Below are 82,455 nucleotides of genomic sequence, written 5' to 3' on the forward strand. Positions count from 1 at the left end.
GGTTGTTGTTAGCGGGATGTGCGACGATTAATACGCTAATGGCGGCAGTACCGCGTATTATATACGGCATGGCGCTGGACGGCGCTTTGCCGCGGTTTCTGACCTGGTTGCACCCCCGCTTTAAAACACCGGTCATCGCCATCGCATTCGGTGTTGCGATTCCCTGTTTACATGCCTGGTATCTGAACGGTGATATCGACCACATTGTTCCGCTGATCCTCGCTGCGGTCTGCGCCTGGGGAGTAGCTTATCTGCTGGTAACGTTATCGGTCGTTATCTTACGTATTCGGCGCCCCGATTTACCACGCGCTTACCGGGCCCCCTGGTTTCCCTTACCTCAGATTATTTCGAGCGTGGGTATTATTATCGCCATTATTAATATCGCGCCTCCAGGAATGAACAGTCGGGATGTACTTATACCATTCGGTATTATGCTTGGATTGACTGCCGCCTATGCCTTATTCTGGACATTATGTGTGCAACGGGTTAATCCTTTCCTCCCGCTTCCGGTAGAAGAGGTCGTGGAACGGGCTATGGGCAATTATGAAAAGCGAAACAATGAAGAGATGACGCCAGATGTCCTCCGTCCCTTGGTTTAAGAACGCATTAATGAATATGGTGTTACGTGATTTGAGCGGCTGGCGTTGTGAAAAATTGACCGAACATAGCGCCGTGCTGCATCTGAATGCATTTACCCAGGTTATCTGCCATGTTCAGCAAAAACGGTTATTCATGGCCAGTATTCACAGTTGTGAATTCAGGGTGAAAGGCACAATCAATTATCCTTTGCAGGGCAAAATTCGCGTTCATCAGCCCGGATGGCTGAAACGTTATCCCGTCATTTTTACTGGCAGCAAAAGTACCGCCGGGCTGATTAACTATCTTAATTGTTTCCCCAATTTACAACAGGCACTGAGTGAACTGGATTATCGTCGGTTTACGCTGGTTTTACATCATAAGGAATGGTATTGCAGCATTGAGCTATGGGCTGCTAGCGAAGTGGTTTGTAAAATGCCGCCGCTGCGCCGTTATCTGCGGCTTGAGCGGCACCAGCGTGTTCTTCTGCTTAGTGTGATAAATATGATCAATCAGGCCATGAATCAATGGCTGCAACAGGATACCGACGCCAGATAATATGACATTTTATTGAGGCATCAGATCAGAGAGTGGTATTAATTCAGGCATATATGATACATGGGGAAAAGACCCGCAATTGACGCGGGTTAAAAAGAACGCTTTCACATATTCAGTGAATGTTGTACCGAGGACATTCTGGTTCGGGAAACCAGTTCCGTGCGATTTATCACTTCTGTTTTAGCAAAAATATTACGTAAATGCGTTTTCACTGTTGAGAGAGAAATATTCAACTGACGGGCAATCAATTTGTTGCTGGCCCCTTCGCAGACCATTCCCACAATTTCACGCTCTTTGGCGGTCAATATTGACGTCAGATTGTTGTCTTCCTGAAGAGAATCATGAATCGCCAGTCCCAGTAATGGTTGTACTGCCTGGGCTCGCAAACACTCTTCGCTGGAAAAAGGTATATCGCGCATTAATGAAATGCCCGCGATAATACGATGGCCCCGACGAATAAAGATCTCAATCATGTCGCACACATGATTAGGTAGCATAAATTCATGATAATAATGGCGATGACGGGCACAGATACCGGGCGTCATCGTCGCTACGGTAATAACCTGCTGGCCGAACCGGGAAGGCGATAGCGGGTCTAATGGTTGAAAATGCTCCAGATATTGTTGGTGTGTGCTATTAGAAATGTTATGTAAAACATAAGCTTCCGGCTTTAAATAAGCATTAACACGATAAAAAACCGCCGACGACAGAGGAATGAGTTGCGCAATGCTCTGTAAGCAATGGAGAGTGATCCCGTCATTATGGCCAGTAGTTGATAAGGCTGACATGTTATCTCCTTCCATCCGGATGAGCGCGTCGGGACGCAGTAAAATAGTGGTATGTTGAAACATACAATTTACATTCGGTTAACACAATCATTCACATGTTAATAATGTGACGCGTGTTGCGGTATTTTTTATAACATATTGAAAATAAATGATTTTAATTTAAATTCTGTCTGGTTTTATAAAAAATAATTTAAAATTATTAATATGATTTTTTTCTGTCGCGGTTGACTCATCTCCTGAAAATGCCGTGAGTTCTCGTCCTTCAGGACGATATTCTTTTGAGACGACTGTTCTATGATTTTCTGTAATAGCGCAGGTTAACAGAGACTTAATTTCTGGCTCAGACAGGATTTGCTAAATAACGTTTCAATAGCGTCATGCGCTATGCAGAAAACAGGCGTTTTTACCCACAAAAAGCGGTGGCTGCCAGTATATTTTAATGAACAGTAGTGAACATGAAGGGCGGGGTAACCTGTTGATTTTATAAATAAAAACGGACGCCATAGGGCGTCCGCATCTGAATGGTTGGAGCCCGGACTCGGAGAAGTCCTTTGGGCTAATGGACTGTTAAAGCTATTTTTTACCGTTTATCAAGACCACCACAAAACTAACCCTTACAGAATTATCTACGTGATTTGCCTGGTGTGGGTTCGATTCCTGCTACTGTCTGATAATTGTTGGGTTAGTTTCTTCTTGATAGGGTATCAGCAGGGCAGGCTTTCGAAATTTGACATCCAGCAAGAATCGGTGTGAGACACTCACGGTTTTTCCTGCCGTCTATTCATCATTGAAAAATGATAGTATTTTTATGAGAATAAGAGCCAAAAATATAGAGATGCCTATATAAACCCCTCGTTCTGTCCAGGTATCCAGACGAAATAACCAATAGACACATAAAAAAGCAAGTAGCCCGCCAATAATTGACGCGAGAGCGCCAATGATTTTTTTGAGCATATATTTAAACGTGCCTTCATTATATTTCATGGTTTTTCTTTATGTGTCGCCATTACCATTATTATGACAGTTAATTTTATGCTGAAGAATAACCCTGCCATTATCTGTTTTCTGGCATATCTTATTAGGCGTAAACGTCAACAGGCGTAGCGCATGATAGTAAATTTCTTGTTTTGAAAGCTAATTTCTATCAACGATTAAATAATCTACTATACGTATACTATAACGATGCTGACCTGATAAAAATGATACATATTATCAAGTGGAACAGAAAAATGATAATTGCTCTCACCTGGAGTTTTAAGCCACTCGTCTGTGTCAAAGACAGAACTAAAGCGGCATGAACCACTTAAATAACGCAGAGTAACCTCGTCATTAATGATACGCTCATCTCAGTATCCAACATCCAGACTCCTGGAAATTTACTGCATTCCTGTAACTCAAATTATTTAGAGTATATTAATATCGGATATTCTTTTTTAATTAACGCCAATCTCCATACTTTCCAGTGACTTTAATATGTATGGCGTAAAATCAATCAACTGATTATCTATTTTTCTGATTAAACTGCCTGCGCCGCATAAAGCATGTGAGCCATCAATCATACAAAAATAAAATTTCTTTTTTATGTTATCATCTTCGTATATTGTTTTATCCATCTCCGAAATATTCTCATCAATGATTAAGAAACCCTGTGCATTCACTGAACTTATATTATATAAAAATGATGGTTTAAATTCATTATTTGTTTTTGTTGCATCATCATCTATCACCCATATGTTTTTATTTTTATCAAAAACGATGTGCTGTATATGTGAGCCATACTCACCAACATCATACACCTCTCTGCTATATGAACAACTCCATAATGTAATTGGATAAAACTCAGGATCATAAACATGGTTTTTATCATTGAGATCTTTAATATTTTCATTTAAGAAAAAGTAATCATTAAATTTTACGTTCTTACACTCAGGGGTTTCCACGCGATAGTCAATCCTTGCATCAATGCGAAGCATTCTTACAGAATATTTCGACTCACTTAATTTATCTGGTAATGATATAGATGGAATAATATTTGCTTTCAAAGGTAAGATAAGAAACAAACTAATGATAGTGATTTTTTTCATGGCTTTTATCCTGGTTGAGCTTGGTGGAGTTATTTGATTCGATAAGCTTATCATCATCTTTTTTCGGTTGATAAAAATAACCAGAACCAGAAAATAAAAACATCCGATAATAATTACCACCAGATTCAGCAGGCATATATATATCTTTTTTGATACATTTTGATTCTGATTTTATATCAGGAAAACAATAAAATTCATCCTCGGCATCATAGGGCGATAATTTTTGATAACCGTCACCAAAATCCCATATATATACCGAAAAATCATTTTTAGGGAGATTATATTTTTCCAGAATTTTTCTTTCATTTTCTCTCCACCAATTCAGCTTTCCCCTGTCCGTAATGGGGAAATGCCTGGCAAGAATGTTAATATCTTTACCTGAATAATAATGGACATCCACGATTTCTACTGGTCTGCCTGACCATAAGTATATAACAACAGAACAAAATAATATGGCGATTGTCACAATATAAATGAATTTTTTCGTTATTACCCATGACACAATCACATTCCTTATGCAAAATATCGGACTATGCTATGTTAACAATACAAACAAATACCTTGCCGACAATACATACCAAATCAGGAGTAATATCCTCTGACACCTGAGATTTTTACGGTGGTATTTATTTCTGTAATATACACTTCATCCTTTAAGCTGCCTCTTTGTTGGCTGCGCTCAGAAACCCCGGTCGCAGAGTTATCTATGCTCCTGGGGATTTCTTCCCTTGCCGCCGCGATGCATCTAGAATGATTTTGTGTATAAATGGCTTAAACTCATACCCCTCTTTCTCATAATGTTGAAGTACAAACCAAATTTTAAAGACATCCCAATGGCTATAAAGCCAATGTGTTATATCATTACTGTCAAGACTAAAATGATCCTGCATCCTGTAATGCCCGTTTGCTGCGTAGGCATTTTTGATACATTCAATGATGTTATGGTAACGTGTGTGCCATACATATCATGAACAGATAATCTCAGCCCGTAGCTATAGGCCCTCCACGATTTTAATTCCCTCTGTCGGCAATTGTTCCGCATCTTTTGTTGTTGCCTTTTGCTTCCCAGAAGATGTAGATCCGTTACCCGTGTCGACGGTAGGTACATTTGACGGTACAGGGTAATTTGATTTATTCAACAACCCTTCTTATGGTGAAAAATAACTATCTATAGGCATCAAAGCGTTACAGATCTTTCCATCAAATAATTCAAAATCATGGACGTTTACTAAAAATTTATCTTTATATGAGTAATTAGCACCAACTACTGGAATAGTAAAAATCTCGATCTCTTCATTTTTTTTATTTATTATTAACATGCCATCAAAACCATGAAGTATTTGATCGTCACTAAAATTACTCAATGATACTCTAATATTTATTATGGATTTATTATTCCCAGCCAAAAAGGAATTAATTAAAGAATCGGTTATTCCATGAGGATAAGTATCAACATATACTATTCGTATAGAGTTCCCCGCTCTTTCATTCCAACAGGATTTATTGACCGCATATATCCTTTCATCAGCTCTATATTCTTTAAAATATTCCTTCCCTTCAGGGTTACCCCATACGAATAAATAATATCCTCGCTCACCAGCGCTGACAGAAAATGTCACAATCCAGATAAAGAGGAATATATATTTAGCCATATCATCTATCTCTTACATTAGATTTTTTTGAACGGATGTAAATTCGCCACCGCAAAGATGTCCGACTCCTGGCCGTCAGGTTCCAGCGTGGAACTTTAGCGGGCGAGAGTTCGTCAGGCTCATACTTTATCGTGTTTCCAGAACATGAAACAATGTACAAAAATAGACTCTTAGTGAGTAGGCCGTAGGATCTTTCCCTACAGCCTCTCACAAACCGTACGTAAAGCTATCACTTCATACGATTCGCGTCAGATAAATATATCCTCTGGCACTACGGTTCAGTGTAAAAACACTCAGAATTATGCCTTTGATAGTTACTCCCTTAACTGACATATTTTTGCCTTTTAACGGTCACTGCATTATCATCCCGGTTCCGGTTGACAAACTCCTCACCACTGATCGCTACTTATTTTCCTTAAAACAGGGGAGTCTCTGAGACTTCCGCCAGCGTTTTAGCTCTTCAATAACTCCTTCAGGACTATCTTCTCGTTCCTCTGATGGATAAAATATCAAATCCCCGCCATCAGGGTGTTGAGTAATTTTATTAAAATGGCGTAGAAGATTATCAATAAACTTCGATAATTCATCTCCAGTCAACTCTTCAGGAGGCTCAAAAAAATTATTTAAAAACTCGATAAACTCATCTTCTGTATAATCTTCAAGGTTATTTTTTAGTTCCATTTTCACCTCAAACCTTACTTATGCAATCGTATATGATTTTTAGGAGTGTTTATCATAAGGTTATCAACATCAAACACCATTCCTCCATACTGGATCTTTCCAACGTGGGGAATTTCATAAGTCCACCTACCTCCGACTTGTTGCCTTATCAAGGAGTAAGGCGCTCGACCTCTTTTTATCAAAGTTTGATTCGATTTACTAAACTGCGCCAGTAACTCTGGGCATTCCCCTACACCTGATTTTCATTTACTTTTCTTAAAACAAGGCAATCCTTGAGATTCTCTCCATTCTTTAATTATGTTCAGAATACCCTCAGGTGTTCCATCACTTTCCGTTTCAGGATAATAGATAAGATCTGTTCCACCTGGGTATTCAGTGATCTTCTCAAAATACTCAAGTAATGGATCTAATGTTTCATCTGTATCCGACTCGTTTTCAGAAAATATCACTCTCAAGAAATCAATGAACTCACTTTCCGTATAATCACTAATATTTTCTTTTAATTTCATAAATCGCCTGTGTATGTCAATATGGTGTTCACACGGGGATTGTCTACATTGTAAACATCGCCTCTATTTGCAACTTCATCTATATGATGAAGCTCGAACCCCTGTTTTCCGACTCTGTCAACTTTTCTAACCTTTGATGCCTTACCTGATTTCATTCGAGTCATATTAACCATCCCGCCACAGTCCACCGCATCACCCATTCTGGCAACGGACAGGCCGTCAATAAATACCGTGGGGGAATCCGCTATACTCACGGTCTCGTAATAATCGTCGTACTGGGTGCCTTTATCGTTGAGTCGGGCGGCTGTGGGCATTTTTCTCCATAGCTTCATTACTAAATAATAAGTTGTGAGATTATCCTGGAAAATAAGAATAATTATTTATTAGGAGTTAATAAGTGATAGGAACATTGTACTTACTGTAACTCCAATATAACTAATTAATTCTTTTAATAAAAATCTAAACTCTGAATCTTTTTTATGCGAATTCAGGATATTAATTAATTTATTTTCTCTTCTATTTGATGGCATAATTCCATCTGGGAATGTATGTATTGGTTTTCTCAACGCACTGCTGATTTTTTTAAAATTTGTTATTAGATAAAGTTTCTCTTTCTTTTTTCTATGAATTTGGATATAGCATGAGTATTCTGTTTGTGTACTAAATTTTTTAGTGACCATGACACAGATTCATTATCAATGATAATCTTACCATCAGAAAATTCAATTTTTTGAATAAAGAAAACTTTTTTATTTCCCCGCCAAAAATGTATGCAGGTTCCAAACCAAACATTTCATTATCAGCTAATGCGCCTAATTTTTTTAACTGTGCGATCAAAAAGATAATTATTGTTATCATCCACTAAATCAAATCCTTCCTGACTTGAAGATGCAAGAAAAGATGCAATTTCGCTGTCAAGAATATTTTTTGTTTTATTGATAAACCTATTTTCATTAAAAATGATCTTATTAAGTAAAGGTAAGATGGTAATATTTCCTCCTGTGAACCATGGCCTGATTTAATGCTATCATTGGATGCATCATCTGGTGTTTTTAGTCTTTCATTCTTATTCCAGCTTGCACCTGTTGAACTGTTGATACCTCTGGAGGGTGAAGCTGACGACAGTGGTTGCCGCCGGCGTTAATCCGTCCACATCCAGCGTAAAACGCAGGCCATTTTGTGACATAACCTTATTCTGGATTTATTGGCGAAAAAGGAACCACGGTACGCTCGTGGCAGTGGCAATGGGGAGGACAGCCGCTTCAGGCACGCTACCGCCAAAGTTTCCGGCATCCACCATCTCCCATATATGAAACGTAACAGACGTAACTCATTGCTGGCACGGGCTTTTTGTCTCCGTTCCCGGACAAAAACAGCATCCCACCATTAAGGCGGAATGCTGTGGATTTACTCTTATGCTTCCAGCGGCGCACGCCAGTCATCAGCACCTGAAGTGCCTGTTGAAACGTGTTCCCACTCAATTTTGCGGTAAGCCAGAGAAACTCTAACCAGATGTGTGAACTCACGTTTGGTGTTGTCCTGGCAGTGCGGCATACCGGAAAGTGTTGATAGCCGGTATCCGGCCTTGTTGTAGGTGTCGATATAGCCCAGCAATTCAGGCAGGCGTTTCAGGGGAAGGGCGGGGTGATGCTGGGTTATAACAGGAGTTACAACGCCATCCAGATCGAATGCCGGATTATATTTAATCGTTCCCTGCTGTACGGCGTGGCGCATAATTTTGGTCAGATGCTGGCGTATACGTCCGGCAACAACATGCACACCTTTATCATCAATGTCTCTGACCAGTCGTGCGAGATGTAGGGTTTAAGTCGCCGAAATACCCATTGCGCCGATATCAGGGAAAACGTAGTGTTGGAGGCAGACAGGAATTTTATTGGAGTGACTTTCTGACCAGAGTTTCAGGCAGCCGGTATGCCACAATCTAGCGATGTACTGGAACGTTCTAATTCATTGACAACCTTTTTTCGTCCCGGCGCTGCTGAGAAGAGGTAAAGCCGGATTTTAGTACGCGCCGGGTGGCATCGCGTTTTTCGCGGACAAGGGCGAATGAGGTTTCGGGATAAGGACCGAATGATACCCCGGACTCTTTTCCCTCAAAACGATATTTGAAATACCAGATACGAAAATCGTTGGGTTTTACCAGAAGATACAGGCCGAGTGTATCAACGAGTTTATAGGGTTTATCAGAAGGCTTTGCACTACGTGCTTGTTTGTCGGTTAATGCCATTTGAGGGCACTCCTTTATCTAACCGAACTGAGCACCGAGTTGACCACCAAAAGCCCCTGATTTGGGCGGATAAATAGAAATTCGCTGGGAAGAGTTTTTCCACTAACTCATTGAATTAAAAACACATGGGGATTTATAAGGAAGTGTAAAAAAGGAAAGGTGGTGCCCGGACTCGGAATCGAACCAAGGACACGGGGATTTTCAATCCCCTGCTCTACCGACTGAGCTATCCGGGCAACGAGGCGCATTAAACCGTAATCGCCTCGCTTCGTCAACGAAATTTCTTCAAATCAACGTAGACTGCACAATCTATCACCACTTTGTTGTTATTGCACGCAGAGTCAGGCAAAAAACATCGCCCATGCGGCGGAGATCGGCATCGCCAGCAACAGCGCCGGGAGCATATTCACTACCGGAAACATTTTGATTCCACATACACGCAAGCCGGTTGCCACCAGCAGCAGTCCGCCCACGGCGCTAAAGTCGCCCATCATTGCCGGCGTAGTCAGTGGAAGAATGAGGGTGGCGCAGGCGGCAAGCGTTAACTGGATAATCAACATCGGTGCGCAAATCGCCGAAACGGCGATGCCAAGCGAACAGGCGAAAATAATGGCAGTGAAAAAATCCAGAAAAGATTTAGCGATCAAAATGTTTGGATCGCCGGTCATCCCTTCATGCATCGCGCCGAAAATACCGGTGCCGCTGGCGCAAAAAAGTACAATGATAGCGACGTAACTTTGAATAAAAGAGTCGTGTGTCGGCTTCTTACCCGATGCCATAAATAATTGTTGGATTTTCGCGACTGCGCCATTAATGCCTTTTTCCAGCAAACAAAACTCGCCGATAAGCGCGCCGACCAGCGTCGCCAGCACCATCACCGGAAGATTAGCGCACTTCATCACCAGCAGAATGCCAATACCCAGAGAGCACAGACCAAAAATAGACGTCATTGAGACGCGAATCCGTTCTGGCAGACGCTGACTTAACAGCGCGCCAATAACGCCGCCGAATAAAATTGCGCCAGCGTTAATAAAAGGTCCAATTACCACAATGACTCCTGTTATTTGTCTTTCAAATTGCCTTATTATCACGCGATTAAGCTGTTAATAGCTTGATTATCTGTGACGTATAGAGCGCTGATTTTACCTTGCGCCGTCTGGTGAAAGGTGCCATGATTGCGCGAAATTTCTCCTGCCAGCATGGGGCTCGCCGGGATGAACATAGCGCCTTTATATTGTCTTCACTGTCGCCTGACTGCGCGAGGTTTGCCCCTTTCTTTCCTTTTTTTTGTCATCCCCGCTATGCGGTGAGGGCAGCGCACGCTCACTGCAGGACAACAGTAAAATCAGAAACAGTCTGTTTTTACTGATGTCTGGCGGTCGGAGCTGGTATCCAGTTTGACCCGGCATCTCGTTGGGCAAGGCATCGGCCTTGTCCGGGGTTACTCTACTCCCGAAACGGGTATTTGCGCTTATGAAATCAATGAATATTGCCGCCAGCGGTGAACTCATCCCCCGTCTCTCCACCCACCGAAACGTAGTGGCACTGGAAAGTACCGACTTTACCGATGTGGCCGCAGTCGTCATTACCACTGCCGACAGCCGTAGCGGTATTCTGGCGTTGCTTAAACGCACCGGTTTTCACCTGCCGGTATTTATGCTTGCGGATGAACCCGTCAGCGCGCCTGTCGGCGTTACGGCGGTAATCGGCGGGAACGCGCAGGAATGGCTGGAGCTGGAAAACGCTGCCTGTCGCTACGAAGCGGAACTTCTGCCGCCCTTTTATGGCACCCTGACCCAGTATGTCGACATGGGGAATAGTACCTTTGCTTGCCCGGGGCACCAGCATGGCGAGTTTTTTAGAAAACATCCCGCAGGCCGCCATTTTTATGACTTTTTTGGTGAAAACCTGTTTCGTGCGGATATGTGTAACGCCGATGTGAAACTTAGCGATCTGCTAATACATGAAGGTTCTGCCAAACACGCGCAGAAATTTGCGGCAAAAGTGTTTAATGCGGATAAAACCTACTTTGTGCTGAATGGAACTTCGGCGGCGAATAAAGTGGTCACCAACGCCTTGCTGACGCGCGGCGATCTGGTGCTGTTTGATCGAAATAATCACAAATCCAACCACCACGGCGCCCTGATTCAGGCCGGGGCGACGCCGGTCTATCTTGAGGCGGCGCGCAACCCGTTTGGTTTTATCGGTGGTATTGATGCGCACTGTTTTGATGAAACGTACCTGCGCGACCAGATTCGTGACGTGATGCCGGAAAGCGCCGATGCGCCGCGTCCGTTCCGCCTGGCGATCATTCAGCTGGGTACCTATGACGGCACTATTTACAACGCCCGTCAGGTGGTGGATAAAATCGGGCATCTCTGCGATTACATTCTGTTTGACTCCGCGTGGGTAGGCTATGAGCAGTTTATCAATATGATGGCGGATACCTCGCCGTTGCGGCTGGAGCTTAATGAAAACGACCCTGGGATCTTTGTGACCCAATCGGTACATAAGCAACAGGCGGGGTTCTCACAAACCTCGCAGATCCACAAAAAAGATAACCATATTCGCGGCCAGGCGCGTTTTTGCCCGCACAAACGCCTGAACAACGCCTTCATGTTGCATGCTTCAACCAGTCCGTTCTACCCGCTGTTTGCGGCGCTGGATGTCAATGCCAAAATCCACGAAGGGGAGAGCGGTCGCCGCCTGTGGGCGGAGTGCGTTGCGCTGGGCATTGACGCGCGTAAAGCCATTCTCGCCCGTTGCAAACTGCTTCAGCCCTTTATCCCACTGGTGGTTGACGGCAAGCCGTGGCAGGCATATCCGACGGAGACCATTGCCAGCAATCGTCGTTTCTTCAGTTTTGAGCCCGGGGCGAAATGGCATGGCTTTGAGGGTTATGCGGATGACCAGTATTTTGTCGATCCTTGTAAACTGTTACTGACCACGCCAGGTATTGATGCCGATAGTGGGCGGTACACCGAATTCGGCATCCCGGCGACCATTCTCGCCCACTATCTGCGTGAGAACGGTATTGTGCCTGAGAAGTGCGATCTCAACTCGATTCTATTCTTGCTGACACCCGCCGAGAACGAAGAGAAACTGGCGCGACTGGTCGCGATGCTGGCGCAATTTGAACGGCACATTGAAGACGATACGCCGCTTGCGGATGTATTGCCGACGGTTTTTCAGAAATACCCGGTGCGCTACCGCGATTACACCCTGCGTGAGCTATGTCAGGAGATGCACAACCTGTACGTTAGCTTTGACGTTAAGGATCTGCAAAAAGCGATGTTTCGCAAAGAAAGCCTGCCGCATGTGGCGATGAACCCGCAGGATGCCAACAGCGCCTTTATTCGCGGCGATGTAGAGCTGGTGCGTATCAGCGAGGCGGGCGGGCGTATTGCTGCCGAGGGGGCATTGCCATACCCGCCGGGCGTACTGTGCGTGGTGCCGGGGGAGATTTGGGGTGGCGCGGCGCAGCGTTATTTTTTGGCGCTGGAAGAGGGCATCAATCTGTTGCCCGGTTTTTCGCCGGAATTGCAGGGGGTATATAGCGAGACCGATGCCGATGGAATTAAACGCTTGTATGGATATGTTTTAAAGTAACGTTGCCTGCAGGCCGGATAAGGCATTTACGCCTTATCCGGCCTGCGAAACAGGGCAAGGATTAATGTGCAACGGGTTGCGAACTTGCCGGAACGCGAACGTGTTTGTATTTGAACAAGGCTACGAACGCAAAGGCCAGCACCAGCGAGTAGCCTGCGAAGATGAGCCACACGGTCTGCCAGTCGGTAATGCCGTTTTGAGTGTAATACTCCACCACTTTACCGCTCACAATGCCGCCAAGGATACAGCCGAAGCCATTGGTCATCATCAGGAACATCCCCTGCGCGCTGGCGCGGATTTCCGGGCGTACTTCTTTTTCGACAAACACCGAGCCAGAAATGTTGAAGAAGTCGAAGGCGCAGCCGTACACAATCATCGACAATACCAGCAGAACGGTACCGAACGGCGTCGGGTCGCCATAAGCGAACAGGCCGAAACGCAGCATCCACGCCACAATACTGATAAGCATAACGTTCTTAATACCATAACGGCTCAGGAAGAACGGAATGGTCAGGATGAATAACGTTTCAGAAATCTGCGAAATCGACATCATCACCGAGGCGTGCTGCACGATAAAGCTACTGGCGAATAGCGGATCTTTATCAAAGCTATGCAGGAAGGTGTTGCCAAACATGTTGGTGATCTGCAGTTCCGCGCCCAGCATCATGGAGAAGATGAAGAAAATCGCCATCCGCTTATTTTTAAACAGCGCAAAAGCGTCAAGGCCCAGCATTGATGTCCAGCTCTGGTTTTTCTGTTGGTTCGCCACCGGAATGTGCGGCAGGGTAAAGGTAAACAGTACCAGCAGAACGGAAAGCGTCGCGCCGATATAAAGCTGCATATGGCTCAGCTCGAAACCGGAGAAACTCACGCCCCACATCGCCAGAATAAAGCCGATGGTGCCCCAGATACGGATAGGCGGAAAGTCAGTCACAATATCCATGCCGGCAGACTGCAGGCGGTAATACGATATAGTATTGATCAAGCCCAACGTCGGCATATAAGCCAAAGAGTTAAGCAGGATCACAAAGAACATCGCCCCAGGCGTAGTGACTTCCGCGGCCATGAATAGCGTGATGGCGCCGACGACATGACACAGGGCATAGACCCATTTCGCGCTCAGCCATTTGTCAGCCACAATGCCTAGCAAGGTCGGCATAAAGACGGCAGCAATCCCCAGTGAACTATAAACTGCGCCAATAGATGCGCCGTCAAATTTTAAGGTGACGAACATATACGAGCCCAGGGTAGTGAGCCAGCTTCCCCACAGACAGAACTGCAAAAAAGAGAGTATTTTAAGCTGCAGCTTAAGATTCATATTAATTTCCTCACACCTGAGAGCGGATGAATGTTTTAAAAGGCACATTTGCCGTTGTGATTTGGTGTGATTCTATCAATGAGAGGCGGGCTTTTTTTGTTACCTGTGACAAATATTTGCAAACAATTTCTGATTGCAAAGTAAAATGGTGACGGAGTTAACACTTTTGCCTTTCCCGCCACTGTCATTTGTCGGCCAGAGGCGGGATGCGATGGTTTATCGGCGGCGATACGATCGCTGGGCGGAATTCACCTTATACAGATAGCGGCGCGACTCCGCAGATGGATGTCGGGTGGTTAATATCTGGTACACATCCCCCGGTGACATGCGGTTAATCATATTCGCGGCCTGAATCTTATCGTTCGAGAATACGCGTAATACGCTGCCTGCGCCGCCATTGTAGGCGGTAATGACCGCATAGCGCCGCGACGTCGGATTCTCAATACCGCTCAGATAGACATTATTCAACATCGCCAGATACGCTGTGCCGGTATCGATATTGCTGGCGGGGTCGAACAGGAAGTTACGGCTTGGCGTGCCGGACTTACCCTGAGAACGGAAAACATCTTTCCCGGCGCTGTGTTGCACCACCTGCATCAGGCCCAGCGCATCCGCATGGCTGACCGCATACGGGTTAAACGAGGACTCCGTTTGCATAATCGCCAAAATCAGCGACTCGTCAACGCCGTATTTACGGGAGGCCTGGCGTACCATGCCAATGTATTTATGCGCGCGTTTATCAAGGTGGTTCGGCACCAGATTAATGGTGACGCTGTAAATAATACGCAGGCCGTTACTGCGGCTTTTGAGCCGCGTTTTCAGCAAGTAATCCGCGAATGTCGTGGCACGGCCTTCCCAGCGAATAGGCTGGCCGGTATTGTCGAGGACCTGACCATACAGGAAGGGTTCTTTAGAAATTTTTATGTCATCGACATCGGAGTAAAGATCGACGGAGGTTGGGTCGTCACCCATGAGCAACGTTTTAATAATGGCCCGGCGCAGATGTGCGGTAGGTTCCGTCCCGGCGATGGTTTCAACGGTAATGGTCCCATCATCAAAGTTGATGTGGCTACGGGTCTGGAACTGATCGGTATATTTGACGTAGTCTTTCGGCCCGGCGATCAGGACTTCCTTATATCCCCACAGATTTTCAATATTGTTGGCAAATTGCCCCATCAAAATATCAAAGCCGTTGGTATCCTTGACCCAGGCTTCATTATACGTCTCGCCTTTTTTGGTCGAACTGGAGCAGGAGATGAGCAACGGCGCAATAACAGCAAGCGCGAGTAATTTTTTCATCATTCCGGGAGTGCATGTTGTGTTGTCGTTATGCCATGTTGCCGGGCAGCGGTGCTAAGAGCTTATCCGGCATAACTCACAGGCCGAATAAGCGCAGCCTCATTCAGCAACGGGCCTATTTTTTATCTTCCGGCGTATAACCTTCGATATGAACGTCTTTGCCTTCGAACAGGAAGCTCACCATCTCCTGTTCCAGCAGCTTACGGTGCTCGGCGTTCATCATGTTGAGCTTTTTCTCGTTAATCAACATGGTCTGCTTATGCTGCCACTGCGCCCACGCGTCCTTAGAGATCTCGTTATAGATACGTTTTCCCAGTTCGCCAGGGTAGAGCTGAAAATCTTGCCCTTCAGCGTCGCGTTGCAGGTAAGTACAAAAAATCGTTCTGCTCATAAGTCATCCTCTTCATCGACCGGAGCGTTAAACTGGCGCTCCGGTACGTAACTGCTGTAACAAGCGCTCCACGGGGGCCGCCAGTCCGACTGACGGCGGTTGCGCTAAGTTATACCAGAGCGCGCTGCCTTCATCCATGCAGGCGTCCAGTGACGACACGGGAAGCCACATAGGCACAATATCCAGGTGGAAATGGCTAAATGTGTGGCGAAACGCGTTAAGCTGGGTCAAATTATCAGCGTTAACATGCCGTTGCGCCAGCCATTCACGTAATTCATCTTCGCTGGCGAACTGCGGGAAGCAGTAGAGTCCGCCCCATAAACCGCTGGGAGGGCGCTGCGCCAGGAAAATCTCCTGATTATGCTGTAACAATAAAAAGTAACCCGTCCGCTCCGGCAACGTCTGTTTCGGTTTCTTGCCCGGATAGCGTGACCAGCTTTCATGCGCAGCGGCGATACAACCGTTTTGCAGCGGACACAGGGTGCACTTTGGCTTTGAGCGCGTACAAACCATCGCGCCCAGATCCATCATCGCCTGATTAAAACGCTCCACGCCGCGTGCGGGCGTCACTTGCTCGCTCAACGTCCACAGCGTATTCTCCACCTCTTTTTTTCCAGGCCAGCCGCTAACAGCATAACAGCGAGCCAGCACACGTTTAACGTTTCCATCAAGAATCGGATAATGTTTACCTAACGCGAGGGAGAGAATTGCGCCAGCGGTTGAGCGCCCGACGCCGGGTAGCGCGGCGATTTCGGCAAAAGTTTGCGGGAATTCTCCACCGTGAAGCGTCGCCACCTGTTGCGCCGCTTTATGCAAATTACGCGCACGGGCGTAATAGCCGAGCCCGGTCCATAAATGGAGCACTTCATCAAGCGGCGCATTCGCTAAATCCGTCACCGTCGGAAAGCGCGCCATAAATCGCTCAAAGTAAGGAATAACCGTCGTCACCTGCGTTTGTTGCAACATGACTTCCGAGAGCCATACTTTGTAAGGCGTCTTGTTAATTTGCCAGGGCAGCGTTTTCCGCCCGTATTTGTCGTACCAGTCCAGAACCTGGGCTGAAAATTGAGACGCTTGCATGGAAACTCATTCATTATTGCCGGGGGCAAGATTGCAGCACAGAGGCCGCAGGGTGTAAACCGGAACTTTTCGCAGTGCGCTTCATGCTTGCATCCGGCAACTAACTTTGGATAATGCCCGTTTTCAGAACTCAAACACAGCAGACTACACTTTTATGAAAAACGACGTCATTTCACCGGAATTTGATGAAAACGGTCGCCCGCTGCGCCGTATTCGTAGTTTTGTTCGTCGCCAGGGGCGACTGACAAAGGGGCAAGAACACGCGCTGGAAAACTACTGGCCGGTGATGGGCGTCGAGTTCAGCGAAGCGCCGGTAGATTTCGCCACGTTGTTTGGTCGCGAAGCGCCGGTGACGCTGGAGATTGGGTTTGGCATGGGGGCGTCTCTCGTGGCGATGGTGAAAGCGCGCCCGGAGCAGAATTTCCTCGGCATTGAAGTGCATTCGCCCGGCGTCGGCGCGTGTCTGGCGTCCGCTCATGAAGAGGGCGTTGAAAACCTGCGCGTCATGTGCCATGACGCAGTAGAAGTGTTGCATAAAATGATTCCTGACAATTCTTTATCGATGGTTCAGCTCTTTTTCCCTGACCCGTGGCATAAAGCGCGTCATAATAAACGCCGTATCGTTCAGGTGCCGTTTGCTGAACTGGTATTGAGCAAGCTGAAATTGGGCGGCGTTTTCCATATGGCGACCGACTGGGAAGCGTATGCGGAACACATGCTTGAAGTCATGTCTTCTATCGACGGGTACAAAAATCTGTCAGAGAGCAATGATTATGTACCGCGCCCGGAATCGCGCCCGGTAACGAAATTTGAACAACGTGGCCATCGTCTTGGTCATGGCGTATGGGACTTAATGTTCGAGAGGGTGAAATAATGGCAAAGAACCGTAGTCGTCGTCTGCGTAAAAAAATGCACATTGACGAATTCCAGGAATTAGGATTTTCGGTGGCATGGCGTTTTCCGGAAGGTACATCTGAAGAGCAGATCGATAAGACTGTCGATGACTTTATTAATGACGTTATTGAGCCTAATAAACTGGCGTTTGACGGCAGCGGCTACCTAGCCTGGGAAGGGCTGATTTGTATGCAGGAAATCGGTAAATGTACCGAAGAACATCAGGCGATTGTGCGTAAGTGGCTGGAAGCGCGCAACCTTGAAGAAGTCCGAACCAGCGAACTTTTCGACGTTTGGTGGGACTAATAAGTACAGGGTCGGCAAATGCCGGCCCGCTTTGTCTTGAGGGAAAGTTATGATGCGCAAAACGCTGCTGGCGGCAGTGCTAACGTTTACGGCGATGGCCGCTCATGCAGATTACAAATGCAGCGTCACGCCGCGTGACGATGTGATCCTGAGTCCACAAACGGTGCAGGTGAAAGGTGAAAACGGCAACCTGGTGATCACGCCGGACGGCAATGTGATGTACAACAGTAAGCAGTACACCCTTAGCGCCGCGCAGCGCGAGCAGGCGAAAGATTACCAGGCGGAACTGCGAAGCGCGCTGCCGTGGATTGATGAGGGCGCCCGATCGCGCGTCGAAAAAGGCCGCGTGGCGCTGGATAAAATCATCGCTAAAGAGGTGGGCGAAAACAGCAACATGCGCAGCCGCCTGACGAAGCTTGATGCGCAATTAAAAGCGCAAATGAACCGCATTATCGAACATCGTACGGACGGCCTGACGTTCCACTATAAGGCTATCGACCAGGTGCGTGCCGACGGTCAGCAGTTGGTGAATCAGGCGATGGGCGGTATTTTGCAGGACAGCATTAACGAAATGGGCGCCAAGGCGGTGCTTAAAGGCGGCGGCAATCCTTTACAGGGAGTGATGGGCAGTCTCGGTGGTTTGCAAACCGCTATCCAGAACGAATGGAAAAACCAGGAGAAAGATTTCCAGCAGTTTGGCAAAGATGTCTGTAGCCGCGTAGTGACCTTAGAAGATAGCCGTAAAGCGCTGGTTGGCAGCCTGAAGTAATCTTTCCTTTTTAAACAATGGCGTAGATCGTATCTGCGCCTTTTTATTCTGTTTTTTCCTGCATTTTGTTATCCATCTCTAAAAAATACTCTCTGTCGGATATATATCGCTGGTTAATCGTATGGCGTCACATTATTCGTCTGCAATATAGGGATAATGCGACCAGTTGACATAACTGGAGATATAACATGGAGTTTTTCAGGAAAACGGCATTAGCTGCTCTGGTAATGGGTTTCAGCGGCGCAGCGTTCGCTTTACCGAATATCACCATCTTAGCGACCGGCGGAACGATCGCTGGCGGCGGTGATTCAGCAACAAAATCAAATTATACGGCAGGTAAAGTCGGTGTCGAAAATCTGGTGGATGCCGTTCCTCAATTGAAGGACATTGCGGTAGTGAAAGGCGAGCAGGTCGTTAACATTGGCTCGCAGGATATGAACGATGAAGTCTGGCTCACGCTGGCGAAAAAAATCAATACCGAGTGCGACAGCACCGACGGTTTCGTGATCACCCACGGTACTGATACGATGGAAGAGACCGCTTATTTCCTCGATCTGACCGTGAAATGCAATAAACCGGTGGTACTGGTCGGCGCGATGCGTCCCTCCACGTCAATGAGCGCAGATGGCCCGTTTAACCTCTATAATGCGGTAGTAACAGCGGCTGATAAACAGTCTGCCAATCGCGGCGTGCTGGTGGTAATGAACGATACCGTCATGGACGGACGCGACGTCACTAAGACCAATACGACTGACGTGGCGACGTTTAAAGCGGTTAACTACGGCCCGCTGGGGTATATCCACAACGGTAAAATTGACTACCAGCGTACGCCAGAGCGTAAACATACCACCTCCACCCCGTTCGACGTGTCGAAGCTGACCGCGTTGCCGAAAGTCGGTATCGTTTATAACTATGCGAATGCGTCCGATCTGCCGGCAAAAGCGCTGGTAGACGCGGGTTATGACGGGATCGTGAGCGCAGGCGTGGGTAACGGCAACCTGTATAAAACGGTCTTTGATACCCTGGCGACCGCCGCGCACAACGGTACGGTAGTGGTGCGTTCTTCACGTGTGCCGACTGGCGCAACCACGCAGGATGCGGAAGTTGACGATGCAAAATACGGCTTTGTCGCTTCCGGCACGCTGAACCCGCAAAAAGCGCGTGTCTTACTGCAACTGGCGTTAACCCAGACTAAAGATCCAAAACAGATCCAGACGATGTTCAATCAGTATTAAAGATAATGCCCCGGTCGGAAGGCCGGGGCTATCTTTGGAAGACCTCTCGCACAATCAACACTATTATCTTGCTAATTATCATTCTGGTTATGATAATCGTGGGCGTCATGTCTCTGGACGGGAGGTCCACAAGTGGTTCGACAATGGATTGCTGGCGCAGCGCTGTTTGCCCTGATTTCAGGCTATAGTTGGGCAGAGGTTGCTCAACCCTCCGATAACATCTTAAAAGAACAGTTTAGTAAGCAGTACCACGGCATACTTAAACTGGATTCCATTACCTTAAAAAATTTTGATTCGACGGGCAATCAGGCCACTTGGTCTGCCGAAGGGGATATTTCTTCCCGTGAAGATATGTATACCGGCGTTGGTATGGCGGCGGATTATTATTTTGTTGAAAAAACCTGGACCAAAGATCGTCCCGTTAAATTTTCTGCCATGTTAACCAGTAAAGGGACGCCAGCCTCTGGCTGGACGGTGAACTATTACTCATTACAAATGGCAGCCAGCGATCAGGGCCGGGCTATTGACGACATTAAAACGAATGATAAATACCTGATCGTCAACAGTGATGACTTTAACTATCGGTTTGGCAACATTGAAGCCTCCTGGCGTGCGCAGAAAGCGTCGATCCCCGGTCTTGAAGAACAACTCTCTGCCCTGGATAAGAAAATAGCGGTAGCTAAAAAAGAAGCGGACGCGTATTGGGGAAAAGGCGCTGATGGGAAACCGTTGACCCGCGCCGAGGCGTTTAAAAAGACGTTAAAAGAGCGCGATGATTATGTAAAAACCAACGATAGCAGCGTATATGCCGAGAAATACGAAAAAGAGGTCTATCAACCGGCATTAGACGCGTGCCGTAAGCAGAGTGAGCCGTGCAATGAAGCGGCTATTCAGCAGAAAAGAGATTTAGACATACACGAGCAACGGCGGCAGGTATTTTTGAAATCAGAAGAGCTGCGTCGAAAAGCGCAGAATGACTGGATAACGTTAGAGAAAGGACAATATCCGCTGAATATAGCGGTACAGAAACTTCAGATGCAACAGAGTGATATCCGTGTGAAAATTATGGATATTAATGACGGTTACGAGCGCTGGAAAAAAGATACGGACGATTTGCGTCGTAAAGGGGTTATTAAATAATGCGCTTGCCGGCGGCGCATTAACCGCCACAGGTCGGTAAGCGTCGCGCCATCAGGTATTTTACCCGCTGGCGCGACAGGCTTATCCTTGTTATTCCGCGAGAAACAACTCAAGAAGAGAGTTTAAAAACAGTTTACCGTGCCGGGTAATCTGCCAGTATTGCTCGCATTCGGTCAGGTAGCCCTGGGCAATAGCCTCGTCGATTGGCTGACGAATAACCGCTTCCGTAAGCCCGGTGTAGTCGACAAATTCGGCGCGAGGCGCACGCTCCAGCAACCGAAAACGGTTCATAAAGAACTCAAAGGGTTTATCGTCATCACTCACGTCACGCTGGCTTTCCAGGTAACGTCCCTGCATATAACCGCGTGGGTGACGGGTTTTGGTGGTGCGCAAGATCCTGCCGTCCGGGAAGGTGACTTTACCGTGGGCGCCGCAGCCAATACCCAGATAGTCGCCAAAGCGCCAGTAGTTCAGATTATGCTGGCACTGATAACCGGGTTTGGCATAGGCCGACGTTTCGTATTGCTGATAGCCCGCGGCGGTTAATAACTGGTGGCCCTGCTCAAAGATATCCCACAGAGCGTCATCGTCCGGTAAAACCGGCGGACGCGAACCGAACAAAGTGTTGGGTTCAATCGTCAATTGATACCATGAGAGATGCGGCGGATTAAGCGCAATCGCCTGTCGCAAATCATTCAGCGCCTCTTCCAGCGTTTGATCCGGCAATCCATGCATCAAGTCGAGGTTAAAGCTGCGTAGCCCAAGCCCATTTGCCAGTCTTGCTGCCCGCATCGCCTCTTGTGGACCGTGAATACGGCCAAGACGTTTCAGCTTAGGCTCACTAAAGCTCTGCACGCCAATGGAGATCCGGTTTACGCCGGCGCGCTGATAGTCGATGAAGCGGTCGGCTTCGACCGTGCCGGGGTTCGCTTCCATGGTAATTTCCGCATCCGCCGCCAGATTCAGGCGCGCACGCACGCCGTCCAGCAGCGTTTGCATCGCCGGCCCGGAAAGCAGGCTTGGCGTACCGCCGCCAATAAAAATGGTCTTTACTTCACGCCCTTGCGCCCAGGCGACGTCGGCATCCAGATCGCTTAACAGATGCTGGACGTAGTCGTCATGCGGCACCTCGCCCTTCAACGCATGGGAATTGAAGTCGCAATATGGACATTTTTGTACACACCAGGGAATATGAATATAAAGACTGAGCGGCGGTAGTTTAGCCATTGCGTAACGCATCCAGCAGCAGCTTGAGCGCTTGTCCACGGTGGGAAATCGCGCTTTTTTCTTCACGGGTCAGTTCTGCGGCGGTTTTGCCTTCAGACGGTACGAAGAAAATGGGATCATAGCCAAATCCGCCATTTCCAGCCGCCTGGCGAGTAATGACGCCAGGCCAGCTACCGTGACAGACTATCGGTGTGGGATCTTCGGCATGACGCAAATAAACCAGTACACAATGGAATCGCGCCTGGCGTTTGTCGTCCGGAACATCTCGTAGAGTATGCAGCAGTTTTTCCAGATTTTGCTGATCTGTCGCGTTTTCGCCAGAATAGCGCGCGGAATAGATACCCGGCGCGCCGCCTAAAACGTCAACGGCCAGACCGGAGTCATCGGCAATGGCGGGCAGACCGGTCATTTTAGCGGCATGGCGCGCTTTGAGAATCGCGTTTTCAATAAACGTCAGGCCGGTTTCTTCCGCGGAGTCAACGCCCAGTTCCGTTTGCGCTACCACATCAAGCCCAAAATCGCTTAACAGCGACGCGAGCTCGCGCACTTTACCGGCGTTGCCGGTTGCGAGAACAACTTTTTGCATGGAGTACCTACTCAGTTAACGCCGCAATTTCCGGCGGGATCTGTTGCGGGTGAATAATTTTTACCTGTTTGTGACGGCCCAGCTCGCCTTTTTCGATGACGATCTGACTTTTCGCCACGCGAAACTGTTTACCGAGAAACTTGATCAGATGGCTGTTTGCCTGACCGTCAACCGGCGGGGCAGTAATGGCGACTTTCACCTCGTCGCCATGTAAGCCCACAATACTGTCGCGGCTGGCTTTCGGCTGAATATAAAGCCGTAACACCAGACCGTCTTCGCAGCGAGTCACAGCACTCATAACGCCATCCACAGCCCCGGCAGCAACATGTTGCCTGTCGCTTGTAAGACTTCAGCGATCCCCATATTAACGACATACAGCAGCAGCACCAGAACCATCGGCGAGAAGTCGATGCCGCCCATCGCAGGCAGTATACGGCGAATCGGGCTGAGCAGCGGCTCGGCAAGCTGAATCAATACATATTCAATCGGGCTACGACCCTGGCTCACCCAGCTCATGATAGCCATGACCAGCAGCACCCAGAAGATCAGCAGGCCGATTGTTTTAAGCAAGATAAGCACCGCGGCAATCCAGATAATCGCCTGAAACGTAATTACCTTAAACAGCACTATCGCCTTAATAACGCTAAGAATAAACGCCACCAGCAGGGAAGCGCTGTCAATCGGCCCCATTGGCGGGATAATACGACGCAGCGGTCCGATGATGGGCTGCGTAATTTTCACCACGAACTGGGAAAAAGGGTTGTAAAAGTCACAGCGGGCCCACTGCATCCACACGCGCAATAATAGCACCATGGTATACAGCTCAATTACCGTTGAGAGCAGGAAGGTCAACGTATTCATGGCGTTCCTCAGTTTTCCTTAATTTTTTGTGTAATCACGAGCACCAAAGATAGCGGTGCCGATGCGCACCATTGTGCTACCTGCCGCAATCGCGGCTTCCATATCGTCGCTCATACCCAGAGATAGGGTATCAACGTCAGGGTAGCGCGCTTTCAGCCCGGCAAATGCTACAGCCATTTGACGTGCGACTTCAAACTGCCTTACATAATCTGACTCTGGTGCCGGGATCGCCATCAGCCCGCGAAGCCGCAGACGCGGCAGTGTTGCCACCGCCGCGGCCAGCTCATCCAGTTCCGCCAGCGGAATGCCTGATTTGCTGTTTTCATCGCTGATATTGATTTGGATCAGAACATTTAGCGCCGGCAGATTATCCGGACGCTGTTCGCTCAGCCGCGAGGCGATACGCAGGCGATCGATGGTATGACACCAGTCAAAATGCTCGGCCACCAGCCGACTTTTGTTGGACTGTAAAGGGCCAATAAAGTGCCAGTGCAGGCCTTCCACTTTCGCTTCCTGAAAGTGGCGGATTTTTTCCACCCCCTCTTGTACATAATTTTCACCAAATGCCCGTTGTCCGGCGGCAATGGCTTCTGCGATGTCGCTCGCAGGTTTGGTTTTACTCACTGCAAGCAACGTAACTTCTTCTGAAGAGCGGCCGCAACGCGTCGCCGCGGCGGAGATTTTGTCCCGGATGTGTGCCAGGTTATGCGCGATATCGTTCATTTTCCGAGGATGTTTATATGAATATGGAAGAAATTGTGACGCTTAGTGTAAAGCATAACGTCTCGGATCTACACCTGTGTAACGCCTGGCCTGCGCGATGGCGCAAACAAGGACGCATGGAGACCGCGCCTTTTACCGCGCCTGATGTCGACAGGCTTCTGCTTGATTGGCTTAATGACGCGCAACAATATCAGTGGCGAACGCACGGCCAGCTTGATTTCGCCGTCTCGCTGTCTGGCACGCGGCGCCTGCGCGCCAGTGCGTTCAAACATCAACAGGGAACGTCGCTGGCGCTACGGCTATTGCCCGAGCGTTGTCCTGATCTGGCGGAAATCCAGACGCCGCCGATAGTACCCGCACTGCTTGCCAGCGAGAACGGACTGATTCTGGTCACTGGCGCCACTGGCTGCGGGAAATCCACTACGCTGGCGGCGATGGTGGGACATCTTAATCAACATGCCGATAAACACATCCTGACGCTGGAAGATCCTATTGAGTACCGTTACACCAGCAAGCGTTGCCTGATACAGCAGCGGGAAGTCGGCCAGCATTGCGCCACTTTTGCCGCCGGGCTGCGCGCGGCGTTGCGTGAAGATCCCGATGTCATTTTGCTGGGAGAGCTGCGTGACAGCGAGACCATTCGCCTGGCGCTGACGGCGGCGGAAACGGGGCATCTGGTACTGGCAACCCTGCATACTCGCGGTGCGGCGCAGGCGGTGGAAAGATTAGTGGATAGTTTTCCGGCGCAGGAAAAAGAACCGGTACGCAGTCAACTGGCGGGTAGTCTGCGCGCTGTACTATCGCAAAAACTGGAGGTCGACAGGCAGGAGGGGCGCGTGGCGTTGTTTGAATTACTGATTAATACGCCAGCCACAGGGAATTTGATCCGTGAAGGCAAACTCCATCAGTTGGCCCACGTGATACAAACCGGGCAGCAGCAGGGGATGATGACATTCGCCCAGAGCGCGCAATGGCGTCAGGCGCAGGGACGACTGTAGCGAAGATGGCGGCGTAGGGGCGTTGTAAAGTGTTGGCTGGCGCGGTGGATTGAACGGCATGCAGGCTTGTATCCTGGCGAACCGGCGTTAAAATCGCAGCTTTGTTAAAACCACAGCGAAGCCATTTAACGATGTCATCACAACCGAATCAAAGCCTGATAGATGGCATTCGCTGTCTGCAATATCTGGTCTCCAGCGACCATGCTATCGGATGTCGCGAGCTTGCCCGGCTGATGGATATTAATACCACGCGCGTTAATCGCCTGTTAATGACGATGGCCTCTATTGGACTCACGATGCAGGATGAGCACCGACGCTATTTACCCGGGCCAGGCATTCATGCTTTGGCGGTGCAGGCGATTCGCGGTTCAGCGCTGTTCTCCCATGCGTTGCCTATCCTTGAGCGCCATGCGCCCAGAGACATCGTGGTGGCATTAGGCGTGCTATGGGAAGACCAGATTATCTATATTTATCACTCTACGCCGGGTTCGCAGGGAAGTCAGGCGTTGGCGGGGTTTCGTATGTGCCCGGCCTGGCAGTCGGTAACAGGAGTGGCGTTACTGGCGGCAGAAAGCGACGAGGCGCTAATGCAGCGTTTTACTCCGGAGCAGTGGCGCAATCTGGCACCGCATGTGGCGCAGCAGCGCCAGCGGGGATACGTGCTGTGGCATCACGCTGATGGTGAAGTTTCTATGGCGCAACCGCTAGGCAAGCACGCCGCAGCGCTGGCCTTTGCGGGAATGTGGCGGATTGATGAGGCGGAGGCGGCTGCGCGTTTACAGGCGTTGAAGGCATTAAACCAGCTTATTGCCCAGTAAGCCTGGCAACCGTGACCGCGTTATCCGCCTGCTGACAAAAACGGCTTTAATACCCCTGTTCAAAATAGCTTTCGAGGATAATCACGGCGGAGGCCGAGTCCACTTTGCCTTTGTTCAGCGCGCGATACCCACCTCGTTCAAACAGACCGGAGCGTGCTTCAACGGTGCTGAGTCGTTCATCGTGCAGCGTGACAGTTACCCCGAAGCGCCCATGAATACGGTTGGCGAATTTACGTGCGCGCGCCGTCAGCGGTTGTTCAGTGCCATCCATGTTGAGCGGTAGCCCGACAATAATTTCGTCCGGCTGCCACTCTTTCAGCAAACGTTCAATGAGCGTCCAGTCGGGCGTGCCGTCCTGTGCTTTGATTGCCGGAAGCGGACGGGCGGTGCCGGTAATGCGTTGTCCTATTGCAACGCCGATGCTTTTTGTGCCGAAGTCAAAGGCCAGTAAGGTGTCGCTCATCAGGCGTGCCCCGCAACGCCAGGCATGGTCAGAATATCAATGCCAATAAGTTTTGCCGCTTCGCGCCAGCGCTCGGCAATGGGCGTTTTGAACAAAATATTGAGATCGGCGGGCGCGGTAAGCCAGGCGTTATCAAGCAACTCTTGTTCAAGCTGGCCTTTATCCCAGGAGGCGTAGCCCAGCGCGACCAGCACATCGGAAGGCTGTTGTTGGGTACCTAACGTTTCCAGCACATCGCGGGAGGTGGTAATCACGGTATTGTCTGAGATACGAATGCTGGAGGCGAAACGTGACGGCGGAGTATGGAGAATAAATCCGCGATCTTCCGCCAGCGGGCCGCCGAGCATCACGGCTTTATCAAGACGAATTGCCGAATCGCGCGATTCCGGCGTAATTTTTAGTTTTTCCAGAATCCCTTCAATTTGCAGATTTTCCAAAGGCTTATTAACAATAATCCCCATAGCGCCGTCCTGGTTGTGCTCGCAAATATACACCACGGAACGGCGGAAAATCGGGTCCTGGAGCGCAGGCATGGCAATAAGAAAGTGATGCTGTAAATTCATTGTCAGAGGTTCTGTTTCCTGGTTCAAAAAAACGACAGTGTTCAGTATGTGGGGAAAGCGGACGGTTGTCACTCATATAAGCCGTCTTTTGCCAAAGGACGGTGGCCTTATCGGGCAATAGATTGCCGGATGGCGATGCTGATGCGCCGCCTTATCCGACCGGGGCGGCGTGATTGCTCAGGCCCGGTAAGCGCACGCCACCGGGCAATAAACCTTTACTTCGCCAGACGCGCTTCGATGGCGTCCATCAACATCCCGGTGATAGAGATCGGGTATTCCGCTTCAATTTCACGCACGCAGGTTGGGCTGGTCACGTTAATTTCCGTTAAGCGGTCGCCGATAATATCCAGACCGACGAAAATAAGCCCTTTGGCTTTAAGTGTTGGCCCAACGCGGCGGGCGATTTCCCAGTCGCTTTCGCTCAACGGACGGGGTTCGCCGCGACCACCAGCCGCCAGGTTGCCGCGGGTTTCGCCGCCCTGCGGAATACGCGCCAGGCAGTAAGGCACCGGCTCGCCGTCGACGACCAGTACGCGCTTATCGCCATCTTTGATCGCGGGCAAATAGTTCTGCGCCATGCAGTAGCGGTTGCCCAGCTCGGTCAGCGTTTCGGCAATAACGCCTATGTTAGGATCGCCTTCCTTAACGCGGAAAATGGACGCGCCGCCCATACCGTCCAGCGGTTTCATAATGATATCGCCGTGCTTTTCCCAAAACGCTTTGAGCTGCGCTTTATTGCGCGTTACCAGCGTTTCCGGCGTCAGATCGGCAAACCAGGCGGTATACAGTTTTTCATTACAGTCGCGCAGGCTTTGCGGTTTGTTGACGATAAGCGTCCCTTCTTCTTCAGCGCGTTCCAGAATATAGGTCGCATAAATAAACTCGGTATCAAACGGCGGATCTTTACGCATCAAAATGACGTCCAGATCGGCGAGTTTAATCTCCTGCTCGCTGCCGAACTCGTACCATTTATCGTAATTTTGCTCCACACTCAACGTTCGCGTGCGGGCGCGGGCTTCGCCGTTAATCAGATAAAGGTCGGCCATCTCCATATAATGAAGTTCATAACCACGACGTTGGGCTTCCAGCAGCATAGCGAAACTGGTGTCTTTCTTGATGTTGATGTGTGCGATGGGGTCCATCACGATGCCGAGCTTGATCATTATTTTCTCCGTTAACGCTTCATCCTAAGTCGCCAAAACGCACCTGTAGCGCGGTAATGGCGGTGAGCGCGGTTGTCTCAGTACGCAGAACGCGAGGTCCTAACAGAATATCAGTAAACTGATAGCGCGCGGTCATCGCGATTTCGTCCGCCGACAGCCCGCCTTCCGGGCCGATCAGCAGTCGGACGCGTTCAACCGGCAGCGGCAGAGTGTTGATGCTGGCATGGGCGCGCGGATGAAGATTGAGCTTCAGCCCGGAATCTTGCTCGGCGCACCAGGCTTCCAGCGCCATCGGCGGGCGAATTTCCGGCACCCGGTTACGCCCGCATTGTTCGCAGGCGGCGATGGCGATCTTTTGCCACTGCTGGCGCTTTTTGTTCAGACGTTCATTATCCAGTTTAACGCCGCAGCGCTCAGAGAACAGTGGCGTAATGAGGCTTACACCCAGTTCGATCGATTTCTGGATAGTAAATTCCATTTTTTCACCGCGCGACATCACCTGGCCCAGATGGATATGCAGCGGCGATTCACGATCGTCGATTTCGCCTTTCATCACTTGCACTTCAACGCTTTTCTTACTGGCGCTAATGATTTCAGCATCGAATACCTGATTACTGCCGTCAAACAGCTGTAACGCTTGTCCCGGTCCCATGCGCAGTACACGACCAATATGGTTGGCCGCATCTTCGCATAACGAAATCTGCGTACCGGACGTCAACAATTCAGGGTGATAAATGCGGGGAATACGCATAATAAAAAAATCCGCGTCATGGCCCCGGCGTTTGGCTATCTAGGGCATGGGTTAACAAGAATCCCGCTAGTGTAGGTTAGCTCTTTCGCGCCTGGCAAGCGCGTTGCACATAGGGATTATGATTACCCTGGACCTTCGCGATACGCGCATCGCGCTCGCACTCCCAGGCGGTAACGGGGTACTGCTTATCCCAGACGTTAAAAAGCTGCGTTTGTTGGCGGGAAAGTTTCAGTTGGTATTGGTCGCGCATATAAAAATAAGTGCGGGCGATTGCGCCACGGGCGCGGGCGGGCGGCTCGGCGAGCTTCGCTTTGAAATCCACTTTCATGGCGCACTGCCCGTACTGACCTTCGCCGCCGTTCCACTGGCTATACATAAAGTTGCCGCGATCGCCATTCACTTCGCCAATCGCGGGTTGCAGGTTATGCATATCGCTTTCCATTTTGCGATAGACCGGGTCTTTAGCGCAGTTTTTTCGCCCGCCGTCCTGCCAGCACTGGCGCTGATGACCGAATTGCCAGGCGGGGACAACGTGCTCCCACTCAATGCGTCTGGCGCGATTCTCGTTTTTACGCACCTTATAGCCGCAGGACTCCAGGTCTACGACGCCTTTTTTACCCTGCCAGCGGATTTGGCACCCGCAGTAAAAGCTGCCGGGCGCGTCGGCATTGACTTTGACGCTCGCCGCTTTGGCCTGAGAAAAATTGTTAATGCCATCGGCCAATGCCTGGCCTGAAAACGCTGCGGCCAGCAACGCTGCGGCAAAAGAAAAATTACGGTACATTGCACACTCCATAGCAAAACGAGCCCGCAACGTAACGAAAGTTGTGTCTGTATGCAATCAGTCCGCTCAGGAAAGTTCCCGGACGTTTCGGGAACTACCCGGCGACCAGTGGTTCGCCGCAGTGAACGCAACGATAAACCGCTTCGCCGCGTACTACCCGATTATGACGGCGGACGGTGAGTTGATGTTGCTGGCATTGGCAATGGTAGGGAAAGGTGTTGCGCCGTACGGATTGCAGCGCAAATTGATGAGTACGTCTGGCCGGAACGCCCAGCACGCTTTCCATCATCCACTTCCATTCCTTGCCATGCGGAGCCTTGCGTCCGAAGTGCTTCCACACCAACAGATGCGTCAGTTCATGCGGCACGACCTCTGCTATAAAGGTGTCGATGTTTTCCAGCAGTAACACCGGGTTGAGGCGGATTTCGTAGCTCTCCAGCCAGGCGGTGCCCGCCGAGGTGCCGCGTTGCGTATACACCAGTTTCGGCTCCGGATAATGTCTATCGAGCTTGAGGTTCGCCTGGGCGAGATTTTCCCGCAGACGGCGCATCACGGCCTGCTGGATAGCGATAGGGAGACGAGGGGTTTTCATAGCGGCAGAGAATAGTGCGACGGAAGAGGGACTGCAAGAAAAACGCTTCCTCCTGTGGCAGGAGGAAGCGTGGAGGGATTAGTCGTGGGCGCCGATTTCGCGCAGTTTACGACCTTTCATCAGGTTACGTTCAATGTGTTCCAGCGAAACGTGTTTGGTTTCCGGCACCAGCCACAGGGTCAGCAGGATAAACAGCACGTTCAGGCCAGCGTAGACCCAGAAGGTGTTGGCGTTACCCAGATTGTTCAGCATGGTCAGGAACGTTGCGCCGACGATCATATTGGCGATCCAGTTGGTCGCGGTGGAGCAGGTGATGCCGAAATCGCGGCCTTTAAGCGGCTGGATTTCGGAGCACAGTACCCAAATCAGCGGACCTGCGCTCATCGCAAATCCAATGATGAACATCAGCAGCATAGCGATAGCGAAGTATTGCGCAGACGGCGAATGGATGCCGATGTGCATCATCGTACCCAGAATCCCCATACCAATCGCCATGACCAGGAAGCCCAGTGTCAGGGTCGGCTTGCGGCCCCAGCGGTCAACCAGGCCGATAGCGATGAAGGTTGCCAGCACGTTAGTCAGACCAACAATAACGGTGCCCCACATCTGCTCCGTGGTATTCGTGTACCCCGCCAGTTCGAAGATTTTCGGCGCGTAATACATGATGACGTTCATCCCGGTAAATTGCTGCATGACCTGCAACAAAATGCCAAGAAACACGGCGCGGCGGAAGTTGCTGTTCTCTTTGAACAGCGCCCAACCGCTCTGTTTAACCTGCAAACTTTCGCGAATTTCATCGAGCTCACGTTTTGCTTCCGCACTGGTGTCACGCAGGCGCAACAGGACGCGTTCAGCATCATGGAAACGGCGTTTCGCCGCAAACCAGCGCGGGCTGTCCGGCAGGAAGAAGACGCCGATCAGCAGCAGAATGGCCGGGATGATGATCACGCCGAGCATCCAGCGCCATGCGCCGCTGTAGCTGAACGCGGTATCGGACAGATAAGCGCCCAGAATCCCGATGGTGATCATGAGTTGGTACATTGAGATCATACTGCCGCGAATTTTTTCCGGCGCGATCTCGGACAGGTACAACGGTGCAGTGTAGGAAGCGACGCCGACGGCCAGACCCAGCAGCACGCGAGAAATAATCAGGACTTCAACGTTAGGCGCCGCAGCGGAGAACAGCGAACCGGCGACGAACAGGATAGCGCCGATCATCAGGCTTTTTTTACGACCCAGCTTAAAGGAGAGCCAGCCGCTGCCGACAGCGCCGACGGCCGCGCCAAACATCATGGAGCTGACCACCCATTCCTGAGTGTGTGCGGTAATCTGAAACTCGTCGGTAATGAAGGGTAAAGCACCGGCGATAACGCCGATATCCAGGCCAAAAAGTAATCCTGCCAGGGCTGCAAGAAAGCAGACAAAAAATGTCATGGCCTTGTTGGAACGCCCTTGTTTTTTATTGTCAGGCATTATGCCCTCCGGTTGGGTTAGCAATTTTATCGATGTTAAGAGTAGGTGAGTACGCCGTAAAAAGATGTGAGGCTAATCACAATGGTGTAATCGTTTACACTACTATTTATCTCGGTGATTATTTAATTATCTGAAAAATAATAGTTTTAATAATCTTATAACCCTATCAATCGCCTGGTATTCAGACAAAACTGAAAAACTATGTAACATTTTCATCGCAGAGTTAGCATACCGACAGTGATGCGGTCAGTTCTCAATGAAAATGAATGTAACCGCTTTCATGATGGCTGAAACTGAATGATAAAAAGTGTAGTCGAAGAAACGAAAGGGGAGAGCGGATTGTGCTGCGCATCACAAAAAGGTCAGTATAAATACACGCTGGAACATCTGATAACGTTGCGTGTATCAGCAATGATAAAGGCCAGCAGGGCGCTGGCCTTTATAAGTACGGTATGGTTTACCTGACTGAAAAACAGCGTCAGGCGCGGGCGATTATTTCAGACCGGCAGCATCGCGCAGCAGTTGCGCTTTGTCGGTTTTTTCCCATGGGAAGTTTTCGCGACCGAAGTGGCCGTAAGCCGCAGTTTCTTTGTAGATCGGGTGCAGCAGATCCAGCATCTGAATCAAGCCGTACGGGCGCAGGTCGAAGAATTCGCGCACCAGCAGAATCAACTGTTCAGCAGGCACTTTTTCAGTACCGAACGTTTCCACCATGATGGACGTCGGCTCCGCTACGCCGATAGCGTAGGAGACCTGGATTTCACAGCGATCCGCCAGACCTGCCGCCACGATGTTTTTCGCGACATAACGCGCAGCGTAAGCTGCAGAACGGTCAACTTTAGACGGATCTTTACCGGAGAAGGCGCCGCCGCCGTGACGCGCCATACCGCCGTAGGTATCAACGATGATCTTACGACCGGTCAGACCACAATCGCCCATCGGACCGCCGATAACAAAACGCCCGGTTGGGTTGATAAAAAACTTAGTGGACGTATTTAACCATTCAGACGGCAGAATGGGTTTGATGATCTCTTCCATCACCGCTTCTTGCAGCGATTTTTGGTCGATATCTTCTGCGTGCTGCGTAGAGAGAACCACGGCGTCGATACCGACGATTTTGCCGTCGTCATACTGGAAAGTGACCTGGCTTTTTGCATCTGGACGCAACCATGGCAGGGTGCCATTTTTACGCACTTCAGCCTGACGCTGTACCAGACGGTGCGCGTAGGTGATTGGCGCAGGCATCAGTACGTCGGTTTCATTTGTCGCGTAGCCAAACATCAGGCCCTGGTCGCCCGCGCCTTGTTCCAGCGGGTCTGCGCGGTCAACGCCCTGGTTGATATCCGGAGACTGTTTGCCAATTGCGCTCAGTACCGCGCAAGAGTTGGCGTCAAAGCCCATGTCGGAATGCACATAGCCAATTTCGCGCACCGTATTACGGGTAATCTCTTCGATATCGACCCAGGCGCTGGTGGTGATCTCACCGCCAACTAAAACCATGCCGGTTTTAACGTAGGTTTCACAGGCGACGCGTGCTTTCGGATCCTGTTGCAGGATAGCGTCCAACACGGCATCAGAGATTTGGTCTGCGATTTTGTCAGGATGCCCTTCTGATACGGACTCAGACGTAAAAAGGTGTTTTGCCATATTTAATTTCACCTAAGGAGAATTTAGTTAGCTCAAACTGTTGTGCGGAATAGTCATGACAGAAGATTCTACCATGAGTCTGAAGGTCACTGACACTGGCAGTCTGAGTGTTAATCAGTATGGATGGATTAACATCTGGACGGCTATTTTAGGTCACTTCTTCGCCCAATTTCCAGCTTTTTTTGAAGGCCGTCGCAATGTCGGTCAAAATCAGGCGGTAAACGTTTCTGATAATGCTGACATTATGCGCATTTATGCTTTGCTTTTTTTCTGCGTTCTGGGTATAAAACGCGACGCGCGGCTCATACAAAAGCACACGACGTTTTCTTCGTGTCGCCACTTCCAGCCGGGTTAAAACGTTGCTTTGGCTTGTGGGTTCGTCTTACGGGGCGGCCGTGGAGGTGATACGAGATAATGAACCGTTGTATTCTGCTGAATCTGTCGCATCGTTCTGGTGCGCGCATGTCCCCCGCAATCTGCATCTCTGCTTTGCATACCTGCCGATGTTATACCCATCTCGGCGCTTCTCAGGATTCCAGAGCCGGCAATGGCGCTGAAGACTGAACAAGGGCGCTCTTGTTAACGCAAGAGTTTTCTCGTGGTTTCGCCGAACCGTTATCTGTGAGTTCGGTTACGTGTTTACAATGATATGAAAAAGAAACCGGTCGCGCAGGCGGAGCATCAGCGCTATCTGCTGGAAAATCCGCTTGTCTATGGGTTGTTATCGCGTCTTCGGATTGCGATAGTAGTCAACTGTTTTACACTTGCTAATAAAAATTGAGGTTCGCTATGTCTGACGACATGTCTATGGGTTCGCCTTCGTCAGCAGGCGAACAGGGTGTACTACGCTCCATGCAGGAGGTTGCAATGAGCTCCCAGGAAGCCAGCAAGATGCTGCGCACTTACAATATTGCCTGGTGGGGCAATAACTACTACGACGTCAACGAGCTGGGCCATATTAGCGTATGCCCCGATCCCGACGTACCGGAAGCGCGTGTCGATCTTGCCAAACTGGTGAAAGCGCGCGAAGCGCAAGGCCAGCGTCTGCCGGCGCTGTTCTGCTTCCCGCAGATCCTGCAACACCGTTTGCGTTCAATTAACGCGGCGTTTAAGCGTGCGCGTGAATCTTACGGTTATAACGGCGACTACTTCCTCGTTTATCCGATTAAGGTCAATCAGCATCGCCGCGTGATTGAGTCCCTTATCCATTCCGGTGAACCGTTGGGGCTGGAAGCGGGGTCAAAAGCGGAATTGATGGCGGTGCTGGCGCATGCCGGCATGACCCGTAGCGTGATCGTCTGTAATGGTTATAAAGACCGTGAATACATTCGGCTGGCGTTGATTGGCGAGAAGATGGGCCATAAGGTTTATCTGGTCATCGAAAAGATGTCTGAAATCGCGATTGTGCTGGAAGAAGCTGAGCGCCTGAACGTGGTTCCTCGCCTGGGCGTGCGTGCGCGTCTGGCCTCTCAGGGATCCGGTAAGTGGCAATCCTCCGGCGGCGAAAAATCAAAATTCGGCCTGGCGGCGACGCAGGTGCTGCAACTGGTGGAGACCCTGCGTGACGCCGGGCGTCTGGACAGTCTGCAATTGTTGCACTTCCACCTGGGATCGCAGATGGCGAACATTCGCGATATCGCGACCGGCGTGCGCGAGTCCGCGCGTTTCTATGTTGAGCTGCATAAGCTGGGCGTTAATATCCAGTGCTTCGACGTGGGCGGCGGTCTGGGCGTGGATTATGAAGGTACCCGCTCGCAGTCCGACTGTTCGGTGAACTATGGCCTGAACGAATATGCCAATAACATCATCTGGGCGATTGGCGATGCCTGCGAAGAGCATGGTTTACCGCATCCGACGGTGATTACCGAGTCTGGCCGCGCCGTCACTGCGCACCATACGGTACTGGTCTCTAACATTATCGGCGTGGAGCGTAACGAATACACGGATCCGACTGCTCCTGCTGAAGATGCGCCGCGCGCGTTGCAGAATTTGTGGGAAACCTGGCAGGAGATGCATAAGCCTGGCACCCGTCGCTCGCTGCGTGAGTGGCTGCATGATAGCCAAATGGATCTGCACGATATTCATATCGGCTACTCTTCCGGCGTGTTTAGTTTGCAGGAGCGCGCCTGGGCGGAGCAACTTTATCTCAGCATGTGCCATGAAGTGCAGAAGCAACTTGACCCGCAAAACCGTGCGCATCGTCCGATTATCGACGAACTGCAAGAGCGGATGGCGGACAAAATGTACGTCAACTTCTCGCTGTTCCAGTCGATGCCGGACGCGTGGGGAATCGATCAGCTCTTCCCGGTGTTGCCGCTGGAAGGGTTAGATCAGGTACCGGAACGTCGCGCCGTGCTGCTGGATATAACCTGTGATTCCGATGGCGCTATCGACCACTATATCGATGGCGATGGTATCGCCACGACGATGCCGATGCCGGAATACGATCCAGAGAATCCGCCGATGCTCGGCTTCTTTATGGTCGGCGCCTATCAGGAGATCCTCGGTAACATGCACAACCTGTTTGGCGATACTGAAGCGGTTGACGTGTTTGTCTTCCCGGATGGTAGCGTTGAGGTTGAGCTGTCGGACGAAGGCGACACCGTTGCGGATATGCTGCAATATGTGCAACTGGATCCGAAAACGCTGTTAACGCATTTCCGCGACCAGGTAAAACAGACGGATCTGGACGATGCGTTGCAGCAGCAGTTCCTTGAGGAATTTGAAGCGGGACTGTACGGTTATACTTATCTTGAAGATGAGTAGCCGTTGATGCCCGGTGGCGCTGCGCTTACCGGGCCTACGAATGCAGGCTGGATAAGGTAAAGCCGCCACCCGGCAGAATGCTATACTCACTTGAACCCGTATGAATTAACGGCGATAATTCGCCGCAATAGCGATTTACAAATCAATCCCTTCCTCGTCGGGTTTAACGACGCGGAGGGGATTTTTTTCATCTGTTTTAATGCAACGACTCTAAAAGAGGTCAGGACATGAGCACCTTAGGTCATCAGTACGATAACTCACTGGTTTCTAATGCGTTTGGTTTTTTACGTCTGCCAATGAACTTCCAGCCGTATGACAGCGATGCCGACTGGGTGATCACTGGCGTACCGTTTGATATGGCAACGTCCGGTCGCGCTGGCGGTCGTCATGGCCCGGCGGCGATCCGTCAGGTGTCGACCAACCTCGCCTGGGAACATCACCGTTTCCCGTGGAATTTTGACATGCGCGAGCGCCTGAACGTCGTGGACTGCGGCGATTTGGTGTATGCGTTTGGCGATGCCCGTGAAATGAGCGAAAAATTACAGGCGCACGCTGAAAAACTGCTGTCTGCAGGCAAGCGTATGCTCTCTTTCGGCGGCGACCACTTCGTCACGCTGCCGCTGCTGCGCGCCCACGCGAAACATTTTGGCAAAATGGCGCTGGTACATTTTGACGCGCATACCGATACCTACGCTAACGGCTGCGAATTCGATCACGGCACGATGTTCTACACCGCGCCGAAAGAAGGCCTGATCGATCCGCATCATTCGGTACAGATCGGTATTCGCACTGAGTTTGACAAAGACAATGGCTTTACCGTGCTGGATGCCTGCCAGGTCAACGATCGCGGCGTGGATGATATTCTCGCTCAGGTGAAACAGATCGTCGGCGATATGCCGGTCTATCTGACCTTTGATATCGACTGTCTGGACCCGGCGTTTGCGCCTGGCACCGGTACGCCGGTGATCGGTGGTTTGACCTCCGATCGCGCCATTAAGCTGGTACGTGGTCTGAAAGATCTGAACATTGTCGGTATGGATGTAGTGGAAGTCGCGCCGGCTTACGATCAGTCGGAGATCACCGCTCTGGCGGCCGCGACGCTGGCATTAGAAATGCTCTATATCCAGGCGGCGAAGAAGGGCGAGTAAGTTGTTTTGCCGGATGGCACTGCGCTTATCCGGCCTACGCTTACCGGGCCTGTGTAGGCCGGATAAGGCGTTCACGCCGCCATCCGGCACTGTTCGGGGATTATTTGATCCCGTCCGCGCTCATACGATCGCGCACATGCTGTGCGCGTGCGGCGGACGCCGGGTGATCGTCGAACATTGAGCTTTGACGACCCGCTTCCAGTTTTGCCAGTTTCTCAAAGCTGGTGGCGAGTCCTGCCGGACTGATACCGCGTTTGCGCAACAGATCGTAAGAATAATCATCCGCTTCGGACTCCTGACGCTGGGAGAACTGCGAGTTCACCAGTTTTTCGCCAAGATCGCCAAGCTGTGATTGCGACAGGCTGCCGACAACGCCTCCTGCCGATGCCGCCGCGACGCGAACGGCGTTAGTGCCCAGCGCGACCTGCATCCCTTTCTTTACATGACCCAGCGCGACATGGCCCATTTCATGGCCGATCAAGGCTTCAACTTCGTTGTCGGTCATCATATCCATCAGTCCGCTGTAGACGCGGATACAACCGTTCGCCATGGCAAACGCGTTGACGTCTTTCGTCTCGTAAACCTTATAGTTCACCGGCTGGCCGTTAATGTTATCCCCCAGCGCGGCGGCAATTTTTGCCAGTCGTTTAGTGTATTCGCTGCTCGCCGGCGCGATTTTCGCTTTGCTGTCGAGCTCTTGACAGGATTGATCGCTCAGCGCTTTTACCTGCGCATCGCTTAACGTATAGGCCTGAAAAGCTTCAGCACCCGAAGAAAGCAGTCCATTAGAGTCCATATTCTGGCAACCGGTCAGCACCGTCGCCATGCCCAAAGCAAGCAGTAAAGCGCGAATTTTCATTTTTCTCTTCCATACGAATTAATATTATTTTGAAATGCGCCCGTTGCAGATGAATTAGCGCCTGGGTTAAGTATAAAGAAAAGCGTGGCAGGCAAGTTAGCTAATTGCGCAACATGCGAGCACGATCCGGAGATTTCTGAAGCGGTAAAAGGATGTTCCATGTACATGACGCGCGGCTTGGGGTAAATTGTTGGCAAATTTTCCGGCGTAGCCCAAAACGCGCTGTCGTCAAGTCGTTACGGGCATGGCCTTTCAACATCCGATCTGGAGTCAAAATGTCCTCACGTAAAGAGCTTGCCAATGCTATTCGTGCGCTGAGCATGGACGCAGTACAGAAAGCCAAATCCGGTCACCCGGGTGCCCCGATGGGTATGGCTGACATTGCCGAAGTCCTGTGGCGTGATTTCCTGAACCACAACCCGACCAACCCGTCCTGGGCCGACCGCGACCGCTTCGTGCTGTCCAATGGCCACGGCTCAATGCTGATTTACAGCCTGCTGCACCTCACCGGTTATGACCTGCCGATGTCCGAACTGCAGAATTTCCGTCAGCTACATTCAAAAACCCCTGGTCACCCGGAAGTGGGCTACACCGCTGGCGTTGAAACCACTACCGGCCCGCTGGGGCAGGGTATTGCCAACGCCGTCGGGATGGCGATTGCCGAGAAAACTCTGGCGGCGCAGTTTAACCGTCCTGGCCACGACATCGTTGACCACTTCACCTACGTCTTTATGGGCGACGGCTGCATGATGGAAGGCATTTCTCACGAAGTGTGCTCTCTGGCTGGTACTCTGAAACTGGGCAAACTGATCGCGTTCTATGATGACAACGGTATCTCTATCGATGGTCATGTTGAAGGCTGGTTCACCGATGACACCGCGAAACGTTTTGAAGCCTACGGCTGGCACGTTATCCGTGGCATTGACGGTCACGATGCCGACGCCATTAAACGTGCCACGGAAGAAGCTCGCGCCGTGACTGACAAACCGTCCCTGCTGATGTGCAAAACCATCATCGGCTTCGGTTCGCCGAACAAACAGGGTACCCACGATTCCCACGGCGCGCCGCTGGGCGACGCGGAAATCGCGCTGACCCGCGAACAGTTGGGCTGGAAATACGCGCCGTTCGAAATCCCGTCTGAAATCTACGCCCAGTGGGATGCGAAAGAAGCCGGCCAGGCGAAAGAGTCTGCATGGAATGAGAAATTCGCGGCTTATGAGAAAGCCTTCCCGCAGGAAGCTGCTGAATTCACTCGTCGTATGAAAGGCGACATGCCGGCTGACTTCAATGCGAAAGCGAATGAGTTCATCGCTAAACTGCAGGCGAATCCATCCAAAATCGCCAGCCGTAAAGCGTCCCAGAATGCCATCGAAGCCTTCGGTCCGCTGTTGCCGGAATTCCTCGGCGGCTCCGCTGACCTGGCACCGTCTAACCTGACCCTGTGGTCCGGTTCGAAAGCGATTAACGAAGATGCCGCAGGTAACTACATTCATTACGGTGTGCGCGAATTCGGTATGACCGCTATCGCCAACGGTATCGCCCTGCACGGCGGTTTCCTGCCGTACACCTCCACCTTCCTGATGTTCGTCGAATATGCCCGTAACGCAGTGCGTATGGCAGCGTTGATGAAACAGCGTCAGGTGATGGTCTATACCCACGACTCCATCGGTCTGGGCGAAGATGGCCCGACGCACCAGCCGGTCGAGCAGGTGGCAAGCCTGCGCGTAACGCCGAACATGTCCACATGGCGTCCGTGCGACCAGGTGGAATCCGCGGTGGCGTGGAAATATGGCGTAGAGCGTCAGGATGGCCCAACCGCGCTGATTCTGTCCCGTCAGAACCTGGCGCAGCAGGAGCGTACTGAAGAGCAACTGGCGAATATCGCCCGCGGTGGTTACGTACTGAAAGATTGTGCGGGCCAGCCGCAGATTATCTTCATTGCGACCGGTTCTGAGGTTGAGCTGGCGGTTGCCGCCTACGAAAAACTGACTGCCGAAGGCGTGAAGGCGCGCGTGGTTTCCATGCCGTCCACCGACGCGTTCGACAAGCAGGATGCGGCCTACCGTGAATCCGTGCTGCCGAAAGCGGTCTCTGCGCGTGTGGCGATTGAAGCGGGTATCGCTGACTACTGGTTCAAATACGTCGGCCTGAACGGCGCTATTGTCGGGATGACCACCTTCGGTGAATCCGCCCCGGCAGAGCTGCTGTTTGAAGAGTTTGGCTTCACGGTGGACAACGTGATCGCCAAAGCGAAAGCGCTGCTGTAATCCTTAATACGGCATAAAACGGGTCGCTTCGGCGACCCGTTTTTTATTCCCCCTTTGACAACCTGCCGTTTTCCAGCCGTACCACCCGTGAAAAATGACGCCGGGTAAACGCAGCGTCATGGCTAATCGCCACGACGCTGGTTCCCCGTGCCCGGCATGTCGCCAGCCAGTGTTCAAATACGGTTAGCCAGTGGGCGTCAAAATCCCGGCTGGGTTCATCCAGCAATAACACCGGCGGCGCCATCGCCTCCAGACTGTCGACCGCCACCATCCGGCGCTGCGCGGCGTGCAGATCAAGCGGGTGCGCCTCGGCGACGTCCGTTAGCTGGCATAACCGCAGCGCGGCCTGCGTGCGCCGTGAAATATCCTCCGCCGATAAGCGCTGTAGTTTCAGCCCAAAAGCGACCTCTTGTGCGACATTGCTGTGGAAAATCTGGTTTTCCGCTTCCTGAAAGAGTACGCCGATAGCGGCGGCGCGTTGACGATTTTTAAGCTGCGCAATCGGCTCTCCATTAAGCGTTACCGAGCCGGAAGTGGGGGAAAGCAGGCCGGCCATAATCCGTAACAGCGTTGATTTTCCCGCGCCGTTATCGCCGGTCAACGCCAGCCATTCGCCGTCACGAAGTTCAAGCGAGATGGCGTGCAGACAGTCGGCTGCGGCATCTGGCCAGCGATAAGCGACCTGATTTAACGTCAACATAATGGGGTTAGCGCTCCGTTGCGCAATTGCCATACCCGCTGGCATCGCGTCAGAAAGGGGAAATGATTACGCTCAAAAAGCACAATGAGAGAATGACGTTCCAGCGCCCACTGTTGTAACCGTTCCAGCAGTGTCCCGGTGGCCGCTGACGTCAGCCGACTGAAGGCTTCATCAAGAACTAATAATCTGAGCTGCATGGCAAGCGCGCTGGCAATCACTACCCGCTGCGTTTCGCCGCCGGAGAGCGTGCCGGGATGGCGATGGCGTAACGACTGGCAGTTTGTCAGAGTCAGCGCCTCGTCAATGCGCCGTAGAATTTCCGCTTCATGGAGGCCGAGATTCTCCGGGCCAAACGCCACCTCTTCCTCTACGCTAAAGGTACAGCCGGAAAGCTGTAAATAAGGCGATTGCTGCACCAGCTGGATGGTGGGCGACTGTTCTACCAGCGGGAGCCGCCCGATAGGTACGCCAAGCAGTAGGCCTGTGCCGTCAATATCGCCGGGGAGATAATCCGGATACCAGCCAGCCATCAGTTGCGCCAGCGTACTTTTTCCGCTGCCGTTATCGCCGACTATCGCCACTATTCCGGGTGTTGAATAGTGGAAATCAAAACATGCCGGCGGGCGTGTCGCATCGGACGGAAGATAACGAAACTGCTCTAACGTAACCATATCCATACTCCCGCTTCCGCCAGTATTAGCAGTACCATGCCATACCGCGCAACCCGTTGTAACATGCTATCTTTCGGCGCCCACAGCGTGGTTCGGGCTCGATGCAGCCGAAACCCCCGCATATCCAACGCCGCGCCGCGTATTGTCAGATCGTTAAGCGCATTTTGCGTAAGCGGCACGATCAGCGCAGGCATTGCCCGTAGCCGCTGATACCAGCCTTCATCCAGCGGTACGCCGCGCGCGCGCTGGGCTTCATGAACGATCGTCAGTTGTCGTTTGAGCTGTTCGACGACCAGCAGCGGGCCAGCGAACAGGTAAGCGATGCCGGGTGGCAGACGTGAAGCGAACAGGGCGCGAATAAACCGCTGAACCGGCACATACTGCATCCATAGCTGCGACGTCGACACGATCGCCAGCAGACGTAGCCATAGCGTAACGGCATATACCCAGCGCTGCGGATCGCGAGGCTGCCCGCTTATCCATTCCGTTAGCCAACCGCCATGTACCAGCCATAGCCCAAACCCTAAAGACAGCATCAGCCAGGCGACATACTTCGCCCGCCGCCGCGTTGATTTCAGCGCCAGCAGACAGAGGAAGGCCGCCGCGCTATAAACCGGGAGCACGGTCTGCGCAGGGAGTAGCAGCGTGGTGCAGGCCGCCAACGCCCATAAGGTTAACGAGGTAAACGGATGCATTTAGCGTACGGCTGACATCGCAGGAAAATGCCGTGTCGTACGTAACGGTAGCTGACGCAGCAGCACCCAAACGATGATCGCCGTCAGAATTTTATCGACCAGATTAGCGCCTATGACGGTAATCGCGACTGACTCCACCAGGTTTTGGCCCATTGAATGCATCCAGGCGACGAACAAATCAGCGCCGCTACCGGTAACGCCGCCAAAAAGCGCGGTACGAAGCGGTACGGCGACCAGCGTCACCGCCAACGTAATGACGACGCCGCTGACGATCACTTTGGGCAGGGTACGAAACCAGCCTGCGCGCGCCAGCCACCCGGCGACCAGACCGATAACCATCGCTACCGGGGCAAACGCGGCAGCGATAGGGTCGGTAAGCAGCCCCCACAGCAAGTTGGTCAGAAGCCCAGTCAACATGCCGATGAACGGCCCTAACAGTACCGCGCTAATTAAGGTGCCGATCGAGTCGAGAAAAATAGGCAGCTTCAACATGCTAATAAGCTGTCCGCCAATCATATTGATGGCAATAGCGATGACAATCAGCACCAGAGACTGGCTGGAAAACGGGCGACGCGCCATAAAGTACCTCTTAAAGAGTCGTCAATTAACGGGAAGAAATATGCAGTTCGTCATAACCGGAAATGGCGCACGGTTGACGGCTGAACGTCAGCGCTGGCAGCTCGCCGATAACCAGCTCCAGCGTGGTACGCACGGTACACCCTGGCATCATATGGCCGCCGAGCATGGCCCCGTAGGGATCCGATACCGCGAGATGCAGATGCTCGCCGGTCAATTCAAGCGTGCCGTTTAGCGAGATAACTTCAAACGTGCCGGTGAGCGATGTGGTCGCCTCTTGCCCGGCATAACGCAGCGCAACGTCGGTCAGACTGCCAGTACACCCTGCAATCCAGGCGGCATGTAATTGGTTCTGTTGCACAAAGGCGTGTAATTGGGAAAACACTTCCTGGCCGGGAAGCAGACGAAGCGCGTAAAAGCGCGCTGTAGAGGCGTTGTGGTGAGATACAGTCATCGTTACAGGACTCCGAGACTCGGACGTGGCGCTGATAATATAGACGCTGGCGGCAGCGCTTTCTGATATAAATCAGTATTTGTGACGCGACGATGAAAAGATCTGACGGATGTACTGGTGATTCTTAAATATGGAATAAATTGCAGCGTAAGCGGCCATGAAATGTGATGCAGGTCAGATAACTGTCTTCTTCGACTGGACAAACATTCCTTTTATTCCCCGTTTCGCTTATTCTAGCTGAAGCGTTTCAGTTAATTAAATGTTCGACAATTAACCAATCAGTCGCAGTTTGCGACAGGTGAGGTTTTACTCGACGATGAGCTGCATTACTCTGTCAGCCTCATCTGAATCGGGATAGCCTTGCAGGAGACCTATGACCGTACGCATAGCGATTAATGGCTTTGGTCGCATCGGACGTAACGTGGTTCGTGCTTTGTATGAATCCGGACGTCGGGCGGAAATTACCGTGGTGGCCATCAACGAGCTGGCGGATGCCGCAGGCATGGCGCATTTGTTGAAATACGATACCAGCCACGGGCGTTTTGCATGGGAGGTTCGCCACGAGCGCGAGCAGCTTTTTGTCGGCGACGATGTCATTCGTATTCTGCATGAACGAACGCTGGCGGATCTGCCGTGGCGCGAACTGGGCGTGGATGTCGTGTTGGATTGTACGGGCGTATATGGCAACCAGGAGCATGGCGAGGCGCATATTGCCGCTGGCGCGAAGAAAGTGCTCTTTTCTCATCCGGGCAGCAACGATCTTGACGCCACCGTCGTTTTTGGCGTGAACCAGAATCAACTGCGTGCGGAACATCGTATTGTCTCAAACGCATCCTGTACCACGAATTGCATAATTCCCGTCATTAAATTGTTGGATGATGCTTACGGCATCGAGTCTGGTACCGTCACGGCGATCCACTCCGCGATGAACGATCAGCAGGTGATCGACGCGTATCACTCCGATCTGCGGCGCACGCGCGCGGCCAGCCAGTCGATTATCCCGGTAGATACAAAACTGGCGGCAGGCATTACGCGTATATTCCCGCAGTTTAACGACCGTTTTGAGGCGATTGCCGTGCGCGTTCCAACCATTAATGTGACGGCGATCGATTTAAGCGTGACGGTGAAAAAACCAGTAAAAGCCAGTGAAGTCAACCAGTTGCTGCAAAAAGCAGCACAAGGTGCATTTCATGGTATAGTTGACTATACGGAATCACCGTTGGTCTCGATAGATTTTAACCACGACCCGCACAGCGCCATTGTTGATGGCACGCAAACCCGGGTCAGTGGCGCCCACCTGATCAAGACGCTGGTCTGGTGCGATAATGAATGGGGCTTTGCTAACCGGATGCTCGACACCACGTTAGCGATGGCCGCAGTTGATTTCAGGCTCGACGCGTCAGCGTCGACAAAACTTTAAGCATCATTGAGAGGATTCACCATGTCTGTAATTAAGATGACCGATCTGGATCTGGCCGGGAAACGCGTTTTTATCCGTGCGGATCTGAACGTACCTGTTAAAGAAGGGAAAGTGACCAGCGACGCGCGTATCCGCGCCTCTCTGCCGACCATCGAACTGGCTCTGAAACAGGGCGCGAAAGTGATGGTAACTTCCCACCTGGGTCGTCCTACCGAAGGCGAGTACAACGAAGAATTCTCTCTGCTGCCGGTTGTTAACTACCTGAAAGACAAACTGTCTAACCCGGTTCGCCTGGTCAAAGATTACCTGGACGGCGTTGACGTGGCCGAAGGTGAGCTGGTGGTTCTGGAAAACGTTCGCTTTAACAAAGGCGAAAAGAAAGACGACGAAGCGCTGTCTAAAAAATACGCCGCCCTGTGTGACGTATTCGTGATGGACGCCTTTGGTACTGCGCACCGCGCGCAGGCTTCTACCCACGGTATCGGCAAATTTGCTGACGTTGCGTGCGCAGGCCCGCTGCTGGCCGCTGAACTGGATGCGCTGGGTAAAGCGCTGAAAGAACCGGCTCGTCCGATGGTGGCTATCGTTGGTGGTTCTAAAGTATCTACCAAACTGACCGTTCTGGATTCCCTGTCTAAAATCGCTGACCAGCTGATTGTCGGCGGCGGTATCGCCAACACCTTCGTTGCCGCTCAGGGCCACAGTGTCGGTAAATCCCTGTACGAAGCTGACCTGGTTGACGAAGCAAAACGTCTGCTGACCACTTGCGATATCCCGGTTCCGACCGATGTTCGCGTTGCCACCGAGTTCTCCGAAACCGCACCGGCGACTCTGAAATCCGTTAACGACGTGAAAGAAGACGAGCAGATCCTGGATATCGGCGATGCTTCCGCTCAGCAGCTGGCTGAAATCCTCAAGAATGCCAAAACCATTCTGTGGAACGGCCCGGTTGGCGTGTTTGAGTTCCCGAACTTCCGTAAAGGGACTGAAATCGTGGCGAATGCCATCGCTGATAGCGAAGCGTTTTCCATCGCTGGCGGCGGCGACACCCTGGCGGCAATCGACCTGTTCGGCATTGCTGACAAAATCTCCTACATTTCTACTGGCGGCGGCGCATTCCTCGAATTCGTGGAAGGTAAAGTTCTGCCAGCCGTAGCGATGCTCGAAGAGCGCGCTAAGAAGTAATCGTTACGGGCAGGGATTCCTGCCCGTTGATTTATCGCCGATCTGACATTCAGGGCGGCCCGTGTTTTTTCCCAAAGCCCGACGATACAGGACAACGAAACATGTCTAAAATTTTTGATTTCGTAAAACCAGGCGTGATCACTGGTGATGACGTACAGAAAGTGTTCCAGGTAGCAAAAGAAAACAATTTTGCTCTGCCGGCAGTTAACTGCGTGGGCACTGATTCCATCAACGCTGTTCTGGAAACCGCTGCAAAAGTTAAAGCACCGGTCATCGTTCAGTTTTCCAACGGCGGCGCGTCCTTCATCGCGGGTAAAGGCGTGAAAACTGACGTACCTCAGGGCGCGGCAATCCTGGGCGCTATCTCTGGCGCGCATCACGTTCACCAGATGGCTGAACACTACGGCGTGCCGGTTATCCTGCACACTGACCACTGCGCGAAGAAACTGCTGCCGTGGATCGACGGTCTGCTGGACGCGGGTGAAAAACACTTCGCGGCTACCGGTAAACCGCTGTTCTCTTCTCACATGATTGACCTGTCTGAAGAGTCTCTGCACGAAAACATCGAAATCTGCTCCAAATACCTGGCGCGCATGTCCAAAATTGGCATGACTCTGGAAATCGAACTGGGTTGCACCGGTGGCGAAGAAGACGGCGTGGACAACAGCCACATGGACGCTTCTGCCCTGTACACCCAGCCGGAAGACGTTGATTACGCGTACACTGAGCTGAGCAAAATCAGCCCGCGTTTCACCATTGCCGCTTCCTTCGGTAACGTACACGGCGTTTACAAGCCGGGTAACGTGGTTCTGACCCCGACCATTCTGCGTGATTCTCAGGACTATGTTTCTAAGAAACACAACCTGCCGCACAACAGCCTGAACTTCGTTTTCCACGGCGGTTCCGGTTCTACTGCTCAGGAAATCAAAGACTCCGTAAGCTACGGCGTAGTGAAAATGAACATCGATACCGATACCCAATGGGCAACCTGGGAAGGTGTTCTGAACTATTACAAAGAAAACGAAGCGTATCTGCAAGGTCAGCTGGGCAACCCGAAAGGCGAAGATCAGCCGAACAAGAAATACTATGACCCGCGCGTATGGCTGCGTGCTGGCCAGACTTCGATGATCGCTCGTCTGGAAAAAGCATTTAAAGAACTGAACGCGATTGACGTTCTGTAATATAGTCTGCTGATTGAAATGGCTTCCCTCGGGAAGCCATTTTTTTATCGTTATTTCCGGAGAGCGGCGTTAACGCTTTCATCCGGCCAACTCACAGTGTACCTGCCTTTTTTGGGATGATGCCGAAAAATGGCATATTCCTCTGTTTTTGTTTACCTTTAAAAAGTTCTTTTCGTGAGAATGATCTCATTTGCTTGTTTTGCTATGACCAAGGAATATTGAATGGAAGATTTGAATGTTGTCGACAGCATAAATGGTGCGGGCACCTGGCTGGTACGCAACCAGGCGTTATTGCTCAGCTATGCTGTGAATATTGTTGCGGCTATCGCTATTATCATCATCGGCTTGATTGTAGCGCGCGTGATCTCCAATACGGTAAATCGTCTGATGCGTGCGCGTCATATTGATGCGACAGTGGCCGACTTTCTTTCTGCGCTGGTGCGCTATGGGGTTATTGCTTTTACGCTGATTGCGGCTCTGGGTCGCGTGGGGGTTCAAACCGCCTCGGTTATTGCCGTACTGGGCGCCGCTGGTTTAGCCGTTGGCCTGGCATTACAGGGATCGCTCTCTAACCTTGCGGCTGGGGTATTGCTGGTTATGTTCCGTCCGTTCCGCGCCGGTGAGTATGTCGATTTGGGCGGCGTTGCCGGTACGGTACTGAACGTGCAAATCTTTTCCACGACAATGCGCGCGGTAGACGGCAAAATTATTGTGATTCCGAATGGCAAAATTATCGCGGGAAATATCATCAACTATTCTCGTGAGCCGGTTCGCCGTAACGAATTCATTATTGGTGTGGCCTACGATTCGGATATCGATCAGGTGAAACAGCTGCTAACGACGATTATCGAGTCCGACGATCGTATTTTAAAAGATCGCGAAATGACGGTGCGTTTGAATGAGCTGGGCGCCTCATCAATTAATTTTGTGGTGCGTGTCTGGAGTAAAAGCAGCGACCTGCAAAATGTCTACTGGGACGTGCTGGAACGTATTAAACGTGAATTCGACGCCGCTGGTATTAGCTTCCCGTACCCGCAGATGGACGTCAATTTTAAACGCGTGAAAGATAACGCCGCGGAGTAATTTTCCTCCCGTGCTGCCTGCCGGCGCTGCGCTTATCCGCCTCCAGTATTCTCTGGTTATTGAGCGGATAAGCGTAGCCGCCATCCGTTATTCAGTCTCTTTATTAGCTTTTCTTATTAGTGATTAAAATTATCAATTTCCGCTAATAATATTCCCGCGCTATAGTCTGCCTTTAAGAAAAACAGCTCAGGGTAGTTAACGTGATATCTTATTATTTTCAAGGGTTTGCCCTTGGCGTCGCCATGATCCTTCCGCTTGGCCCGCAAAATGCGTTTGTGATGAATCAGGGAATTCGTCGCCAGTACCACCTCATGATAGCGCTGCTTTGCGCGTTAAGTGATTTAGTCCTGATTAGCGCCGGTATTTTTGGCGGTAGCGCATTGCTGATGCAGTCGCCGTGGCTGCTGGCGCTGGTCACATGGGGCGGGGTCGCGTTCTTGTTATGGTACGGTTTTGGCGCGCTGAAAACGGCAATGAGCAGTAATCTGGAGCTGGCCAGCGCCGAGGTTATGAAGCAGGGGCGCTGGAAAATTATTGCTACGATGCTGGCGGTAACGTGGCTGAATCCGCACGTTTATCTGGATACGTTTGTCGTGTTGGGCAGTCTCGGCGGGCAACTGGCTATGGAGCCAAAGCGCTGGTTCGCCCTCGGCACGATTAGCGCGTCGTTCTTGTGGTTTTTTGGGTTAGCGCTACTGGCGGCCTGGCTTGCGCCTCGACTGCGTACGGCGAAAGCTCAACGTATTATCAACATTCTGGTTGGGGTGGTGATGTGGCTTATCGCTTTCCAACTGGCGCGGGAAGGCGTCGCGCATATGCACGCGCTTTTCAACTAAGCGTTGTCTGATGGACAACAGGCCGATATCCGCTAAGCTTGCCTGCATGCGCCCTGTATATCAGGGCAATGACTGCAATATGGAGGAGAGACTGTGAAGTTCAAAGTGATGGCCCTGGCGGCATTAGTGGGTTTAAGTGCAATGTCGGCGCAGGCAAGCGAATTGCCGGAAGGCCCGCACATCGTGACTTCCGGTACGGCAAGCGTCGATGCTGTGCCTGATATCGCCACCTTAGCGATTGAAGTGAACGTCGCGGCGAAGGATGCGGCGACGGCGAAGAAGCAGGCCGATGAGCGCGTGGCGCAATATCTTTCCTTCCTTGAGCAAAATCAGATTGCGAAAAAAGACATTAGCGCGGCAAATCTGCGCACGCAGCCAGATTATGATTACCAAAACGGTAAAAGCATTCTGAAAGGGTATCGCGCGGTGCGAACCGTTGAGGTGACGCTGCGTCAGTTAGATAAACTCAATTCGCTGCTGGACGGCGCGCTGAAGGCGGGTTTGAACGAGATTCGTTCGGTATCGCTGGGCGTGGCGCAACCGGACGCCTATAAAGACAAGGCCCGCAAAGCCGCCATTGATGACGCGATTCATCAGGCGCAAGCGCTGGCAGCCGGTTTTAACAGTAAATTGGGGCCAGTTTACAGCGTTCGTTACCATGTCTCTAATTATCAGCCGAGTCCGGTGGTGCGAATGATGAAAGCCGCGGATGCTGCGCCGGTATCTGCGCAGGAAACTTACGAGCAGCCGACCATTCAGTTCGACGATCAGGTCGATGTGGTCTTCCAGCTTGAACCTGGAACCGGGCAGACGTCGACAACGGCCGCCAGCACGCAGTAATCTCGCCCGGCCTGGGCGCTTCCAGGCCGCATTTTCTCCCGGTGTTCGCGTTTTTTGCTCCGTATTACGCAATGAAATGAAGATTTGCTAATACGGTGAGCGTTTTGAGTCGCCTTGTCGCCAGCAAAAAATAGCCAATGGCGCGTCGTTTTTTGCCGCCTGAACGCAATGATTTTGTGATGAATTTCAAAGAAGCGACGGGGGAATAATGGGTCATGCAGGCCGGATAAGACGTTCACGCCGCCATCCGGCATTCATAGAGAGGCTAATCCTGACGCAGCACCTTGTGCCCGTACTCCAGCAGCGCGTCGGTCACTTTGCGCATCATCCGGCTTTCCGGGGCAAAGCGGTGCCAGTAAAGCATCCGGCGTTGTAGCAAGCCAGGCGTTAAGTTGATCAACTCGCCGCTTTCCAGCTCTTTCTCAATCTGCAGGTGAGGGATCATGCAGCAGGTCGTGCCCTGACGCGCAAGCTGTACAAACGCTTCGGATGAATTAACGATATGGCACGGCACGCTGCCGGGCGGTAGATCGAAATTCTGTTGCAAAAAGGCCTGATGCATATCATCCAGATGGTCGAACGCGACGGCGGGCGCTTTCAGCAGCGACGACCGGGTAACGCCATTGGGGAAATAGCGCTCGGCAAACGGCTTTGACGCGACAAACAGGTAGTCGAGCGCGCCCAGCTTGTCTACCAGGCAACTGGGCAGCGCCTGATGCTGGATACTCACCGCGCCCACCACCTCGCCGCGACGCAGACGTTCTTGCGTGCGCGTTTCATCTTCCACCTGTAAATTGAGACGGATAGGGGAGTCCGCCAGTACCGGCGCCAGCGCCGGAAGCAGCCAGGTCGCCAGACTGTCGGCGTTAACCGCCAGCGACAGCAGCAGCGGCGTAGAGCCGGTTTGTTCATCGCCCAGCCACTCTTCTTCCAGCAGTTCAACCTGACGCAGCAGAGCCAGTAATTTTTGCCCTTGCTCCGTAGGGCGAGGAGGAACGGTACGCACCAATAAAGGTTGTCCGAACATATTCTCAAGCTGTTTTATGCGCTGTGAGACGGCGGATTGCGTGATGCACAACTTCTGGGCGGCGCGCTCGAATCCTCGTTCACGTATAACGGCATCCAGCGCCTGTAGTGTTCTGTAGTCCGGACGTTTCATTGTTGTGTCATGCTCCTGTTATTTTTTTCCGCACTATGACATAAATTTGCCGTCGGTACAGATGAAATCCGTAGCCTGTGTACGGACACGGAGATTTTTCCCGACAATGTTCTATAATGCGGCTGTATTTTCACACCACAGGCGAAACGATCTATGACGCAGGATGAACTGAAAAAAGCGGTAGGATGGGCGGCACTTCAGTATGTACAGCCCGGCACCATTGTGGGCGTTGGTACAGGCTCAACGGCCGCACACTTTATTGATGCGCTGGGCACAATGAAAGGCCAGATTGAAGGCGCGGTCTCCAGCTCGGACGCCTCGACTGAAAAACTCAAAGGCCTCGGTATTCATGTGTTTGATCTCAACGAAGTGGATAGCCTGGGTATCTATGTCGATGGCGCGGACGAAATCAACGGTCATATGCAGATGATCAAAGGCGGCGGCGCGGCATTAACCCGTGAGAAAATTATTGCTTCCGTGGCGGAGAAATTTATCTGTATTGCGGATGCCTCTAAACAGGTGGATATTCTTGGCAAATTCCCGTTGCCGGTCGAAGTGATTCCGATGGCGCGCAGCGCGGTCGCTCGTCAACTGGTGAAGCTGGGCGGGCGTCCGGAGTACCGTCAGAACGTGGTCACGGATAACGGCAACGTGATTCTGGATGTTTATGGTATGGAAATCCTTGATCCCATCGCGCTGGAAAACGCCATTAACGCGATTCCGGGCGTCGTGACCGTGGGGCTGTTCGCCAACCGTGGCGCCGATGTCGCACTGATCGGCACGCCGGACGGGGTGAAAACCATCGTAAAATGATCGCGCCAGGCATATTTCCTGCCGCGTAAAAAATTCGGTCAGGGCAAATTTGGTGACATGTATCACGTTTAATCGTTTGCCCTGCCGATCCCTCCAAAGAAAAAGTTATTCCCGGTATTTTCATCTGCTATTTCCCGCTGTATGCGATTCCTTCATGACGCTGGCGCAAACGTTCATATTGCCGTGATAATTTTTTTTGATATGTTGAAGGACGGATGCAAATCCACACACAACATCAGATGGCAAAAAAAGACAGGATCGGGGAAATGGCAAAGGTATCGCTGGAGAAAGATAAAATTAAATTTCTGCTGGTTGAAGGGGTGCATCAAAAGGCGCTGGAAAGCCTTCGTGCGGCAGGTTACACCAACATTGAATATCACAAGGGCGCGCTGGACGCTGAACAGTTGAAAGCGTCCATCCGCGATGCCCACTTCATCGGTCTGCGATCCCGTACTCATCTGACAGAAGAAGTGATTAACGCCGCAGAGAAGCTGGTGGCGATTGGCTGCTTTTGCATCGGCACTAACCAGGTGGATTTAAATGCGGCGGCAAAACGCGGCATTCCGGTCTTTAACGCGCCATTCTCGAATACCCGTTCCGTGGCGGAACTGGTGATTGGCGAGCTGTTGCTGCTGCTGCGCGGCGTGCCGGAAGCGAACGCCAAAGCGCACCGCGGCGTATGGAATAAACTGGCGGCGGGATCGTTCGAAGCGCGCGGTAAAAAGCTTGGCATTATCGGTTACGGCCATATAGGAACGCAGTTGGGCATTCTGGCGGAATCGCTGGGGATGCATGTCTATTTCTATGATATTGAAAATAAACTGCCGCTCGGTAACGCAACTCAGGTGCAGCACCTGTCTGAATTGCTGAATATGAGCGATGTGGTCAGTCTGCACGTACCTGAAAACGCCTCCACCAAAAACATGATGGGCGCAAAAGAGATTGCCCTGATGAAGCCGGGTTCGCTGCTGATTAACGCCGCGCGCGGTACGGTGGTAGATATCCCGGCTTTGTGCGACGCGCTGGCGACGAAACATCTGGCGGGGGCGGCTATCGATGTCTTCCCGACGGAACCGGCCACTAATAGCGATCCGTTTACCTCTCCGCTGTGCGAATTCGATAACGTGATCCTGACGCCGCATATCGGCGGCTCGACGCAGGAGGCGCAAGAAAACATCGGTCTGGAAGTCGCAGGAAAACTGATTAAGTACTCGGATAACGGCTCGACGCTGTCCGCCGTGAACTTCCCGGAAGTGTCGCTGCCGCTGCACGGTGGTCGTCGCCTGATGCACATCCACGAAAACCGCCCGGGCGTATTGACCGCGCTTAACCAGATCTTTGCCGAGCAGGGCGTTAACATTGCCGCGCAGTATCTGCAAACCTCCGCCCGAATGGGGTATGTGGTGATTGATATAGAAGCCGATGGCGATGTGGCGGAGAAAGCGCTGCTGGCGATGAAGGCGATTCCGGGCACCATTCGCGCCCGTCTGCTGTACTAATTTCCTCTAAATGGGCAGGAGATGACCTGCCCATCCTTTCTCTGGTTTCCCTGCCTCAACAACTCTTCGTGTAACGCATACATTCTGTTTTCGAGCCTTGCCGCAATTGGTAATTAAAGGCAGCGTTGCGTGTTGTACAGCAATAAAAGGAATTTACGATAAGGGCTCAGCATAGCGCTGAAACGGGAAAGCCCCTACCGAGGCAGGGGCTCTAAAAAGGAAAGGGACGATGATGAGATACGTCATCATGCTGCTGATCCTGTTAATCATCGCTACGCCAGCATATTAACAGAGAGTACGCAGGAGGGAGGCTCGCCTCCCTCACCCTTCACCGAGAAATTTAGGTCAAAAAAGCGACGCTGTCAATCGACAAAACACGGCTACCACTCCCAAATTTTGGACGGCGTCACCACCGCAGGCAGCGGGATATCCCACTCTTCAACTGGCAGTTTTTCTACTAACTGGCAATCATGCGCGTAGCCCACGGGTAGGATCTTATGCTGCTGCCAGTTTTGCAACGTACGGTCATAAAATCCGCCGCCCATCCCCAGGCGCTGCCCGTCTTCGTCAAACGCGACTAACGGCGTTACCAGCACATCCAGCTTTGCCAGCGGTAATACGTCGCGGACATCAAGCCGTGGCTCCTGGATCTTTAAGCGGTTGGTCACCAGCGCACTCTGCGGATGATAGTGCAGGAACAGGAGGTTGCCAGGGCTGAAAGGATGAAGAACCGGAAGGTAGACGCGCTTGCCCGCTCGCCATAGCTGTTCAATCAGCGGCTGGGGGTCGAGTTCGCCATCAAAGGAGAGAAACACGGCGACAGTGTGCGCCATCACGACGGGAAGAAAGCTGAGTATTCGGGCGGCGGCCTGTTGACCAAAACGGCGTTGCTGCTCTGACGTTAGCGCACGGCGACGTTGCCGAATCATTCGGCGGATTTCTTGTCGTGATAAAGAGAGTTCGGGAAGTTGCGTCATGGCTGTCGCCAGTCAGAAGGGGAATCTCCGAGATGCCGCCGCAGGCTGTAACCCTTGAACCCTTGGTTCAAGGTGAATGTGTCGTCACAGTTTTAAGGCTTCTCGGACGAACCGAGCATGCTCACCAACCGCGGAGCGCCACATTCTTGTGGTATGAAATATCGGCTCAGGGGACTGGCCCGCTTGCAAACATCTCAGAGAAATTCTGTTTTCACAATCACTTTACCATAGTAAAGCGAAAAGTGTTATTCAAAGTTTTGGCCCGTTTTTTCGGTTATGCGACCTTGATCAAGCAACGCCTGTTCGATGGTCTGTTGTAGCATCCGAATACGTTGTTCCATGCTCGCCGCGTAATCGCGGGTCTTCGCTTTTTCCTGAGTTAACTCATAGCTGATATTCAATGCGGCAATGAAAACCAACTGCTCAGTATTTGTGACTCTAGTGCGAACTTTCAGATCTTGCAACCGCTGATTCAGATCGTCCGCAGCCTGATTCAACGCATCCCTTTGGTCAGGCGGGCAATTCACTCGCAGTGAACGGCCAAATATTTGGATATCGACGGGTTGTGCAGACATGCCACCTTCCTGCTGATTGACTGCGCTGCCTTCGTCTCCAGACCCAGGGTCCGCGAAGGGGCGACACTATAGCTACCCTGGTGTGAAGATACAAGCCCTTTTCTGGTTCACCAGGGTCCAAAGTGGTAGCATATCATGAATATCCTCCCTTTGATGACGAATGCTTATGTCTATACAGAACGAAATGCCTGGTTACAACGAAATGAACCGGTTTTTGAATCAACAAGGGGCCGGTCTGACCCCGGCTGAAATGCATGGTTTAATCAGCGGGATGATTTGCGGCGGCAACAACGACAGCTCATGGCAGCCGCTGCTGCACGACCTGACGAACGAAGGTCTGGCCTTCGGGCATGAGCTTGCTCAGGCGCTGCGCAAAATGCACGCGGCGACCAGCGACGCGCTGGAAGACGACGGCTTTCTTTTTCAGCTTTATCTGCCTGAAGGCGACGATGTCAGCGTATTCGATCGCGCAGATGCATTAGCCGGGTGGGTTAACCACTTTTTGCTTGGCCTCGGCGTAACGCAGCCTAAACTTGATAAAGTCACCGGCGAAACGGGTGAAGCGATTGACGACCTGCGTAATATTGCGCAGCTTGGTTATGATGAGAGCGAAGATCAGGAAGAGCTGGAGATGTCGCTCGAAGAGATCATCGAATATGTCCGTGTTGCGGCGCTGTTATGTCATGACACTTTCACGCGCCAACAGCCGACCGCGCCGGAAGTGCGTAAACCGACGCTACACTAAGAAAAAACGAAATGGAGGCCATGTCATGACTCAGCAGGAATACCAACGCCGTCGCCAGGCATTACTGGCGCAAATGCAGCCCGGCAGCGCCGCGCTGATCTTTGCCGCGCCAGAGGCGACGCGCAGCGCAGACAGTGAATATCCGTATCGCCAGAGTAGCGACTTCTGGTATTTCACCGGTTTTAACGAACCGGAAGCCGTGCTGGTACTGATTAAGAGTGATGACACCCACAACCACAGCGTTTTGTTCAACCGCGTTCGCGACCTGACGGCGGAAATCTGGTTTGGTCGCCGTTTAGGACAGGATGCCGCGCCGGAAAAACTGGGCGTTGACCGGGCGCTGGCGTTTAGCGAAATCAACCAGCAACTCTTTCAGTTGCTTAATGGTCTGGATGTGGTGTACCACGCGCAGGGCGAATATGCGTATGCCGACGAGATTGTTCTGGCTGCGCTGGAGAAGCTGCGCAAAGGCTCCCGCCAGAATCTGACCGCGCCGGCCACCATGACTGACTGGCGACCGATCGTCCATGAGATGCGCCTGTTCAAATCGCCGGAAGAGATTGCTGTCCTGCGCCGCGCCGGGGAAATTAGCGCGCTGGCGCATATCCGCGCGATGGAAAAATGCCGTCCGGGGATGTTTGAGTATCAGCTGGAGGGTGAAATTCACCACGAATTTAATCGCCATGGCGCGCGCTATCCCTCCTATAACACCATTGTCGGCAGCGGCGAAAATGGCTGTATCCTGCATTACACTGAAAACGAAAGTGAAATGCGCGACGGCGATTTAGTGCTTATCGACGCGGGCTGTAAATATAAAGGTTACGCGGGCGACATCACGCGTACTTTCCCGGTGAACGGGAAATTTACGCCAGCTCAGCGTGAAATTTATGACATCGTTCTGGAATCGCTGGAGACCAGCCTGCGACTGTTCCGTCCTGGCACCTCTATTCAGCAGGTGACCGGCGAAGTCGTGCGCATCATGATAACCGGGCTGGTGAAGTTGGGGATTTTGCAAGGAGAGGTTGATCAACTGATTGCCGAGAATGCGCATCGTCCTTTCTTTATGCATGGCTTGAGCCACTGGCTGGGGCTGGATGTTCATGATGTCGGCGTTTATGGGCCGGATCGCTCCCGCATCCTGGAGCCGGGCATGGTGCTGACCGTAGAGCCAGGCCTCTATATCGCGCCGGATGCAGACGTGCCGGAAGCGTATCGTGGCATTGGCGTTCGAATTGAAGATGACATTGTCATTACCGAAACCGGTAATGAAAACCTGACCGCTGGCGTTGTGAAGAAGGCGGATGACATTGAAGCATTAATGGCGGCGGCGCGGCAGCAATGAGCGTCATTATCGTTGGCGGCGGCATGGCAGGCGCGACGCTGGCGCTGGCCATCTCTCAGTTCAGTCATGGGACGTTGCCGGTACACCTGATTGAAGCGAAAGCGCCTGAAGCCGACGGTCATCCCGGCTTTGACGCCAGAGCGATTGCGCTGGCGGCGGGCACTTGCCAGCAACTGGCGCGAATTGGCGTCTGGCTGGCGATTTCCGATTGCGCAACGGCAATCAACACCGTACACGTCAGCGATCGCGGTCATGCCGGATTTGTGACTCTTGACGCGCAGGATTACAGCCTGGCAGCGTTGGGTCACGTTGCGGAGTTGCATGATATCGGGCTGCGTCTGTTTGCGCTCTTGCGTAAAGCGCCAGGCGTTACGCTGCACTGCCCGGAGCGCGTAGCCAGCGTGTCGCGTACCCAACAGCAGGTTAACGTCACTCTGGAAAACGGCAATGTGATAGCTGGCAGCGTGCTGGTGGCGGCTAACGGTACCCACTCCGCGCTGGCATCAGCCTGCGGCGTTGACTGGCATCAGGAGCCTTATGAACAGTTAGCGGTGATAGCGAATGTCGCAACCGCTATCCCGCATCAGGGACGCGCCTTTGAACGTTTTACCCCCAATGGCCCGCTGGCGATGTTGCCGATGTCACATGGCCGATGCTCGCTGGTTTGGTGTCACCCGCTCGACCAGCGTGATGAGGTGCTGAGCTGGTCCGACGCGCAGTTCTGTCATGCGTTGCAGGCCGCGTTCGGCTGGCGGCTGGGGCGAATTACTCAGGCGGGTAAGCGCAGCGCGTATCCGCTTGCCCTGACTACGGCGGCGAAAGTGTTTACTCACCGGACTGTCGTGGTCGGCAATGCGGCGCAGACGTTGCATCCTATCGCCGGACAAGGGTTTAATCTCGGTCTGCGCGATGTCATGAGCCTGGCGGAAACGCTGGTCGCGGCACAGGACGCGGGCGAGGATATTGGCGCCTGGCACGTGTTATCGCGCTATCAGCAGCGTCGTCAGGTTGACCGGGATACGACGATTGGCGTAACGAACGGTCTGGTCCATCTGTTTGCAAATCGTTGGGCGCCGCTGGTTATTGGGCGCAATATCGGTTTAATGGCGATGGAATTATTACCGCCTGCGCGCGATGCGCTGGCACAGCGGACCTTAGGTTGGGTTGCGCGTTAAGCAGATCTGTAGGCCGGATAAGGCATTTACGCCGCCATCCGGCATCGTGTTCGTAAAAATGCCGGATGGCGGCTTCGCCTTATCCGGCCTACGGTTTGATTGTTCCGGTTTCCAGGAGTAAATAGTGCAAAGTGTTGATGTAGCAATAGTTGGCGGAGGCATGGTGGGACTGGCTGTCGCCTGCGGCTTGCAGGGGAGCGGTTTGCGCGTTGCGGTACTGGATCACGTTGTCCCCCAGCCGTTGGCGAACGATGCGTCGCCTCAGCTTCGGGTGTCGGCGATTAATGCCGCCAGCGAAAAACTGCTTACCCGTCTTGGCGTATGGTCAAACATTGTGGCGCGACGGGCAAGTTGCTACCACGGTATGGAAGTCCGGGATAAAGACAGCTTTGGCCGTATTACGTTTGATGACGCAAGCATGGGATATAGCCATCTGGGGCATATTGTTGAAAACAGCGTCATTCACTACGCATTGTGGCAAAAAGCGCAGCAAGCGGCGGATATCACCTTAATGGCGCCAGCAGAGTTACAGCAGGTCGCCTGGGGAGAGAACGACGCCTTCCTGACTTTAAAAGACGGCGCGATGTTAACCGCGCGTCTGGTGATTGCCGCGGATGGCGCCAACTCCTGGCTGCGTAACAAAGCGGATATTCCCTTAACTTTCTGGGACTACCGTCACCATGCGCTGGTAGCGACTATCCGCACCGAAGAGCCGCACGGCGCGGTTGCTCGCCAGGTGTTTCATGGTGAAGGTATTCTGGCGTTTTTGCCGTTAAGCGATCCGCATCTGTGTTCCATTGTCTGGTCGCTTTCTCCGCAGGATGCGGAGCGTATGCAACAGAGCGGCGACGAGGCGTTTAACCAGGCGTTGACTATCGCCTTCGATAATCGGCTGGGCTTATGCCGCCTGGAAAGCGAACGGCAGGTTTTTCCGCTGACGGGCCGCTATGCTCGCCAGTTTGCCGCGCATCGTCTGGCGTTGGTCGGCGATGCCGCGCACACCATCCATCCGCTGGCAGGGCAAGGCGTCAACCTCGGTTTTATGGACGCGGCCGAACTGGTGGACAATCTGCGCCGGCTTCAGCGCCAGGGCAAAGACATTGGTCAACATCTTTATCTTCGTCGTTATGAGCGTAGTCGTAAACATAGCGCGGCGATGATGCTTGCCGGGATGCAAGGTTTTCGTGACCTGTTTGCCGGCGAAAACCCGGCAAAAAAATTGCTGCGCGACATCGGGCTGAAACTGGCGGATACGCTCCCCGGCGTCAAACCCCAACTGCTTCGCCAGGCAATGGGGCTAAACGATCTTCCGCAATGGCTTCGTTAAGCGTCTGACTGCACGCCAGCAAGAGTTTGAAACCCATCACACTTTGCTTTCCCGGCTATCGCGCCGGGGGGCTTTCCTCGTTTGAAATAATCTAATTTCACCGCCTATTTCGCATTATATTTTCTAATGTCATTATTTTTAGTGAACGCGATTTTCGACATTTTTTCCGCATTTAATATTAATTTATGTTGTGGTAAATCGTATCAGCTTCCTTTTTATGACGGTTATTTAGCGTAATAATGGTTTTTTGTGCTGATGGGGTTTTGGCGTTTTTTAGTCATAAGCTAATGTGATGGTAAATTCAGCCTTATGGTTTAGCGCCTGGTTCGGTGGTAAGTTCAGGAGCAAGAGAACGTTTGCGTCGACGCAGGAAAAAGGGCGTCGATGCCAGGTTTCGTGGCGAAGATTTCCCATGAAAATGGTTGTTAGCCCCCGCTAATTCAACGAGGAAAAGATGGCCCAACAGACGCCTTTGTACGAACAACACACGCTATGCGGCGCCCGCATGGTCGATTTTCATGGCTGGATGATGCCCCTGCATTACGGCTCTCAGCTTGATGAACACCACGCTGTGCGCACCGATGCCGGGATGTTTGATGTATCGCATATGACCATTGTCGATCTTCATGGTAGCCGCACACGAGAGTTTCTACGTTATCTGCTGGCAAACGACGTCGCGAAGCTAACGAAGACGGGTAAAGCCCTCTACTCCGGTATGCTTAACGCATCGGGCGGCGTGATTGATGACCTTATCGTCTACTACTTCACTGAAGATTTCTTCCGTCTCGTTGTTAACTCCGCCACCCGCGAAAAAGACCTCTCCTGGATTACCCAACACGCTGAACCTTATGCCATCGACATTACCGTTCGTGACGACCTGTCGCTGATTGCGGTACAGGGGCCGAATGCGCAGGAAAAAGCGGCGACTCTGTTTACTGACCAACAGCGCCATGCAGTAGAAGGTATGAAGCCGTTCTTCGGCGTTCAGGCAGGTGATCTGTTTATCGCCACCACCGGTTATACCGGCGAAGCGGGATATGAAATCGCCATGCCGAATGAAAAAGCGGCGGATTTCTGGCGTGCGCTGGTGGAGGCGGGCGTGAAGCCGTGCGGTCTTGGCGCGCGCGACACGCTGCGTCTGGAAGCAGGCATGAACCTGTACGGTCAGGAGATGGATGAAGGTATCTCTCCGCTGGCGGCTAATATGGGATGGACTATCGCCTGGGAACCTGCTGACCGCGACTTTATTGGCCGTGAGGCGCTGGAGATGCAGCGTGAAAAAGGCCATGAGCAGCTTGTCGGTCTGGTGATGACCGAGAAAGGCGTATTGCGTAATGAACTGCCGGTGCGTTTTACCGATGCGCAGGGCAATCAGCAAGAAGGCATTATCACCAGCGGGACGTTTTCCCCAACGTTGGGCTACAGCATTGCGCTGGCGCGCGTTCCGGCGGGCATCGGCGAGACGGCGATTGTACAAATTCGTAACCGTGAAATGCCGGTAAAAGTGACTAAACCTGTTTTTGTGCGTAACGGCAAAGCCGTCGCGTGATTCATCCTTTTTTGGAGATTAATTGATGAGCAACGTACCCGCAGAACTGAAATACAGCAAAGAACACGAATGGCTGCGTAAAGAAGCGGATGGCACTTACACCGTTGGCATTACTGAACACGCTCAGGAGCTGTTGGGCGATATGGTTTTTGTTGATCTGCCGGAAGTCGGCGCGACCGTAAGCGCGGGCGACGACTGCGCCGTGGCGGAGTCCGTAAAAGCGGCGTCCGACATTTATGCGCCGGTAAGCGGCGAGATCGTAGCGGTAAACGATGCGCTGAGCGACTCCCCGGAGCTGGTGAACAGCGAACCGTATGCCGGCGGCTGGATCTTTAAAATCAAAGCCAGCGATGAAAGCGAACTTGAATCGCTGCTGGATGCCACCGCGTACGAGGCATTGTTAGAAGACGAATAATGTTGTGCCGGATAGCGCTAATGCTTATCCGGCCTACTCACTGCAACGCGAATGATTTTGCGTATTCGTTTTCGCACGCGTAGGCCCGGTAAGCGTCAGCGCCACCGGGCAATTGAGTTAGAGACAATCACGATTCACTGCACGTTTCAGGAACCATCGCCCATGACACAGACGTTAAGCCAGCTTGAAAACCGCGGCGCTTTCATTGAACGCCACATCGGACCGGACGCCGCGCAGCAGCAAGAGATGCTGAATGCGGTTGGCGCCGAGTCGTTAAACGCGCTGACAGGTCAGATTGTGCCGAAAGACATTCAGCTCGCGACTCCGCCGCAGGTTGGCGAGGCGGCAACCGAATATGCCGCACTGGCGGAATTAAAAGCCATCGCCGGGCGTAACAAGCGCTTCACGTCGTACATTGGCATGGGCTACACCGCCGTGCAGCTACCGCCGGTTATCCCGCGCAACATGCTGGAAAATCCGGGCTGGTACACCGCCTACACTCCTTATCAGCCGGAAGTGTCTCAGGGGCGCCTGGAAGCGCTGCTCAACTTCCAACAGGTCACGCTGGATCTGACCGGACTGGATATGGCTTCGGCTTCTCTTCTTGACGAAGCCACCGCTGCCGCCGAAGCAATGGCGATGGCAAAGCGCGTCAGCAAACTGAAAAATGCCAACCGTTTCTTTGTGGCGGCTGACGTCCATCCGCAAACGCTGGACGTGGTACGTACACGCGCCAAAACCTTTGGCTTTGACGTGATTGTCGATGACGCGGACAAAGTGCTGGATCATCAGGACGTATTTGGCGTGCTGTTACAACAGGTAGGCACCACGGGCGAAATTCACGACTACGGCGCACTGATTAGTGAACTCAAAGCCCGTAAAGTGATTGTCAGCGTCGCCGCCGATTTTATGGCGTTGGTGCTGCTGACGGCTCCGGGCAAACAGGGCGCGGACATTGTTTTCGGCTCTGCGCAACGTTTTGGCGTACCGATGGGGTACGGTGGCCCGCACGCGGCGTTCTTTGCCGCCAAAGACGAATTTAAACGCTCCATGCCAGGCCGTATTATCGGCGTCTCAAAAGATGCGGCGGGCAATACCGCACTGCGCATGGCGATGCAGACTCGCGAGCAGCATATCCGTCGTGAGAAAGCGAACTCCAACATTTGTACCTCGCAGGTACTGCTGGCTAACATCGCCAGCCTGTATGCCGTTTATCATGGTCCGGTCGGTCTGAAGCGCATCGCTAATCGTATCCACCGCCTGACCGATATTCTGGCGGCAGGTCTGCAACAAAAAGGACTGAAGCTGCGTCATGCGCACTACTTCGACACCCTGTGTGTGGAAGTGGCTGATAAAGCTGCGGTACTGGCGCGTGCGGAAGCGGCAGAGATCAACCTGCGCAGCGATATTCATAACGCGGTGGGTATTACCCTCGATGAAACCACCACCCGTGAGAATGTGGCGCAGTTGTTCAATGTTTTGCTGGGCGACAGCCACGGTCTGAACATTGAAACACTGGATAAAGACGTGGCGCTTGATAGCCGTTCTATTCAGCAAAGTATGCTGCGTGACGATGCGATTCTGACGCATCCGGTATTTAACCGTTACCACAGCGAAACCGAGATGATGCGCTATATGCACTCGCTGGAGCGTAAAGATCTGGCGCTGAACCAGGCGATGATCCCGCTGGGTTCCTGCACCATGAAGCTGAACGCCGCCGCCGAGATGATTCCTATCACCTGGCCGGAATTCGCTGAACTGCATCCGTTCTGCCCGCCGGAACAGGCCGAAGGATATCATCAGATGATTAGCCAGCTTTCGGACTGGTTGGTGAAACTCACCGGGTACGACGCCGTCTGTATGCAGCCGAACTCCGGCGCGCAGGGGGAATACGCGGGGCTGCTGGCGATTCGTCACTATCACGAAAGCCGCAACGAAGGGCATCGCGATATCTGCCTGATCCCGGCTTCTGCTCACGGCACTAACCCTGCTTCTGCACATATGGCAGGAATGCAGGTGGTGGTTGTGGCGTGTGATAAAAATGGCAACATTGATCTGACTGATCTGCGCGCGAAAGCCGAACAGGCGGGTGATAATCTCTCCTGCATCATGGTGACCTATCCGTCCACCCACGGCGTCTATGAAGAAACGATCCGCGAAGTGTGTGAAGTTGTGCACCAGTTCGGCGGTCAGGTTTACCTTGATGGCGCGAACATGAACGCCCAGGTCGGCATCACCTCACCGGGCTTTATTGGCGCGGACGTTTCGCACCTCAACCTGCATAAAACCTTCTGCATTCCGCACGGCGGCGGCGGCCCAGGCATGGGACCGATCGGCGTGAAAGCGCATCTGGCACCGTTTGTGCCGGGTCATAGCGTGGTGCAAATTGAAGGGATGCTCACCCGTCAGGGCGCGGTGTCTGCGGCGCCGTTCGGCAGCGCCTCCATTCTGCCGATTAGTTGGATGTACATCCGCATGATGGGCGCAGAAGGCCTGAAGCAGGCAAGTCAGGTAGCGATTCTTAACGCTAACTACATTGCCAGCTGTCTGAAAGACGCGTACCCGGTACTGTATACTGGTCGCGATGGCCGTGTGGCGCACGAATGTATTCTTGATATTCGTCCGCTGAAAGAAGAAACCGGCATCAGCGAGCTGGATATTGCCAAGCGTCTGATCGACTACGGTTTCCATGCGCCAACCATGTCGTTCCCGGTGGCGGGCACGCTGATGGTAGAGCCGACGGAATCTGAAGGTAAGGCCGAGCTGGATCGCTTTATCGATGCGATGCTGGCTATACGCGCAGAGATTGACCAGGTGAAAGCCGGTGTCTGGCCGCTGGAAGATAACCCGCTGGTGAACGCGCCGCACATTCAGAGCGAACTGGTCGCCGAGTGGGCGCATCCGTACAGCCGTGAAGTTGCCGTATTCCCGGCAGGCGTGGCAGACAAATACTGGCCGACGGTGAAACGTCTGGATGATGTTTATGGCGACCGTAACCTGTTCTGCTCCTGCGTACCGATTAGCGACTACCAGTAATTTACTGATTCGACTGTCTTCTAAAGGCGCTTCGGCGCCTTTTCAGCTTGTTAATAAAGTGCGTTTTGTTTATGTCGGATGCAGTGTGAGTGCCTTATTCAGGCTACAAAGTGTTACTAATTCAATATATTACAGTAAATCGTTGGCTCCTGTCAGGCAACCTGGCGTTTGTATCAGTGTATTAGCCAGAATTAAATTACCGGTTTTTTAGAGTCTAATGATTCATTGTGCATCATTTTTACCTTGCTGTTATTTAATAAAAATAACACGGTATATTTACATGTAGTTACAAATGGTTTCTCTCCGGAATCGTTATTTACCTCTCAATATAGTTACAAAAATTTCCGTATATTAAATTCATCAAGTTATTAATTTAAATTATAAATTAAAAATAAGCATAAATAACGTAAATATTTATTAACTTAGCGCTTTGTTTTTTATACTTGGAGGGAATAATGAAACGATTTATATTTCTGCCATTAATGACATATTTTCTATTAATGAATGCAATGGCAGCTAACGGAGAAAATAATCCCAGTAATCTATTAGGTGCACCAGTTAATACCGCTATTTCTGGTGGTTCAGTATTGCCGGAAGGAAAGTTATTAACCGCCGTGAATAGCTCATTTCGCGATAAAGATCATCAAATCGAGGGGCACGGAAGTCCGGATGTTTACTCCCAGATATGGTTATTGAAGATTCGTTACGGTTTGACCGACAGACTGGAATTATCAACTGTGGGTTCCTATATCAATAACAAACGAGACAATCTGTCTCCTGAGCACATAGAGGGAATGGGCGACCAATCGGTGGGGGTCAATTATGCTTTAATGAGCCAGCGAAGAGGTGATCCGTTTTGGGTTACGGTAGGTGGGGCAGTATTACTACCCACCGGGCAAGATGGAGATAATCATTTGCCTGGGAATAGCGCCTGGGGAGGAAGAGTAACACTCACTTTAACAAAATTATTTACTCCTAACATTAAAGGGGATATGGGTTTTGTATATCAGGGACCATTTGAGCGCGGTAACCAGGACGTGAAACGAGGTAACGAATTCCAGTGGAATACCCAGGTGCGGTATATGTTTAGCGATTTACCGCTGGATCTTGGTCTGGAAAGTGCCTACAGCAATAATGCCTCTGGAACGAAAAAACTGTCTAATGGCAGCGTAATTAATAACCATTCTGGAACTACCGAATGGGTTGTTGGTCCGTCATTTAATATTGCCGTCGATTCACTGAAATTATGGTTTGGTGCCGGAGCCTTCTTCCCGGTAATGCAGGAAGTGAAGTCGCCAACCAAAATGGAAGATGTACGCTGGGAATTTAAAATAGGTAAGACCTGGTAAGACTCGTTCAAAGTGTTACCCGCCGACTGGCGGGTAACGTGCAGGAGTTAAAGCTTCTCGCCGTTGCTGGCAATCACCTCTTTGTACCAGTTGAAGCTTTTCTTACGCGAACGCGACATATCGCCCGTACCGTCATCGTGCTTGTTCACGTAGATGAAGCCGTAGCGCTTGCTGTACTGACCGGTGGTGAACGACACGCAGTCGATGCAGCCCCACGGCGTGTAGCCCATCAGGTCGACACCATCGTAAGTGACCGCTTTTTTCATCTCTTCAATATGGGCGCGCAGGTAGTCAATGCGATAGTCGTCGTTGATGCTGCCATCTTCTTCTACTTTGTCGTAAGCACCAAAACCGTTTTCGACAATAAATAGCGGCTTTTGATAGCGTTCGTACAGTTCACACAATGAATAGCGCAGACCCACCGGGTCAATCTGCCAGCCCCAGTCAGATGCTTTAACATAGGGGTTCGGTACGCTGCCTTCAAAACCGGAAATCGCATCGCCGCTACCGCCTTCGGCTTTGACCGCGTTGGTCATGTAATAACTGAAACCAAGATAATCGCAGGTGCCTTCGCGCAGCACTTCAAGATCGCCATTTTCCATTTTGATGTTAAATCCGCGGCGCTCCCACTCGTTCAACACATAGGACGGGTAGTAGCCGCGCAGCTGTACATCGGTAAAGACGTAGCGTTCACGCATCGACTCCTGAGCAAACATCACATCTTCTGGTTTACAGGAGAAAGGATACAGCGCGACCATCGCCAGCATACAGCCAACTTTCATCTGTGGATTAATACGACGTGCCGCTTTTACCGCCAGCGCGCTGGCGACAAACTGATGATGTAAGACCTGATACATGGTTTCTTCTGGATTCTCATGCTCGGTATACACTACGCCGGAACAGCAGTAGCCAAACAGCGGCGCGCGCCAGTTTCGCTGATTGTTGATTTCATTGAAGGTCATCCAGTATTTGACCTTATGTTTGTAGCGTTCAAACACGACTTCAGCAAAACGGACAAAGAAATCAACGACCTTACGATTGGTCCAGCCGCCGTAGTGCTGTACCAGATGTAATGGCATTTCAAAGTGAGAAAGGGTAATGACCGGTTCGATGTTGTATTTGAGTAACTCATCAAACATGTCGTCGTAGAATTTCAGACCGGCCTCGTTTGGCTGGGATTCGTCGCCATTCGGGAAGATACGCGTCCAGGCAATAGAGGTACGGAAGCATTTGAACCCCATTTCGGCGAAAAGACGGATGTCTTCTTTGTAATGTCCGTAAAAATCCACCGCCTCGTGGTTCGGATAGTATTTGCCAGCAACGACATTCTGGGTGATTTCGCGTGGCACGCCGTGTGCGCCGCCGGTTAGCACGTCGCAGATGCTGGGGCCTTTACCGTCTTTATTCCAGCCGCCTTCAACCTGGTGTGCAGCAACCGCGCCGCCCCATAAAAAATCTTTTGGCAAGGTGAGTTTTCTCATTGTTGCATAATCTCAATTTATTTAGTCTGTTATCATTCATTCTGCACCAAGTGGCATGTAAAGCGTACGCAAAATTCCAGGATGCTCGCGTGTCGGAGCAAGAACACATTCAGATCGTAACATCCACTTCAAGGGGCCATATTCAGGGGGATAACCACATGCAGCCAAACGACATTACTTTCTTTCAACGTTTCCAGAATGACATTCTGGCAGGGCGTAAAACCATCACTATTCGTGATGCCTCCGAGTCCCACTTTAAAGCAGGCGATGTGCTACGCGTGGGGCGGTTCGAAGATGATGGCTATTTTTGCACAATCGAAGTGACAGGAACGTCAACTGTGACGCTGGATACGCTGAACGAAAAACATGCGCAACAGGAAAATATGTCGCTTGATGAGCTGAAACGGGTCATTGCTGAAATCTATCCCAACCAGACGCAATTTTATGTGATTGATTTTAAATGCCTTTGATAAATATGAACGCGTGTTAGTTGAGTTTTTGTAATTAACCAATTGAATAATAAATAAAATTTAATTTTGCGAATTTATTTTTAGCTAACATGTGTTCACTGGAACCATTCTCAGTTACGCTAGAGGCGCAGTTCATCGTTATGAACGTTTCTCCGGAGTAAGTTATGGTGCAAAAACCATTAATGACGCAGGGATATTCGCTGGCTGAGGAAATCGCCAACAGTATTAGCCACGGCATTGGATTGGTATTTGGTATTGTCGGCCTGGTGCTGTTGTTGGTTCAGGCGGTAGAGGCGAATGCGGGTATGACGGCTATCGCCAGCTACAGTTTATATGGCGGGAGCATGATCCTGCTTTTTCTTGCCTCAACGCTTTATCACGCCATTCCTCATCAGCGGGCAAAAATCTGGTTAAAGAAATTTGATCACTGCGCTATCTATCTGCTCATTGCCGGAACCTATACGCCATTTCTGCTGGTAGGTCTGGATTCGCCGCTGGCGCGCGGACTAATGATTGTGATCTGGAGCCTGGCGCTATTCGGTATCCTCTTCAAGTTGACGATTGCGCACCGATTTAAAGTGCTTTCACTGGTTACGTATCTGGCAATGGGCTGGCTGTCGCTGATAGTGGTTTATCAGTTGGCGATTAAGCTGGCGATAGGCGGCGTGACGCTGCTGGCGGTAGGTGGCGTCGTTTACTCGCTAGGCGTAATTTTCTATGTTTGCAAACGCATACCTTATAACCACGCCATCTGGCATGGCTTTGTGCTGGGTGGCAGCGTGTGCCACTTCCTGGCCATCTATTTGTATGTGGGACAGGCATAATTCCCGGATGCCCGTGCCGGATGGCGGCGCTGTCGCACCTTATCCGGCCTACGAGAACAGCACGTGCGAGCCTGATGGCGTTGCGCTATCAGGCTATCCGGCTTTTAACGTGATATCACTCTTCCAGCGAGTAGGGTAGCGGGACGATATGCAGGGTGTTGGCATCGTCGCGAACGCGGAAGACGCTTTCGGCTTCTAAATCGTTATTCATGACGGCCTGAACCAGTAACTGACCATCGTCCAACTGCGTCGCCGCCAGAATAGCGCCGGTACGACGCCAGTTCTCGCCCATCTGTAGCTCCAGATCTTCTCCTGCTTCCGGTACCCGGCTGGCTTTGCCCGCCAGCAACCAAAGCGCGCGTTTATTGGCGCCGCGGAATTTTGCCCGTGCGACCATCTCCTGTCCGGTGTAGCAGCCTTTCTTGAAGCTGATGCCTCCCAACGCCTGTAGGTTAGTCGCCTGGGGGATAAACTGACCGCTGTTCGCCGCGTCAATCACCGGAATGCCTGCTTCAATATCCAACGCCAGCCACTGTTGACTGTTATTCAGTTCGGCTTCGCCATGCAACTTCTCCGTTAACATGTTGGCCGTCGCGACATCGGTGACAAGCAGGAATCGTTCCGCAGGATGTTCAAACCATAGCAGCGTGGAGGCGCCGTCTCTGACCACCTGATTTTCGCTATTGGGCAGTTCGCTAAAGACATTAGCCAGCGCCGCGCGGGCCTGAAAACCTGCCACGCCAAGCAATACGCGTTCGTCATCCGGCGCGATGACCACTTTGGAAAATACGGCGTACTTTTTCAGCTCCGTTAATTGCGCTTCACGCACGCTACGGCGTTCAATCCAGGCGAAACCGTCGCGCTCACGGAACAGGCGCAGAGTGCTCCACATCTTACCTTTAGCATCGCAGTGGGCGGCGAGAAGGTGTTGCTGTTCAGTCATCTGGCTTACGTCAGCGGTGACCTGGCCCTGAATATACTTTTCACTGTCTACGCCGGTAATGGTCGACAGCGCCCAGTCGTCAAGCGCGATCAGCGTCAGCGGCAGGCGGGCTGACGATGAAGGATGACGTGGTGGAAAGGAGATAAAAGCCATAAATAATGTCCTGGTTAGCTGCAACAATAATGGTTAATGGTAAAAGAGCCATCGGTCATTGCAAGTGCTTTAAATAGCCCATTGAGAGCGGATTGATCGTTTTGCGAGGCGGTATCCAAAATGGATGAACATATTGATTCCCAGCCTTTTATTTCGCGATCGCGTTCCAGATTACTGAGATTCCCGTAAAACAACGCCAAAAACACGTTACAATAGCCCGGTACTTCATTTTCGCGAGGCAGGAAGAACATGGATATTCACAATAAAGCACGTATTCACTGGGCATGTCGTCGCGGTATGCGCGAACTTGATATTTCCATCATGCCGTTTTTTGAACATGAGTACGATAGTTTAAGTGATGAAGAAAAGCGTATTTTTGTCCGTTTGTTGCAGAGTGACGACCCGGATTTATTTAACTGGTTAATGAATCACGGTAAACCGGCTGACGCTGAACTGGAACAGATGGTCCGACTCATTCAGACACGGAATCGGGAACGTGGTCCTGTGGCAATCTGATTTACGCGTCTCATGGCGCGCTCAGTGGATCTCATTGCTCATTCATGGGCTGGTTGCCGCGGTGATTTTATTGATGCCCTGGCCGCTGAGTTATACCCCGTTATGGATGATACTACTGTCGCTGGTCGTGTTTGACTGTGTACGTAGCCAGCGCAGGATTAATACCTGCCAGGGAGAGATCAAGCTACTCATGGACGGGCGCTTACGCTGGCAGGGGCAGGACTGGACGCTCTTGCATCCGCCCTGGTTACTGAAGAGCGGGATGGTGTTGCGTTTACGCGCAGAGTCTGGACGTCATCAGCATTTATGGCTGGCGGCGGATAGCATGGAAGAAGCGGAATGGCGTGAGTTGCGTCGGATACTGTTACAGCAGCCGATATCAGGCCAACACTGACGGAACGGCGTAAACGCGGTTCCGTCGAGAGGGAAATACAGCGAGTAAGGCTTCAGGCGTAGTGTTCGGCCATTTCGCCGAGAATTTGTTCACACCAGGTCTGTATACGCTCATCGCTGAGATCGTACTGGTTCGTTTCATCCAGCGCCAGGCCGACAAACAGTTGCCCATCCGCAATGACCGGTTTATTGCTGGTAAATTCGTAGCCTTCTGTGGGCCAGTAGCCGACAAATTTAACGCCTTTGAGGGCAAGTTTGTCATGCAACATACCCAGCGCATCCAGGAACCACTCACCGTAGCCGAGCTGGTCGCCCATACCGTAAAGCGCAACGATTTTGCCTTCCAGATTGAGATCGTCCAGTTGCTCCCAGACGGCTTCCCAGTCCTCCTGAATTTCGCCAAAATCCCAGGTGGGGATGCCTAAAATGAGCACGTCGTACTGCTCCATTAAGGCGGGGGCGTCATCCTTGAGGTTATGTAATGTCACCAGCTCCGGGCCGAGGATATCGCGAATTTTCTCTGCGGCCATCTCGGTGTAGCACGTGCTGGAACCGTAAAAAAGACCCATGTTCATTACGTTACATCTCGATTCTGCTATAGCGTTGCGGGTAGTGTAACAGAATCGCTGCATTCACGGCACAATGAGGCATAATGCACCAAAAGTCAGCGTGAAGTGGGGAGCGCGAATGGAACAGGATTTAGCGCGTATTGAGCAGTTTCTGGATGCCCTGTGGCTGGAACGAGATCTGGCGGAAAATACATTAAGCGCGTATCGTCGCGATTTATCGATGGTCGTTGCGTGGTTGCATCATCGCGGAAAAACGCTTGCGACGGCGCAGGCTGATGATTTACAAACGCTGCTGGCTGAACGGGTGGAGGGCGGATACAAAGCGACCAGCTCCGCACGCCTGTTAAGCGCTATGCGGCGCTTCTTCCAGCATCTGTACCGTGAAAAGTATCGTGAGGATGATCCGAGCGCGCAGTTGGCCTCGCCTAAGCTTCCGCAGCGTTTACCGAAAGATCTTAGCGAGGTGCAGGTTGAGCGGCTCTTGCAGGCGCCGCTTATTGATCAACCTTTGGAGTTGCGCGATAAAGCTATGTTGGAAGTGCTGTATGCCACCGGTTTGCGCGTGTCGGAACTGGTGGGGCTGACAATGAGCGATATCAGTCTGCGGCAGGGCGTGGTGCGGGTTATCGGTAAAGGCAATAAAGAGCGGTTGGTGCCGTTAGGCGAAGAGGCGGTATATTGGCTGGAAACGTATCTGGAGCATGGGCGTCCCTGGTTACTCAATGGCGTATCGATTGACGTATTGTTCCCCAGCCAGCGTGCGCAGCAGATGACGCGGCAGACCTTCTGGCACCGTATTAAACATTATGCGGTACTGGCTGGAATCGATAGCGAAAAACTATCGCCGCATGTTTTACGTCACGCTTTCGCCACGCATTTGCTGAATCACGGCGCCGACTTGCGCGTTGTACAAATGCTACTTGGGCATAGCGATCTTTCGACGACACAAATTTATACGCATGTCGCAACGGAGCGTTTGCGTCAACTTCATCAACAGCACCATCCGCGGGCATGAGTGCTGATAGGAAAGGATAGTTTATGAAAAAGCGTTTTATGATGTTCACTTTACTGGCGGCGGCGTTTTCAGGCGTGGCCCATGCGGATGATGCGGCTATCCGTCAGTCGCTGGCTAAGCTGGGCGTTCAGAGTACGGAAATTCAGGCCTCGCCAGTGGCAGGGATGAAAACCGTCCTCACTCACAGCGGCGTACTGTACGTCACTGATGACGGCAAACATATTATTCAAGGGCCGATGTATGACGTGAGCGGCGCGCATCCGGTAAACGTGACGAATAAACTGCTGATGAGCCAGCTAAATGCGCTGGAAAAAGAGATGATCGTCTATAAAGCGCCGGATGAGAAACATGTCATTACTGTTTTTACCGATATCACCTGCGGCTATTGTCATAAGCTACATGAAGAGATGAAAGATTATAACGCGCTGGGGATCACGGTTCGTTATCTGGCTTTTCCGCGCCAGGGGCTGGAAAGCCAGGCGGAGCAGGATATGAAATCTATCTGGTGCGCCAAAGACAAAAACAAAGCGTTTGATGACGCCATGGCAGGTAAGGGCGTGAAACCGGCAAGCTGTGACGTGAACATTGCTGATCATTATGCGTTGGGCGTGCAGTTGGGCGTTAGCGGTACGCCAGCCATTGTATTGAGTAACGGCTATGTGGTGCCTGGCTATCAGGGACCGAAAGAGATGAAAGCGTTTCTTGATGAGCATCAAAAACAGACCAGTGGTAAATAATACGCGTGAAACAACAGAGACAACTTCGTCGGCGCGAGGCTGATGAGACGGCGGAACTCCCCGCCGATCTTCCTCCATTACTACGACGTCTATATGCCAGCCGGGGCGTTCGTAGCGCCCGCGAACTGGAGCGCAGCGTGAAAGGAATGCTGCCCTGGCAACAGCTTAGCGGCATAGATAACGCGGTGGAGATCCTCTACAACGCCTTTCGCGAAGGTACCCGCATTATTGTTGTTGGCGATTTTGACGCCGACGGCGCGACCAGTACTGCGCTAAGCGTATTGGGAATGCGTGCGTTGGGATGTGACAACATCAGTTATCTGGTGCCTAATCGCTTTGAGGACGGCTACGGTTTAAGCCCGGAAGTGGTCGATCAGGCGAAGGCGCGCGGCGCGCAGCTTATCGTCACCGTAGACAACGGCATTTCATCCCACGCCGGCGTAGCGCATGCAAAGACGTTGGGGATTCCGGTGATCGTGACCGATCACCACCTGCCTGGCGACACGTTGCCGGATGCCGAAGCGATTATTAATCCTAATCTGCGCGACTGCGAATTCCCGTCTAAGTCGCTGGCGGGCGTCGGTGTGGCGTTTTATCTGATGCTGGCGTTGCGAACATTTTTGCGCGACAAAGGATGGTTCGACGAGCGCAACATTGCGCCGCCGAATCTGGCGGAGTTACTGGATTTAGTGGCGTTGGGAACGGTCGCAGACGTTGTGCCGCTGGACGCTAATAACCGTATTCTGACCTGGCAAGGACTAAGTCGTATTCGTGCCGGGAAATGCCGTCCGGGAATTAAAGCGTTGCTGGAGATATCGAATCGCGATCCGCAGCAGCTTGCCGCCAGTGATTTAGGCTTCGCGTTGGGGCCTCGCCTGAATGCCGCCGGCAGGCTGGATGATATGTCCGTTGGCGTGGCGTTACTGTTGTGCGACAACCTCGGCGAAGCGCGTGTTCTGGCCAGCGAGCTGGATGCGCTTAACCAGACGCGCAAAGAAATAGAGCAGGGGATGCAGGCGGAAGCGCTTATCCTGTGCGAAAAGCTTGAGCGCAGTAGTGAAACGCTTCCGGGCGGTCTGGCGATGTACCATCCTGAATGGCATCAGGGCGTGGTCGGAATTCTGGCGTCGCGCATTAAAGAGCGTTTTCACCGCCCGGTGATCGCCTTTGCGCCTGCGGGCGACGGCACGTTAAAAGGCTCAGGCCGATCGATTCAGGGGTTGCATATGCGCGATGCGCTGGAACGGCTGGATACCCTTTACCCTGATCTGATGATCAAGTTCGGCGGTCATGCGATGGCGGCGGGATTGTCGCTGGAAGAGCATAAATTCGAGCAGTTTCAGCAACGTTTTGGCGAGCTGGTGACGGAATGGCTCGATCCTGCCCTGTTGCAAGGCGAGGTGATCTCCGATGGTCCATTAAGCGCGGCGGAGATGTCTATGGAAGTGGCGCAACTGTTGCGGGATGCCGGACCGTGGGGGCAAATGTTCCCGGAACCGTTATTCGATGGTCGTTTCCGTCTGCTACAACAGCGTCTGGTGGGCGAGCGCCACCTCAAGGTGATGGTGGAGCCTGTCGGCGGCGGCCCGCTGTTGGATGGCATCGCATTTAATATTGATACGACCTGTTGGCCGGATAACGGCGTGCGGGAGGTAGAACTGGCTTATAAACTGGACATTAACGAGTTTCGCGGCAACCGTAGTTTACAGATTATTATCGATGATATTTGGCCGCTATGATCGGGGCGATTTAACAACACTTTCGCTGTAATTAAGGGGCGAAATCCGCTAATATTTCGCCCTTATAACCGCATTTTGACAAGTCAAATAAAAGAAATCAGACCATGTTTGAAATTAACCCGGTGAATAACCGCATTCAGGACCTCACGGAACGCACCAACGTTCTTAGGGGGTATCTTTGACTACGATGCTAAGAAAGAGCGTCTGGAAGAAGTAAACGCCGAGCTGGAACAGCCGGATGTCTGGAACGAACCTGAGCGCGCGCAGGCGCTGGGAAAAGAGCGTTCATCGCTCGAAGCGATCGTCGATACGCTTGATCAAATGACTCAGGGGCTGGACGACGTTTCCGGGCTGCTGGAACTGGCGGTAGAAGCTGACGACGAAGAGACGTTTAACGAAGCCGTCGCGGAACTGAATACGCTGGAAGAGAAACTGGCGCAGTTGGAATTCCGTCGGATGTTCTCCGGCGAGTACGATAGCGCCGATTGCTATCTCGATATTCAGGCCGGTTCTGGTGGTACTGAAGCGCAGGACTGGGCCAGCATGTTGCTGCGTATGTATCTGCGTTGGGCGGAAGCGCGCGGCTTCAAGACAGAAGTCATTGAAGAGTCGGAAGGGGAAGTCGCCGGCATTAAGTCCGCGACTATCAAAATCTCCGGCGAATATGCCTATGGCTGGCTGCGCACTGAAACTGGCGTACATCGTCTGGTGCGTAAAAGCCCGTTCGACTCCGGCGGTCGCCGTCATACCTCGTTTAGCTCCGCATTTGTGTATCCGGAAGTGGACGACGATATCGATATCGACATTAACCCGGCGGATCTGCGTATCGACGTCTATCGCGCGTCTGGCGCAGGCGGTCAGCACGTTAACCGTACGGAGTCCGCCGTGCGTATCACCCATATTCCCACCGGGATCGTGACGCAGTGCCAGAACGACCGTTCGCAGCACAAAAACAAAGACCAAGCCATGAAGCAGATGAAAGCGAAGCTTTATGAACTGGAGATGCAGAAAAAGAACGCTGAAAAACAGGCGATGGAAGACACTAAGTCCGATATCGGCTGGGGAAGCCAGATTCGTTCCTATGTCCTGGACGATTCCCGCATTAAAGACCTGCGTACTGGGGTGGAAACCCGCAATACACAGGCGGTACTGGACGGTAGTCTGGATCAATTTATCGAAGCAAGTTTGAAAGCAGGGCTATGAGGAATCAACATGTCTGAACAAAACGCACAGGGCGCTGACGAGGTAGTCGATCTTAACAATGAAATGAAGGCACGTCGCGAGAAGCTGGCTGCACTGCGTGAGCAGGGTATCCCGTTCCCGAACGATTTCCGTCGTGACCGTACCTCAGACCAACTGCACGCAGAGTTTGACGCGAAAGAAGCTGAAGAACTGGAAGCGCTGAATATTGAAGTGTCCGTCGCGGGCCGTATGATGACTCGCCGTATTATGGGTAAAGCCTCTTTTGTTACCCTGCAAGACGTAGGCGGCCGCATTCAGCTGTATGTGGCGCGCGATGATCTGCCGGAAGGCGTTTACAACGAGCAGTTCAAGAAGTGGGATCTTGGCGATATCCTCGGCGCGAAAGGTAAGCTGTTCAAAACCAAAACCGGCGAGCTGTCTATCCACTGCACCGAACTGCGCCTGCTGACGAAAGCGCTGCGTCCGTTGCCGGATAAATTCCACGGCCTGCAGGACCAGGAAGCGCGCTATCGCCAGCGTTATCTGGATCTCATCTCTAACGATGAATCCCGTAACACCTTCAAAACCCGTTCGAAGATCCTGGCCGGTATTCGCCAGTTTATGGTTGCTCGCGGCTTTATGGAAGTCGAAACGCCGATGATGCAGGTGATCCCAGGCGGCGCGTCTGCCCGTCCGTTTATCACCCATCACAACGCGCTGGATCTGGATATGTACCTGCGTATCGCGCCGGAACTGTACCTGAAGCGTCTGGTGGTTGGCGGCTTCGAACGCGTATTCGAAATTAACCGTAACTTCCGTAACGAAGGCATCTCCGTGCGCCATAATCCTGAGTTCACCATGATGGAACTCTATATGGCGTATGCGGACTACAAAGACCTGATCGAGCTGACGGAGTCTCTGTTCCGTACGCTGGCGCAGGATGTTCTGGGCACCACCCAGGTTCCGTACGGTGATGAAGTGTTTGACTTCGGTAAGCCGTTCGAAAAACTGACCATGCGTGAAGCGATCAAGAAATATCGTCCGGAAACGGATATGGCTGATCTGGACAACTTCGACTCCGCGAAGGCGATTGCTGAAAGCATCGGCATTCACGTCGAGAAGAGCTGGGGTCTGGGCCGTATCGTCACCGAGATCTTTGACGAAGTCGCTGAAGCGCATCTAATTCAGCCGACCTTCATCACCGAATATCCGGCTGAAGTGTCTCCGCTGGCGCGTCGTAATGATGTGAACCCGGAAATCACTGACCGCTTCGAGTTCTTTATCGGCGGCCGTGAAATCGGCAATGGCTTTAGCGAGTTGAACGATGCGGAAGACCAGGCGCAGCGTTTCCTGGATCAGGTTAATGCAAAAGCGGCGGGCGACGACGAAGCCATGTTCTACGACGAAGACTACGTGACGGCGCTGGAACACGGTTTACCGCCGACAGCGGGTCTGGGAATTGGTATCGACCGTATGGTGATGCTGTTTACTAACAGCCACACGATTCGCGACGTTATTCTGTTCCCGGCGATGCGTCCGGTGAAATAAGATGTAAATTGCCGGATGGGGCATCAGCCGCCATCCGGCATCTCTTCGTTCTGACGTAGCGCCATCAGGCAATCTTTAACGCTGGCAGTAATTGAGCAGTCGTTCACGCGCTTGTTCGTCTGACGCTTGCATGACCATCCACGGGCTAAATGCCCACGGCGTAGCGAGAAGGCTTTTCCATACGCTTTTAAATTCGCTCCACTGATAGTCCATCACCTCTTCGCTGTTAACCTGTAACACACTGGTTGCCCGCGCGGCAAACACCGGACAGACTTCATTTTCCACAATACCGTTTGGATCTGTCGCCCGATAGCTGAAGTGCGGATAGACGGGGGTGAGATCGGTAATTTCCACGCCGAGTTCGAACCGACAACGGCGGATGATCGCCTCTTCGGTGGTTTCGCCTTGTTGCGGATGACCGCAAACCGAATTCGTCCACACGCCTGGCCAGGCTTTCTTGCTCAGCGACCGTCGTGTTACCAGCAACTGACCATCTTCGTTAAATAGCCAGCAGGAGAAAGCCAGATGCAAAGGCGTATTAAGCGTATGAGCCGCATACTTTTCCAGTGTGCCGGAAGGCTTATCCTGCTCATCCAATAAAACGACATGTTCCTCAGTCATGAAAGCTCCTGAAAATTAAAATGACCCGGCAGCATGGCCAGGCCATATACTCAGACGATCAGCGTAGCGCATAACAGAAAGAAAGGCATTACCAAAACAGGCCCTGACAGAACGCAGACGAGCGCCATTATGCCGTGAGTCGATATTATGCTGGCATATCGGATATTCGGCGCATCATCATCCGCGCGGCCCCTTTCCGGCGTCAATGGATTGGGCATACGGCATTTGGCTGCTATCATAAGGCGTCTGTCAATAGAGTGAGGAATGGTTTTGAGCGCAGGACGCCTGAACAAAAATAGCCTGGGTATTGCGGTGCTGTTATGCACGGGGCTGCTGTTGGCGGGGTGTTCCAGTAATTCCGGCTCAGGAACGTATTCCGGCTCCGTCTATACCGTTAAGCGCGGCGATACGTTGTATCGTATATCGCGCGCCACGGGAACCAGCGTGAAAGAACTGGCCCGCCTGAATGGCATTTCTCCGCCTTATACTATTGAGGTGGGGCAGCGAATTAAAGTGCGCGGCAGCGCAAAGAGTAGCAGTTCAACACGCAAAACCAGCAATAAAACAGCAACAAAAACTGCCGCGGTCAGACCGTCATCTTCGGTGCCAAAATCCTCCTGGCCGCCGGTGGGGCAGCGTTGTTGGGTATGGCCTGCCAACGGTAAAGTGATTTTACCTTATTCCACCGCGGAGGGCGGAAATAAGGGGATCGATATTGCGGGCGCGCGCGGAACGCCTGTTTATGCGGCGGGAGCGGGTAAAGTTGTCTATGTCGGGAACCAGCTGCGCGGTTACGGCAATCTCATCATGATTAAGCACAATGAAGATTACATTACGGCTTACGCTCATAATGACACCATGCTGGTTAATAATGGACAAAGCGTTAAAGCGGGGCAAAAAATCGCTACGATGGGCAGCACGGATGCCGCATCCGTAAGACTACACTTCCAGATTCGCTACCGGGCGACGGCCATCGATCCGCTGCGTTATCTGCCGCCGCAGGGGAGTAAACCGAAGTGCTGACGGCGAATTAATCGCCAGTCAGCCAGTAAGTCTCTTGCCAACCAGAGCGTAAGGTTTATAATGCCTTACGCATCTCAAAGCGGGCGTAGTTCAATGGTAGAACGAGAGCTTCCCAAGCTCTATACGAGGGTTCGATTCCCTTCGCCCGCTCCAGACAAATATCTTCTGGTATTTACTAAAACCACGAATTTACAGCAATTTTCCGTGTCGGCCCCACAGTACACAGGGTTTCAATACCTATGTCGGACGGCTATTATCAGCTGGCGACTCCGGTAATGATTTTATCATTCAGCCCGCAGCACAACGATGCCCGGTCTGGAATGCATGTATTCCATAAACGGTGTATCCACCACTTTTCTGTTTGCGGCCAATGAGGAGGCGTTCCTGAACCACACCTGTTCATCATGGCGAACTACGATACCCACATGTGAAACGTCCAGCCCGTCAAGCGGGGAGTAGACACCGATATAATCCCCGTTTTTTAGGTGGTTCATGACCTGCTGGTTGATGGCTCTTCCGGGAATGTAATTTATTTTACGAGGATGGATGCCCAGACCAGGAATGTACTCGCCGCCATCAGGTTTATGGTTAAGCTGCTTGTCAACAACGACATAATCAGGGCTGATATCCGGCGTTACATCCCGTGCATTACGCGGTGTTGCGGCGAACCAGTCAGAGAAGAAGTGCCGGCGGCTGAGATAAGCAACTTTGCCCGCGGCGTAGCGAGTCCTGGCAAGATTATGCAGAAACGATTTCTGATTATCGCTGCGGGCCAGGGCTTCAACGTAATCAGCCAGGGTAAAGCAGTCCACGCCGTTGAAATTCGCTACAAGGACTTCGGGGATGCCGGGCCCACCGATGAGCGTATCCGCCTGATAAGGTGTTCCGAGAAAAGCAGACGATACGCGGCTGATAACTTCTCCATGGTTTTCGCCTTTATAAGGAATGACATCCAACTGGATAATCCGGCTTACTTTTTCTGCCGTAACGCTGTCCATGCTGGTCTGATATTTTTCTGTGCCAGGGACGGCACAGGCCGTCAGATGCGCCGACATAAGCAAAATTGTCCATGCATTTACCTTCATTATCATCTCCGGAAAGGTTCAAATCCCTTTTTTACCTTTACCGGAAATGGTTGTGATGGATACAGAAAAACGCCAGAGGTTGATTACAGGTTGAGTAATCTGAACGCTGATGATGATAAATGTGAAGATCATCATACGACTTTATTCGCCGTTGTTTTTTGCCTGATCGTCAAAGCCAACATGCCCCTTCAGGCTGGCTTATAAGTCAGAGTGTAGATTGCGACGTGTCCGATCAGCGATTCTGACGCGTCCACCTCGGTGTGGCGGTCGTCGCTGACGATCACTTTGACATGGAGAATTTTGTACTCACTGAATGTTCGAACCCGACCACCTCCCAAAAGGTGAAGGAATAGTCCATCAGACGGATTTCCTGTCGCGCGGTCTCAATTATCTTAAGAACAAGCTGGAGATCTGTACCTTCCGGATAAAATCCTGCCTCAATGATGGCTGCGTAAGTATGCGGTACTGGCGCACACAGAGCCAGACCGAGCAAACCGGGCAGAAGCCATCGGCACATATGTTTTTTATGCATTGTTTGCATGGTATTTCCTTCATTGGATGTATTCAGAAATGCCGGAGTCGGGGAAACTCGCTTTCCCCGATTGCCGGGGTTGGACAAGGATGCCCTGCGGAGTGCGCGTCATGTGACTGGATTATTTTTTTCTGTATATCTCTTTGACATACACATCGCCTCTACTCATAATGGATATACGCGTTGTATACCCAGAAAGGAGGCAGTTATGCACACAACACTTTTTTTTAGTAACCGGACCCAGGCAGTCAGATTGCCTAAATCGATATCCTTTCCGGATGATGTGAAACATGTCGAAATCATTGCGGTTGGTAGAAGCAGAATCATTACTCCAGTCGGAGAATCCTGGGACAGTTGGTTCGATGGCGAAGGCGCCAGTACTGATTTTATGAGTACCAGAGAACAACCCGCAGTACAGGAACGGGAAGGATTCTGATGCTGAAATTCATGCTTGATACCAATACCTGTATTTTCACCATCAAAAATAAGCCCGAACACGTCAGAGAACGCTTCAACCTCAATACATCCCGAATGTGTATCAGCTCCATCACCTTAATGGAGCTGATTTACGGTGCTGAAAAAAGCCTGGCGCCGGAGCGTAATCTTGCCGTCGTGGAGGGATTTATCTCCCGCCTTGAGGTTCTGGATTACGATACACAGGCAGCGATACATACCGGTCAAATCCGTGCCGAACTGGCCCGCAAGGGAACACCTGTCGGGCCTTATGACCAGATGATTGCTGGCCATGCCCGTAGCCGCGGACTGGTCGTCGTCACAAACAATCTCCGCGAGTTTGAACGCATTCCGGGTATCCGAATCGAAGACTGGTGCTAATTTCTGCATCAGATGTTATCCCCGGATTCAAACTCTTTTCCGGATTTAGTGGCACAGTCAATTTGGTTACCTGCTTAATGGTGGTTTGCATCACATTTTTAGCTGGTGGTATTTTTTTATGTTGACTGGAGATATCTGCCAACAGCATAACTTTTACGGCCAGATAATAAATAAAAGAGTACCAAAATGTCGTATTCTGACATGTTTACGAAGGGAGTACCGCTCCCTTCTTTTTTTGTCTATGGAAAACCCCCAGCTAGGCTGGGGGTTCCGGAAAGCTTTCAGCTTTAAGCCAGTTATTAAAACCCCTTTTGATTTGTTAAAACATCTTGCGGTCTGGCAACTGCAAAAGTTCAACAAGA

At 51.7% G+C, this 82,455-nt stretch carries 86 protein-coding genes, 2 tRNA genes, 1 other RNA gene and 3 pseudogenes (1 of these 92 running past the window's edge); 46 read left to right on the forward strand and 46 right to left on the reverse strand.

Translation table 11 applies throughout. The annotated features are described in order from the left end of the window. Both J4685_RS12145 and J4685_RS12150 read left to right on the forward strand, forming a co-directional pair. A protein-coding gene (locus J4685_RS12145) for an APC family permease (protein ID WP_000475955.1) crosses the window boundary here: on the forward strand, positions 1-599 show its end. The gene continues 901 nt to the left of window position 1, outside the view; 599 of the gene's 1,500 nt are visible here — the last part of the coding sequence; its start codon lies beyond the left edge, outside the window; its stop codon occupies positions 597-599. Further along, positions 577-1,134 (forward strand): DUF3156 family protein, encoded by a 558-nt coding sequence (locus J4685_RS12150; protein WP_000100101.1) that lies wholly within the window; start codon positions 577-579, stop codon positions 1,132-1,134. Before J4685_RS12145 ends, J4685_RS12150 begins: the two co-directional genes overlap by 23 nt. A gap of 104 nt (positions 1,135-1,238) precedes the next feature. On the opposite strand, the gene J4685_RS12155 is transcribed toward J4685_RS12150, so the two are convergent. The 13 genes and pseudogenes from J4685_RS12155 to J4685_RS12210 form a co-directional block, all read right to left on the reverse strand. After that, positions 1,239-1,922 carry a LuxR family transcriptional regulator gene (locus J4685_RS12155; RefSeq protein WP_001275353.1) on the reverse strand — a complete coding sequence of 228 codons (684 nt, stop codon included), beginning with the start codon at positions 1,920-1,922 and terminating at the stop codon, positions 1,239-1,241. A 1,433-nt stretch (positions 1,923-3,355) separates the two neighbouring features. Then, positions 3,356-4,006 (reverse strand): hypothetical protein, encoded by a 651-nt coding sequence (locus J4685_RS12160; protein ID WP_000724401.1) that lies wholly within the window; start codon positions 4,004-4,006, stop codon positions 3,356-3,358. Then, a complete protein-coding gene (locus J4685_RS12165) occupies positions 3,984-4,508 on the reverse strand; it encodes a DUF943 family protein (protein ID WP_023211741.1) in 525 nt (174 codons plus the stop codon). The genes J4685_RS12160 and J4685_RS12165 overlap by 23 nt, the downstream gene beginning before the upstream one ends. Positions 4,509-4,710: 202 nt before the next feature. Then, the gene (locus J4685_RS12170; protein WP_371045375.1) at positions 4,711-4,944 is read right to left on the reverse strand and encodes a DUF3289 family protein; all 234 of its coding nucleotides are present in this window, start codon (positions 4,942-4,944) and stop codon (positions 4,711-4,713) included. A 210-nt stretch (positions 4,945-5,154) separates the two neighbouring features. Further along, positions 5,155-5,658, reverse strand: coding sequence for a hypothetical protein (locus J4685_RS12175; RefSeq protein ID WP_001151810.1), 504 nt, complete (start codon positions 5,656-5,658; stop codon positions 5,155-5,157). A gap of 402 nt (positions 5,659-6,060) precedes the next feature. Next, entirely contained in the window at positions 6,061-6,339 is a 279-nt protein-coding gene (locus tag J4685_RS12180; RefSeq protein WP_000421096.1) for a bacteriocin immunity protein, read from the reverse strand. A gap of 14 nt (positions 6,340-6,353) precedes the next feature. After that, positions 6,354-6,560 (reverse strand): annotated as a pseudogene (locus J4685_RS22755) (type VI secretion system tube protein Hcp); the annotation flags it as partial. 21 nt (positions 6,561-6,581) lie between these two features. Next, positions 6,582-6,848 carry a bacteriocin immunity protein gene (locus J4685_RS12185; RefSeq protein ID WP_000768134.1) on the reverse strand — a complete coding sequence of 89 codons (267 nt, stop codon included), beginning with the start codon at positions 6,846-6,848 and terminating at the stop codon, positions 6,582-6,584. Beyond that, the gene (locus J4685_RS12190) at positions 6,845-7,162 is read right to left on the reverse strand and encodes a PAAR domain-containing protein (protein ID WP_001141622.1); all 318 of its coding nucleotides are present in this window, start codon (positions 7,160-7,162) and stop codon (positions 6,845-6,847) included. Before J4685_RS12190 ends, J4685_RS12185 begins: the two co-directional genes overlap by 4 nt. 1,099 nt (positions 7,163-8,261) lie before the next feature. Then, positions 8,262-8,402 (reverse strand): annotated as a pseudogene (locus tag J4685_RS12195) (type VI secretion system tube protein Hcp); the annotation flags it as partial. A gap of 36 nt (positions 8,403-8,438) precedes the next feature. After that, positions 8,439-9,096, reverse strand: a pseudogene (locus J4685_RS22760) (tyrosine-type recombinase/integrase); the annotation flags it as partial. A 160-nt stretch (positions 9,097-9,256) separates the two neighbouring features. Continuing rightward, a tRNA-Phe gene (locus tag J4685_RS12205) sits at positions 9,257-9,332 on the reverse strand. A gap of 105 nt (positions 9,333-9,437) precedes the next feature. Beyond that, positions 9,438-10,145 (reverse strand): DUF554 domain-containing protein, encoded by a 708-nt coding sequence (locus J4685_RS12210; protein ID WP_000234466.1) that lies wholly within the window; start codon positions 10,143-10,145, stop codon positions 9,438-9,440. Positions 10,146-10,569: 424 nt separating this feature from the next. Here J4685_RS12210 and J4685_RS12215 point away from each other — a divergent pair, with 424 nt between their 5' ends. Further along, the gene (locus J4685_RS12215) at positions 10,570-12,705 is read left to right on the forward strand and encodes an ornithine decarboxylase (protein WP_000839743.1); all 2,136 of its coding nucleotides are present in this window, start codon (positions 10,570-10,572) and stop codon (positions 12,703-12,705) included. A 61-nt stretch (positions 12,706-12,766) separates the two neighbouring features. Here J4685_RS12215 and J4685_RS12220 read toward each other — a convergent pair whose 3' ends face one another. The 4 genes from J4685_RS12220 to mutY all read right to left on the reverse strand — a co-directional run bounded on the left by J4685_RS12220 (position 12,767) and on the right by mutY (position 16,793). Further along, positions 12,767-14,023 (reverse strand): nucleoside permease, encoded by a 1,257-nt coding sequence (locus J4685_RS12220; protein ID WP_001049804.1) that lies wholly within the window; start codon positions 14,021-14,023, stop codon positions 12,767-12,769. A 216-nt stretch (positions 14,024-14,239) separates the two neighbouring features. Further along, positions 14,240-15,325, reverse strand: a complete 1,086-nt coding sequence (gene mltC, locus J4685_RS12225) for a membrane-bound lytic murein transglycosylase MltC (protein ID WP_000976289.1) — start codon at positions 15,323-15,325, stop codon at positions 14,240-14,242. Positions 15,326-15,437: 112 nt separating this feature from the next. After that, positions 15,438-15,713 (reverse strand): oxidative damage protection protein, encoded by a 276-nt coding sequence (locus J4685_RS12230; RefSeq protein WP_000091706.1) that lies wholly within the window; start codon positions 15,711-15,713, stop codon positions 15,438-15,440. Positions 15,714-15,740: 27 nt separating this feature from the next. Further along, the gene (gene mutY, locus J4685_RS12235) at positions 15,741-16,793 is read right to left on the reverse strand and encodes an A/G-specific adenine glycosylase (protein ID WP_001148959.1); all 1,053 of its coding nucleotides are present in this window, start codon (positions 16,791-16,793) and stop codon (positions 15,741-15,743) included. Positions 16,794-16,947: 154 nt separating this feature from the next. Between mutY and trmB the strand changes: the two genes are divergently transcribed. The 5 genes from trmB (at position 16,948) to J4685_RS12260 (ending at position 21,137) form a co-directional block, all read left to right on the forward strand. After that, positions 16,948-17,667 carry a tRNA (guanosine(46)-N7)-methyltransferase TrmB gene (trmB, locus tag J4685_RS12240; RefSeq protein WP_000786896.1) on the forward strand — a complete coding sequence of 240 codons (720 nt, stop codon included), beginning with the start codon at positions 16,948-16,950 and terminating at the stop codon, positions 17,665-17,667. Beyond that, positions 17,667-17,993: a YggL family protein gene (locus J4685_RS12245; RefSeq protein WP_001107559.1), complete on the forward strand. Its 327-nt coding sequence runs from the start codon at positions 17,667-17,669 to the stop codon at positions 17,991-17,993. Before trmB ends, J4685_RS12245 begins: the two co-directional genes overlap by 1 nt. Before the next feature lie 49 nt (positions 17,994-18,042). Continuing rightward, on the forward strand, positions 18,043-18,762 hold the full coding sequence (locus tag J4685_RS12250) for a DUF2884 domain-containing protein (protein ID WP_000984830.1): 720 nt from the start codon (positions 18,043-18,045) through the stop codon (positions 18,760-18,762). Positions 18,763-18,950: 188 nt separating this feature from the next. Further along, the gene (gene ansB / locus J4685_RS12255; RefSeq protein ID WP_000394189.1) at positions 18,951-19,997 is read left to right on the forward strand and encodes an L-asparaginase 2; all 1,047 of its coding nucleotides are present in this window, start codon (positions 18,951-18,953) and stop codon (positions 19,995-19,997) included. A 132-nt stretch (positions 19,998-20,129) separates the two neighbouring features. Beyond that, the gene (locus J4685_RS12260; protein ID WP_000252189.1) at positions 20,130-21,137 is read left to right on the forward strand and encodes a DUF1202 domain-containing protein; all 1,008 of its coding nucleotides are present in this window, start codon (positions 20,130-20,132) and stop codon (positions 21,135-21,137) included. 90 nt (positions 21,138-21,227) lie between these two features. Here the strand turns inward: J4685_RS12260 and hemW are convergent, their stop codons facing one another. The 5 genes from hemW to J4685_RS12285 are packed head-to-tail and all read right to left on the reverse strand — an operon-like array spanning position 21,228 to position 24,534. After that, positions 21,228-22,364: a radical SAM family heme chaperone HemW gene (gene hemW, locus J4685_RS12265; protein WP_001096530.1), complete on the reverse strand. Its 1,137-nt coding sequence runs from the start codon at positions 22,362-22,364 to the stop codon at positions 21,228-21,230. After that, the gene (locus J4685_RS12270) at positions 22,357-22,950 is read right to left on the reverse strand and encodes an XTP/dITP diphosphatase (RefSeq protein WP_001174769.1); all 594 of its coding nucleotides are present in this window, start codon (positions 22,948-22,950) and stop codon (positions 22,357-22,359) included. Before J4685_RS12270 ends, hemW begins: the two co-directional genes overlap by 8 nt. A 7-nt stretch (positions 22,951-22,957) precedes the next feature. Then, entirely contained in the window at positions 22,958-23,248 is a 291-nt protein-coding gene (gene yggU, locus J4685_RS12275; RefSeq protein ID WP_001277203.1) for a DUF167 family protein YggU, read from the reverse strand. Continuing rightward, the gene (locus J4685_RS12280) at positions 23,245-23,811 is read right to left on the reverse strand and encodes a YggT family protein (RefSeq protein ID WP_001094848.1); all 567 of its coding nucleotides are present in this window, start codon (positions 23,809-23,811) and stop codon (positions 23,245-23,247) included. Before J4685_RS12280 ends, yggU begins: the two co-directional genes overlap by 4 nt. A gap of 18 nt (positions 23,812-23,829) precedes the next feature. Then, positions 23,830-24,534 (reverse strand): YggS family pyridoxal phosphate-dependent enzyme, encoded by a 705-nt coding sequence (locus J4685_RS12285; RefSeq protein WP_000997790.1) that lies wholly within the window; start codon positions 24,532-24,534, stop codon positions 23,830-23,832. 17 nt (positions 24,535-24,551) lie between these two features. On the opposite strand from J4685_RS12285, the gene J4685_RS12290 reads away from it, so the two are divergent. Then, a complete protein-coding gene (locus tag J4685_RS12290) occupies positions 24,552-25,532 on the forward strand; it encodes a type IV pilus twitching motility protein PilT (RefSeq protein ID WP_001055655.1) in 981 nt (326 codons plus the stop codon). Between the two features lie 131 nt (positions 25,533-25,663). Then, positions 25,664-26,350 carry an IclR family transcriptional regulator gene (locus tag J4685_RS12295; RefSeq protein WP_000098319.1) on the forward strand — a complete coding sequence of 229 codons (687 nt, stop codon included), beginning with the start codon at positions 25,664-25,666 and terminating at the stop codon, positions 26,348-26,350. Between the two features lie 46 nt (positions 26,351-26,396). On the opposite strand, the gene ruvX is transcribed toward J4685_RS12295, so the two are convergent. From ruvX to metK, 8 genes are all read right to left on the reverse strand, one after another. Then, positions 26,397-26,813 (reverse strand): Holliday junction resolvase RuvX, encoded by a 417-nt coding sequence (gene ruvX, locus J4685_RS12300; protein WP_001285491.1) that lies wholly within the window; start codon positions 26,811-26,813, stop codon positions 26,397-26,399. After that, entirely contained in the window at positions 26,813-27,376 is a 564-nt protein-coding gene (locus J4685_RS12305; protein ID WP_001053176.1) for a YqgE/AlgH family protein, read from the reverse strand. The genes ruvX and J4685_RS12305 overlap by 1 nt, the downstream gene beginning before the upstream one ends. Before the next feature lie 215 nt (positions 27,377-27,591). Next, positions 27,592-28,539, reverse strand: coding sequence for a glutathione synthase (gene gshB, locus J4685_RS12310; protein ID WP_000593248.1), 948 nt, complete (start codon positions 28,537-28,539; stop codon positions 27,592-27,594). Between the two features lie 19 nt (positions 28,540-28,558). Beyond that, positions 28,559-29,290 carry a 16S rRNA (uracil(1498)-N(3))-methyltransferase gene (rsmE, locus tag J4685_RS12315; RefSeq protein WP_001222488.1) on the reverse strand — a complete coding sequence of 244 codons (732 nt, stop codon included), beginning with the start codon at positions 29,288-29,290 and terminating at the stop codon, positions 28,559-28,561. A gap of 76 nt (positions 29,291-29,366) precedes the next feature. Further along, entirely contained in the window at positions 29,367-30,074 is a 708-nt protein-coding gene (endA, locus tag J4685_RS12320; RefSeq protein ID WP_000286124.1) for a deoxyribonuclease I, read from the reverse strand. A 94-nt stretch (positions 30,075-30,168) separates the two neighbouring features. After that, a complete protein-coding gene (locus tag J4685_RS12325; RefSeq protein ID WP_000856778.1) occupies positions 30,169-30,666 on the reverse strand; it encodes a SprT family zinc-dependent metalloprotease in 498 nt (165 codons plus the stop codon). A gap of 78 nt (positions 30,667-30,744) precedes the next feature. Next, positions 30,745-32,139 carry a galactose/proton symporter gene (galP, locus tag J4685_RS12330; RefSeq protein WP_001113171.1) on the reverse strand — a complete coding sequence of 465 codons (1,395 nt, stop codon included), beginning with the start codon at positions 32,137-32,139 and terminating at the stop codon, positions 30,745-30,747. Between the two features lie 492 nt (positions 32,140-32,631). Next, positions 32,632-33,786, reverse strand: a complete 1,155-nt coding sequence (gene metK / locus J4685_RS12335) for a methionine adenosyltransferase (protein WP_001062140.1) — start codon at positions 33,784-33,786, stop codon at positions 32,632-32,634. A gap of 55 nt (positions 33,787-33,841) precedes the next feature. Between metK and J4685_RS12340 the strand changes: the two genes are divergently transcribed. From J4685_RS12340 to speB, 5 genes are all read left to right on the forward strand, one after another. Further along, a complete protein-coding gene (locus tag J4685_RS12340; RefSeq protein WP_001543499.1) occupies positions 33,842-34,141 on the forward strand; it encodes a hypothetical protein in 300 nt (99 codons plus the stop codon). A 59-nt stretch (positions 34,142-34,200) separates the two neighbouring features. Then, a complete protein-coding gene (locus J4685_RS22655) occupies positions 34,201-34,350 on the forward strand; it encodes a hypothetical protein (protein ID WP_001751809.1) in 150 nt (49 codons plus the stop codon). Between the two features lie 85 nt (positions 34,351-34,435). After that, a complete protein-coding gene (gene yqgB / locus J4685_RS12350; RefSeq protein ID WP_000729109.1) occupies positions 34,436-34,567 on the forward strand; it encodes an acid stress response protein YqgB in 132 nt (43 codons plus the stop codon). A gap of 8 nt (positions 34,568-34,575) precedes the next feature. Further along, complete coding sequence (gene speA / locus J4685_RS12355; protein ID WP_001278581.1) at positions 34,576-36,552, forward strand: biosynthetic arginine decarboxylase; 1,977 nt, start codon at positions 34,576-34,578, stop codon at positions 36,550-36,552. A gap of 227 nt (positions 36,553-36,779) precedes the next feature. After that, positions 36,780-37,700 (forward strand): agmatinase, encoded by a 921-nt coding sequence (speB, locus tag J4685_RS12360; RefSeq protein ID WP_000105550.1) that lies wholly within the window; start codon positions 36,780-36,782, stop codon positions 37,698-37,700. A 100-nt stretch (positions 37,701-37,800) separates the two neighbouring features. On the opposite strand, the gene J4685_RS12365 is transcribed toward speB, so the two are convergent. Then, complete coding sequence (locus J4685_RS12365; RefSeq protein WP_000701826.1) at positions 37,801-38,559, reverse strand: M48 family metallopeptidase; 759 nt, start codon at positions 38,557-38,559, stop codon at positions 37,801-37,803. 275 nt (positions 38,560-38,834) lie between these two features. On the opposite strand from J4685_RS12365, the gene tkt reads away from it, so the two are divergent. Continuing rightward, complete coding sequence (gene tkt / locus J4685_RS12370) at positions 38,835-40,826, forward strand: transketolase (RefSeq protein WP_000098658.1); 1,992 nt, start codon at positions 38,835-38,837, stop codon at positions 40,824-40,826. Positions 40,827-40,869: 43 nt separating this feature from the next. On the opposite strand, the gene J4685_RS12375 is transcribed toward tkt, so the two are convergent. From J4685_RS12375 to J4685_RS12395, 5 genes are read right to left on the reverse strand one after another with little or no spacing between them, the layout of a single operon-like run. Next, positions 40,870-41,526: an ABC transporter ATP-binding protein gene (locus J4685_RS12375; protein ID WP_000956912.1), complete on the reverse strand. Its 657-nt coding sequence runs from the start codon at positions 41,524-41,526 to the stop codon at positions 40,870-40,872. Further along, on the reverse strand, positions 41,520-42,197 hold the full coding sequence (locus J4685_RS12380) for an ABC transporter ATP-binding protein (RefSeq protein WP_016504923.1): 678 nt from the start codon (positions 42,195-42,197) through the stop codon (positions 41,520-41,522). Before J4685_RS12380 ends, J4685_RS12375 begins: the two co-directional genes overlap by 7 nt. After that, positions 42,185-42,892 carry an energy-coupling factor transporter transmembrane component T gene (locus J4685_RS12385; RefSeq protein WP_000553270.1) on the reverse strand — a complete coding sequence of 236 codons (708 nt, stop codon included), beginning with the start codon at positions 42,890-42,892 and terminating at the stop codon, positions 42,185-42,187. The genes J4685_RS12380 and J4685_RS12385 overlap by 13 nt, the downstream gene beginning before the upstream one ends. Beyond that, positions 42,893-43,471 carry an ECF transporter S component gene (locus tag J4685_RS12390; protein WP_000124001.1) on the reverse strand — a complete coding sequence of 193 codons (579 nt, stop codon included), beginning with the start codon at positions 43,469-43,471 and terminating at the stop codon, positions 42,893-42,895. It abuts the gene before it with no gap. A 25-nt stretch (positions 43,472-43,496) separates the two neighbouring features. Further along, positions 43,497-43,922 (reverse strand): PPC domain-containing DNA-binding protein, encoded by a 426-nt coding sequence (locus tag J4685_RS12395; protein WP_000218564.1) that lies wholly within the window; start codon positions 43,920-43,922, stop codon positions 43,497-43,499. 373 nt (positions 43,923-44,295) lie between these two features. On the opposite strand from J4685_RS12395, the gene epd reads away from it, so the two are divergent. From epd to J4685_RS12425, 6 genes are all read left to right on the forward strand, one after another. Next, positions 44,296-45,342, forward strand: coding sequence for an erythrose-4-phosphate dehydrogenase (gene epd, locus J4685_RS12400; protein ID WP_000218331.1), 1,047 nt, complete (start codon positions 44,296-44,298; stop codon positions 45,340-45,342). 21 nt (positions 45,343-45,363) lie between these two features. Next, positions 45,364-46,527, forward strand: a complete 1,164-nt coding sequence (pgk, locus tag J4685_RS12405) for a phosphoglycerate kinase (RefSeq protein ID WP_000111274.1) — start codon at positions 45,364-45,366, stop codon at positions 46,525-46,527. Positions 46,528-46,628: 101 nt separating this feature from the next. After that, a complete protein-coding gene (gene fbaA, locus J4685_RS12410) occupies positions 46,629-47,708 on the forward strand; it encodes a class II fructose-bisphosphate aldolase (protein WP_000034386.1) in 1,080 nt (359 codons plus the stop codon). A 222-nt stretch (positions 47,709-47,930) separates the two neighbouring features. Next, a complete protein-coding gene (locus J4685_RS12415; protein WP_000389833.1) occupies positions 47,931-48,791 on the forward strand; it encodes a small-conductance mechanosensitive channel MscS in 861 nt (286 codons plus the stop codon). A 200-nt stretch (positions 48,792-48,991) separates the two neighbouring features. Beyond that, complete coding sequence (gene argO, locus J4685_RS12420; RefSeq protein ID WP_000626872.1) at positions 48,992-49,627, forward strand: arginine exporter ArgO; 636 nt, start codon at positions 48,992-48,994, stop codon at positions 49,625-49,627. Between the two features lie 93 nt (positions 49,628-49,720). Beyond that, entirely contained in the window at positions 49,721-50,467 is a 747-nt protein-coding gene (locus tag J4685_RS12425; protein ID WP_000669854.1) for an oxidative stress defense protein, read from the forward strand. Positions 50,468-50,732: 265 nt separating this feature from the next. On the opposite strand, the gene argP is transcribed toward J4685_RS12425, so the two are convergent. After that, the gene (gene argP / locus J4685_RS12430) at positions 50,733-51,626 is read right to left on the reverse strand and encodes a DNA-binding transcriptional regulator ArgP (RefSeq protein WP_000828345.1); all 894 of its coding nucleotides are present in this window, start codon (positions 51,624-51,626) and stop codon (positions 50,733-50,735) included. Between the two features lie 153 nt (positions 51,627-51,779). Here argP and rpiA point away from each other — a divergent pair, with 153 nt between their 5' ends. Together rpiA and serA are read left to right on the forward strand one after the other, a co-directional pair. Further along, the gene (gene rpiA / locus J4685_RS12435; RefSeq protein ID WP_000189741.1) at positions 51,780-52,439 is read left to right on the forward strand and encodes a ribose-5-phosphate isomerase RpiA; all 660 of its coding nucleotides are present in this window, start codon (positions 51,780-51,782) and stop codon (positions 52,437-52,439) included. 266 nt (positions 52,440-52,705) lie between these two features. After that, the gene (serA, locus tag J4685_RS12440; protein WP_001151627.1) at positions 52,706-53,938 is read left to right on the forward strand and encodes a phosphoglycerate dehydrogenase; all 1,233 of its coding nucleotides are present in this window, start codon (positions 52,706-52,708) and stop codon (positions 53,936-53,938) included. 380 nt (positions 53,939-54,318) lie between these two features. Here the strand turns inward: serA and J4685_RS12445 are convergent, their stop codons facing one another. From J4685_RS12445 to zapA, 3 genes are all read right to left on the reverse strand, one after another. After that, on the reverse strand, positions 54,319-54,915 hold the full coding sequence (locus tag J4685_RS12445) for a 5-formyltetrahydrofolate cyclo-ligase (RefSeq protein ID WP_031608906.1): 597 nt from the start codon (positions 54,913-54,915) through the stop codon (positions 54,319-54,321). 20 nt (positions 54,916-54,935) lie between these two features. Further along, positions 54,936-55,119, reverse strand: a non-coding RNA gene (ssrS, locus tag J4685_RS12450) — 6S RNA. 41 nt (positions 55,120-55,160) lie between these two features. Beyond that, positions 55,161-55,490: a cell division protein ZapA gene (gene zapA, locus J4685_RS12455; protein ID WP_001276011.1), complete on the reverse strand. Its 330-nt coding sequence runs from the start codon at positions 55,488-55,490 to the stop codon at positions 55,161-55,163. A 166-nt stretch (positions 55,491-55,656) separates the two neighbouring features. Here zapA and J4685_RS12460 point away from each other — a divergent pair, with 166 nt between their 5' ends. The 8 genes from J4685_RS12460 to J4685_RS12495 all read left to right on the forward strand — a co-directional run bounded on the left by J4685_RS12460 (position 55,657) and on the right by J4685_RS12495 (position 66,428). Beyond that, the gene (locus tag J4685_RS12460; RefSeq protein ID WP_000027236.1) at positions 55,657-56,235 is read left to right on the forward strand and encodes a YecA family protein; all 579 of its coding nucleotides are present in this window, start codon (positions 55,657-55,659) and stop codon (positions 56,233-56,235) included. Between the two features lie 25 nt (positions 56,236-56,260). Beyond that, a complete protein-coding gene (gene pepP, locus J4685_RS12465) occupies positions 56,261-57,577 on the forward strand; it encodes a Xaa-Pro aminopeptidase (RefSeq protein ID WP_000193686.1) in 1,317 nt (438 codons plus the stop codon). Beyond that, positions 57,574-58,752, forward strand: a complete 1,179-nt coding sequence (ubiH, locus tag J4685_RS12470) for a 2-octaprenyl-6-methoxyphenyl hydroxylase (protein WP_000111130.1) — start codon at positions 57,574-57,576, stop codon at positions 58,750-58,752. The genes pepP and ubiH overlap by 4 nt, the downstream gene beginning before the upstream one ends. A 124-nt stretch (positions 58,753-58,876) precedes the next feature. After that, positions 58,877-60,079, forward strand: coding sequence for an FAD-dependent 2-octaprenylphenol hydroxylase (gene ubiI, locus J4685_RS12475; protein WP_001192148.1), 1,203 nt, complete (start codon positions 58,877-58,879; stop codon positions 60,077-60,079). Between the two features lie 454 nt (positions 60,080-60,533). Further along, positions 60,534-61,628: a glycine cleavage system aminomethyltransferase GcvT gene (gene gcvT, locus J4685_RS12480; protein ID WP_000068738.1), complete on the forward strand. Its 1,095-nt coding sequence runs from the start codon at positions 60,534-60,536 to the stop codon at positions 61,626-61,628. 25 nt (positions 61,629-61,653) lie between these two features. Beyond that, the gene (gene gcvH / locus J4685_RS12485) at positions 61,654-62,043 is read left to right on the forward strand and encodes a glycine cleavage system protein GcvH (RefSeq protein ID WP_001295377.1); all 390 of its coding nucleotides are present in this window, start codon (positions 61,654-61,656) and stop codon (positions 62,041-62,043) included. Positions 62,044-62,205: 162 nt separating this feature from the next. Next, on the forward strand, positions 62,206-65,079 hold the full coding sequence (gcvP, locus tag J4685_RS12490) for an aminomethyl-transferring glycine dehydrogenase (RefSeq protein ID WP_000194982.1): 2,874 nt from the start codon (positions 62,206-62,208) through the stop codon (positions 65,077-65,079). A 455-nt stretch (positions 65,080-65,534) separates the two neighbouring features. Continuing rightward, on the forward strand, positions 65,535-66,428 hold the full coding sequence (locus tag J4685_RS12495) for a transporter (protein WP_000819376.1): 894 nt from the start codon (positions 65,535-65,537) through the stop codon (positions 66,426-66,428). A gap of 47 nt (positions 66,429-66,475) precedes the next feature. On the opposite strand, the gene bglA is transcribed toward J4685_RS12495, so the two are convergent. Beyond that, a complete protein-coding gene (gene bglA, locus J4685_RS12500; RefSeq protein ID WP_001230143.1) occupies positions 66,476-67,909 on the reverse strand; it encodes a 6-phospho-beta-glucosidase BglA in 1,434 nt (477 codons plus the stop codon). Positions 67,910-68,067: 158 nt separating this feature from the next. Between bglA and yqfB the strand changes: the two genes are divergently transcribed. Then, positions 68,068-68,379 carry a N(4)-acetylcytidine aminohydrolase gene (gene yqfB / locus J4685_RS12505; protein ID WP_001182976.1) on the forward strand — a complete coding sequence of 104 codons (312 nt, stop codon included), beginning with the start codon at positions 68,068-68,070 and terminating at the stop codon, positions 68,377-68,379. Positions 68,380-68,543: 164 nt separating this feature from the next. After that, entirely contained in the window at positions 68,544-69,203 is a 660-nt protein-coding gene (gene trhA, locus J4685_RS12510) for a PAQR family membrane homeostasis protein TrhA (RefSeq protein ID WP_000250289.1), read from the forward strand. Positions 69,204-69,318: 115 nt separating this feature from the next. On the opposite strand, the gene ygfZ is transcribed toward trhA, so the two are convergent. Continuing rightward, entirely contained in the window at positions 69,319-70,299 is a 981-nt protein-coding gene (gene ygfZ / locus J4685_RS12515; RefSeq protein WP_000874176.1) for a tRNA-modifying protein YgfZ, read from the reverse strand. Between the two features lie 249 nt (positions 70,300-70,548). Between ygfZ and sdhE the strand changes: the two genes are divergently transcribed. Next, positions 70,549-70,815 carry an FAD assembly factor SdhE gene (sdhE, locus tag J4685_RS12520; protein ID WP_000351186.1) on the forward strand — a complete coding sequence of 89 codons (267 nt, stop codon included), beginning with the start codon at positions 70,549-70,551 and terminating at the stop codon, positions 70,813-70,815. After that, positions 70,796-71,209: a protein YgfX gene (locus J4685_RS12525; protein WP_000244755.1), complete on the forward strand. Its 414-nt coding sequence runs from the start codon at positions 70,796-70,798 to the stop codon at positions 71,207-71,209. The genes sdhE and J4685_RS12525 overlap by 20 nt, the downstream gene beginning before the upstream one ends. A gap of 52 nt (positions 71,210-71,261) precedes the next feature. On the opposite strand, the gene fldB is transcribed toward J4685_RS12525, so the two are convergent. Then, the gene (fldB, locus tag J4685_RS12530; RefSeq protein WP_001055885.1) at positions 71,262-71,783 is read right to left on the reverse strand and encodes a flavodoxin FldB; all 522 of its coding nucleotides are present in this window, start codon (positions 71,781-71,783) and stop codon (positions 71,262-71,264) included. Between the two features lie 112 nt (positions 71,784-71,895). Between fldB and xerD the strand changes: the two genes are divergently transcribed. The 5 genes from xerD (at position 71,896) to lysS (ending at position 77,998) form a co-directional block, all read left to right on the forward strand. After that, on the forward strand, positions 71,896-72,792 hold the full coding sequence (xerD, locus tag J4685_RS12535; protein WP_000434297.1) for a site-specific tyrosine recombinase XerD: 897 nt from the start codon (positions 71,896-71,898) through the stop codon (positions 72,790-72,792). Positions 72,793-72,815: 23 nt separating this feature from the next. Beyond that, positions 72,816-73,529 (forward strand): bifunctional protein-disulfide isomerase/oxidoreductase DsbC, encoded by a 714-nt coding sequence (gene dsbC, locus J4685_RS12540; RefSeq protein ID WP_000745614.1) that lies wholly within the window; start codon positions 72,816-72,818, stop codon positions 73,527-73,529. A 5-nt stretch (positions 73,530-73,534) separates the two neighbouring features. Then, positions 73,535-75,268: a single-stranded-DNA-specific exonuclease RecJ gene (gene recJ / locus J4685_RS12545; RefSeq protein WP_000813394.1), complete on the forward strand. Its 1,734-nt coding sequence runs from the start codon at positions 73,535-73,537 to the stop codon at positions 75,266-75,268. 104 nt (positions 75,269-75,372) lie between these two features. Next, positions 75,373-76,471 (forward strand): peptide chain release factor 2 gene (prfB, locus tag J4685_RS12550; protein ID WP_010989230.1). Its coding sequence is split into 2 segments (ribosomal slippage): positions 75,373-75,447 and positions 75,449-76,471, totalling 1,098 coding nucleotides; the frame shifts between segments, so codons are not numbered across the junction. Positions 76,472-76,480: 9 nt separating this feature from the next. Beyond that, positions 76,481-77,998: a lysine--tRNA ligase gene (gene lysS / locus J4685_RS12555; protein ID WP_000003339.1), complete on the forward strand. Its 1,518-nt coding sequence runs from the start codon at positions 76,481-76,483 to the stop codon at positions 77,996-77,998. A 75-nt stretch (positions 77,999-78,073) separates the two neighbouring features. Here lysS and idi read toward each other — a convergent pair whose 3' ends face one another. Then, complete coding sequence (gene idi, locus J4685_RS12560; protein ID WP_000133994.1) at positions 78,074-78,619, reverse strand: isopentenyl-diphosphate Delta-isomerase; 546 nt, start codon at positions 78,617-78,619, stop codon at positions 78,074-78,076. A 264-nt stretch (positions 78,620-78,883) separates the two neighbouring features. Here idi and actS point away from each other — a divergent pair, with 264 nt between their 5' ends. Further along, entirely contained in the window at positions 78,884-79,642 is a 759-nt protein-coding gene (actS, locus tag J4685_RS12565; RefSeq protein ID WP_000244328.1) for an amidase activator ActS, read from the forward strand. A 79-nt stretch (positions 79,643-79,721) separates the two neighbouring features. Then, positions 79,722-79,795, forward strand: a tRNA-Gly gene (locus J4685_RS12570). Positions 79,796-79,926: 131 nt separating this feature from the next. On the opposite strand, the gene J4685_RS12575 is transcribed toward J4685_RS12570, so the two are convergent. Both J4685_RS12575 and J4685_RS12580 read right to left on the reverse strand, forming a co-directional pair. Continuing rightward, positions 79,927-80,733, reverse strand: coding sequence for a DUF1460 domain-containing protein (locus tag J4685_RS12575; RefSeq protein ID WP_077905014.1), 807 nt, complete (start codon positions 80,731-80,733; stop codon positions 79,927-79,929). A gap of 274 nt (positions 80,734-81,007) precedes the next feature. Further along, complete coding sequence (locus J4685_RS12580) at positions 81,008-81,259, reverse strand: hypothetical protein (RefSeq protein ID WP_011233170.1); 252 nt, start codon at positions 81,257-81,259, stop codon at positions 81,008-81,010. 208 nt (positions 81,260-81,467) lie between these two features. On the opposite strand from J4685_RS12580, the gene vapB reads away from it, so the two are divergent. The 3 genes from vapB to J4685_RS12595 all read left to right on the forward strand — a co-directional run. Next, positions 81,468-81,695 (forward strand): toxin-antitoxin system antitoxin VapB, encoded by a 228-nt coding sequence (gene vapB / locus J4685_RS12585; RefSeq protein WP_000557545.1) that lies wholly within the window; start codon positions 81,468-81,470, stop codon positions 81,693-81,695. Further along, positions 81,695-82,093, forward strand: a complete 399-nt coding sequence (gene vapC, locus J4685_RS12590) for a tRNA(fMet)-specific endonuclease VapC (RefSeq protein WP_000911338.1) — start codon at positions 81,695-81,697, stop codon at positions 82,091-82,093. The genes vapB and vapC overlap by 1 nt, the downstream gene beginning before the upstream one ends. Before the next feature lie 118 nt (positions 82,094-82,211). Further along, the coding region (locus J4685_RS12595; protein ID WP_208202740.1) for a hypothetical protein at positions 82,212-82,455 on the forward strand (244 nt) is incomplete at its 3' end.

Source organism: Salmonella sp. 32100201201700099SM (assembly GCF_017572645.1).
Classification (GTDB): domain Bacteria; phylum Pseudomonadota; class Gammaproteobacteria; order Enterobacterales; family Enterobacteriaceae; genus Salmonella; species Salmonella enterica.

Coding starts and splice junctions, on each gene's coding strand:
- J4685_RS12150 (WP_000100101.1), top strand. CDS start 577: ATGTCCTCCGTCCCTTGGTTTAAGAACGCATTAATGAATATGGTGTTA.
- J4685_RS12390 (WP_000124001.1), bottom strand. CDS start 43,471: ATGGCGCGTCGCCCGTTTTCCAGCCAGTCTCTGGTGCTGATTGTCATC.
- J4685_RS12305 (WP_001053176.1), bottom strand. CDS start 27,376: ATGAATTTACAGCATCACTTTCTTATTGCCATGCCTGCGCTCCAGGAC.
- gshB (WP_000593248.1), bottom strand. CDS start 28,539: ATGATCAAGCTCGGCATCGTGATGGACCCCATCGCACACATCAACATC.
- trmB (WP_000786896.1), top strand. CDS start 16,948: ATGAAAAACGACGTCATTTCACCGGAATTTGATGAAAACGGTCGCCCG.
- J4685_RS12155 (WP_001275353.1), bottom strand. CDS start 1,922: ATGTCAGCCTTATCAACTACTGGCCATAATGACGGGATCACTCTCCAT.
- fbaA (WP_000034386.1), top strand. CDS start 46,629: ATGTCTAAAATTTTTGATTTCGTAAAACCAGGCGTGATCACTGGTGAT.
- J4685_RS12280 (WP_001094848.1), bottom strand. CDS start 23,811: ATGAATACGTTGACCTTCCTGCTCTCAACGGTAATTGAGCTGTATACC.
- J4685_RS12365 (WP_000701826.1), bottom strand. CDS start 38,559: ATGAAAATTCGCGCTTTACTGCTTGCTTTGGGCATGGCGACGGTGCTG.
- endA (WP_000286124.1), bottom strand. CDS start 30,074: ATGTACCGTAATTTTTCTTTTGCCGCAGCGTTGCTGGCCGCAGCGTTT.
- dsbC (WP_000745614.1), top strand. CDS start 72,816: ATGAAAAAGCGTTTTATGATGTTCACTTTACTGGCGGCGGCGTTTTCA.
- actS (WP_000244328.1), top strand. CDS start 78,884: ATGGTTTTGAGCGCAGGACGCCTGAACAAAAATAGCCTGGGTATTGCG.
- J4685_RS12295 (WP_000098319.1), top strand. CDS start 25,664: ATGTCATCACAACCGAATCAAAGCCTGATAGATGGCATTCGCTGTCTG.
- J4685_RS12230 (WP_000091706.1), bottom strand. CDS start 15,713: ATGAGCAGAACGATTTTTTGTACTTACCTGCAACGCGACGCTGAAGGG.
- gcvH (WP_001295377.1), top strand. CDS start 61,654: ATGAGCAACGTACCCGCAGAACTGAAATACAGCAAAGAACACGAATGG.
- hemW (WP_001096530.1), bottom strand. CDS start 22,364: ATGGCTAAACTACCGCCGCTCAGTCTTTATATTCATATTCCCTGGTGT.
- J4685_RS12180 (WP_000421096.1), bottom strand. CDS start 6,339: ATGGAACTAAAAAATAACCTTGAAGATTATACAGAAGATGAGTTTATC.
- sdhE (WP_000351186.1), top strand. CDS start 70,549: ATGGATATTCACAATAAAGCACGTATTCACTGGGCATGTCGTCGCGGT.
- J4685_RS12215 (WP_000839743.1), top strand. CDS start 10,570: ATGAAATCAATGAATATTGCCGCCAGCGGTGAACTCATCCCCCGTCTC.
- serA (WP_001151627.1), top strand. CDS start 52,706: ATGGCAAAGGTATCGCTGGAGAAAGATAAAATTAAATTTCTGCTGGTT.
- zapA (WP_001276011.1), bottom strand. CDS start 55,490: ATGTCTGCACAACCCGTCGATATCCAAATATTTGGCCGTTCACTGCGA.
- J4685_RS22655 (WP_001751809.1), top strand. CDS start 34,201: ATGAACCGTTGTATTCTGCTGAATCTGTCGCATCGTTCTGGTGCGCGC.
- J4685_RS12250 (WP_000984830.1), top strand. CDS start 18,043: ATGATGCGCAAAACGCTGCTGGCGGCAGTGCTAACGTTTACGGCGATG.
- rpiA (WP_000189741.1), top strand. CDS start 51,780: ATGACGCAGGATGAACTGAAAAAAGCGGTAGGATGGGCGGCACTTCAG.
- bglA (WP_001230143.1), bottom strand. CDS start 67,909: ATGAGAAAACTCACCTTGCCAAAAGATTTTTTATGGGGCGGCGCGGTT.
- metK (WP_001062140.1), bottom strand. CDS start 33,786: ATGGCAAAACACCTTTTTACGTCTGAGTCCGTATCAGAAGGGCATCCT.
- speB (WP_000105550.1), top strand. CDS start 36,780: ATGAGCACCTTAGGTCATCAGTACGATAACTCACTGGTTTCTAATGCG.
- J4685_RS12395 (WP_000218564.1), bottom strand. CDS start 43,922: ATGACTGTATCTCACCACAACGCCTCTACAGCGCGCTTTTACGCGCTT.
- J4685_RS12495 (WP_000819376.1), top strand. CDS start 65,535: ATGAAACGATTTATATTTCTGCCATTAATGACATATTTTCTATTAATG.
- gcvP (WP_000194982.1), top strand. CDS start 62,206: ATGACACAGACGTTAAGCCAGCTTGAAAACCGCGGCGCTTTCATTGAA.
- ansB (WP_000394189.1), top strand. CDS start 18,951: ATGGAGTTTTTCAGGAAAACGGCATTAGCTGCTCTGGTAATGGGTTTC.
- J4685_RS12285 (WP_000997790.1), bottom strand. CDS start 24,534: ATGAACGATATCGCGCATAACCTGGCACACATCCGGGACAAAATCTCC.
- ygfZ (WP_000874176.1), bottom strand. CDS start 70,299: ATGGCTTTTATCTCCTTTCCACCACGTCATCCTTCATCGTCAGCCCGC.
- J4685_RS12290 (WP_001055655.1), top strand. CDS start 24,552: ATGAATATGGAAGAAATTGTGACGCTTAGTGTAAAGCATAACGTCTCG.
- speA (WP_001278581.1), top strand. CDS start 34,576: ATGTCTGACGACATGTCTATGGGTTCGCCTTCGTCAGCAGGCGAACAG.
- pgk (WP_000111274.1), top strand. CDS start 45,364: ATGTCTGTAATTAAGATGACCGATCTGGATCTGGCCGGGAAACGCGTT.
- J4685_RS12415 (WP_000389833.1), top strand. CDS start 47,931: ATGGAAGATTTGAATGTTGTCGACAGCATAAATGGTGCGGGCACCTGG.
- J4685_RS12245 (WP_001107559.1), top strand. CDS start 17,667: ATGGCAAAGAACCGTAGTCGTCGTCTGCGTAAAAAAATGCACATTGAC.
- J4685_RS12380 (WP_016504923.1), bottom strand. CDS start 42,197: ATGGTTACGTTAGAGCAGTTTCGTTATCTTCCGTCCGATGCGACACGC.
- J4685_RS12220 (WP_001049804.1), bottom strand. CDS start 14,023: ATGAATCTTAAGCTGCAGCTTAAAATACTCTCTTTTTTGCAGTTCTGT.
- yqgB (WP_000729109.1), top strand. CDS start 34,436: ATGAAAAAGAAACCGGTCGCGCAGGCGGAGCATCAGCGCTATCTGCTG.
- yqfB (WP_001182976.1), top strand. CDS start 68,068: ATGCAGCCAAACGACATTACTTTCTTTCAACGTTTCCAGAATGACATT.
- J4685_RS12580 (WP_011233170.1), bottom strand. CDS start 81,259: ATGCATAAAAAACATATGTGCCGATGGCTTCTGCCCGGTTTGCTCGGT.
- J4685_RS12175 (WP_001151810.1), bottom strand. CDS start 5,658: ATGGCTAAATATATATTCCTCTTTATCTGGATTGTGACATTTTCTGTC.
- J4685_RS12385 (WP_000553270.1), bottom strand. CDS start 42,892: ATGCATCCGTTTACCTCGTTAACCTTATGGGCGTTGGCGGCCTGCACC.
- lysS (WP_000003339.1), top strand. CDS start 76,481: ATGTCTGAACAAAACGCACAGGGCGCTGACGAGGTAGTCGATCTTAAC.
- galP (WP_001113171.1), bottom strand. CDS start 32,139: ATGCCTGACAATAAAAAACAAGGGCGTTCCAACAAGGCCATGACATTT.
- tkt (WP_000098658.1), top strand. CDS start 38,835: ATGTCCTCACGTAAAGAGCTTGCCAATGCTATTCGTGCGCTGAGCATG.
- mltC (WP_000976289.1), bottom strand. CDS start 15,325: ATGATGAAAAAATTACTCGCGCTTGCTGTTATTGCGCCGTTGCTCATC.
- pepP (WP_000193686.1), top strand. CDS start 56,261: ATGACTCAGCAGGAATACCAACGCCGTCGCCAGGCATTACTGGCGCAA.
- vapB (WP_000557545.1), top strand. CDS start 81,468: ATGCACACAACACTTTTTTTTAGTAACCGGACCCAGGCAGTCAGATTG.
- vapC (WP_000911338.1), top strand. CDS start 81,695: ATGCTGAAATTCATGCTTGATACCAATACCTGTATTTTCACCATCAAA.
- ruvX (WP_001285491.1), bottom strand. CDS start 26,813: ATGAGCGACACCTTACTGGCCTTTGACTTCGGCACAAAAAGCATCGGC.
- trhA (WP_000250289.1), top strand. CDS start 68,544: ATGGTGCAAAAACCATTAATGACGCAGGGATATTCGCTGGCTGAGGAA.
- J4685_RS12375 (WP_000956912.1), bottom strand. CDS start 41,526: ATGTTGACGTTAAATCAGGTCGCTTATCGCTGGCCAGATGCCGCAGCC.
- epd (WP_000218331.1), top strand. CDS start 44,296: ATGACCGTACGCATAGCGATTAATGGCTTTGGTCGCATCGGACGTAAC.
- J4685_RS12160 (WP_000724401.1), bottom strand. CDS start 4,006: ATGAAAAAAATCACTATCATTAGTTTGTTTCTTATCTTACCTTTGAAA.
- J4685_RS12575 (WP_077905014.1), bottom strand. CDS start 80,733: ATGATAATGAAGGTAAATGCATGGACAATTTTGCTTATGTCGGCGCAT.
- idi (WP_000133994.1), bottom strand. CDS start 78,619: ATGACTGAGGAACATGTCGTTTTATTGGATGAGCAGGATAAGCCTTCC.
- xerD (WP_000434297.1), top strand. CDS start 71,896: ATGGAACAGGATTTAGCGCGTATTGAGCAGTTTCTGGATGCCCTGTGG.
- J4685_RS12445 (WP_031608906.1), bottom strand. CDS start 54,915: ATGACGCAACTTCCCGAACTCTCTTTATCACGACAAGAAATCCGCCGA.
- J4685_RS12460 (WP_000027236.1), top strand. CDS start 55,657: ATGTCTATACAGAACGAAATGCCTGGTTACAACGAAATGAACCGGTTT.
- ubiH (WP_000111130.1), top strand. CDS start 57,574: ATGAGCGTCATTATCGTTGGCGGCGGCATGGCAGGCGCGACGCTGGCG.
- argP (WP_000828345.1), bottom strand. CDS start 51,626: ATGAAACGTCCGGACTACAGAACACTACAGGCGCTGGATGCCGTTATA.
- J4685_RS12185 (WP_000768134.1), bottom strand. CDS start 6,848: ATGAAATTAAAAGAAAATATTAGTGATTATACGGAAAGTGAGTTCATT.
- gcvT (WP_000068738.1), top strand. CDS start 60,534: ATGGCCCAACAGACGCCTTTGTACGAACAACACACGCTATGCGGCGCC.
- yggU (WP_001277203.1), bottom strand. CDS start 23,248: ATGAGTGCTGTGACTCGCTGCGAAGACGGTCTGGTGTTACGGCTTTAT.
- J4685_RS12340 (WP_001543499.1), top strand. CDS start 33,842: ATGACAGAAGATTCTACCATGAGTCTGAAGGTCACTGACACTGGCAGT.
- fldB (WP_001055885.1), bottom strand. CDS start 71,783: ATGAACATGGGTCTTTTTTACGGTTCCAGCACGTGCTACACCGAGATG.
- J4685_RS12190 (WP_001141622.1), bottom strand. CDS start 7,162: ATGCCCACAGCCGCCCGACTCAACGATAAAGGCACCCAGTACGACGAT.
- J4685_RS12270 (WP_001174769.1), bottom strand. CDS start 22,950: ATGCAAAAAGTTGTTCTCGCAACCGGCAACGCCGGTAAAGTGCGCGAG.
- rsmE (WP_001222488.1), bottom strand. CDS start 29,290: ATGCGTATTCCCCGCATTTATCACCCTGAATTGTTGACGTCCGGTACG.
- J4685_RS12325 (WP_000856778.1), bottom strand. CDS start 30,666: ATGAAAACCCCTCGTCTCCCTATCGCTATCCAGCAGGCCGTGATGCGC.
- mutY (WP_001148959.1), bottom strand. CDS start 16,793: ATGCAAGCGTCTCAATTTTCAGCCCAGGTTCTGGACTGGTACGACAAA.